This is a genomic window from Enterobacter cloacae complex sp. SHL020 (genome assembly GCF_049236945.1).
Taxonomy (GTDB): Bacteria; Pseudomonadota; Gammaproteobacteria; order Enterobacterales; family Enterobacteriaceae; genus Enterobacter; species Enterobacter dykesii.
In genome coordinates, this window is the sequence record NZ_JBMKJF010000011.1 from 57,042 (window position 1) to 138,620 (window position 81,579).

Genomic DNA, 81,579 nt, shown 5'->3' on the forward strand with positions numbered 1-81,579 from the left:
TCTGGACGCCTTCTACAAAGGGGCGATTGCCGACCAGATTGCCGAAGAGATGCAAAAGAATGGAGGGCTCATCACCAAAGCGGATCTGGCGGAATACAAGGCGGTGGAGCGCGAGCCGATTAGCGGCACCTATCGCGGATACGAGGTATTTTCCATGCCGCCTCCGTCCTCCGGTGGGATCCACATCGTGCAGATCCTCAACATTCTTGAAAACTTCGATATGCACAAGTTCGGCTTCGGCAGCGCGGACGCCATGCAGGTGATGGCGGAAGCGGAAAAACGCGCCTACGCCGACCGTTCGGAATATCTCGGCGATCCGGACTTCGTGAAGGTGCCGTGGCAGGCGCTGACCAACAAGGCGTATGCCAAATCCATTGCCGATCAGATCGACATCAACAAGGCTAAACCGTCGAGCGAGATCCGCCCCGGCAAGCTGGCGCCGTATGAAAGCAACCAGACCACCCACTTCTCGGTGGTGGATAAAGACGGTAACGCGGTGGCGGTGACGTACACGCTCAATACCACCTTCGGCACCGGGATTGTGGCGGGCAATAGCGGCATTCTTCTGAACAACGAGATGGATGACTTCTCTGCCAAGCCGGGCGTGCCGAACGTCTACGGGCTGGTCGGCGGCGATGCGAATGCGGTGGGGCCGAAGAAACGTCCGCTGTCGTCCATGTCGCCCACCATTGTCGTGAAAGACGGGAAAACCTGGCTGGTGACCGGAAGCCCTGGCGGCAGCCGTATTATCACTACCGTGCTGCAGATGGTGGTGAACAGCATCGACTTTGGCATGAACGTCGCCGAAGCGACAAACGCTCCGCGTTTCCATCACCAGTGGCTGCCGGACGAGCTGCGCGTGGAGAAGGGCTTTAGCCCGGACACCATCAAGCTGCTGGAACAGCGCGGGCAGAAGGTGGCGGTGAAGGAGGCGATGGGCAGCACCCAGAGCATTATGGTGGGGCCAGACGGGGCGCTGTTTGGCGCGTCGGATCCGCGGTCGGTGGATGATTTGACGGCGGGGTATTAACGTGTTGTTGCCGGGTGGCGGCTTCGCCTTACCCGGCCTACGTTTATCATTCCCTCTCCCAGTGGGAGAGGGTTAGGGTGAGGGCAACAAACTACTTCATTCGCGCCATATAGTACGCATCCACATACTCGCCGTTGCGCAGGGCAAATTTCCTGCCGGTCCCTTCGATTTCAAAGCCAAAATGTTTATAGAGCGCAACAGCCGCTGGGTTATCGGCAAAGACCGTCAGTTCGATACGTTCGATGCGCAGCCAGTTGTCGCACAGATTAACCATTTCGCTCATGAGCCTGCGGCCTACGCCGCGACCCTGCATATCCGCTGCCACGCTGATACCGAATGTGGCAACGTGGCTGCGACGCGGGTTTTCCATCACGTCCAGCGCCATGTGCCCAATGACGCGCTTTTCCAGACAGGCAACAAGATGGCGTCGACCTGGTTTTGTCGCAACGCGTTCGTGCCACATTTCCATTGAGGGATGAGGGAGCTGTAGCGTGTCGTGATACACATCAGGATGCGACATGATGTCGCGCAAAGCTTCTGCATCGCTGGGTTCGATGTGGCGTATCACTATCTCACTCATTCCTTATTCCTCAGTCAGTTAAACGTCCCTTCCAACATCAATGACTTTAAAATTTGAGTCAACCGCTATTTTTTGCAAAAAGTATTGGACAAGTGCGAATGAGAATGATTATTATTGCTCTGCATTCAGGAAGACCGCTACGGGAACCTGAAAGCACGACATTGCTCACATTGCTTCCAGTATTACTTTAGCCAGCTTTTAGCTGGCTTTTTTTTTGTTATGGTTAGACTCAGTAACCTTCCAAAAGGACTGAGCCATGACACTACATTGCGCATTTATTGGATTTGGTAAAAGTACGACCCGTTACCACCTGCCGTATGTTCTCAACCGTAAAGACAGCTGGCACGTCGCGCACGTCTTCCGCCGCCGCGCGAAGCCGGAAGAGCAATCCCCGCAGTATTCTCATATCCATTTCACCAGCGATCTTGATGAAGTGCTTAACGACCCGCAGGTCAAACTGGTTGTCGTCTGCACCCACGCCGACAGCCATTTTGACTATGCCAAACGCGCGCTGGAAGCGGGTAAAAACGTGCTGGTGGAAAAACCGTTCACCCCGACCATCGCCGAAGCAAAAGAGCTGTTCGCGCTGGCGAAAAGTAAAGGCCTCACCGTTACGCCGTATCAGAACCGTCGCTTTGACAGCTGCTTCCTGACGGCGAAAAAGGCGATTGAAAGCGGCAGGCTTGGCGACATTGTGGAAATCGAAAGCCACTTCGATTACTACCGTCCGGTAGCGGAAACCCAGCCCGGACTGCCGCAGGACGGCTCGTTCTTTGGTCTGGGCGTGCATACGATGGACCAGATCATCTCCCTGTTTGGCCGACCGGATCATGTCGCATACGACATCCGCAGCCTGCGTAACAAAGCTAACCCGGACGACACCTTTGAAGCTCAGCTGTTCTACGGCGACCTGAAAGCCATCGTCAAAACCAGCCATCTGGTGAAAATTGACTACCCGAAATTTATCGTTCACGGCACCAAAGGCTCGTTCATTAAGTACGGCATCGACCAGCAGGAGACCAGCCTGAAGGCCAACATCATGCCGGGCGAACCGGGTTTTGCGGCGGATGACTCCGTGGGTGTGCTGGAATACGTAAACGATGAGGGCGTCACGGTGAGAGAAGAGCTGAAACCGGAAATTGGCGACTATGGCCGCGTCTACGATGCGCTGTATGAAACCCTCACATCCGGCACGGCGAATTACGTCAAGGAATCTGACGTTCTGACCAACCTGGAAATCCTCGAGCGGGCCTTCGAGCAGGCTTCTCCTGCCACGATAACCCTCGCGAAATAAGCAAAAACGGCTCCTCTGCGCTTATTCATAATTTTTGAACAGAGGAGTCAATTTTCACCCTCTATGATCCCAGGCCGTTTGCGTCCACACTTACTCCATCGAAACGAACTGAGGGTGAAACAATGATCTACTTACGCAAAGCAAACGAACGTGGTCACGCGAATCATGGCTGGCTGGACTCATGGCATTCATTCTCGTTTGCCGACTACTACGACCCGAACTTCATGGGCTTCTCCGCACTGCGCGTGATTAACGACGACGTGATTGATGCAGGCCAGGGCTTCGGCACGCACCCGCACAAAGACATGGAAATCCTGACCTATGTGCTGGAAGGGGCGGTGGAACACCAGGACAGCATGGGCAACAAAGAGCAGGTTCCGGCGGGCGAGTTCCAGATTATGAGCGCGGGTACCGGGGTGCGTCACTCCGAGTACAACCCGAGCAAAACGGAAAAACTGCACCTGTATCAAATCTGGATCATTCCAGAAGAGACCGGCATCACGCCGCGCTACGAGCAGCGCCGCTTCGACGCGAAACAGGGCAAACAGCTGGTGCTGTCCCCGGACGCGCGTGAAGGTTCCCTGAAGGTGCATCAGGATATGGAACTGTACCGCTGGGCGCTGGCGAAAGACGAACAGTCTGTGCACCAGATTGCCGCCAACCGCCGCGTCTGGATCCAGGTGGTGAAAGGTGAAGTGTCCATCAACGGCACCAAAGCGACAACCGCCGATGGCCTGGCCGTCTGGGATGAGCAGGCGCTCTCCGTGCATGCCGACAGCGAAAGTGAAATTCTGCTGTTTGACCTGCCGCCGGTGTAATAAATCATAAATAAATGCCCATCCTTCCCTTTGACAGGGGAAGGATGGGCTTTGTCCGTGATAAACTGAGCAAATCTCTCACTTCAAGATTTCTCAGGACGATGAAAAAGAAACGCCCCGTACTTCAGGATGTCGCCGATCGCGTCGGTGTGACCAAAATGACGGTCAGCCGTTTTTTACGTAACCCGGAACAGGTTTCCGTGGCGTTACGTGGCAAGATTGCCGCTGCCCTTGATGAACTGGGTTATATTCCCAACCGCGCGCCAGATATTCTCTCCAATGCGACCAGCCGCGCGGTGGGCGTCCTGCTTCCTTCCCTGACCAACCAGGTTTTCGCCGAAGTTTTGCGCGGCATTGAAAGCGTCACCGATGCTTTTGGTTATCAGACCATGCTCGCCCACTACGGGTACAAGCCGGAACTGGAAGAGGAACGTCTTGAATCGATGCTTTCCTGGAACATCGACGGCCTGATTTTAACCGAACGTACCCACACTGCCCGCACGCTCAAAATGATTGAAGTGGCCGGTATCCCGGTGGTGGAACTGATGGACAGCCAGTCGCCGTGCCTCGACATCGCCGTGGGGTTCGATAACTTCGAAGCGGCGCGGCAGATGACGGCGGCCATCATTGCCCGCGGTCATCGCCATATTGCCTATCTGGGTGCGCGTCTTGATGAACGTACTATCATCAAACAGAAGGGATACGAGCAGGCGATGCTCGACGCGAACTTAACCCCGTACAGCGTGATGGTGGAGCAGTCCTCCTCCTATACGTCGGGTATTGAGCTGATGCGTCAGGCACGACGCGAGTATCCGCAACTGGACGGTATTTTCTGTACCAACGATGACCTGGCGGTTGGCGCGGCGTTTGAGTGCCAGCGTCTGGGGCTCAAGATCCCTGATGATATGGCGATCGCCGGTTTCCACGGCCACGACATCGGCCAGGTGATGGAGCCGCGTCTGGCGAGCGTCCTGACCCCGCGTGAACGTATGGGCCGCATTGGCGCAGAACGCCTGCTGGCGCGCATTCGTGGCGAGACGGTGACCCCAAAAATGTTAGATTTAGGTTTCACCTTGTCACCGGGTGGATCTATTTGAACTGACAAATTTGAAGTAGCTCACACTTATTCACTTCGCGCACGTTTGGATATTGCTTCTCTTTTGCCCCGGCAGGACAATGTTACCGATAACTGTTACCCGTAACAATTGACTGAGGGACACCCTTTGAGCACGACTAATCACGATCACCACGTCTACGTCCTGATGGGCGTTTCCGGTAGCGGGAAATCAGCCGTAGCCAGCGAAGTGGCGCATCAACTCCAGGCTGCGTTTCTTGATGGCGACTTCCTCCATCCGCGCAGCAATATCATGAAAATGGCCTCCGGCGAGCCGCTGAACGATGACGACCGCAAGCCGTGGTTGCAGGCGCTGAATGACGCCGCGTTCGCTATGCAGCGCACCAACAAAGTCTCCCTGATCGTCTGTTCCGCGCTGAAAAAAACCTACCGCGACCTGCTGCGCGACGGCAACCCGAACCTCTCTTTCATCTACCTGAAAGGGGATTTCGAGGTGATTGAAAGCCGCCTGAAGGCGCGTAAAGGTCACTTCTTCAAAACCCAGATGCTGGTGACGCAGTTCGAAGCGCTGCAGGAGCCGGGTGAAGACGAGAAAGACGTCTTAGTGGTTGATATCGATCAGTCACTGGAGGGTGTTGTTGCCAGCACCATCGAGGTCATCAATAAAAGGCAGTAAGTTTTGAGTACATTAACGCTAGTTTTGACAGCAGTGGGTTCGGTATTGCTGCTGCTGTTTTTAGTGATGAAGGCGCGTATGCACGCCTTTGTTGCTTTGATGGTGGTTTCTATAGGTGCAGGTCTCTTTTCCGGTATGCCGCTCGATAAGATCGCCGCGACGATGGAAAAAGGGATGGGCGGCACGCTGGGCTTCCTGGCGATTGTGGTCGCGCTGGGCGCGATGTTTGGCAAGATTTTGCACGAGACGGGGGCGGTCGACCAGATTGCCGTCAAGATGCTGAAATCCTTCGGCCACAGCCGCGCGCACTACGCGATTGGTCTTGCGGGACTGATTTGCGCGCTGCCGCTGTTCTTCGAAGTGGCCGTTGTGCTGCTGATAAGCGTCGCGTTCTCCATGGCGCGCCATACCGGTACTAACCTCGTGAAGCTAGTCATTCCGCTGTTTGCGGGCGTGGCGGCGGCTGCAGCGTTTCTGCTGCCGGGGCCTGCGCCGATGCTGCTGGCATCCCAGATGCACGCCGACTTTGGCTGGATGATCCTGATTGGCCTGTGCGCGGCAATTCCGGGGATGATTATTGCCGGCCCGCTGTGGGGCAACTTCATCAGCCGTTACGTTGAGCTGCATATTCCGGATGACATCACCGAGCCGCACCTGGGCGAGGGCAAAATGCCATCCTTCGGCTTCAGCCTGTCGCTTATCCTGCTGCCGCTGGTTCTCGTGGGTCTGAAAACCATCGCCGCGCGCTTTGTGCCGGTGGGTTCCAGCGCCTACGAATGGTTCGAGTTTGTCGGTCACCCGTTCACGGCGATCCTGGTGGCCTGTCTGGTGACGATTTACGGCCTGGCAATGCGTCAGGGGATGCCAAAAGACCGGGTGATGGAGATCTGCGGCGCAGCGCTGCAGCCGGCGGGTATTATCCTGCTGGTGATCGGCGCCGGCGGCGTGTTCAAGCAGGTGCTGGTGGATTCCGGCGTGGGTCCGGCTCTGGGCGAAGCGCTGACCGGGATGGGCCTGCCGATTGCGGTAACCTGCTTCGTGCTGGCTGCGGCGGTGCGTATCATCCAGGGTTCCGCAACCGTGGCGTGCTTAACCGCCGTGGGTCTGGTGATGCCGGTGATTGAACAGCTGAACTACTCCGGTGCGCAGATGGCCGCGCTGTCTATCTGTATCGCGGGCGGTTCGATTGTGGTCTCTCACGTTAACGACGCGGGCTTCTGGCTGTTCGGTAAATTTACCGGCGCTACCGAAGCGCAAACCCTGAAAACCTGGACGCTGATGGAAACCATCCTCGGCACGACGGGTGCGATTGTCGGGATGATTGCTTTCACACTGCTGAGCTGAATGCGGTGATTTAACAAGGCTCAAAAATAAGGCCCGGTAGCGTTAACGCTTACCGGGCCTTTATATTTTGCAGAACGCCAGGCCGGGTCAGGTGAAATCACCACCCGGCTTTTTCACATCACTCGCCCTGCGTCGCGCTCTCGATCGTCAAGCGAACGTCCGAGGTGATCAGTTCGGCCAGCATCTGGTACACCTTCAGCGTCTCTTCCGGCTCGGCATCGCCCGTATCGCTGATGTAGCCTTCGTCACGCAGCGTCAGGACCAAAGAGCTGAAGACCGCTTTGTCGAAGAACTCCGGGGCGTTAATGCCGTGCAGAACGGACAGGCGCTGTGCCAGCGTCCGGCTCTCTTTCTCCAGCGTGCCGCGGTTGATAGACGGGTTCGCACTCAGCAGCCAGAACGTAATGGCGTAGCGCTGCAGCGTTTCACGCGCACCAGCCGCCAGCAGTTGCAGTGTACGGGAACGCGACGGATTGATGTGCAGCTCGTCGTTTGAAACGGTGATCAGCCCCTGACGACGCAGCTCTTCCGTCAGTTTGTCCAGTTCGCCCGCCAGCTCGTCTTTGCTCCAGCGCAGGAACAGCTCCGCTTTCAGCATCGGATAGAGCGTCTCAACGTGACGCAATAGCTCCTGACGCGAAATACGGCGATGCTGGGTGATGATAGCCGCCATGAGCGACGGCAGCATCAGCATATGGGTGATGTTGTTGCGGTAGTAGGTCATCAGCACTGCCTGCTCGCGCGGCAGAATGATGATGTCGCCGATCGTGTCCTTTTCGACTTCAAACTTGTTCATCTGCAGCGCGTGATCGATAAGCTCACTGGCGGTAGCAGAAGGCACGGTTGAATCAACGGAATACGGCACGTTGCGCATCATGTCCAGATAGCAATCCAGCTGCTCCGTGAGCTGTTCGCGGGTCAGAGAACGCTGACGCGAAGCCAGAAGCGCCGTACAGCACAGGTTCATGGCGTTAGCCGCACCGGCGTTGTTAATGCGCACCATCAGCTCGGACGCGATGCCGTTGACCGTTGGCGTCAGCCAGGCCGGACGAATCGCTTCGATAGGATCGATGGATTCGCGCCACTCGGGAACGTGATGGTTCAGGTACGTCATCAGCGGCATCGGTTCGCCGAAGTTCACGTAGCCCTGACCGAGATTGCGTAGCTTGCTCAAGCCGCGCAGCATCTGCGGCAGGCTCTCTTTCTCTTTGGTCGCACCGCGCAGCTCTTTGGCGTACGTGCCCACTTCCATCACGTGCTCATAGCCAATGTAGATTGGCACCAGCGTGATTGGACGGGTTCCTCCGCGCAGCATCGCCTGAATGGTCATCGACAGCGTGCCGGTCTTCGGATCGAGCAGACGTCCGGTACGGGAACGACCGCCCTCCACGAAGTACTCAACGGAATAGCCGCGGCTGAACAGCTCGCCCAGATATTCGCGGAACACGGTGGAGTAGAGCTTGTTGCCTTTGAAGGTGCGACGGATAAAGAACGCGCCCAGGCGGCGGAAAATCGGACCTGCTGGCCAGAAATTCAGGTTGATACCGGCAGCAATATGTGGCGGTACCAGCCCCTGGTGATAGAGCACGTAGGAAAGAAGCAGGTAGTCCATGTGGCTGCGGTGGCAGGGAACATAGACAATCTCATGGCCATCGTGCGCCAGCTGGCGTACGCGCTCGGCGTTATGAACGTTGATGCCCTGATACAGGCGGTTCCAGGTAAAGCCGAGAATACGATCCGACAGGCGAATCATCTCGTAAGAGAAGTTCGCTGCAATCTCTTCCATCAGCGCAATGGCGTTCTGCTGGGCTTTCTCATGCGATATTTTCTTGCTGCGCGCTTCGTCTTCAACGGCGCGTGCAATCGCTTTGGAGGCCAACAGCTTGTTGAACAGATCCTGACGCGCCGGGAGACGCGGCCCTACGGCAGCCAGGCGCTGGCGGGCGAAGTGCATACGCGCCACGCGCGCCAGTTTTTGCGCGATGATCTTGTCGGTGCCGTGCTCGTCCGCCATTCGACGCAGCGAAACGGAAGGGGAGAAACGCACAAAGCTGTCGCGTCCCAGCCAGGAGACCGCGAAGAACTTCTGGATGCCGTTAAGCATACGCAGCGGCGGGTTTTCCTCACCTTTTTCACGGCCCGGACGACGACCAAACATCACCGATACCGGCACCATCTGTACATCCAGATCGGGGTTGCTGCGGTGCAGGTCAAGATAGTCGTGGAACAGCTTGATGGACTCTTCTTTTGGCGTGTAGTAGGTAAACACGCGCGGTCCACCGTGAATGAACACGTAGCGCGGCAGTAAAGAGCCGTCAACTTCAAGCGGTTCAAGCGGGTCAGGTAAGTCATGCGCCAGACACTGGGCGCGAAGCGTCAGTAAGTCTGCCTTCGAGTTATAAGGCAAAACGTACATAATAGGACGCGACGTATCGAGCCCCAATTCCAGCGCGGGTTCTGCTGGGATAGACTTGCTTTTTACCAGGATGCTTAATGGTAAATTAAGTAATTTGTAGTAAATTCGTGGCCAGCCGGACATAAACGATGTAAAGCCTCTGGTTAATAATGCAATTGCGGCGCAAGGATAACAGAAAGCGCGCAAAATTTCTGTTGTTACCCGTCATACTTCAGGCTGTAGCGAAACGCGCTACAGTTCCTGTTACTGACGCTTTTTTTCATAAAAGGTTCTTTTAATGGCCAATAATACCACTGGGTTAACGCGTATCATCAAAGCCGCCGGCTATTCATGGAAAGGTTTCCGTGCCGCGTGGATCAACGAAGCTGCCTTTCGCCAGGAGGGCGTCGCCGCTATCATCGCGGTGATCGTCGCCTGTTTCCTTGATATTGATGCTATTACCCGCGTACTTCTAATCGGTTCCGTGCTTCTGGTGATGATAGTGGAAATTCTTAATAGCGCTATTGAGGCCGTTGTTGATCGCATAGGTTCAGATTTCCATGAGCTTTCTGGCCGCGCAAAAGACATGGGCTCTGCTGCCGTGCTGCTGGCGATTATCACTGCTGTTATCACCTGGGTCACGCTGCTTTGGTCACATTTCCGATGAGCCTCGAGGAATAATTAAGTCCCTGGTTTTTTGTGCAGTTTTTGGTTCCAAAATCGCCTTTGACTGTATATACTCACAGCATAACTGTATATACACCCAGGGGGCGGAATGAAAGCGTTAACGACCAGGCAGCAAGAGGTGTTTGATCTCATCCGGGATCATATCGGCCAGACGGGTATGCCACCCACGCGTGCGGAAATCGCGCAGCGTCTGGGCTTCCGTTCTCCGAATGCTGCTGAAGAACACCTGAAAGCGCTGGCGCGTAAAGGCGTGATTGAGATTGTTTCAGGCGCGTCACGCGGTATCCGCCTGCTGGTGGAAGAAGAGACGGGCATTCCGCTGATAGGCCGTGTTGCTGCCGGTGAGCCTTTACTGGCACAGCAGCATATTGAAGGCCACTACCAGGTCGATCCTGGCATGTTCAAACCGAGCGCTGATTTCCTGCTGCGCGTCAGCGGTATGTCGATGAAAGACATCGGTATTCTTGACGGCGATCTGCTTGCAGTGCACAAAACGCAGGATGTGCGTAACGGCCAGGTGGTTGTCGCGCGCATAGATGATGAAGTCACCGTCAAGCGTTTGAAAAAACAGGGGAACACCGTTCAGCTACTGCCTGAAAACAACGAGTTCTCCCCGATTGTGGTCGATCTCCGCGAACACAACTTCTCTATCGAAGGACTGGCGGTTGGGGTCATTCGCAACGGCGAATGGCTGTAACCTCTTCCTGACAGGCTATGGCGCCGCTGTAGCCTGCTTCATTCTCGACTCCCGGTATTTTTCATGTCACTGCTGACGGCATCCGATAAGGCATTGTGGCGTCTTGCTCTGCCGATGATTTTCTCCAATATTACTGTTCCCTTGCTGGGTCTGGTCGATACTGCCGTTATTGGCCATCTTGATTCGCCGGTTTATCTTGGCGGCGTGGCGATTGGCGCGACGGCAACCAGTTTCCTGTTTATGCTGCTGCTCTTTTTGCGCATGAGCACCACCGGGCTCACGGCACAGGCTTATGGTGCAAAAGATCCGCTGCGCCTGGCACGCGCGCTGGTCCAGCCGCTGATTCTTGCGCTTGGTGCGGGAGCATTAATCATTGTATTGCGTGCGCCCCTGATCGACCTTGCGCTCCATGTTGTCGGCGGCAGCGAGGCGGTACTGGCTCAGGCGCGCCGTTTCCTTGAAATCCGCTGGCTCAGCGCGCCCGCCTCGCTGGCAAACCTGGTTCTGCTGGGTTGGCTACTGGGCGTGCAGTACGCCCGTGCGCCAGTGATTTTGCTGGTGGTAGGCAACCTTCTCAACATTGTGCTGGATGTCTGGCTGGTAATGGGCCTGCATATGAACGTGCGGGGCGCGGCGCTGGCGACGGCAATTGCCGAATACGGGACCTTTATCATTGGCTTGTGGATGGTCTGGCGCGTGCTGGCGATGCGCGGGATCTCCCTGACGCTGCTCAAAACCGCATGGCGCGGCAATATCCGTAAGCTGCTGGCCCTTAACCGTGACATCATGCTGCGCTCGCTGCTGCTTCAACTCTGCTTCGGCGCGCTGACGGTTTTCGGGGCCCGACTGGGGCCAGAAATTGTCGCGGTCAATGCGGTATTGATGACGCTGCTTACCTTTACCGCCTACGCGCTGGATGGCTTTGCCTATGCGGTAGAAGCGCATTCGGGCCAGGCGTACGGTGCGCGTGAAAGCGGGCAGCTGCGGGACGTCTGGCGGGCAGCCTGCCGCCAGTCTGGACTGGTGGCGCTGGCGTTCGGCCTGGTTTACGCCTGCTTTGGTGAGCAGATTGTTGGATTGCTGACGTCTATCCCTGCGCTGCGCGAACTGGCGAGTCACTATCTCATCTGGCAAGTCATCTTACCGGTGGTTGGTGTCTGGTGTTATCTGCTGGACGGCATGTTTATTGGGGCGACGCGCGGAGCTGAAATGCGTAACAGCATGGCTGTTGCGGCCGTAGGGTTCGGCCTGACGCTGCTGACGCTTCCCTGGCTGGGTAATCACGGTTTGTGGCTGGCCCTGGCCGTTTTCCTCTCGCTGCGTGGGTTATCGCTGGCTTTTATCTGGCGGCGCCACTGGCAGAACAATACCTGGCTCCCCTCGCGGCACGATATATCGTAACGGTTAAAGATTCCGAATATGAAATCAACTGCCGAGTCCTTAACTACAATAATTATCACGTCCAGCAGAAAAGAACGTAACGGACGTTACGACCCGACGCTTAACTAAGAGGACTCGATGATGAATAAAGACGAAATCGGCGGCAACTGGAAGCAGTTCAAAGGTAAAGCGAAAGAACAGTGGGGTAAGCTGACTGATGACGATATGACCGTCATTGAAGGTAAACGCGATCAGCTTGTCGGTAAAATCCAGGAGCGTTACGGCTACGCGAAAGACCAGGCGGAAAAAGAAGTGGGCGACTGGGAAAAACGCAACGACTACCGCTGGTAACCGGGCTATACCCGCAAGTACAAGGAAGTACACCCTGAGGGCGGCCATGAGCCGCCTTTTCTTTTGCCGTTAACGCGGTTTTTTCTTCACAAGAATAGAGTGGTCGTGCTGACACGCGTCCTGATGACGACAGGCTTCCACTTCCACGCAGGCAGAACACAGCCCGTGCGCTTCAATTACGTTATGACGCAGGGCAAACCCCATTTTCGCTGCCAGCGTATGCATAATATCTTCCACGCCTTCCGCAGCCTCTTCTTTCACCACGCCGCATCGGTCACAGATAAACATCGCCGATGTGTGGGTGGGCTGATCGAACAGATGGCACAACACATAGCTGTTTGTGGACTCAACTTTATGCACGAATCCTTGTTCCAGCAGGAAATCCAGGGCGCGATACACGGTCGGTGGTTTCGCCTGCGGCTCGCTTTCGCGGAGCAGGTCGAGCAGATCGTAGGCGCTGATGGCACCCTGCTGCAGGCTCATCAGACGTAAGACTTCAAGGCGCTGCGGAGTCAGGCGCACATTGCGTTGGGCGCACAGCTTTTCGGCCTGCGCTAACAGCTCTTTTGTGGACTTATCCATTTAGCACCCCGGATGTTATAGGACGGAAACCCCCACTTTATCATGTTCTGGTAAAAACGCCGAGATCCGCCAGTCTGTGCTATACCTGACCCATTACAAACCGGGAAATAAACAATGAAAAAACCTGACTGTATTCGGCACTGGCGCGACGTAGAAGGCGCGGATGATTCGACCTATCCCGACAGCGACGAGCTGTTTTCTATCGGTGCCCCGCTAGCGCGCAAGCTTGGGCTCGGGCGCATTGGTATCCATCATGAGCGTTTACCGCCCGGGCGCAGGACGTCCTATCCGCATGCGGAAAGTGATGAAGAAGAGTTCGTTTATGTGCTCGAAGGTCATCCAGATGCGTGGATCAATGGCTATTTATGGAAACTTGAACCGGGCGACAGCGTGGGGTTCCCTGCCGGAACCGGTATTTGCCACACCTTTATCAACAACACGGACGAAGAGGTGCGGTTGCTGGTCGTTGGCGAGGCCAACAAGAAGCACAACCGCATCTACTATCCGCTCAACCCGGTGTATGCCGCCACGCGTGAGGATCGCTGGGTAGATCACCCGCCCCAGTTTTTTGGACCGCATGATGGAAAACCTGGGAAAAAATAATTTCCTCTTCTATAAATATTGAGGGCCGTCACAAAATATAACAGGCCGTAAGGGAGTTTTACTTAGGGATAGAAATAGCGGGTCTTTTACTACTTATTCACAGCAATAGTTCGTTCCTGTTTGGGTGATAACAGACAGGGGTTATTTCATAACAGACTATAACGGGCATACTGTGAAAAAATATTTTAAATTTTCGGTGGTGAGTATCGCTGTTTCCTTGTTTATGGCAAATCAGGCGGGAGCAGCCAATACCTGGACAGAATCACGGAGTGACGCAATGGGTGGCACTGGCGTTGCCTCCGGGAGCTATGGTAGCGGGGCGTTAATCAACCCCGCGTTGCTGGCAAAGGCAAAACCGGACGATGATGTGACGGTCATTTTGCCGGCCGTTGGCGTCCAGGTGACGGATGAGGACAATCTTCAGGATGAGATTGATACCATCAACGACAAAATCAATCACTATAAGGATGTGGTTGATAACCTTACGCCAATTCAGGTCATCACCAATCCGTTAGGTTCCATTAATCAATTCCAGGGCGCGGCCAAAGATCTGGCCGATGAGCTGGACTATCTCAAGGGCAAAACCGCACGCGCGACGGCAGGCGCTGGGCTTGCCGTGAGTATTCCTAACGATGTGCTTTCCGTGGCCTTTATGGCGAAAGGGTACGCCCATGGCCGGGTGAGTTCGTCTATCGATCAGCAAGATATTGATTACCTGCGCGGTATTCAACGAAGCAACGTGGTGGCTGCCGGTGTTGCCCTGGACGCTGCGCTGAACGGCACGGATCAGATCACTAAAAACCTCAACTCAACGGCGTCTGGCCGTGCGGCGATTGTGTCCGACTACGGCGTTGCCATTGCCCGTCAGTTTGACCTCGGCGGCGTCCCGGTTTCCGTAGGGGTAACGCCAAAGCTGCAAAAAACCTGGGTCTATAACTACACCACGTCAATCTACGATTACGACAGTAACAAGTGGAACGACAGCCGCTACCGCACGGACGACACGGGCTTTAACGTCGATGCCGGTATTGCGGCTGATTTCGGCGAGAACTGGACGGTCGGCGTGAGCGGCCAAAACCTGATGTCGCGCGACATCGACACCAAAGATATTCGTATCCGCAACGGCCGTACGGGGGAAGTGGTGAGCTATAAAGACACCTATCAGATCCGTCCGCTGGTAACCGCCGGTGCCGCCTGGCACAACGACCTGGTGACGCTGACCGCCGATGGCGATCTGACGGAAACCAAAGGCTTCAAGAGCGAAGATACGTCGCAGTACGTTGGTGTCGGTGCCGAGGTTACGCCGCTCAGCTGGCTGGCGGTGCGTGCGGGTTATCGCGCGGACGTGAAGGGTAACGACAGCAACGTCTTTACCGGTGGTGTCGGTTTCGCACCGTTCAGCACCGTTCATGTTGACCTGATGGGCCTGTACGGCGAGGACGAAACCTGGGGCGCCGGGGCTCAGCTGAGCATGACGTTCTAAAGTCCACCGGAGGCGCTGCGCCTCCGGCTTTTCTTTGTGCTATAGTAGCGCCCCCTTTTCCACCAGATGCTTAAAACTTCGCCATGTCGTCAGAATTACAGACCGCTTTCCCTGCACACCGTTTCTCCATTGCGCCGATGCTCGACTGGACGGACAGACACTGCCGCTACTTCCTGCGCCAGCTCTCCCGCCATACGCTGCTGTACACCGAAATGGTGACCACGGGCGCAATCATTCACGGGAAGGGCGACTATCTGGCCTATAGCGAAGAAGAGCATCCGGTTGCCCTGCAGCTGGGCGGCAGCGATCCGGCCGCGCTGGCGCAGTGCGCGAAGCTGGCGGAAGAACGCGGCTACGACGAGATCAACCTTAACGTTGGCTGCCCGTCCGACCGCGTGCAAAACGGCATGTTTGGCGCCTGTCTGATGGGGAATGCACAGCTGGTAGCGGACTGTATCAAGGCGATGCGCGATGTGGTCTCCATTCCGGTCACGGTCAAAACCCGCATCGGCATTGACGACCAGGACAGCTACGAATTCTTGTGCGACTTTATCAGCACGGTATCCGGGAAAGGCGAATGCGAGATGTTTATCATCCACGCGCGAAAAGCCTGGCTCTCCGGCCTCAGCCCGAAAGAGAACCGTGAGATCCCGCCGCTGGACTATCCGCGCGTGTATCAACTAAAGCGTGACTTCCCGCACCTGACGATGTCCATCAACGGTGGCATCAAGTCGCTGGAAGAGGCCAAAGCGCATCTGGAACATATGGATGGCGTGATGGTCGGGCGCGAGGCGTATCAGAACCCGGGCATTCTGGCGACGGTCGATCGCGAAATCTTTGGCATCGAAGGTGCGGACACCGATCCGGTTGCCGTCGTGCGTGCGATGTACCCTTACATTGAGCGCGAGTTGAGCAATGGCACGTATCTCGGCCATATCACCCGCCATATGCTTGGCCTGTTCCAGGGTATTCCGGGCGCGCGCCAGTGGCGCCGCTACCTGAGCGAGAATGCGCATAAAGCCGGAGCCGATATTGAGGTGCTGGAACATGCGCTGCGACTGGTGGCAGACAAGCGATAACTTTCGCTAAAAGTTCGTCAAATTCACCACGCCCTGCGAACGTTCGCGGGGCGTTTTGCTTTAATAACAACAGGTTAATGCTGGCATGATTCTTGTAATGCTTACGGCATTACTCGGGAACTCGTGGGAGAGCACCATGCTGGAACTACTTTTTGTGATTGGCTTTTTTGTCATGCTGTTAGGGACAGGCGTTTCGCTGCTCGGCATTCTGGCGGCTATCGTGGTGGCGACGGTGGTCATGTTTATTGGCGGACTGTTTGCGCTGACGATCAAACTGCTGCCGTGGCTACTGCTGGCCATTGCGGTTGTGTGGGTGATTCGGGCGATTAAAGCGCCAAAAGTGCCCAGTTATCAGCGCAATAACCGCTTCCGTTACTAAGGTATTGAGGGGTTCGTCACATACTTGTAACTTTTCCGGCGGCATGGCTTAGAACAGAATAGGATTTAGTTATCGAATCTGTCACTATGACTGCCGTTAAAGAATTCATCGAGCTGTACCCTACATACAGCCGAACTAAAAAAAGAAAGGGCTTCCCACGGGAAGCCCAATTTCTTTTTGGGACTCAGGGAATCAACAAGCTCGACCCCTGCGTCGCCCGGCTCTCCAGCACCTCATGCGCGCGCTGCGCATCGGTCAGCGCGAATTTCTGCGCATCTGACACATCCACTTTGATGACGCCGCTGGCGATCAGCGAGAACAGCTCGTTGCTGGCTTCCTCAAGTTCTTCCCGGTTGGTGATGTATCCTTGCAGGGAAGGGCGAGTCACATACAGCGAACCTTTCTGATTCAGAATACCGAGGTTAACGCCGGTTACCGCGCCTGACGAATTGCCGAAGCTGACCATCAGACCACGGCGCTGCAGACAGTCCAGCGACGCTTCCCACGTGTCTTTCCCCACCGAGTCATACACTACGCGCACTTTTTTGCCGCTGGTGATCTCCTTCAGCCGCTCAACAATGCTCTCTTCACGATAGTTAATCACCTGCCAGGCGCCCGCCTGCAGCGCGCGCTGCGCTTTTTGTGCATTTCCGACGGTGCCGATCAGCTTCGCGCCCAGTGCCTTTGCCCACTGACAGGCGATGAGCCCGACGCCACCCGCTGCGGCATGGAACAGGAACTGCTCGTCGGGCTTAATTTCATAGGTTTTGCGCAGCAGGTAATAAACCGTCAGACCTTTCAGGAACGAGGCCGCCGCCTGCTCAAAAGAGATAGCGTTAGGCAGCAGGGCGGCTTTATCCGCCGGAACGTTGTGAACGGAGCTGTAAGCGCCCAGCGCAGACTGCGCGTACACCACGCGGTCGCCCTCTTTAATATGCTTAACCGCGCTGCCCACTTTGACGACGACACCGGCCGCCTCGGTGCCCAGGCCGCTCGGCATTGACGGCGGCGGGTAGAGACCGCCGCGAATATAGGTGTCGATGTAGTTTATGCCGATGGCTTTGTTTTCAACCTGCACTTCGTTTTCGCCAGGCGCGGTGGGGGTAAACTCCACCGCTTTGAGTACGTCCGGCCCACCGTGTTTCTGGAATTCAATGCGCGTTGCCATGCTCCCTCCGTAAGAAAAATATGGTAATCTTTCGAACCACTCTTTATCTCGGTAACTCCATTCACTATGGCAGGAAACAAACCCTTCAACAAACAGACTGAACCTCGCGAGCGTGATTTCCAGGTCGCAGGGTTAAAAGTCCCGCCGCACTCGATTGAAGCGGAACAGTCGGTGTTGGGCGGTTTAATGCTGGATAACGAGCGCTGGGACGACGTCGCCGAGCGCGTCGTCGCGGAAGATTTCTACACCCGCCCGCACCGCCACATCTTTACCGAAATGGCGCGTCTGCAGGAGTCGGGCAGCCCGATCGACCTGATAACGCTCGCGGAATCGCTGGAGCGTCTTGGTCAGCTCGACAGCTGCGGCGGGTTTGCCTATCTGGCGGAACTGTCAAAAAACACGCCTAGTGCGGCGAACATCAGCGCGTATGCCGATATCGTGCGCGAACGTGCCGTCGTCCGCGAGATGATTTCGGTGGCGAATGAGATCGCCGAGGCCGGTTTTGATCCGCAGGGGCGCACCAGCGAAGACCTGCTCGATCTGGCTGAATCCCGCGTCTTTAAAATCGCCGAAAGCCGCGCCAATAAAGACGAAGGCCCGAAAAACATAGCCGATGTCCTCGACGCCACCGTGGCCCGTATCGAACAGCTGTTCCAGCAGCCGCACGATGGCGTCACCGGCGTGAACACCGGCTATGACGATTTGAACAAGAAAACCGCCGGTCTGCAGCCGTCGGATTTGATTATCGTCGCCGCACGTCCGTCGATGGGTAAAACTACCTTTGCGATGAACCTCGTCGAAAACGCGGCGATGTTGCAGGATAAGCCGGTGCTGATCTTCAGCCTTGAGATGCCCTCCGAGCAGATTATGATGCGTTCTCTGGCGTCGCTGTCGCGCGTAGATCAGACCCGCATTCGTACCGGCCAGCTCGATGATGAAGACTGGGCGCGCATCTCCGGCACCATGGGCATTCTGCTGGAAAAACGTAACATCTATATCGATGACTCGTCCGGCCTGACGCCGACGGAAGTGCGCTCCCGCGCGCGCCGCATTGCCCGTGAACACGGTGGCATCGGCCTCATCATGATCGACTACCTTCAGCTGATGCGCGTCCCGTCGCTTTCCGACAACCGTACGCTTGAGATTGCGGAGATTTCCCGCTCGCTCAAGGCGTTAGCCAAAGAGCTGCACGTACCGGTAGTCGCGCTGTCGCAGCTGAACCGCTCTCTGGAACAACGTGCCGACAAGCGCCCGGTCAACTCTGACCTGCGTGAGTCCGGCTCCATCGAGCAGGATGCCGACTTAATCATGTTTATCTACCGTGATGAGGTTTATCACGAGAACAGCGACCTGAAAGGGATCGCCGAAATTATTATTGGTAAACAACGTAACGGCCCAATCGGGACGGTGCGTCTGACCTTTAACGGACAGTGGTCGCGTTTCGACAACTATGCCGGTCCTCAATATGATGATGAGTAATTTCTAAGGAATTCAAATGCAAGCGGCAACTGTTGTTATTAACCGCCGCGCTCTGCGACACAACCTGCAACGTCTGCGTGAACTGGCGCCTGCCAGCAAGCTCGTTGCAGTCGTGAAAGCGAACGCTTACGGACACGGTCTTCTTGAGACCGCGCGAACGCTCCCCGATGCCGACGCCTTTGGCGTCGCCCGTCTTGAAGAAGCCCTCCGCCTGCGCGCGGGCGGTATTACTCAACCCATACTGCTCCTCGAAGGCTTTTTCGAAGCCAGCGATCTGCCGACCATTGCTGACCAGCATCTGCATACCGCGGTACATAACGAAGAACAGCTAACCGCACTCGAAACCGCCGAACTGAGCGAGCCGGTGACCGTCTGGATGAAGCTCGACACGGGCATGCACCGTCTGGGCGTGCGTCCGGAAAGCGCGGAAGCGTTTTATCAGCGTTTATGCCGGTGCAAAAACGTGCGCCAGCCGGTGAATATCGTCAGCCACTTCGCCCGTGCCGATGAGCCCGAGTGCGGTGCGACCGAGCGGCAGCTGGATATCTTTAACACCTTCTGCGAAGGCAAGCCGGGGATGCGCTCGATTGCGGCATCCGGCGGGATTCTGCTGTGGCCGCAGTCGCATTTCGACTGGGCGCGACCAGGCATTATTCTCTACGGCGTGTCGCCGCTGGAGAACAAACCCTGGGGGCCGGACTTTGGCTTCCAGCCGGTCATGTCGCTGGTCTCTAACCTGATTGCCGTGCGTGACCATAAAGCGGGCGAGCCTGTGGGCTACGGCGGTACCTGGACCAGCGAGCGTGACACCCGTCTCGGCGTAGTGGCGATGGGCTATGGTGACGGCTATCCGCGCGCCGCACTGTCGGGTACGCCGGTTCTGGTCAACGGTCGCGAGGTGAAGATTGTTGGCCGCGTGGCAATGGACATGATTTGTGTCGATCTGGGGCCTGAAGCCCAGGATAAGCCCGGTGACGATGTGGTGATGTGGGGCGAGGGGCTGCCCGTCGAACGTATTGCTGAAATTACGAAAGTGAGTGCTTACGAACTTATCACGCGCCTGACGTCAAGGGTGGCGATGAAGTACATCGACTGAGACTCGCAGATAGTCGTCCAACGGCATTAGCTGCCGTTGGACGCATAACGTTTATTTCAACACGTTATAGATCGCCTGATTAGTCAAATAATCCGACGCGAGCCCTGACTCCGGACTGAAGCGCGAACCCTGGATGGACGAGAACCGTTTTCCGGTGCTGCCCAGCGAGACATAGCGCTCCCCCCCATCGTTTTCCGAAATGGTGTACACCTTTTTCTGCATCTCGGCGAATAGCGGAGCGTTGCGCTGAATGGCCTGATGCAGTTCCAGCAGCTGCACCCCATCCAGATTGAGCTTTTTATCCAACGTGACGCCCCATCTTTGCAGGCAAACTTCTGCGAAATGACGCACGATCGTGCCGGGCTCATGGACCACTTTTTCCCCGCTATTCCCATTGGCCGAAGCATTCCCTACCAGCGTAGCGTGGCGACCAGACATGGGATAAATATGGACTTTTGTCGCGCTATCGGTCTGCGGAATGACGCACGAGAAACCTTTTGATCGCTCATGTCTGGCATAGAAAGCCACATACTCCTTCACGTTGCTGCCCAGAGTAACTTTGTCCGCCTGGAAATTACCCATGCCCGGAACCGGATCGACCGCAAAAATATTCACCGGAATCGTCGTTAAAAGGGGATCGGCCAGCATTGCATTGGCAAGCATATGACAGCTAATTCCGCCCCGGCTCCACCCAACAAGGTTCACCTGAGTGGGCAGGATCTGCCCCTGACGGAAGGTTTTGATGATTTGCTGCTGCAGCGCCTGCTGGGTCACTTTACGATCGCCATAGTCATATTTGCGCCACCAAAAGGAACCGGTAACCTCAACGTCCTGAATCGGTACGCCCGCCTTTTTAAGCTGCTCATAGTTTTCTTTTGTGAGCTTCTCACGCTGCCAGTCAACGTGTCCTTTGATAATATTGATCGCATGCTGAACATTCTCATTCCAGCCGCTGCCCAGAAGCTGGGCGCGAAGCTGAGAATATTCTCCGCTTTTGACCCAAAGCTCATCGCTTTGTAGATTGCCGCTACCCGGACCATCAAGAATGACCCATTCGGCGAACTCTTTACCCTTATTATTGGCTGCCAGAGAAGAGATGAGCTCGCCGTTCCAGTAATTAGTATGAGACTCATCAAATTTATTAGATCCAGTACCACAGAAATACACTGTTAGTATTGTCATAAATGACCTCATTGAAATATTAATATGTAGGTAGATGGCACGCGTGCAGTTAAATAATACGTGTCAACAATTTTTCGGGGAATATGCTATTAAGCCCAGGCTGTTTTTGATAATGATAAGATCGTTTTTAATTAAATATGGCTATGTCTAATGTGTAGTGCTGCTTAACTTTTTGCTTTGGGTATATGACATTTGCCTTATGCCGAATGCTGTTTTTACAGTTTTGTAATAGCACGCATACTTAATTTCGGAATAAGTTGGTTGAATAACCTAAGAAAATAGATTTCACACGGGGTTATGCTACGATGAATATATTAATGATCGATGAATTACCGATCTTCATTCACGGTATGAAAACAGAGCTGGAACGCGTAATGCCGGAATGCACTGTTTTTGCAGCGAACAATTTTGAAGATGCGCACGCAATTTTAACCTCTATGCCGGTCAGCATTATTTTGCTGGATGGTGAAATGAAGTGCCGTGATTTTATCACTAATTTGATGATAAACTGGCCTGAGCTACCGATCGTGGTGATGTTACGAAAAACGACGGATAAGATATTCAACTTCTACATCCGCCAAAGCATTAAGGGCATTTTTACCAAGGATCTCCCCGCCGAGAAAATCAGCCAGATACTTTGCATGGTCTCCTCGGGGGTGGTCTGTTTTCCGGAGCAAGCCGTGGTCCAGCGAGAACAACCCACTGGCGGTTTGCCAATCTATTCCCTGAGTCGTCGGCAGAAGGAAGTTCTTAAGCTGCTGGCGAATGGAGGAACAAATAAGCAGATCAGCCGGCAATTGAATATCAGCGCAGGTACGGTCAAAGTGCATCTGGAATCCATCTTTCACCGACTACAGGTCAACAATCGGACACAGGCCGCAATGCTCTATTTTAAATATATGTCTAATTAGCCGCTTTTCAGCAAAGTGAAGGGCTGCAGTCAAAATGCGTTAAAAGAAAAGCGCAACAGACAGACCTCTGTTGCGCTTTGTTTTTTTAACGGTACTGAGATTTGAAATAATATATCACCACTACCAGCGTCCCGAAGTCCTGCAATAGCCAGAATGGAAAACTGTCACTCAGTATATCAGCACCGGTAAGAATAAATTTCATGTTTAAGCTGCTCTCACCAAAAAAACCAAAGGCGAGGGCGGCTAAGCCAATTTTACACATTACCGGCAGGGCATGGACTCTTCGGCTATAGGCGGCAAACAAAATCAGCAGCGATGTTATCAGGTCGACGAAGATAATAAAGGGAAGCACCCAGCCATTCATTATGTTAAGCATTTATTCTCCATCGGGTTTGTTGTGGGTTAAATCAGGCGGAGAAAGTGATTCATGTCTGACTTTACTTTTGATGACGCTTGCAACATCAAAAATATCGCGTTGTTCATGCCGGCGAAAAAAGTTTGCCAGCCAGACGATCAGGCCATTACTCATTGCCCCGAGGATATACCCTAAACCAAGCGTGATATCGGCCTGATTAAGGTCTATCTTTAACCAGCGGGCTGCTAATCCACCTAATGCGACGGCCGCACCCATGCTGATTCCACCAAAAATAATGCCTGCCATAAATCGGCTGTGCTGGTGCAATCGCTGCGGTTGCCAGAAAAACGAGATACTGACGCCGCCAAATAAACCTGAAAAAGCCAGCAAGGCTTCACTGATGAGGGTCGGGAGATAGATGTCAGACATACGTTCATCCTCTGCAAGGATAAATCCCCTCGGAAAAGGGGATTTATTATCGTAACGGGCGCTTATTATTGGCAGGGATCCAGCTCAACAATATGCTGATACTTATCGGTTGTAATAAAGCGCTGTTGCCCTGACAGGCTGTAAATCAAACGCTTGGGAGAGCGATACCCCTTCACGACATCCACATCCGCGCTAAGCCATGGCTGACTGGCAGGAAGAGCGCGATGGCTGTATTTATCGCCACCGATCCATTTTTGATGGGTGAGTTTCACTCCCCAAAGCGATTCGCTTTCACTTCCCGACCAGCCGAGGCGTTTAGCCTCCTCCGAGGTGATATAGCGATCGGGCAGGCGCCCAAAATTTTTTATATGACGAAGCGTTGTCGCCAGATCGGTCACGTTATTGACGGGCACCATACCCTGAGAAGATAAAAAGGCGTTGGCTTCCTTTATTTCCTCTTCGCAGGTTGGCATGGCGGCGGTTGCCTGTAACACGGTGAATAACGAAACAGACAGTACGGCCATTTTCACTATGGATAGTGGTTTCATTGTAATTTTCCTGTTGAATTAACTAAGAAATAGCTTCATTTCCGCTTCACGGCGTCGGGTAAGCCCGGTCAAAACCTTACCACCTGCCTTATTCCAGCTTTTGAACTGCAGTGCGGCGCCCTGGATATCGCCTGCGTTGAATTTTTTGAGCAGCGTGGATTTCTTTAAATTGCCCACGCCAAGGTTGAAGGCGAACGAAACCAGCGCGTCGAATTGGTTCTGTGTCGAAGCGCTGCTCAGTAGTTTTTTCACGCCGTCCTCGGTGCGTTTCAGATCTTTGCGCAGCAGATCTTTGGCTTCACCGGTGGTAATTTTGGTGAGCTTTTCCATTTCCTCTTTGAGGATCAAATGGCCGTAGCCGATGGTCCATAAACCTACGGCATCGCGATAACGCTCCAGCCTCAGCCCTTCAAACTGGCAAATAAGCTGAATGCCCTTGTCACCTGTACGTTCTGGTTGTTTTTGCATTAGGGAGTCTCCTCTGCTTTCGGACGGGGAATCACCTTGTTGGTGTATTCGTCAATCAAACGCATGACGCTTTCCGGTGGCTCAAGTGCGGTAAATTGCATCTCTACATCGACGTGGCGGCTGTCACGCCCGCCTTTGTTATCGCTGGAAGGCGAAAGGCTGACGTGAAAGCGGCCAAATTCGTTTTCACCGGACTGGCGGGAAGGCGCCTGCATGCCTTCCGTACGGATCGTCAGGTTGACCTTCATCTTTTCCAGCATCAGCCCGCGCGGTGTCGAAAGCGCGACTAAGGGCAGGTCAAAGTAGTGCTTTTCATCCAGCGCCAGCTGTACCGTGCGTGGAATTAACGAACCGTCTTCTGCGGGTTCGAAAAAGGGATCCAGCGCCTTCATATACTGCTGAGCAATCAGTTCGTTGGCCGCAGTGGCCGCGTACTGCATCCCACGCGTGATATCTTCAAGCGAGATCGGCACGCCGGGAATATCGGCTGGAGGCGCTGGAGGCGTGTTTTCCTGTGCCGGCGGCGTGCCTTGATCCTCTTTGCCCGCCCTGTTTTCCGGCTCCTCATCCTTGCCGCCGCGCAGCCATTTTTTAAAAGACATATTTCGCTCCTGGAAAAAGGGCTACCCGGGTAGCCCCTGCGTTACGGAATCGCACGTATGTCGCGGCGTGGAAGATTATTGCGCGGCGACAGGCTTGGTTTTGGCGTTGGTCAGGTAATCAATCACGCGCTGCAGAGCTTCAGGTGGCTCCTGGCGTTTAATCTGGGTATGAATGGAATATTTCGCGCGTGTATCGGTCGAACGGGTCTGCTCCGATTTATGGGAGACTTTGCCGGTCATTTTCGCTTTGAATACGCCCCAGCCGACGGACGCTTCCACGGAGGCCTCCGCTTCGGTGCTGCTGGAACTGGCTTCGCTCTGGCTCACTTCCAGCTCAAAGTCGATAGTGCCGTCCTCGATGCAGATGATGGGGTGGGTGACCGCCGCCAGGAGCGGAATACTCATCTTGCGGGTCACGCTACCTTTATTGACCCCCTGTTCGTCTACCACGGTTTCGTCGTAATCGAACTCGATCGCGACAGCTTTGCCGTCTTTAATACAGACGGAGAGCAGAAAGTCGGTATAGGCCTTGCTCGCCTGGACCTGTGCTTTGATCATCGCCTGCAGCGGACCGCCGATCATATGTTCCAGCGGCAGGGCGTTAATAACTGAACCAATAAATTGTGAATCCATGATGTGAACTCCTTGAATCAGTGAATGCGCGGTTGCGCAGGAGCCACATTACGGAAAGCGAGAAGGGGAAAATATTGGGTAAATGTCATGGCGAGAGGACGCAAAAAACCTATGCCGATCGCAGGATAATCTTAAGGGGTGGTGTTGAGTGATATTCCAGTTTATTGTTGAAATCCCTGCCTCATCGAATTCCGGAGAACCATCGCGTGTTTCAGAAAGTTGACGCCTATGCCGGCGACCCTATCCTCTCCTTAATGGAGCGTTTCAAAGAAGATCCTCGCAGCGACAAAGTGAATCTCAGCATCGGTCTGTACTACAACGAGGATGGCATCATTCCTCAATTAAAAGCCGTTGCCGAAGCCGAAACGCGTCTGAACGCTGTTCCACACGGTGCTTCTCTTTATCTGCCGATGGAAGGCTTAAACGCCTACCGCAACACCATCGCACCGTTGCTGTTTGGTGCCGATCACGCGGTGCACGCGCAAAAACGTGTGGCGACCATCCAGACGCTGGGCGGCTCGGGTGCGCTGAAAGTGGGTGCAGACTTCCTGAAAAAATATTTCCCGGATTCAGGCGTGTGGGTCAGTGACCCGACGTGGGAAAACCACGTTGCGATCTTCGAGGGCGCAGGTTTCAACGTGGCGACCTATCCGTGGTTCGACAGCGAAACGAACGGCGTGCGCGTCGAAGCGCTGCTGGAAAAACTGAACACCCTGCCGGCGCGCAGCATTGTGCTGCTGCACCCATGCTGCCATAACCCGACCGGTGCGGATCTCACCAACGCCCAGTGGGATGCGGTGATTGAGGTACTGAAAGCCCGCGACCTGATTCCGTTCCTCGACATCGCCTACCAGGGCTTTGGCGCGGGTATGGAAGAAGATGCTTACGCCATCCGCGCCGTGGCCAGCGCCGGGCTGCCAGCGCTGGTCAGCAACTCCTTCTCTAAAATCTTCTCCCTGTACGGTGAACGCGTTGGCGGTCTGTCCGTGGTCTGTGAAGACGCCGAAGCGGCGGGTCGCGTGCTCGGCCAGCTGAAGGCGACGGTACGCCGCATTTACTCCAGCCCGCCAAACTTTGGTGCGCAGGTGGTGGCGACGGTTCTCGGTGACGAACAGCTGAAAGCGTCCTGGCTTGCCGAAGTGGAAGCGATGCGTAAGCGCATCCTGTCCATGCGACAGGAGCTGGTTAACGTGCTGAAAGAGGCGGTGCCGGGGCATAACTTCGGCTATCTGCTCAAGCAGCGCGGGATGTTCAGCTATACCGGTCTGAGCGCGGCGCAGGTCGATCGTCTGCGTGAAGAGTTCGGCGTCTACCTGATCGCCAGCGGCCGTATGTGCGTGGCGGGACTGAATGCCAGCAACGTTCATCGCGTGGCGCAGGCCTTTGCTGCTGTAATGTAAGTACTTACTATTCGCTTCCCCCTCTCCCTGTAGGAGAGGGGCGGGGTGAGGGCATCTGGCCGCACAGAAACCTTGCCCGGTGGCGCTTCGCTTACCGGGCCTGCGGGCTGGGTGTTCTCCCTCTCCCTATGGGAGAGGGCTGGGGTGAGGGCATCTGGTCGCACAAAAACCTTGCCCGGCGCTTTGTGATCGTCTTCTTTTTATTCAGCTTCATAAGCAAAAACTCCTTCCCTTCACCTCCCGCTGGGGTTATGGTCGGATAGTTTTTTGACCATCTACTCAAATTAAAACGATAACAAACTGAATATTCAGGGGAAAATATGCGCAAGATCACACTGGCGCTCAGCGCCGCCTGCTTATTGTTCTCGCTTAATAGCGCCGTCGTCGCGCGAGCTTCTGCCCCGACGCCGCTTTACACCGGCACCACCGCCGCCATTCTCGCCGAGCAGGCACCCATTCACTGGGTTTCCGTGGCCCAAATCGAAAACAGCCTGATCGGCCGCCCGCCAATGGCCGTGGGTTTTGACATTGACGATACAGTGCTGTTCTCAAGCCCCGGCTTCTGGCGCGGGAAGAAAACGTATTCACCCGACAGCGAAGCGTATCTGAAGAACCCGGAATTCTGGGAAAAAATGAATAACGGTTGGGACGAATTCAGCATCCCGAAAGAGGTTGCCCGTGCGCTTATTGCCATGCACGTGAAGCGCGGTGACAGCATCTACTTTGTTACCGGCCGCAGTCAGACCAAAACCGAAACCGTCTCTAAAACGCTGCAGGATGATTTCCAGATCCCGGCAACCAGCATGAATCCGGTCATTTTTGCCGGTGACAAAGAAGGGCAAAACACCAAAACCCAGTGGCTGGAAAAGAAAAATATCAAAGTATTCTACGGCGATTCGGATAACGACATCACCGCCGCGCATGACGTGGGAGCCAGAGGGATCAGGGTGTTGCGCGCCTCTAACTCGACCTATCGACCGCTTCCGATGGCCGGAAAGTTTGGCGAAGAGGTGATCGTCAATTCGGAGTATTAAGTGCATGGCAGCGGGTTTGACTCTTTTTTAATCAAATCTCGCTGCTGCGGGTTTTACCTTTCGTCTTCTTGCTGCACACTTAGAAAGATTCATCTTTCATCACGGAGCAGCACATGTGGTACCAACAGACCCTGACCTTAAGCGCTAAACCACGCGGATTTCACCTGGTGACGGATGAAGTCATCGGGCAACTCCGCGACCTGTCGCGGGTGAAAACGGGTTTGCTGCATCTGCTGCTTCAGCACACGTCCGCCTCTCTCACGCTTAATGAAAATTGCGATCCCACCGTCCGGTCCGACATGGAGCACCATTTTCTGAAGAGCGTCCCGGACAACGCGCCTTACGAGCATGACTATGAGGGGGCGGACGATATGCCTTCGCATATTAAATCCTCCCTGCTGGGCGTATCGTTGATGCTGCCGGTTCACAACGGGCGGTTGCTGTTGGGAACGTGGCAGGGGATCTGGCTGGGAGAGCATCGCATTCACGGTGGTTCGCGTAAAATTATCGCCACGCTACAAGGGGAATAAAGATGACAATTTCGGAGATACTACAGTACTGCATGAGCAAGCCCGGCGCGGAGCAGAGCGTCCACAGCGACTGGAAAGCCACGCAGATTAAGGTGGGTGATGTGCTGTTTGCGATGGTGAAAGAGGTGGAAGGCCGTCCGGCGGCGTCGCTGAAAACCAGCCCTGAACTGGCGGATTTGCTACGTCAACAGCATGATGACGTGAGGCCGAGCAAGCACCTCAATAAGGCGCACTGGAGCACCGTCTATCTGGATGGATCGATTCCTGGCTCGCAGATTTACTACCTGGTGGACGCGTCCTATCAGCAGGCGGTTGAGCTGCTGCCGGAAACCACCCGACAGCAACTCTCCGTGTGACAATTACAGCAACGGTTTAAGGAAGCGCGCGGTGTGCGACGCTTCGCACTCTGCAACGGTCTCTGGCGTACCGGAGACGAGAATTTCACCGCCGCCGCTGCCGCCTTCCGGACCGAGATCGACAATCCAGTCCGCGGTTTTAATCACGTCCAGGTTATGCTCGATGACCACGATAGTGTTGCCCTGGTCTCTGAGCTGATGCAGAACCTCGAGCAGCTGCTGGATATCGGCAAAGTGCAGGCCGGTGGTTGGCTCATCCAGGATGTACAGCGTCTGACCGGTGCCGCGTTTTGACAGTTCACGCGCCAGCTTCACGCGCTGCGCTTCACCGCCGGACAGCGTGGTGGCGGACTGTCCCAGACGAATGTAGGTCAGGCCTACGTCCATCAGCGTCTGCAGCTTACGCGCCAGCGCAGGGACGGCATCAAAGAATTCGCGCGCCTCTTCGATGGTCATGTCCAGCACTTCGTGGATGGTCTTGCCCTTGTACTTAATCTCCAGCGTTTCGCGGTTATAGCGCTTGCCTTTGCACTGGTCGCACGGCACGTAGATATCCGGCAGGAAGTGCATCTCAACCTTGATCACGCCGTCGCCCTGGCACGCTTCGCAGCGACCACCGCGAACGTTAAAGCTGAAACGTCCTGGCGTATAGCCGCGGGAGCGCGCTTCCGGCACACCGGCGAACAGTTCACGTACGGGCGTAAAGACGCCGGTATAGGTTGCCGGGTTAGAGCGCGGGGTACGGCCAATCGGGCTCTGGTCAATGTCGATAACCTTATCGAAATGCTCCAGCCCCTGGATGTCGCGGTACGGTGCAGGCTCGGCCAGCGTCGCGCCGTTCAGCGCCGTCTGCGCAATCGGGAACAGCGTATCGTTGATCAGCGTCGATTTACCGGAACCGGACACGCCGGTGATGCAGGTAAACAGGCCAACCGGCAGCGTCAGGGTGACGTCTTTCAGGTTGTTGCCGCGCGCGCCGGTCAGCTTCAGCACTTTTTCCGGGTTCGCCGCCACGCGCTGTTTTGGTACTTCAATCTTGCGCTTGCCGCTCATGAACTGACCGGTCAGCGATTCGGGTACCGCCATGATGTCCTTCAGCGTCCCTTCAGCAACCACCTGCCCGCCGTGCACGCCAGCGCCTGGGCCAATGTCGATCACGTGGTCAGCGGCGCGAATGGCGTCTTCGTCGTGCTCGACCACAATCACCGTGTTGCCGAGGTTGCGCAGGTGGACCAGCGTGCCGAGCAGGCGCTCGTTGTCGCGCTGGTGCAGGCCGATGGACGGCTCGTCCAGCACGTACATCACGCCCACCAGGCCCGCGCCAATCTGGCTCGCCAGACGGATACGCTGGGCTTCACCGCCGGAGAGCGTTTCTGCCGAGCGGGAAAGCGTCAGGTAGTTCAGGCCGACGTTCACGAGGAACTTCAGGCGATCGCCAATCTCTTTCAGCACTTTTTCGGCGATTTTCGCGCGCTGGCCGGAGAGCTTCAGGTTGTTGAAGAAGTCCATCGCGTGGCCGATGCTCATGTCTGAGATGGTCGGCAGCGCCGTGTTTTCCACAAACACGTGGCGCGCTTCGCGACGCAGACGCGTGCCCTCACAGGTTGCGCAGGAGCGGTTGCTGATGAATTTCGCCAGCTCCTCGCGCACCGCGCTGGATTCGGTCTCTTTGTAGCGGCGCTCCATGTTGTGCAGCACCCCTTCGAACGGGTGGCGACGCACGGAGGTATCGCCGCGATCGTTCATATACTTGAACTCGATGTTCTCTTTGCCGGAACCGAACAGGATCACTTTGTGCACGTTCGGGGTCAGGCTCGCCCACGGGGCTTCGACGTCGAACTTGTAGTGCTCCGCCAGCGATTTCAGCATCTGGAAGTAATAGAAGTTACGCTTGTCCCAGCCGCGAATGGCGCCGCCCGCCAGGGACAGCTCCGGATTCTGGATCACGCGGTCCGGGTCGAAATACTGCTGCACGCCCAGACCGTCACACGTCGGGCACGCGCCCGCCGGGTTGTTGAATGAGAACAGGCGCGGCTCAAGCTCGCGCATGCTGTAGCCGCAAATCGGGCAGGCGAAGTTGGCGGAGAAGAGCAGCTCTTCCGCTTTTGGGTCGTCCATATCGGAGACCACGGCCGTGCCGCCAGAGAGTTCCAACGCCGTTTCAAAGGATTCCGCCAGGCGCGTGGCGAGATCGTCGCGCACCTTGAAGCGGTCAATCACCACCTCGATGGTGTGCTTCTTCTGCAGTTCCAGCTTGGGCGGGTCGGACAGGTCACACACCTCGCCGTCAATACGGGCGCGGATATAGCCCTGGCTTGCCAGGTTTTCCAGCGTTTTGGTGTGTTCGCCCTTACGCTCTTTAATGATTGGCGCCAGCAGCATCAGGCGTTTGCCTTCCGGCTGCGACAGCACGTTATCCACCATCTGGCTCACGGTCTGTGCCGCCAGCGGGACGTCGTGGTCCGGGCAGCGCGGCTCGCCCACGCGGGCATACAGCAGACGCAGGTAGTCATGAATTTCGGTAATGGTACCGACCGTTGAACGCGGGTTATGCGAGGTGGACTTCTGCTCAATAGAGATAGCAGGGGACAACCCTTCAATGTGGTCGACATCCGGTTTTTCCATCAGCGACAGGAACTGACGCGCGTACGCAGAGAGCGATTCAACGTAACGACGCTGTCCTTCGGCATACAGAGTGTCGAAAGCCAGTGAGGATTTGCCAGACCCCGAAAGCCCGGTCACGACAATGAGTTTGTCGCGAGGGATTATGAGGTTGATATTCTTGAGATTGTGGGTGCGGGCGCCCCGAACTTCGATCTTATCCATTCACCTTTCCCGGTTGGAACACGGATTGCCTGGTTTGTTTGAAGGACAAACGGCTGTCAGAAACGGCTAATTATGACACAATTTGACCTGTTTGAATATACAGTATTGGAATGCATTTTCTGATTGGTTGTGTAACAATGTCGAGTTCGCGAGAGATTTCTGAACCGACTACGCAACTATGCAAATTGCGGCGTGGAAATGGTACACTCGCGCGTTTACACTATTAAGAAACGTATTCAGGAGACACGAACATGGCCAGCAGAGGCGTAAACAAGGTGATTCTCGTCGGTAATCTGGGCCAGGACCCGGAAGTACGCTACATGCCGAGTGGTGGCGCAGTTGCCAACATTACGCTGGCTACTTCCGAATCCTGGCGTGATAAAGCGACCGGTGAGATGAAAGAGCAGACCGAATGGCACCGTGTAGTGCTGTTTGGCAAACTGGCAGAAGTGGCCGGTGAGTATCTGCGTAAAGGTTCTCAGGTCTATATCGAAGGCCAGCTGCGTACCCGCAAATGGACCGATCAGTCCGGCGCTGAGAAGTACACCACGGAAGTCGTGGTCAACGTGGGCGGCACCATGCAGATGCTGGGTGGCCGTCAGGGCGGTGGCGCACCGGCAGGTGGCGGTCAGAGCCAGCAGCAGGGCGGTTGGGGTCAGCCTCAGCAGCCGCAGGGCGGCAACCAGTTCAGCGGCGGCGCGCAGTCTCGTCCGCAGCAGCAGTCTGCTCCGGCACCGTCTAACGAACCGCCAATGGATTTCGACGACGACATTCCGTTCTGATTTCCGCGCGCTGAAAACAAAAAACCCAGACTAGCGTCTGGGTTTTTTTATTCCGGAAGGGATCAGGTAATCACCATCGGCCAGTCTGGCGGCGTGTGGCTCATCGCCTCAACCATCACCACTTTAATATTTTCCCAGACGGCGGCGATATCCAGCAGGGTGATGCCAAGCAGGCCCGTTGCAAACCAGCAGGCTGCGCCCAGCCCCAGCAGGGTGCTGATGACAGCAAGACCCGCATAGTCAGATTTACGAAACTGAATGTTCAGCGTGCTGGCTAAAAACATCAGTACCGCACTCAACAAAGGCCAGCGCAGGAGAACCATGCTGGTGGTAATGGTTGCCATAAAACCCATCCTCTATAAAACAGACGAACTGAATGAAACGGTGTTTCTCGTTACAAAATATGTGTGAACTATATCACATTTGTTGATTTATTCGCCAGTATCTGTGCGATCAAAAAAGAGGATTTTATTCCTCAGGAAAGGCGATTGAGCAGGCAGACCCGGCCTCGGCGCATGAGAAGGCAGACCCACTGCGTGCAGGAAGCACCCTTCGGGCAAGTGGGACTAACTCAAATTCAGTTCTTATAAGTGGGGACATTATTCTGTGCCAATCCTGAAAATAGTGTGGCGAAGACTGATTATTTATAAATCAACGAACACAATATCTCAGAGCAAATAGCATAAAACGTCATGGTGAAGTTGTACTTTTTTCATGCTGTCAGACATTTGGCTTAATCAACGATCGTCTGTTGTGTTATCTTCCCGCCTGCCCCGGCGGGCTGGATAATTATTTTCCTTAATTGAAACGGAACGAATACTTACAGTTTAACTTACGGGAAAATATTATCGTCATAACGAAATTTAAGATTTTTAATACTAAAAGTCAGTTGCTAACTTCGCATGATTCATGCAACGTAATCACCTGTTTAACAAAGCATCCGGCCTTCATTACTACAGGCGTACAACATGCAGGGATATAGGGCGGGAAATGAATCGTAGCGCGCGGCGCAAAATGCTCAGGGTGGTAGGGATCATCATGGTAGTTATGCTGCCGGTGATGCTTGCGCTATGGTTTGCCCAGCTACGAGCCGTGTCTGAAACAAGCGCCCAGCTACGCACATTTGCTGAACTGGCTTTAGACAAAACAGAGCTGGTTATTCAACAGGTTGAGCTGGCCAGGGACGAGGCTGTAAAATATCAGGGCGAGCTTTGCACGCCGGGACACCGTCAATATATGCTGAACGTTGTTCGTGGCCGCCTGTTTGTCGCCGATTTAATTTACGCTGAAGGTCAGAATTTTCTTTGTTCGACCGTTTTTACACCGGATCACCCCTACGCCATTCCTGTCGCTAATTACACGCGTAAACCAGACGTCGCTATCTATTATTATCGCGATACCCCATTTTATACTGGCTATAAAATGACATATATGCAGCGCGGAAATTATGTGGTGGTCGTCAACCCGCTTTCATACAGCGAAGTCATGTCCGCGGATCATTCTCTCTCCTGGGGTGTGTACGACACGGTAACCAATGCTTTCTTTTCGGTCAGTCAGAAAGCCAATGTTTCTTTATTAAATTCGATGATTCGGGATAAGGAATCGGTATTTCAAAAAGATAACCGCTTTTATACGATCGTAACATCCCCCAAAAGACCAATTGCGGCCATTGTGTCGACATCAAATAAACGCTTTTATGAAACGCTTTATCACCAGGCGACGTTGACGCTACCGCTGGGCATGATCTGCAGCATTATTATTTTGCTGGTATGGTCCCGTACCCATCGTGAGCTCAATTCGCCGGGGCGCTTACTGCACCGGGCGCTGAACAAACGACAGCTTTGCGTCCACTATCAGCCGATTATCGATATCAAGAACAACCGGTGTGTAGGCGCGGAGGCATTGTTACGCTGGCCTGGCTTTAACGGGCAGGTGATGAGCCCGGCTGAATTTATTCCGCTGGCAGAAAATGAAGGTATGAGCGAGCGGATTACGGACTATGTCGTTGAGGAGGTGTTCAACGATCTGGGCCATTTCCTGGCCGAGCATCCGCATCTCTATATTTCGATTAACCTGTCGGCCACGGATTTCCACTCTTCGCGACTGATTGCCATGATTTCCGACAAGGCCCGCCACTACGCCGTCCGTGCGCAGCAAATCAAAATAGAAGTGACGGAGCGCGGTTTTATCGATGTGCCAAAAACCACGCCGGTGATTCAGGCTTTCCGTCAGGCGGGTTACGAAGTCGCGATCGATGATTTCGGTACCGGCTACTCGAACCTGCACAACCTCTACTCGCTGAACGTGGATATTCTGAAAATCGATAAATCGTTTATCGATACCTTAACGACCAACAGCACCAGCCACCTGATCGCCGAGCACATTATCGAGATGGCGCAGAGCCTGCGGCTGAAAACCATTGCGGAAGGGGTAGAAACGGCAGAGCAGGTGAGCTGGCTGTTGAAGCGCGGCGTCCAGTTTTGTCAGGGATGGCACTTCGCGAAAGCGATGCCGCCCCAGGAATTTATGACCTGGCAGCAGCAGCCTTTGCACTGAGGGTGATTAATTCAACTGGTGGCGATAGTCGCTCGGCGTGCGGTCAAACTCGCGGCGAAACACGCGGGAAAAGGTTTGTTGCGATACATAGCCCAAATCCATCGCGATATCAAAAATGGGCCGCTGCGTTGAGCGTAGCGCCTGCGCCGCCAGCAGCAGTCTGCGCTGGCGAATGTACTCACCCAGCGTCTGATGCATGACCGTGCGGAACATTCTCTGTAAATACCATTTCGAATAGCCCGACTTTTTAGCGACCACATCAATGTTCAACGGTTGGTCGATATGGTCATCAATCCATTCAATAAGCGTCTGAATAATCTGCTGATGCGACATAAGGTTGCCCCTCTGTAGATACAACTATCTCGGTTAATTCGTCGTTTTCTCTGCGGGGGAGTATAATTCCTCAAGTTAACTTGAGGTAAAGAGGTTTTATGGAAAAGAGATTGCCGCGAATTAAAGCGCTTTTAACTCCCGGTGAAGTGGCGAAGCGAAGCGGCGTTGCGGTATCGGCGCTCCACTTCTATGAAAGTAAAGGGTTAATCAAGAGCATCCGTAACGGGGGCAACCAGCGCCGCTATACCCGCGACGTGCTCCGCTACGTGGCGATTATTAAAATTGCGCAACGAATCGGAATTCCCCTGGCCACGATCGGCGAGGCGTTTGGCGTGCTGCCGGAAGGGCATACGCTTAGCCCGAAAGAGTGGAAAGAGCTGTCGTCCCAGTGGCGTGAAGAGCTGGACCGGCGTATTCATACGCTGGTCGTCCTGCGTGATGAGCTGGACGGTTGTATCGGCTGCGGCTGTCTGTCGCGTAGCGATTGTCCGTTGCGTAACCCTGGCGACAGGCTGGGCGAGCAGGGGACGGGGGCGCGGCTGCTGGAAGAGGATTGAGTTTGTGCGGCCGGCAAAAAGCATTATAAAGAACTAAAGCGCCACATAAGGGCGCTTTAGTTTTTCCCGGTCTTTGTCTTTCACTCTATCCCGCTGGTTCACGGGAGGGTTTCCCCCGACGTCAGCACCCCTCAGTGTCGAGCTGGTTGGGGAGGTTCCGGATTGTGCTGACACTTTAATTCTATGCAAGACCCGTTTTTTCGCCAGCCTCACCGACCGTTTTTTAGACGAATTTTTTTCGCGGTGTTGTTCAATTTTCTATAGTTAAAAAGTATGAATAACAGGAGAAAGCCATGCTCACGGTACACCACCTTAACCAGTCGCGCTCGCACCGCGTGATTTGGGCGCTGGAAGAACTCGGCCTGCCTTATGAGATCGTCCACTACCAGCGTGAAAAGAACATGCTGGCGCCGGAGGCTCTCAAAAAGGTGCATCCGTTGGGTAAATCACCGGTCATCGAAGATAACGGGCTGATCCTTGCGGAGTCTGGCGCCATCCTGGAATATCTGCAGGAAACGTACGATGCCGAGTCACGCCTTAAGCCTTTAGATCCGGCACATAAGGTGCAATACCGTTTCTGGCTGCATTACGCCGAAGGATCGCTGATGCCGCTGCTGTTAATGAAGCTGGTCTTCAACAGCCTCGGCAAGCCGCCGGTGCCGTTTGGTATCAGAACCCTGGGCAAAGCGCTGGGGCAGGGGGTGCAGAAAGCGTATCTCAACCGTCAGCTGGAGACCCATGCGCGCTTTATTGAGTCACATCTTGCCGAAAACAGCTGGTTTGCCGGGCATTCGCTCAGCATGGCCGATATCCAGATGAGCTTTCCGATCTTTGCGCTGCTGGCGCGCGGCGGTATCGCTAATCTGCCGCATATTCAGGCTTGGAAGACAAAAGTTGAGAACACCCCAGGCTGGCAAAGAACCCTGGAACAGGGTGGCCCATTATCTATCCCGGGCGAGGACTGAAATGTAAACAAATTGCGCATAGACGATAACGTTTGCGCATCCTCTGTTTATTTCTTCAGCGTCATAAGTGAATTTTAGCGAAAAACGAGAAAGTTCAGTTGAAAAGGGCGGGGATTACGCTAGATAATCGTTTGCCTTAATTTGACCACCCGTTTGTAAGCGCGGAGCTAAACGTTTGCTTTTTTTGTGACGCCCTTTCGTCACAAACGCAACACAAGGATTTGACGTTCAGCTGGCAGTGGCGTCTCCACCTCGCTTACGGACTTCCTAAAAAACTCTCAGGGGATGTTTTCTATGTCTACGCCATCTGCGCGTACTGGCGGTTCACTTGACGCCATGTTTAAAATTTCGGCCCGCGGCAGCACCGTGCGCCAGGAAATTGTTGCCGGTTTGACAACGTTTCTGGCGATGGTTTATTCCGTCATCGTTGTGCCGGGCATGCTGGGCAAAGCAGGCTTCCCGCCAGCGGCCGTCTTTGTGGCGACCTGCCTCGTGGCCGGCGTGGGCTCCATCGTGATGGGCCTGTGGGCGAACCTGCCGCTGGCGATTGGTTGCGCCATCTCCCTGACCGCGTTTACCGCGTTCAGCCTGGTGCTGGGTCAGCACATCAGCGTACCGGTTGCGCTGGGCGCCGTGTTCCTGATGGGTGTGCTGTTTACCGTGATTTCAGCGACCGGCATCCGTAGCTGGATCTTGCGCAACCTGCCGCAGGGCGTGGCGCACGGTACCGGTATCGGTATCGGCCTGTTCCTGCTGCTGATCGCCGCCAACGGCGTCGGTCTGGTCATCAAGAACCCGCTGGACGGTCTGCCGGTAGCGCTGGGCCACTTCGCCAGCTTCCCGGTGATCATGTCGCTGATCGGCCTGGCGGTGATTATCGGTCTGGAAAAACTGAAGGTCCCGGGCGGCATTCTGCTGACCATTATCGGCGTTTCTATTGTCGGCCTGATTTTCGATCCAACCGTCCACTTCTCCGGTATCTTCGCCATGCCGTCGCTGAGCGATGACAAAGGCAACTCCCTGATTGGCAGCCTGGATATCGTTGGCGCGCTGAACCCTGTGATCCTGCCAAGCGTGCTGGCGCTGGTCATGACCGCCGTGTTTGACGCGACCGGTACCATTCGTGCGGTGGCCGGTCAGGCGAACCTGCTGGATAAAGACGGTCAGATTATTGACGGCGGCAAAGCGCTGACCACTGACTCCCTGAGCAGCGTCTTCTCTGGTCTGGTGGGCGCGGCGCCTGCGGCGGTGTACATCGAGTCCGCAGCGGGTACGGCGGCAGGCGGTAAAACCGGCCTGACGGCGATCACCGTCGGCGTGCTGTTCATGCTGATCCTGTTCCTCTCTCCGCTCTCCTATCTGGTTCCGGCGTATGCGACCGCGCCAGCGCTGATGTACGTTGGCCTGCTGATGCTGAGCAACGTAGCGAAAATCGACTTTGCGGACTTCGTGGACGCGATGTCTGGCCTGATTACCGCGGTCTTTATCGTCCTGACCTGTAACATCGTGACCGGCATTATGATCGGCTTCGCGTCGCTGGTGATTGGTCGCCTGGTTTCCGGTGAATGGCGCAAGCTGAACGTCGGCACCGTGATTATCGCCGTTGCGCTGGTGGCGTTCTACGCGGGCGGCTGGGCAATCTAAGTTGTCCATTGATGCGAAAACGGGTGGCTCAGGCCGCCCGTTTTTATTTTCAGGACTCATCCTGTTGCCTTTTGCGTTACTCTGGGGAAGATAGAATAAAAGGCACGACGCCTTCCGGAGTACATAAGCAACACAGCAAACAGGGAACGCATGGAAATCTTCTTCACAATACTCATCATGACCCTTGTGGTCTCGTTATCCGGGGTGGTTACACGCGTACTGCCCTTTCAGGTCCCCCTGCCATTAATGCAAATTGCCATCGGCGCGCTGCTGGCGTGGCCGACGTTTGGCCTGCACGTGGAATTTGACCCCGAACTGTTCCTCGTGCTGTTTATCCCGCCGCTGCTGTTTGCCGATGGCTGGAAAACGCCCACGCGCGAGTTCCTTGAGCACGGGCGCGAGATCTTCGGCCTGGCGCTGGCGCTGGTGGTGGTCACCGTCGTCGGGATTGGTTTTCTGATCTACTGGGCGGTACCGGGTATTCCATTAATACCGGCTTTTGCGCTGGCCGCCGTGCTGTCGCCAACCGATGCCGTGGCGCTGTCCGGCATTGTGGGTGAAGGCCGTATTCCGAAGAAAATCATGGGGATTTTACAGGGTGAGGCGCTGATGAACGACGCCTCCGGCCTGGTCGCCCTCAAGTTTGCCGTGGCCGTTGCGATGGGCACGATGGTCTTTACCATCGGCGGCGCAACCCTGGAATTCTTCAAGGTGGCGATTGGCGGTATTCTGGCGGGCTTTGTGGTGAGCTGGCTGTACGGCCGCTCGCTACGCTTTCTCAGCCGCTGGGGCGGCGATGAGCCCGCAACGCAGATCGTACTGCTGTTCCTGCTGCCGTTTGCCTCTTATCTGATAGCCGAACATATCGGCGTGTCGGGCATTCTGGCGGCGGTGGCGGCAGGGATGACCATCACCCGCTCCGGCGTAATGCGTCGCGCGCCGCTGGCGATGCGCCTGCGTGCCAACAGCACCTGGGCCATGCTGGAATTTGTCTTTAACGGCATGGTGTTCCTGCTGTTGGGCCTGCAGCTGCCGGGCATTATGGAATCCTCGCTGGTGGCGGCCGAAGCCGATCCGAACGTTGAGGTCTGGATGCTGTTTACCGACATCGTGCTGATCTACATGGCGCTGATGCTGGTGCGTTTCGGCTGGCTGTGGACGATGAAAAACTTCAGCGTACGTTTCCTGAAGAAAAAGCCGATGGAGTTCGGCTCGTGGACAACGCGTGAGCTGCTGATCGCCTCTTTTGCGGGCGTACGCGGGGCGATCACCCTTGCCGGTGTACTCTCCATTCCGCTGCTGCTGCCCACGGGCGACGTCTTCCCGGCGCGCTACGAGCTGGTCTTCCTGGCGGCGGGCGTGATTCTGTTCTCACTGTTTGTCGGCGTGATTATGCTGCCGATTTTACTCCAGCATATTGATGCCGGTGATTCGACCCAGCAGCATAAAGAGGAGCGTATTGCCCGGGCGGCCACCGCCGAAGTGGCAATTGTCGCGATTCAGAAGATGGAAGAGCGTCTGGCCGCGGATGCGGAAGAGAACATCGACAATCAGCTGCTGACGGAAGTCAGTTCCCGTGTGATTGGTAACCTGCGCCGCCGCGCGGACGGGCGTAACGATGTGGAAAGCTCGCTGCAGGAGGAAAACCTGGAGCGTCGGTTCCGCCTGGCGGCGCTGCGCTCAGAACGTGCCGAGCTGTACCATCTGCGCGCCACGCGGCAGATCAGCAACGAAACGCTGCAAAAGCTGCTGCACGATCTGGACCTGCTGGAAGCGCTGTTGATAGAGAATCAGTAGCGCTGTTTTTGCCCGGTGGCGCTGCGCTTACCGGGCCTACCTTCGAACCGTAGGCCGGGTAAGGCGAAGCCGCCACCCGGCACTATTCAGACTGCACCCAAAACCCCTCACAACACTGCAGCCACGCCTGCGCGCTCTGCGATAAATAGACCCCTTCACGCCAGATCATCCCCAGCTGCCAGTGCAGGTCGCTCTTCAGCGGGATCCAGCGCAGCGTATTTTTATCCAGACGCTCGCAGATAGGCTGCGGCAGAATGGCAATCCCCACGCCGGCCTGTACCATCGCCGCCAGGAAATCCCACTGTCCGCTGCGCACCGCTATGCGCGGCTTGACGTTATGCTGGTTAAACAGCGTCATCAGCTGGCGGCTGAGGGCGAAGTCTTCGTTGTAGATCAGCAGAGGGTGCTCGCCGAGCAGTTCAGGTCTCACCGAGTCTAACTTCAGCCAGTCGCCGGAGCGGGGAACCAGCACGCACAGCGGGTGGCTAAAGAGCGGAAGCGTCGCCAGACCGCTCTCTTCCTCAACGGGAAGGGCGGTCATTGCCACGTCGAGCTCGCCGTTGGTGACGGCCTGCTGGACGGTTAACCCACCAAACTCCGAAATCTTCAGCTCTACGCCGGGATAACGCTGGCGAAAGAGGCTAATCGGTCCGGCCATCATCATCCCCACCATTGGCGGAATGCCGAGGCGAAGGACACCTTTCTTCAGATGATTGATATCGCCCAGCTCCGCTTCCAGCTGGCGAAACTCCGCCAGAATCGCCAGCCCGCGTTCGAACACCACGCGTCCGGTGTCGGTCAGCAGCAGCTTGCGCCCGTCGCGGATCAGCAGGGTACAGTTAAGTTCATCTTCGAGGTTTTTCAGCATCTTGCTGATGGTGGGCTGGGTAACAAACAACTTCTCCGCTGCGCGGGTAAAACTTTGCTGACGAACCACTTCGACAAAATAGCGCAGCGTTCTTATGTCCATGATTATTCCTCGAAACTATACCTTTGATGATTTTAATTCATTTCAGTCCATACCGTGCGCTCTCTATACTGGCGCCTCGTCTCATTTTTGAGGAAAACCCCCATGGCCGTGGCGTTAAGCCGTGTTACGCCTGCCGTTGTGCAACGACTCCAGGTCCCGGTGCAGGTACTGCTCTACGCGGGACTGTTTGTTTTCGCGGAATATCTTGTCGGCTGGCTGCATCTGCCGCTGCCCGCCAATCTTGTCGGGATGCTGCTGATGCTGACGCTTATTCTGTGTCGCGTGATCCCCCTTAACTGGGTGCGCGCCGGGGCGCGCTGGCTGCTGGCAGAGATGCTGCTGTTCTTTGTTCCGGCGGTGGTGGCGGTGGTGAACTATGCGCAACTGCTGATGGTGGACGGCTGGCGAATCTTTGCGGTCATCGCGCTGAGTACGCTGATGGTGCTGGGGGCAACCGCCTGGGTGGTGGATAAAGTGTATCGCTTTGAAATCAACAGGCACAAACATGACTAACTTTCAGGTAAGCGTCCTGTGCCTGATTGCGACGCTGGCGATTTACTTTACCAACAAGCGGCTCTATCGCCGCTTTCACGCTCTGCCGCTGATGCCGCTGGTCTTCACGCCGATCCTACTGGTGCTGATGCTGGTCTTCGGCCACATCTCCTGGCAGAACTACATTGGCGAATCCCACTGGCTGCTGTGGCTGCTCGGCCCGGCGACCATCGCTTTTGCCGTCCCCGTTTACGACAACCTCGCCATTATAAAACGCCACTGGATGTCGCTCAGCGCAGGCGTCATCACCGCCACGGTGGTCGCGGTATGCAGCTCCGTCTGGCTGGCGCGGCTGTTTACGCTTCCCGATGAAATTCAGCGCAGCCTGGCCGTGCGTTCGGTGACCACGCCGTTTGCGCTGGCGGCCGCTAAACCGCTCGGCGGGCAGCCGGACCTGGTGGCGCTGTTTGTGGTGGTGACGGGCGTCTTTGGGATGGCCGTCGGCGATATGTTGTTCCTGCGCTTGTCGATCCGTGAAGGGATGGCGAAAGGCGCGGGGTTTGGCGCGGCGTCGCACGGGGCGGGCACGGCACGTTCGTATGAGCTGGGGCAGCAGGAGGGCGTTGTCGCGAGCCTGGTGATGATGCTCTCAGGCGTAGTTATGGTGCTGATTGCGCCGCTGGTGGCGTGGGTGATGTTTTAAGCTCCCCGGCCAGAATGACCGGGGAGAAAGGTTTAGTGCGCGCGGCCCTGCTCAACGCCCAGGCCGGTTTGTGAACGGATAAACTGGGCGCGGAATTTCTCACGCTCCAGGTTACCCTCCGGCGAATTGTCGGTAGCCGAGAAGAACCAGATGCCGATAAACGCCACGGCGATCGAGAACAGCGCCGGGTATTCATACGGGAAGATAGCGCTTGCGTGACCGAGGATCTGCACCCAGATGGTCGGGCCCAGAATCATCAGGATCACCGCCGTCAGCAGCCCCAGCCAGCCGCCAATCATCGCGCCACGGGTGGTCAGTTTCGACCAGTACATGGAGAGCAGGATGATCGGGAAGTTGCAGCTTGCCGCAATCGAGAAGGCCAACCCCACCATAAAGGCGATGTTTTGCTTCTCAAACAGAATGCCTAACAGAATCGCCACGACGCCCAGCACCAGCACGGTGATTTTCGAGACCTTCAGCTCGTCGCGCTCGCTCGCGCCTTTGCGGATAACGTTGGCGTAGAGGTCATGCGACACCGCAGACGCGCCGGCGAGCGTTAAACCCGCAACCACCGCAAGAATGGTGGCGAAGGCCACGGCGGAGATAAAGCCGAGGAACAGGTTACCGCCCACCGCGTCCGCCAGGTGCACCGCCGCCATATTGTTACCGCCAATCAGCGCGCCCGCCGCGTCTTTAAACGCCGGGTTCGCCCCCACCAGCATGATCGCGCCAAAGCCGATAATAAAGGTGAGGATGTAGAAGTAACCCATGAAACCGGTGGCGTAAAAGACGCTCTTGCGCGCTTCACGCGCATCGCTCACGGTGAAGAAACGCATCAGGATATGCGGCAGGCCCGCGGTACCGAACATCAGGCCGAGACCGAGCGAGAGCGCGGATATCGGGTCTTTCACCAGCCCGCCCGGGCTCATGATCGCTTCCCCTTTCGGGTGGACCGCCATGGCTTCGGTAAACAGATTATTGAAGCTGAACCCGACGTGCTTCATCACCATAAAGGCCATAAAGCTGGCGCCGAACAGCAGCAGAACGGCTTTGATGATCTGCACCCATGTGGTGGCGAGCATGCCGCCGAACAGGACGTACATCACCATCAGCACGCCCACCAGCACCACCGCGACGTGGTAGTTCAGGCCGAACAGCAGTTCGATCAATTTACCCGCGCCCACCATCTGCGCAATCAGGTACAGCGCCACCACCACCAGCGAACCGCAGGCGGAGAGGGTGCGAATCGGCCCCTGCTTCAGGCGATACGAGGCCACGTCTGCGAAGGTATAGCGGCCCAGGTTACGCAGGCGCTCGGCAATCAGGAACAGGATGATCGGCCAGCCGACGAGGAAGCCGAGGGAGTAGATCAGGCCGTCATAACCGGAGGTATACACCAGCGCGGAGATCCCGAGGAAAGAGGCGGCGGACATAAAGTCACCCGCGATTGCCAGCCCGTTCTGGAAGCCGGTAATGTTGCCGCCAGCGGTGTAGTAATCGTTACGGGAGCGCACGCGTTTCGACGCCCAGTAGGTGATGTACAGCGTCAGCAGGACGAAAATCAGGAACATCACAATGGCCTGCCAGTTGGTTGGCTGGCGCTGGACCTCGCCGGTAATGGCATCCGCAGCGTGGGCGGCAAAGGGAAGCGTGGCGGCGAGCGCCGTCAGAACTCTCTTCATGATGCTTTTACCTCTTGCAGTACCGCTTTATTAAGTCGATCGAATTCACCGTTCGCGCGCCAGACGTAGACGCCTGTCAGCAAGAATGAAATCACAATCACGCCAATGCCAATCGGAATACCGCGCGTCACGCTGGTCCCCTCGTGCAGCGGGGTGCCCAGCCAGTGCGGGGCAAAGGCGATCAGCAGAATAAAGCCGACATAGATAACCAGCATGATGATGGAAAGGATGAAGGCAAACCGTTGCCGCTTATCGACGAGCTCCCTGTAGTGCGCACTATTCTCTATCTGCTGACAAATATCGTTATTCATCACAGAGTCTCCAAAGGTAAGGTAGGTTTGTTTTTAGTCCCCTCTCCCCTTTGGGGAGAGGGTTAGGGTGAGGGGAGGAAGGGGCGGTCTGATGCCCTCACCCCGGCCCTCTCCCACGGGGAGAGGGAGAAAACACTAGGAAGGCATCGCGATGGACTGCTTCTCTTCGAGCAGTTTTTCCACCACGCCAGGATCCGCGAGCGTTGAGGTATCACCGAGGTTGCTGGTGTCTCCAGCCGCGATTTTGCGCAAGATACGACGCATAATTTTGCCGGAACGGGTTTTCGGCAGCGAGTCGGTCCAGTGCAGCACGTCCGGCGTCGCCAGCGGGCCAATCTCTTTACGCACCCAGTTGCGCACTTCAGCGTAGAGTTCTGGCGACGGTTCTTCCCCGTGGTTCAGGGTGACATAGGCGTAAATCGCCTGGCCTTTGATGTTATGCGGAATGCCCACAACCGCCGCTTCGGCAATCTTCGGATGCGACACCAGCGCCGATTCAATCTCAGCGGTGCCCAGACGGTGGCCGGAGACGTTCAGCACGTCGTCCACGCGCCCGGTTATCCAGTAATAGCCATCTTCGTCACGACGCGCGCCGTCGCCGCTGAAGTACATGTTTTTAAAGGTCGAGAAGTAGGTCTGCTCGAAGCGATCGTGATCGCCAAACAGGGTACGCGCCTGACCCGGCCAGGAGTCCGTGATCACCAGGTTGCCTTCGGTGGCGCCTTCCAGCGGGTTACCTTCGTTATCCACCAGCGCAGGCTGCACGCCGAAGAACGGACGGGTTGCGGAACCGGCCTTCAGCTGCGTGGCGCCCGGCATCGGGGTGATCATGAAGCCGCCGGTTTCGGTCTGCCACCAGGTGTCCATTACCGGGCATTTCTCGTTGCCGATTTTCTTCCAGTACCACTCCCAGGCTTCCGGGTTGATTGGCTCACCCACGGAACCGAGGATGCGCAATGAAGAGCGGTCGGTGCCTTCGATGGCTTTATCGCCTTCCGCCATCAGTGCGCGGATCGCCGTTGGCGCCGTGTAGAGAATGTTGACCTGGTGTTTGTCGACCACCTGGCACATCCGCGCCGGAGTCGGCCAGTTCGGTACGCCCTCAAACATCAGCGTAGTTGCGCCACAGGCCAGCGGGCCGTACAGCAGATAGCTATGTCCGGTAACCCAGCCCACGTCGGCGGTACACCAGTAGATGTCGCCCGGATGGTAGTCGAAGACGTATTTGAAGGTGGTGGCCGCATAGACCAGATAGCCGCCGGTGGTGTGCAGAACGCCTTTCGGCTTACCTGTCGAGCCGGAGGTGTAAAGAATGAACAGCGGATCTTCTGCGTTCATCTCTTCAGGCTGATGCTGGTCGCTCGCTTTCTCAATCAGATCGCTCCACCACAGGTCGCGCCCCTCGGTCCAGTCGATTTTGCCGCCGGTACGCTTAAGGACGATAACGTTACTGACCGTTTTGACGTTCGGGTTTTTCAGCGCTTCGTCGACGTTTTTCTTCAGTGGGATACCGCGCCCGGCGCGCACGCCTTCATCGGCGGTGATCACCAGTTTTGAACTGGAATCGACAATACGGCCCGCTACCGCCTCTGGAGAGAACCCGCCGAAAATCACCGAGTGGATCGCGCCGATACGCGCGCAGGCCAGCATGGCCACCGCCGCTTCCGGCACCATCGGCATATAGATAGCGACCACGTCGCCTTTTTTAATGCCTTTATCCAGCAGGACGTTGGCGAAGCGGCACACGTCGCGGTGCAGCTCTTTGTAGGTAATGTGTTTGCTCTGCGAGGCGTCATCGCCTTCCCAGATAATCGCCGTCTCATTCCCGCGCTCGGCAAGGTGACGATCGAGGCAGTTCGCCGCCAGGTTCAGGGTGCCATCTTCATACCATTTAATGGAGACATTGCCGGGCGCAAAGGAGGTGTTCTTCACCTTCTGATAAGGTTTGATCCAGTCAAGGATATGGCCCTGCTCACCCCAGAAGGTGTCCGGGGCGGTGATAGATTGCTGATATTTCTCGTGGTACTGCTCCGGGGTGATCAGGCAACGGTCCGCAATGTTTGCGGGAATGTCATGTTTGTGTATTTGGCTCATGGCTTTTTTTCTCCTTGTAAGATGTTAATAATATGTCGCAAAAACGTTAATTGTAGGGGCTTTACAAGCTTTGTTTATTATTTGGGCTGCAGATCACGCATTGTTTGAAGAGTATGAAAATTGAGCGAATGAATCTTTGAAGGAAAATAATTTATGCTGACGATTATTCACATTTATGTTTAAAAAAGCGTTTTTATAACAAAAGGTTATTTATCAGAATTAGAACAAACTCCCGTCATCGTCGCTTTTGTGAGTGAAACGCGTCGTTCTTTAAGGCTTGCGCAACAGGTCGCGCAAATGATACTCATACGCCGCGTTAAAAAATCCCATAAACCAACGCAACACAATTCATACCCTTTCAGTATGTCTCCATATTCATGCAGTTTGAGTGAATAAGGCGCTTCATTGAGGAAGTCAGTTTCTATGAAAAACGTTAAAGTCAGCCTTGCCTGGCAGATCTTAATCGCCCTTGTGCTGGGCATCTTGCTGGGCAGTTACCTCCACTATCATAGCGACAGCCGCGAATGGCTGATTGCGAACCTGCTTTCACCGGCAGGGGATATCTTTATTCATCTGATCAAGATGATCGTGGTACCGATTGTGATCTCGACGCTGGTGGTCGGTATTGCGGGCGTCGGTGATGCGAAGCAGTTAGGCCGTATTGGCGCGAAAACCATTATCTATTTCGAAGTGATCACTACGGTTGCGATTATCCTCGGTATCACGCTGGCGAACGTGTTCCAGCCGGGTTCCGGGATTGATATGTCGCAGCTGGCGACGGTGGATATTTCGAAATACCAAAGCACGACCGCTGACGTGCAAAGCCATGCGCACGGCCTGATGGGCACTATCCTGTCGCTGGTGCCGACCAACATTGTGGCGTCAATGGCGAAGGGCGAGATGTTGCCTATCATCTTCTTCTCGGTGCTGTTCGGTCTGGGGCTCTCTTCCCTGCCGGCGACGCACCGTGAGCCGCTGGTGACCGTGTTCCGCTCTATCTCTGAAACCATGTTTAAAGTGACGCACATGGTGATGCGTTACGCGCCGGTAGGGGTGTTTGCGCTTATCGCCGTCACCGTGGCGAACTTTGGTTTTGCCTCCCTGTGGCCGCTGGCGAAGCTGGTGCTCCTGGTGCACTTCGCCATTCTGTTCTTCGCGCTGGTGGTGCTGGGGATCGTGGCGCGTCTGTGCGGGCTGAGCATCTGGATCCTGATTCGCATCCTGAAAGATGAGCTGATTCTGGCGTACTCCACGGCAAGTTCTGAGAGCGTGCTGCCGCGTATTATTGAGAAGATGGAAGCCTACGGCGCGCCAGCTTCTATTACCAGCTTCGTGGTACCGACCGGCTATTCCTTTAACCTGGACGGTTCGACGCTGTACCAGAGCATCGCCGCTATCTTTATTGCGCAGCTGTACGGCATTGACCTGTCGCTGTGGCAGGAGATCGTGCTGGTGCTGACGCTGATGGTGACGTCCAAAGGTATTGCAGGCGTTCCGGGCGTCTCCTTCGTGGTGCTGCTGGCGACGCTTGGCAGCGTCGGTATTCCGCTGGAAGGTCTGGCGTTTATCGCCGGTGTCGACCGTATCCTCGACATGGCGCGTACGGCGCTGAACGTGGTGGGGAATGCCCTGGCGGTGCTGGTTATCGCCAAGTGGGAACACAAATTCGATCGTAAAAAAGCGCTGGCGTATGAACGCGAGGTGCTGGGTCGTTTTGATAAGACTGCTGACCAGTAATGTAACGTTTTCTTCCCTCTCCCCTTTGGGGAGAGGGTTAAGGTGAGGGGATTTTATTCCCCGCTCAACGCATCAAACTCTTCGCACCCCGTATCAAACCCTTCCGTACAGCTCAGGTTCAACCAGTACAGCGCTTTCTGTTTATTGGGCGTGATAAAGCCTTTCTCACCCTGCCTGAACAGCATCCCCGCCCAGTACTCGGCGTAGCCCGTGCGTGAAAGTGCCGAGCTCCGCTTGAACCACGAGGCAGCCTGCACGTCGTCCTGGGCCACTTCAACGCCGTTGGCATAAATCAGCCCCAGCAGCATTTGCGCATCTACCGCTGAGTCGTTGTCGATATCTTCAGTCGCCGTTTGCAGCAGTTTGATGGCCTGGGGATAGTCGGTTGTTCCAGCCTGAGTGTTGACCAGCACGCGCGCCAGCATGATCGCGCCGCGTTTGCTGCCCGCGATGGTTGCCTGCTGTGCCAGTGCCTTAGCTTGCGCATAATTTCCCTGGGTAAAGAGGATTTGCGAGAGCAGCCCCATGGCATCGACATCGCCGCCTTTAGCGGCTTTCTCGGCCCACAGAGCGGCCTGCTTGACGTCACCTGAGCTGAAGTACGTATCGGCAAGATAATACTGGGCGCGGGCATCGCCGGCTTCTGCCTGTTTCAGATACTGGCTGCCTATCTCATCCGCGCGGGCGAAGGACGTTAAAAACACTAACAACAGAAAAATGGCTTTCATGGACTCTTATCATCTGGGTACACGCCGCGCAGTATAATCGCGGTGGCGAAAGAAAAAAATGGGTGCATTAAGACCTCAGCATCCTGCAAGCCGGGCGGAACCGTGGTTCCGCCCGTAGAGGTTAGCCTGCGTTACAGGCTAATTTTGCCGCCACCTCCTGATGTTCACCCTTTATTGAAAACTCGCATAACTTCCCTCGAGTAATAAAGGTAAAGATCACTATCGTCAGGCAAATAATAAAGACGATGCCTAACGCAGTTTTTAATGGCGTCATGCCTTTTACTCCTTGTCAAAAAAAGAATAAGAGGCTACTCTCAACTTGTTCGGAGTTGAGGGAGTAGCCTCGGGTAAATGAAAGTTTCCCGGGGCTTTCTACTTTCTGTCCCTCAACAATGCTCAAGACAGAAAGTCTTAAGCACCCGCCGCACATCTTATCCCTCTGAATTAAAATACAAAGATGTAATTATTTTTCGCGAAAATTACATTATTTCTGCGAGCCGCTTTCCAGAATAATAATTGATATATTTGATGAGTTAATCGGAAATAAAAAGGGAGTGAATATTTCACTCCCTTTATTCATCGATGAATTAACGGCTTCACCCCATTGCGCTTTCGCGCAGCCGTGCTTTCAGCTTGTTATATTCGTCGATGACATACTGTTCCGCAGCGTGCTGATCCGCAATCGGCTCCACGCGTACGGCGCAGTATTTATACTCCGGCGTTTTGGTTATCGGGCTTAAGTTCTCCGTGACCAGCTCGTTACAGGCGCCAATCCACCACTGGTAGGTCATATAGACCGCACCTTTGTTCGGACGATCGCTGACCTGCGCACGGGTAATGATCCGCCCTTTGCGCGAGTTCACCCACACCAGCGCTTCATCCTCAATGCCGAGGCGCTCTGCGTCGGCGGTGTTGATTTGCGCGTAGCCCGGTTCGTCCGCCAGCGCCGCCAGCGCGGCGCAGTTGCCCGTCATCGAACGGCAGGAGTAGTGGCCCACCTCACGCACGGTGGAGAGCACCATCGGATACTCGTCGGTGAGCTTATCGATCGGCGCGACCCAGTCGCAGGTGAAGAACTGCGCCAGCCCGTTCGGGGTGTCGAACTTCTCTTTAAAGAGGTATGACGTCCCCTGATCGGCTTCGGACTCATCGCGACACGGCCACTGGATATACCCAAGCTCACCCATTTTTTCATAGGTGGCGCCGTAGAAGTCAGGACACAGACTGCGCAACTCGTCCCAGATCTCCTGGGTGTTGTTGTAGTGCATCGGGTAGCCCATGCGGGTGGCGATTTCACTGATGATCTGCCAGTCCGTTTTCAGGTCCCACTTCGGCTCGACCGCCTTAAAGAAGCGCTGGAAGCCGCGGTCCGCCGCCGTGTAGACGCCTTCATGCTCGCCCCACGAGGTCGACGGTAAAATCACATCCGCCGCCGCCGCGGTTTTGGTCATGAAAATATCCTGGACAATCACCAGCTCCAGATCCTCAAACCCTTTGCGCACCGCAGAGAGCTCGGCGTCGGTCTGGAGTGGATCTTCACCCATGATGTAGGCCGCACGCACTTCGCCGTGCGCCGCGCGGTGCGGCAGCTCGCTGATGCGATATCCGGTATGTTCTGGCAGGCTTTCCACGCCCCAGGCCTTCGCGAATTTCTCGCGGTTTTCCGGGAACTTCACGTACTGGTAGCCCGGGTAGGTGTCCGGCAGCGCGCCCATATCGCATGCGCCCTGAACGTTATTCTGACCACGTACCGGGTTGACGCCGACGTGCGCTTTACCCAGATTGCCGGTCAGCATCGCGAGGCTCGTCAGAGAACGCACGGTTTCCACGCCCTGATAGAACTGGGTCACGCCCATTCCCCACAGGATGGCGGCGGTTTTCGCCCCGGCATACATCCGTGCCGCCTGGCGGATCTCCTGCGCGCTGACGCCGGTGATTGTTTCCACCGACTCTGGCGTATAGCCTTCGATAATTTTCCGATACTCTTCAAAACCTTCCGTACGGGTCGCGACAAACGCCTGGTCGTACAGGTTCTCCTCAATAATGACGTGCCCCATTGCGTTCAACAGCGCGATGTTCGAGCCGTTTTTCAACGCGATGTGCATATCCGCAATGCGCGCGGTTTCAATTTTGCGCGGATCGCAGACGATGATTTTCGCCCCGTTCTGCTTAGCGCGAATAACGTGGTTCGCGACGATAGGGTGAGAATCCGCCGGGTTATAACCAAAGATGAAGACGAGATCGGTGTTATCTATCTCGTTGATGGCATTACTCATTGCGCCGTTACCGACCGACTGGTGCAGACCTGCAACCGATGGGCCGTGTCAGACGCGAGCGCAGCAGTCGACGTTATTGGTACCAATAACGGCGCGCGCGAATTTTTGCATCACATAGTTGGTTTCATTTCCCGTCCCGCGGGAAGAGCCGGTGGTCTGAATCGCATCCGGGCCATACTTGGCCTTGATGGCGCTTAGGCGCGTGGCGACGTAATCCAGCGCCTCGCTCCAGGAGACGGCTTCCAGCTTGCCGCCGCGCTCGCGGCGGATCATAGGGGTTTTCAGGCGCGGAGTAAGGATTTGAGTATCGTTAATAAAATCCCAGCCGTAGTAACCTTTCAGGCACAGCGTGCCCTGGTTGGTTTTCCCCTGTGCGGCCTCCGCCCGGACGATTTTGCCGTTATCGACCACCAGGTGGATCTTGCAACCTGAGGCACAATAAGGGCAAACCGTGACGACTTTTTTCATCAGTCTGCTCCAGTTAATCGAATCATTCGCACCCACTATGCAGCTTCTATGCCATGTTTTTTGTATGGGTATGCCCTGACTTTACGGTCCCTTCGCGGTGAAAACCCTGACAAAAAGCAGCCAATCGTCAAAATTGACGTGTCGACCGGGCAGCGGATGTGACATGGGTTGAATTTCCGTCACTGAAAAAACCATTTGACTGGAGCCGACGGCAGAATGGTTCAGACTTAACATAATCCCATGACGGAAGCATATGATGAAACCGGCAATCCTGGTGGTTGATGACGATACGGCAGTCTGCGAACTGCTTCAGGACGTGCTGAGCGAGCACGTCTTTAGCGTGCTTGTCTGCCATAACGGCCAGGATGCACTGCGGCAGGTACAGCAGGAGCCGAATATTGCGCTAGTGCTGCTGGATATGATGCTGCCGGATATCAACGGCTTACAGGTTTTGCTGCAGCTGCAAAAGCAGCGCCCGGCGCTACCGGTGATCATGTTAACCGGGCTGGGCAGTGAGTCAGACGTGGTGGTGGGGCTGGAGATGGGGGCCGATGATTATATTGGCAAACCGTTCAACCCGCGCGTGGTGGTCGCCCGCGTTAAAGCGGTATTGCGCCGTACAGGCGTGCTGGCTGCGGAAGTCCCTGCAGCGCCCGTAGCGGGCATTGCTTTTAACGGATGGACGCTCGATACCACCCGCTGTGAGCTGAGCGATCCGCAGCGTAACCCTGTCCCCTTAACCCAGGGCGAGTACGGCCTGCTGCTGGCGCTTACGCAAAATGCCCGTCGGGTGCTGAGTCGTGACCGGCTGCTTGAGCTGACCCACAGCGAAAGCGCCGACGTGTTCGACCGCACGATTGACGTGTTGATCATGCGCCTGCGCCGGAAGATTGAGGCCAACCCGCATCAGCCTGCGCTCATCAAAACTATCCGCGGGCTGGGTTACGTGTTTGCTACCGATGTTTCCCATAGCGAGAAAGCGGCCTAAGTATTCTCTTTGATAAACAGCTGCAGCTCGGCCAGCATTTTCGCGCCGTCAATCGCGTTGGCGGCCAGCAGGCTGGCCCGCGCGCAGGCGTGTGCCAGATAAATGCTCTCCGTGAGCGGGAGCGATTCGTGGCAGCCGTATAAAAACCCCGCGCAAAACGCATCGCCCGCACCGACGCTGCCGACAATCTCTTTCTGCTCCAGTAGCCATGAGGGGATCCAGCGACCTTGCTCACCTGGCGCTTCGCCCCATGCGCCTTCCGGACAGTGGATCACCACCCGCTGACGCACGCCTGCCGCCAGCAGCTGCGTCGCGGCATCGGCGATATGGGCCATGTTCAGCGCGTCACTGCCGTCGCGCATCTCCAGCCCGCTAAACTCCCCGGCTTCCAGCTCGTTAATCACCAGATAATCAAGGTGGCGCAGGGCAGGGAGCACCAGCGGCTGATAGCGCGGGTCGCCCTTGCGGGAAACCAGATCGAGCGACGTTTCATACCCCTGGTCGCACATCTGCGCCAGCAGCCGCGCGCTGCGGGTGCCGAACTCGTCATCGGGCATATCCAGGCTGTCGAGCAGCAGGAGATAGCCGAGATGGAAGATCTTCATCGATCCGTCTAAGCGATCGAAGGCGGGAAGATCCAGCAGGCGGTTGGCGCCCGGCGAGTGGAAAAAGGTGCGCTGTCCGCTGGGATCGGTCATTACCTGCGACATGGAGGTCGGTGCAAAGGTGGTGCGCTGGACGCGCTGACGGTTGACGTGGTACTGGTCGAGCATCGCCAGAATGTAGTCCCCGTCGGCATCTTCGCCAATCAGCCCCACCGCCTGCAGCGGCAGGCCAACGTGCATTTTCGCCAGCGTCAGCAGTACGTTGAGCGGCGCGCCGCCGGTTGAGCGTTCGCTGTGGGTGATTTCCGCCAGCCAGCCGCGCTCCGGCCACTGCACGATCTGGTGGACGTGATCCACCAGCATGTTGCCTGCGGCAATGATCCCTTTACGTTCCATCAGGCTTTCCCCGCGCTGCCGAAGATGCGCATCTGTTCGGCGACCGTATCGGCAATCGCCTCTTCTATCCCCAACAGCAGTTCGGCAAATTCATCATACAGCGGCTGGCGGTTCGCCATGCGCTGCTCAACGGCGGCGAGTGCGGCCTGCGACATGCCGGTGTAGAAGTTGATTTTATTTATGCCGAGCTCGATGGCGCGGCGGAAGTCAGCATCGCTAATCCCGGAGCCGCCGTGTAAAACCAGCGGCAGCCCCGTCTGCTGGCGAATGGCGTCCAGGCGTGGGAAATCGAGCTTTGGCTCGCCCTTGTATTTGCCGTGCGCGTTGCCGATGGCAACCGCCAGCGCGTCAATGCCGGTTGAATCGACAAACTCACGCGCCAGCTGCGGGTCGGTAAAGAACGCTTCATCCGCATGACCGTACAGCGCGCCGCCTTCATCTCCACCGACCGCGCCCAGCTCCGCTTCCACCGACACGCCGACCGCGTGGCACATCTTCACCACCTCCCGCGTCTGGCGAATGTTCTCCTCATAGCTCAGCGTAGAGCCGTCGAACATCACCGAGCTGAACCCTAAGCGCAGGGCGCGCACCACCGCCTCGAAATGCAGGCCGTGGTCGAGATTGAGCACCACGGGGATATCGTGACGGGCGGCCTCGAACTTCACCGCTTCGACAAGCGAATCCAGAGACACGTACTTAAAGTGTACTTCGGCGATGTTGATAATAAACGGCGAGCGTTCCTGCTTTGCGGCGGCGAACAGCGCGCGCAGGAAGTGGGAGTCGAGCACGTTAAACGCACCCAGCGCGTAGCGATGCGCCCTGGCGTGCTCCAGACCGTCGGCAAGAGAGATCAATGGCATCATTTACTCCTTATATCCGAAACAGGTTGTACTCGTTGCACAGCACCAGCAGCGCCGGTTCGTCTTCTTCGATGTTGTTATAGCGGGCAACGGGCTGCAAAAAGTGGTTATCGTGCTCGTCGTCGTTTACCGATGACACCTCCCCAACCAGCACGTCGCCGAAGCCGCGTTCGCCCCAGAAGCTGTGGTACAGAGTGGGTGTCAGACAGATGCTTTCCCCTGGCATGAGGCGCAGCTGGCTGCCGGGCGCGTGGGTCTGACGGCAGCCGTCGACGGTGACCGTCACGTCGGTGTTCTCCGTCTCTTCATGCGCCCCGGCATTCCATAACTCAATAATCAGATTCCCGCCGCCCCGGTTGATGATGTCTTCCCGCTTGCGCCAGTGAAAATGCATCGGCGTCACCTGGCCGTCGCGCACGTGCATAATTTTTTCGGCATAGCACTTTTCATAAGGCACGCCGTTGGGCGAGCCGTTGCGCAGGGTAAACAGCGTCAGGCCCTCAGCGGCAAAGCTGTTGCCGCCGAACGCCGTCACGTCCCAGCCGAGCTTGAGGTCGAACACTTCCTGCCATGCTGCCTGGTCAAGCTGCTGCCATTTTGTGGGCGGGAAGCTGGCAAACGGCGGGAGATGCACGTCGTGCATGGAAAAGAACTGTCGCGTGTGGCCGAGAATTTCATTGATGTCGGAGCGTTTCATGGGGACTCCTTGAAAACAGTTCCCTCTCCCTGCGGGAGAGGGAAAAGGATCATTTAACCGTCCAGCCCTTATACGTGCCGACGTTCTTTTTATCGATCATCGTCACCGGGATCAGCACGGGCGCTTTCGGCGCAGGTTTGCCCTGTAGAATGTCATAGCCGATCTCCACCGCTTTTGCCGCCATGACCTGCGGATCCTGCGCCGGGGTCGCGACAAACAGCGAGTTTTCCCGCTTCAGCGCTTCCTCGCCGTCCGGGCTGCCATCCACGCCGACGATAAAGAACTCGTTGCGCTGAGCCTGCTTCGCGGCCAGATCGGCGCCGATCGCCGTCGGATCGTTAATCGCAAACACGCCGTCGATCTTCGGATTGGCCGCCAGCAGGGAGGTCATGACTTCCAGACCGCCTTCACGACTGCCCTTGGCGTTCTGGTTATCCGAGAGCACCTTGATATCCGGATGTTTTTTGAATTCCGTCTGACAACCTTCCACGCGGTTTTGCACCGCAGAGACCGGCGGTCCGTTGATGATCACCACGTTGCCTTTGCCTTTCAGGCGATCGGTAATGTACTTACAGGCCATTTCGCCCGCCTGGGTGTTATCGGAGGTGATGGTCGCATCCGCCCCTTCCGCCGCCACGTCAACCGCAACGACCACGATCCCGGCGTCCTTCGCGCGCTTCACCGCCGGGCCGATCCCTTTGGAATCCGCAGCGTTGAGGATGATCATGTCCACCTTCGCGGCGATGAAGTTATCGATCTGCGCCACCTGCTGGCCCAGATCGTAACCGCTGGAGACCAGCGTCACCTTGACGTTATCGCCAGCCAGCTTGCGCGCTTCCAGCTCGGCACCTTTGGTGATCTGCACGAAGAACGGGTTGGCCAGGTCGCCCACCGTCACGCCGATGGACTTCAGATCTTTTGCCTGCGCAAACGGCGTTGCGGCAAGCAGTGCGCCAGCACAGAGCGCGGTCACTAAGGGTTTCAAACGCATAGGGTTTTCCTCGAAGCTGTAGGGTGTTGTTGTTATGCACTTTGATGGTGTCGGGTACGGTATTTGTCGATCAGCACCGCTATGATGATCACCGCCCCTTTGATCACCAGCTGCCAGAAGTAGGAGACGCCCATCAGCGTCATGCCGTTGTTGAGGGTGGCGATGATCAGCGCGCCAACCAGCGTGCCGGTGATCGTGCCGATCCCGCCGACGAAGCTGGTGCCGCCGAGGATCACCGCCGCAATCGCATCCAGCTCGTAACCCGTGCCGAGGTTGCCGTTGGCGCTGTAGAGGCGCGAGGCGCTCATCACGCCGCCAAGCCCGGAGAGCAGGCCGCTCATGCCGTAGACAAACAGCAGCACCAGCCAGACCTTGATGCCGGTCAGTCGCGCCGCCTGCATGTTGCCGCCGACCGCGTAAATGTGGACGCCGAGCGTGGTGCGGCGCAGGATGAACCAGCACACCGCAATTACCGCAAGGGCAATGACAACCAGCCACGGGATCGGGCCGAGGTAGTTATTGCCGATCCACTCGAAGTTAATATTGGAGTTAATGACCGTCGTGCCGTCCGCCAGCAGATAGGCCGCGCCGCGCAGCGCCGTATAGGTGCCGAGCGTCACGATGAAGGGCGGCAGTCCGGCAAAGGCCACCAGCGCGCCGTTGAACAGCCCCAGCACCATGCCGAGCATTAGCGCAGCCGGAATGGAGAGCATCGCAAATTCAGGGATAAGCGAGACCACCATCGCCGCTACCGCCGTGGTGCCCAGAATCGAGCCCACGGAGAGGTCAATCCCGCCGGTCAGGATGATGAAGGTCATCCCCGCCGCCAGCACGATGTTGATCGACGCCTGACGGGTAATGTTGAGCAGGTTGCTCTCGGTGAAGAAGTTCGGGGCGATAAAGCCAAATACCGCCACAATCAGGATAAGAATCGGCAGGATGCCGACCGTTTGCATCAGATCGCTCATCAGCATTTTTTTGGCGGAGGCGGATTTCGCCACCTGCTGCGGATGGGTTGGAGTTGTCATGATTGCACCGCCTGATGATGAGTGTCGTTCACGCCGGTTGCCAGCGTCATAATGTTTTCCTGAGAGATGTCGCGCCCGTGGAGTTCACCCGCAATGCTGCCTTCCCGCATCACGTACACCCGGTCGCTCATGCCTACCACTTCCGGCAGCTCGCTGGAGATCATTAAAATCGCCACCCCTTTGCGCGCCATCTGGTTCATGATGCGGTAGATCTCGCTTTTCGCGCCGACGTCCACGCCGCGCGTGGGTTCGTCCAGGATCAGAATGCGCGGGCCGATGGCCACCCAGCGGGAGATCAGCAGCTTTTGCTGATTGCCGCCGGACAGCCCGCCCGCGCGCACCTGCGAATGGGGCACGCGGATGTTGAGCAATGCAATGGCGTCATCAGAAATCGACTGGGCTTTTTTGCGGTTTAGCATGCCGAAGGTGGCGTCGCGCTCCAGCGTCGCCATGGTGATGTTCTCCTGCGCCGCCAGCTCCAGAAACAGCCCCTGCTCCTTGCGGTTTTCGGTGAGAAAACCGATGCCGTTTTCGATGGCCGCACGCGGGGAGTGGATCACCACCGGCTCGCCGTCGACCTCAATCATGCCACCGGTGGCTTTACGCACGCCGAAAATCAACTGCGCCAGCTCGGATCGTCCGGCCCCGACCAGGCCCGCCAGCCCGACGATTTCACCGGAACGCACCTGCAGGCTGCACGGCTGTACTTTTTTACCGTCGGTGAGGTGGTGGACGTTGAGGCGCGGGCTGCCGAGGGGAATATCACGCTCCTTGTTGAACAGATCGCTTAACGGGCGGCCCACCATCATGCGCACCAGCTCGGAGGCGTTTAGCTTGTCGCGCGTCAGGCTGCCGACGTACTGCCCGTCGCGCAGAACGCTGACGCGGTCAGAAAGTTCATACACTTCCGCCATGCGGTGGCTGATATAGATGATCGCCATCCCTTCATCGCGCAGGCGCAAAATCAGTTCAAACAGGCGGTGGGTTTCCCGCGAGGAGAGGGCGGCGGTGGGTTCATCCATCACCAGAATGCGGCTGTTGCGGTGCAGCGCGCGGGCGATTTCCACCTGCTGCTGCTCGGCGATGGTCAGCTTCATCACCAGGTCGGTAGCATTGAACTGTGCCCCGAGGCGCTCAATCACCGCCTGCGCCTGGGCGGCCATCTCTTTGCGCTGCACCATCCCGCCGCGCGACAGCTCGCTGCCAAGAAAGATATTTTCGGCAACGGTCAGGTTGGGCGCGAGCTGCATCTCCTGATAAATCAGGGTAATGCCTGCGGCCAGCGCATCTTTCGGCCCTTTAATGTGAAACGGCTGGCCGTCGATCAGGATCTCGCCGCTGGTGGCGGTATAGGCTCCCGCGAGGATTTTCATCAGCGTGCTTTTCCCCGCGCCGTTTTCGCCCATCAGCGCGTGGATCTCTCCGGGAAAGACCGTCAAATCTACACCCTTGAGCGCGTGGAAACTGCCAAACGTTTTGGCAATGCTGCGCATCTCTAATACCGGGGTTCTGCTCATGGCGGATCTCCTGCGAATGCCGATATCTGCACTTCATCACAGGTGCGTAAATGCAAAATGTCAGAAGCTGTTCATATTTGTCATAGTTATGAATAGCTAATGTAGATCACAGTTATTGAACTACCCTCACCCCGGCCCTCTCCCTGAAAGGGAGAGGGAGCAAATCATTCCCTCGCCCCTTTGGGGAGAGGGTTAGGGTGAGGGGACACCAAACCGCGCAGGAGCCCGAACCCATGCCATCACGCCGTCCGCCCTTTTTCGCCAGCGCCCGAGGCCGCCTGCTGATTTTTAATCTGCTGGTGGTCGCCGTGACGCTGATGGTGAGCGGCGTGGCGGTGCTCGGCTTTCGTCACGCCAGTCAAATCCAGGAGCAGGTTCAGCAGCAAACGCTGGATGACATGACCGGCAGCATGAACCTGGCCCGCGATACCGCCAACGTGGCGACGGCGGCGGTGCGGCTTTCACAGGTCGTCGGGGCGCTGGAGTACAAAGGCGAAGCCGAGCGCCTGAATCAGACGCAAATGGCGCTTCGCCGCTCGCTGGAACAGCTTGCGGAAGCGCCGCTGGCGCAGCAGGAGCCGGCGCTGGTGGCGCGCATTATTCAACGAAGCAATGAGCTACAGCAGAGCGTGACGGAGATGCTTGAGCGCGGCCAGCGGCGCCATCTGGAGCGTAACGCGCTGCTGAGTTCGCTGTATCAAAGCCAGAGCTATCTGCGTCATCTTCAGGACATCAACCGCCGTTACGACAGCAACGTGCCGGATGCGCAGCAGCTGATGGAGATGGACCGGCTGATTGCCGCCGCCATCGACACCCCTTCGCCGCGCGCGACCGTTCAGCAGCTGGACGCCGTGGCCGCAGCGCTGCCCCGGAGTGCCGTACAGCCGGTCGTGAAGGGGGTTCTGCCAGATTTTAATGCCGAGTTAGGCAAGCTCGCCCCGCTGTCGAAGCAGCTGGAAGAGAGCGATCTGGCGATAAGCTGGTATATGTTCCACATCAAGGCGCTGGTGGCGATCCTCAACAGCGACATTAATCAGTACGTCGGGCAGGTGGCGCAGGCCTCCCGGCTTCGCACGGCCCAGAGCCATCACGAGCTGCAGTCCATCAGCGTGTTTATCAGCATCTTCGCCGTGCTGGCGCTGATCATTACCGGGTGCGCCTGCTGGTATATCTACCGCAATCTGGCCTCTAACCTGACGGCGATTTCCCGGGCGATGTCGCGTCTTGCTCACGGCGAACAGGATGTCTCCGTTCCCGCCCTCCAGCGGCGAGATGAGCTGGGCGAGCTGGCGCGCGCGTTTAACGTTTTTGCCCGTAATACCGCCTCGCTTGAGCACACCACGCGCCTGCTGAAAGAGAAAACCACGCAGATGGAGATCGACCGCGTTGAGCGTCAGGGGCTGGAAGAGGCGCTGCTGCACAGCCAGAAGATGAAGGCGGTCGGACAGCTGACCGGCGGGCTGGCGCATGATTTTAACAACCTGCTGGCGGTGATCATCGGCAGCCTTGAGCTCACCGACCCCGAATCAAAAGACGCGCCGCGCATTACCCGGGCGCTGAAGGCGGCCGAGCGCGGCGCCTTACTGACGCAGCGCCTGCTGGCGTTTTCCCGCAAGCAATCCCTGACGCCGCATGCGGTAGAGATGCTGCCGCTGCTGGAGAACCTCCGGGAACTGCTGCGCCACTCCCTGCCTGCCACCCTGACCCTGGAGATTGAAGCGCAAACCCCGGCGTGGCCCGCGTGGATTGACGTTAGCCAGCTGGAAAACGCCATCATCAACCTGGTGATGAACGCGCGCGATGCGATGGAAGGGCAAAGCGGGGTGATTAAAATCCGGACCTGGAATCAGCGCGTCACCCGCAGCGACGGGCGCAGGCAGGATATGGTGGCGCTGGAGGTGATTGACCGCGGCAGCGGCATGTCGCAGGAGGTAAAATCCCGGGTCTTTGAACCGTTCTTCACTACCAAGCAGACCGGAAGCGGGAGCGGGTTAGGCCTGTCGATGGTCTACGGCTTTGTGCGTCAGTCCGGCGGGCGCGTGGAAATTGAAAGCGCGCCGGGGCAGGGAACGACCGTCCGGCTTCACCTCCCGCGCTCGGTGCTGCCTGCTGCGGCAGACGATGAAGCGCTGTCAGCCACCGCCTCCGTCGATAGCGAGCGGCTGGTCCTGGTGCTGGAAGATGAAGCCGATGTGCGTCAGACCCTGTGCGAGCAGCTGCATCAGCTCGGCTACCTGACGCTGGAAGCGGACAACGGCGAGCAGGCGCTGAACATGCTGGCGGCGTCGCCGGACATTGGCATGTTTATCAGCGACCTGATGCTGCCCGGCAGCCTCAGCGGCGCCGAGGTGATTAACCACGTGCGCAGCCATTACCCGCAGCTTCCTGTGCTGCTGATCAGCGGTCAGGATCTACGTCCCGCGCATAACCCGCAGCTGCCGGACGTTCAGCTACTGCGTAAGCCGTTTACGCGGGTGCAGCTGGCGCAGGCGCTGCGCAAGGTCATGGTAATTTGAGATTCCTCCGCTACCCCGGCTTCCCGCCGTTCATTATCGTAAAGCCAGTTCACCTGCGAGTCTGGCCTTATGAAACGTTACTCAACTGCTCTGTTATTTGGTCTGCTGTCACTCACCAGCCAACTGGCTCATGCCGATATTGTTGATGATGCTATTGGCAACATTCAGCAGGCGATCAACGATGCCTATAATCCCGGCAGCAGCCGCAGCAATGACGACGACGATCGTTATGACCGCAGCCGTCAAATCGACAGCCGACAGTACGACGATCGTCGTCGGCAGCTCGAAGACCGACGCCGCCGTCTGGACGAGCGCCAGCGACAGCTGGATGACGACAGACGTCGTCTGGAAGAGGATGAGCGGCGGTTAGAAGACGATTACGATCGAGGCTAAGTGCGGCCTGCTGCCCTCTCCCACGGGAGAGGGAGAAAACCTAATCCAGCACCAGCACCATCCCGTCATAGCCCGCTTCTATGCCCCGCGGCAGCGGGTTATCCATCATCCACACGTCAAACTGATGGCTGATGTGCGTCAGGATCACCTGCGGGCAGCCAATCGCTTCGTTTAACGCAATCACGGTATTTAAGTCGCAATGGTTTCGCGGCGTTTCCTCGCGCGGTTCATGGCTGCAGTCGATAATCATCGCCTGCGGCTGGTTGTTGAGCAGGAACTTCACCGTTTTTTCCGGCAGTCCGGCGGTGTCGGAAAGCCAGGCCACGCGGCTGTGGGCCGACTCCAGCAAATACCCGAAGGTCAGTTTCGAATGGTTGAGCGGCAGCGGCGTGACCCGCAAACCCTGAAGCTCAAACATCACAAACGGTTCGACCGTGTGGCTGAAATCCAGAATGCCGGGGTGCTTAAACAGATCGTCGCATCCGGCGTCGTCCGGCGGACCGTAAACCGGAATCGTCGCGCCCACGCCCCAGCGCAGGGGGAACAGCCCCTGAACGTGATCCATATGGTAATGGGTGAGCAAAAACTGCTGGAAGCTGCCCGCCGGCCAGTCGTCCATCAGGTGCGGAATACCGGCATCCAGCAGGGTGACGGCATCGTTGAATTTAACCACCGCGCTGCAAGGGCGACGGCGATAGTTATCCTGCAGGCGCGCCCGGCGACACGCCGCGCAGTCGCAGCCAAAGACCGGCACCAGCTGGGCGCCACCCGTTCCCGTCAACGTGATGGTCAGACTCATAACGCACCTCTACAGCGGTTTGGTGAATCGGAAATGGCTCTGCGTGTATCCTTCACGAACGTAAAAACGATGGGCGTCCACGCGCTTCACGCTGGTGGAAAGTTCGGTCAGCTCCGCGCCGGCCTCTCGTGCCACCCCTTCCGCCCAGGCCAGCAGCTGGCTGCCCACCTTTAACCCGCGCGCCTGCGGCATCACCACCAGCTCCTGGATCTCGCCGATCCAGCGCGCGTGATGGAGGTGAAACTGCAGGTGCAGGCCGATCATGCCGATGACCTGCCCGCCCAGTTCGGCAAGCTGATAGCGCATGTTGCGATCCTGCAGGTTGGCAAGATAGCCCGCGTGAAACGCCTGATGGTCGAACTCTGCCTGCTTCAGTTCGCAGATCAGGGCATAGACAATCTGCGCATCGTCGGCGGTGGCGGGGCGAAGCTGGCAGTCAGGCATGCTGTTTCTCCTTCTGACGGATAAGCGATAAAAAGGTATCGACTGACTGTAGCAAACTTCCGTCATTATTGAGGATGTGGCAGTCCGACGGGGCATAGCGGGCCGCACGCTCAAGCCGCTGATCGATCTCACGGGCTGACTCACGCCCCCGGCTTTGCAACCGGCTGCGCAGAACGTCCGGCGAAACCTGCAGGCAGACCGGCAGCAGAGCCGCCCCATAGCGGGCGCGCGCCTGTGGCAGATGCGCACGCGAGCCGTTAACCAGCACGTCGAACCCCGCGTGCAGCCAGAGGTCGATTTCGATGCCCACGCCATAGTAAAAGCCGTTGGCGTGCCAGCTCAGCGCCAGCAGGTTTTGCCCGGCACGGGTGAAAAACTCCTGCTCGCTCAGGGCGATATGATTTTCGCTCCCGGCATGGGCCGCGCGGGTAATATAGCGGTGCGCGACCAGCAGCTGCGGATGTTCCCGCTGCCGTAAGGCGGACAGCAGGCTGTCCTTACCGGAGCCAGAGGGCCCCATTAACCAGATGAGCCTTCCCATCAGAACACCCTTTTTCCCTGACGCCAGACGTGGTCGATATGAACATGCTCGCCCTTGCGGTGGGCGAGTACCAGATCCGCGCGTTTACCCTCGGCGATTTCACCGCGATCCTGAAGATTAAGCGCCGAGGCCGGGTTTTTCGTCACCAGGCGAATCGCCTGCGGCAGCGTAAAGCTATTGCCCTCGTCGTCGGCCACCCGGAACGCCGCATCCAGCAGGCTGGCGGGATAGTAGTCGGATGAGAGGATATCCAGCAGACCAAGGGAGGCAAGCCTGCTTGCCGCGACGTTGCCGGAGTGCGATCCGCCGCGCACGATGTTCGGCGCGCCCATCAGCACGTTCATGCCGTGCCTGCGGGAGGCTTCAGCCGCTTCAAACGTGGTGGGAAATTCGGCGATCACGCTGCCTAGCTGGTGGGATTCGCGCACGTGATCGTGCGTGGCGTCGTCATGGCTGGCCAGGGCGATGTTGCGGTCCCGGCACATCGCGGCAATCCTGAGACGGTTTGGCTGCGACCACTGCGCCGCAAGCGCCAGCTGTTCTTCTTCATAACGGGCCATCTCCGCATCGCTGAGAGAATATTTGCCCTGATAGTATTCGCGATACTTTTCAATGTTGGCGAACTGGCGCTGCCCCGGCGAGTGGTCCATCAGGGAGACCAGCGAGACCGGCTCGCGCCCGACCAGCTTTTCAAACAGCGGCAGGGTAGTGTGGTGCGGCAGCTCGCAGCGCAGGTGCAGACGGTGCTCGGCGCGGTTGAGGCCGCGTTTTTGCGTCTCCTCCACGGCGTTGATCATCTTCTCCAGATTCTCCAGGCGATCGCCGCCGTCGCGCACGTCGCCAATCGCCACCGCGTCCAGCACGGTGGTGATGCCGCTGGCGACCATCAGCGCGTCATGGCTGCTCATCGCCGAATGGGCGGGCCAGTCGACCTTCGGGCGCGGGGTGAAGAATTTGTCCAGATTATCGGTATGCAGCTCAATCAGCCCCGGCAGCAGCCAGCCGCCTTCACCGTCCATCGCTTCAGGAGTACAGCTCTGGGTTTCGGCAAAGGCGCGAATAACGCCTTCATGAACTTCAACCGAGCCATTAACGACTTCATTTTCCAGCACCAGCCTGACGTTATTGATAATCATGCGTTTGTCCCCATCGGGTGCAATCTGTCCGCCACGCGGCTGCGTACGGTTTCGTCGTGGAAGATCCCGACGATCGCCGCGCCGCGAGCTTTGGCCTGTTCGATCAGCTCCACCACGGCGGCGCTGTTTTTACCGTCGAGCGAGGCGGTGGGTTCATCCAGAAGTAAAATCGGGTAGTCGACGATAAATCCGCGGGCGATATTGACGCGCTGCTGCTCGCCGCCGGAAAAGGTCGACGGGGCGAGATGCCACAGGCGCTCCGGCACGTTGAGGCGCGTCAGCAGGCTGGCGGCTTTGGTGGCGCAGGCTTCTCGCGGCACGCCGAGATCCAGCAGGGGCTGCATCACCACGTCCAGGGCGGAGATCCGCGGGATCACCCGCAAAAACTGGCTCACCCAGCCGATCGTCGTGCGGCGCACTTCCAGCACTTTACGCGCGGGGGCCTGCACCAGATCGACCCACTCATCGTTGTGGCGAATGCGGATGTGGCCTTCATCCGGCAGATAGTTGGCATACAGGGAGCGCAGCAGGGTGGATTTTCCGCTGCCGGAATGGCCGTGCAGCACCACGCATTCACCGCGGCTGACCTCTAACGAGGCATTTTGCAGCACCGGCAGGCGCACGCCGTTTTGCTGGTGGAGCACAAAGGTCTTACTTACGTTTTCTACGCGGATCATGTTGGCCTCTTAATTCTGCAATACGGACGACACCAGCAGCTGGGTGTACGGATGGTGCGGATCGTCGAGCACCCGGTCGGTTAACCCACTTTCCACCACCTGGCCCTGCTTCATCACCAGCAGACGGTCCGCCAGCAGGCGCGCAACGCCTAAATCGTGGGTGACAATCACCACCGCGAGGTTCAGCTCCACCACCAGGCCGCGCAGCAGGTCGAGCAGGCGCGCCTGCACGGAGACGTCCAGCCCGCCGGTGGGTTCATCCATAAATACCAGCTTCGGATGGGTGACCAGGTTGCGCGCAATCTGCAGGCGCTGCTGCATCCCGCCGGAGAAGGTTGTCGGCAGGTCGTCGATGCGCGATGCGGGGATTTCAACTTCCTCCAGCCAGTGCTGGGCGGTAGCGCGGATGTTGCCGTAGTGGCGCGCGCCGGTGGCCATCAGGCGTTCGCCGATATTGCCCCCGGCGGAGACCTGACGGCGCAGGCCGTCCATCGGGTGCTGATGCACCACGCCCCACTCGGTGCGCAGCAGGCGGCGGCGTTCGGCCTCGCTCATGCCGTACAGCGAGGCGCCCTCATACAGAATGTCGCCGTTCTGCGGCGTCAGGCGCGCGGAGATGGACTTCAGCAGGGTGGTTTTGCCGGAGCCGGACTCGCCGACGATCCCCAGCACTTCGCCCGGCCACAGCTCGAACGACACGTCGCTAAAGCCTTTGCCCGGCGCATACAGGTGAGTCAGGTGATTAACCGAAAGCAGCGGTTTCATTGGCTTTTCGCCTCGCTCTGTTGGCGGCAGTAATCGGTGTCGGAGCAGACAAACATCCGTTTGCCCGTGTCGTCCAGCACCACTTCGTCCAGATAGCTGTGTCTTGAGCCGCAGATGGCGCACGGCTCGTCCCACTCCTGCACCGTAAACGGGTGATCGTCGAAATCCAGGCTTTCCACGCGGGTGTAAGGCGGGACGGCGTAGATGCGTTTTTCGCGCCCGGCGCCGAAAAGCTGCAGGGCGGGCATCATGTCCATCTTCGGGTTATCGAATTTTGGGATTGGCGACGGGTCCATCACGTAGCGCCCGTTCACCTTCACCGGGTAGGCGTAGGTGGTGGCGATATGGCCGAAGCGGGCGATATCCTCATACAGCTTCACCTGCATGACGCCGTACTCTTCCAGCGCGTGCATGGTGCGGGTTTCCGTTTCGCGCGGCTCGATAAAGCGCAGCGGCTCAGGGATCGGCACCTGGAAAATCAAAATCTGATCTTCAGTGAGCGGGGTTTCCGGGATGCGGTGTCGGGTCTGGATCAGCGTGGCGTCTTCGGTTTTTTCGGTGGTATTGACGCCGGTGACGCGCTGGAAGAAGCTGCGGATCGACACGGCGTTGGTGGTGTCGTCGGCGCCCTGATCGATGACCTTCAGCACGTCAGCCTCGCCGATTACGCTGGCGGTGATCTGTATACCGCCCGTGCCCCAGCCGTAGGGCATCGGCATTTCGCGGCCGCCGAACGGCACCTGATAGCCCGGTATGGCCACCGCTTTAAGTATCGCGCGGCGGATCATGCGTTTGGTTTGCTCATCCAGATAGGCAAAGTTGTAGCCGCTTAAGTTAGCCATTTTTGCGCTCCCGTTGCAGGCGTTTCAGCAGTTCCAGTTCGGCCTGGAAATCGACGTAGTGCGGCAGCTTGAGGTGCGAGACGAAGCCGGCGGCCTCAACGTTATCCGCGTGGGCCAGCACGAACTCTTCGTCCTGCGCCGGGCCTGCAATGTGCTCGCCGTAGTCCGGCGCCTGCAGGGCGCGGTCGACCAGCGCCATGGCCATGGCCTTGCGCTCGCCCATGCCGAATACCAGCCCGTAGCCGCGGGTAAAGTGCGGGTCTTCGTCTTCCGGGGCGACGAAACCGTTGACCATTTCACATTCGGTCATCAGCAGTTCGCCGACGTTCACCGCAAAACCCAGCTCTTCCGGTACGATCTCGACGTCGATGTAGCCGCTGCGAATTTCGGCTGCAAACGGGTGGTTGCGCCCGTAGCCGCGCTGGGTGGAGTAGGCCAGCGCCAGCAGATAGCCTTCGTCGCCGCGCATCAGCTGCTGCAGGCGGGACGAGCGCGAGCACGGGTAAACCGGCGGCGTGCGGGTGATGTCATCCGGCTGCGCACCTGAATCTTCTTCCGTCTTCGCCAGGCCCTGTTTTGCCAGAAGGCTGAAGACGTGCGGAGATGGTTCTTGTTCAGCGTCGGAGGTGCTGAGCGTCGGCGCTTCGCCGTTCGCCAGCAGGGTAAAATCCAGCAGGCGGTGGGTGTAGTCACAGGTGGGGCCAAGCAGCTGGCCGCCGGGAACGTCTTTATAAACGGCAGAAATGCGGCGTTCCAGGCGCATCTGTGCCGTATTCACCGGCTCGCTGACTGCCAGTTTCGCGAGCGTGGTGCGGTAGGCGCGCAGCAGGAAGATGGCTTCCACGCTATCGCCGCTGGCCTGCTTCAGGGCCAGCGCCGCCAGCTCGCGGTCGGCGATGCCGCCCTCGGTCATCACGCGGTCAACGGCGAGGTTTAACTGCTGTTCAATCTGGGCGACGCTCAGCTCGGGAAGCCGTTCATCGCCCCGTCGTCTGTGCGCCTGTAGCGCATGGGCGGCGGCGATGGCCTTCTCGCCCCCTTTGACGGCAACGTACATCAGCACACCTCCACGTGGGTGGTCCGCGGGATTGCCAGCAGGCGCTCGCCGCAGGTCAGGATCAGGTCAATGCCCAGCGGGAACGGGTGCGGGCGCTCGGTCAGCTCGTGAATGATGCACTCCGGCAGCTGCGGCGCGACCATGCGCTCGTCGGCGATGCCTGCCCCCGTGAGGCGCAGCATGCGGCCGCCGCTCAGGCTGGAGACCTGCAGGATCAGCGTGGCGCTGGTCTCCGGGGCGACGGCGCTGCCTTCGCTCAGGGCGTTCAATTGCTCATGGCTGATTTGCTCATCGGCCACGGCAAAAACCGCCTGCTGGGGCTGATCGACCAGCGGAGCGCTGGTGTGAAAACGCAGGTTCTGGCTGGCGATATCGTTCGACAGCGCGCCCGAGAGCCACACCGGAGTGTCGTTATCGGCAAGCGTCAGCAGCACGCTGGTGGTCGCCAGGTTCAGCGGCAGCCAGCCCTGGGAGAGCTGGTGCAGCGAGACGATCGCGCCCGGCTCGCTCATTGCCTTCAGCAGGCGACGAAAACTGTGTTGGGCATCCTGGACGGCCAGGGTAAAAGCAGGTTGAAGCGTCATGCGTTGTCTCCGCGAACGAGCGTAAAGAAGTCGACCCGGCTGGTGTTCACTTCGGCCTGACGCGCGGCAATGCGCGCGGCGCGGTCGGCTTCCAGCGGGGCAATAAGGGTTTCCATTAACGACTGGAAATAGGGTTGTTCCTGTAAAAGCGCGTCGATCACCGCGCAGCGCTCGGCGTGCGCCTTATCGCGCCCCAGCACGTAGCTGTATCCCAGCGTGCCGCTGTTCAGACGGATCGCGGCGCGGGTGAGGGTGGCGTCTCCGGCGAAGAAGCGCTCGCCGGTGCCGCCCATGCGCGCCTGGATCTGAACAAGGCCGATCTCCGGGGCGCGAAGGGTGTCGTAGTCTGGCGTCAGGCTGAGCGCGTTCATGCGGGCAGCCAGCTCAGCAGGCTGGCTGTGGGCCAGCACGCGCATCCAGCGCTGTCGGGTGGCGGTGTCGAAGTGCATTCAGTGCTCCATGGTGAATTCGATCATGTCGGCGCGGGTCAGACTGACGGAGTATTCCGTCGCGTCGATCTCGCCGTCACGGTGGTTGAGGGTGCGCACGCAGAGCAGCGGGGCCATATTGGGGATTTCGAGCACCTTGCTTTCTTTCGCCTGCGCGCGACGGGCGCTGATGCGCGTCTGGGTGCGCTTGAGCGCAATGCCGGTCGCATCCTGAAGAAAGTCATGCAGCGAGCCGCTGGAGAAATGCTGGAGTACGGGCCAGAGGGCGAGGTCCGCAAAGTAGTGGTCTATCTGGCATACCGCCACGCCGTTAACGCGACGCAGGGTGCGCAGGTGAATGACGTCGTCGCCTTCCTGAATACCCAGTGCGTCCGCCACGTGGCTGGAGGCCGGACGCAATACCGAGAGCAGCTTTTCGCTGGTCGGGTGGCTGCCCTGATCCAGCAGGTTCTGGCTAAAGCGCGCCTGGGCGTTCAGCGGATAGTCGAACGGGCGCATCAGCACCAGCACGCCCACGCCCTGGCGGCGCTGGACCCAGCCGCGCTCGACCAGCTGGTCAATGGCGCGACGCAGGGTGTGGCGGTTCACTTCATAGTGGTCGGCAAGCTGCTGCTCGGCGGGCAGGTAGTCCCCGCAGCGGTAGTGCGTGCGCAGCTCCACTTCGAGCTTTGCCGCAATCTCTTGCCATCGGGTGGGGTAACTGGTCGGAGGTCTGGATAAGTGCATACAAAACAAAGCCTCGCTTCTCAGATGAAGTGCTTACGCAAACGTTGAGAGAGGAAATCCAGCAGGCTGACGGTGACGATGATGAGCACCATCAGGGCGCAGGTTTGCTGGAACTGGAAACCGCGAATCGCTTCCCACAGGGTGACGCCAATCCCGCCTGCGCCCACCATGCCGACCACCGTCGCGGAGCGGACGTTGGACTCGAATCGGTACAGGGAGTAGGAGATCAGCAGCGGCATCACCTGAGGCAACACGCCGTAAAGGATCTCTTCGATTTTGTTGGCGCCCGTGGCGCGGATGCCTTCCACCGGGCCGGGTTCAATGGCTTCAACCGCTTCGGAGAGCAGCTTGGAAAGCACGCCGGTAGTGTGGATGAACAGTGCCATCACGCCGGCGAACGGACCCAGGCCGACGGCGACCACGAACAGCATCGCAAAGACCATTTCATTGATGGCGCGACAGGCGTCCATCAGGCGGCGCATCGGCTGGTATATCCACCACGGCACGATGTTTTCGGCGCTCATCAGGCCAAACGGAATGGAGAGAACGACGGCAAGGGCGGTGCCCCAGACGGCGATTTGCAGGGTGACCGCCATTTCGCTGAGATAGTCCTGCCACTGGCTGAAGTCCGGCGGGAAGAAGTCGGCGGCGAAGGTCGCCATGTTGCCCGCGTCTTTGAAGAGCAGCAGCGGATCCATTTCCGCGCCCTTCCAGGAGATAACCAGCACCGCCAGCAGGATGGCCCAGCTTATCAGCGAGAACCAGCTGCGCTTAGGCGGCGGTAGGGTGATGGTTTGCATGTTGGCTCCTTTGGGTTTAGTCCCCTCTCCCTTGAGGGAGAGGGTTAGGGTGAGGGGGAAATGTGCGCGCTGATGCCCTCACCCCGACCCTCTCCCACGGGGAGAGGGAGAAAGGCACTACTGCACCGCTTTATTCACGCTCGTCATCGCGCCGAGCGCGGCGGTCAGGCGGTCGAGGTCTTCCAGCTGGGCCTCAATTGCGGCCACTTTGCTGGTCTTCTCGTCGTCCTTCAGCCCTTTGTTGTCCTTCACGCCCTGCATCTCTTTAAACAGCGCCAGCTGGCGAATCGGGACCAGCTGCAGGTCGCTTGACGGGCGGAACGGTGCCCAGCCCAGACGCGCCAGGACCGCTTTCTCTTCCGGCGTTTTGCCATAGGTCATGAAGAAGTCGTAAACCTTGTCCTTGGTGCTCTCGGAGAGGTTTTTACGCCAGACGATCGGGTCGCCCGGAATCAGCGGCGATTTCCAGATAACCTTGATCTCTTTCAGCTTGTCCGGCGCTGAGGTTTTCAGCTTGTCGAGGTTCTCGGTGTTGTTGGTAGCAACGTCCACCTGCTTGTTGGCCACGGCCAGAGCGTTGGTTTCGTGGCTGGCGTTCACCGTGCGTTTGAAGTCGCTGGCGGAGGCGTTGTTTTTGGCGAAGACGTAGTAGCCAGGGACAAGGTAACCGGAGGTCGAGTTCGGATCGCCGTTGCCGAAGGTCAGCTCTTTGCGTTTGGCGAGCATGTCGTTGAGGTTGTTGATCGGGCTGTCTTTGTTGACGATCAGCACGCTCCAGTAGCCCGGGGAGCCATCTGCCGCGACGGTCTGGGCAAAGACCTGGCCGTTCGCGCGGTCCACCGCTTCCATGGCGGAGAGGTTGCCGTACCAGGCGATGTCCACTTTATTAAAGCGCATCCCCTGGATGATGCCCGCGTAGTCCGGGGCGAAGAAGGCGTTCACTTTGATCCCCAGTTTGGTTTCCATATCTTTCAGGAACGGTTCCCACTGAGGCTTCAGGTTCTGCTGTGATTCCGTCGAAATAATGCCGAAGTTCAGCGCTTTTTCCTGTTCTTGTGCATACGCCGGGCTTAACAGGGTGCTGAGGCTGAACATGCTGGTAAAGGCCAGCGCGGCAACGGCTTTGTAGCTCATGTACTTTCCTCGGATCGGGTTTAATTAAGCAGCCTGCGCGTTCTCTTCGACGCGGTTAATGCTGCGGTAGAGATGGTCAAAACGTTCGTTATCAAACTGATGGCTCGCGCCATCAAAGAACACATGTCCCTGACGCAGGGCGACAATGCGTTCGCAGTAGCGCAGCGCGTAATCCACCTGATGCAGCGTGACCACTACGGTGATACCGTCGTTCTGGTTAATGTCGCGCAGGGTTTCCATCACGATGCGGGCGGACTCCGGGTCCAGCGAGGCAATGGGTTCGTCAGCGAGAATGATTTGCGCTTTTTGCATCAGGGCGCGGGCAATGGCGACGCGCTGCTGTTGTCCACCGGACAGGGTGGAGACGCGCTGGTGGGCAAAATGCGCCATGCCGACGCGGGTCAGCGCCTGTAAGGCTTCCTGCTTCTGGGAAGGGGAGAACCAGCGCAGACAGGTGCGCCAGAACGGGGTGCTGCCGAGCGCGCCAATCAGCACGTTCTCCAGCACCGTCAGGCGGTTCACCAGGTTGAACTGCTGGAAGATGTAGCCCGTCTGGGCGCGGCTCTTGCGGATATCCCTGGCGAGACGCCCCGCGCGCTGCACGGTATTGCCCAGCAGCTCGACGTGGCTTGCCGGCGTTTTATCGCAGGTGATAAGGCCGCTTAAATGACGCAGAAGGGTGGATTTACCTGAACCGGATGGCCCCAGCAGCGCCACCATTTCGCCCTGCTGGACGGTCAGATCAACGGCATGCAGAGCCTTATTGTGATTGAAGGTTTTGCTCAGTTTCTCGACGCGGATGACGGTTTGCATGTGCTGGGCCTCACGATAAATGTGGCCTCATGCTGGCGCATCAATGTGACATTTGGGTTAAGTCTGGGTTGCGGGAGTTTGAAGAGTTGAGCGGAATTTGATGACAGGCGGAGGCAGACCGCCCACCGCCCGAAAATTAGTGCTGTTGCTTAACGACGTTAATCATCCACGGCACGCCGTATTTATCGGTGACTTTACCGAAACCGTGTGCCCAGAAGGTTTCTTGCCAGGCCATGTCGATATTCCCGCCCGCGGCGAGGTTGTCGAACCAGCGCTTGCCTTCATTAACGTCCTGAGTATCGAGTACCAGCGTGAAGCCCGCGTACTGCGCGTTGCTGCCCGGCGGCATCCCGTCGCTCATCATGATATCGCTGCCCGCAATGCGGACGTTGGAGTGAGCGATAGCCGAATCCGGAAATTGCATACCGGACGGACAGCCTTCTTCGCTGTTATCGCTTTTTGGCATTTCGCCGAAGGTGATTTTATAGAGAAGCTCTGCGCCGACGGCTTGCTGGTAGAAAGAAGTGGCTTCTGCACAGTTGCCGGCAAAAGAGATGTAGGGACTTAACGGCATAATCTTTACCTCACGTAAGAAAAGCCCGTTAAGTGTAGTTCCCGAAAGCCCGGTAAGCGAAGCGCCACCGGGCGGGTAAATCAGTTCTTTTTCACGAACTCTGATTTCAGCTTCATCGGACCGAAGCCGTCAATTTTGCAGTCGATATTATGATCGCCTTCAACCAGACGGATATTCTTCACTTTGGTGCCGATCTTCAGCATGGAAGAACTGCCTTTCACTTTCAGATCTTTAATCACGGTTACGCTGTCGCCGTCCGCCAGCAAATTGCCGTTCGCATCTTTTACGACAAGTGCATCAGCATCGTGTGATGGTTCGGCATCGTTCCATTCGTGAGCGCATTCCGGGCAGATGAACATGCCATTATCTTCATAGGTGTATTCAGAATTGCATTTTGGGCAGTGTGGGAGTGACATATCGGTATCCTCAAAAAGTGTAAACGCGCTGGAAAGTGCCAGCTAAATGACGGCAGCGTGCCGAAAAAGGCGGCAAGTATAGCGCAAATCCACACGTTTGTCGGTGACATTGTGAATTAAAAAAATGCAAAAAGCGTATCGGGAGTGACACTTCCTGTCAGTCAGTTAAGCGATGCTTACCTCATTAACACGGTGGGAAGAAATGACGCTAAATATATCGAATATTTTATTGCAGCAAATTGCTACGCTCCTTCATTTCGGATAAGGTGAAGCGACACATTGTTATTTATCTCCTGACTTCGCTGCCATCCATATCTTTTGGCAGGGGCGTATTACCTCTCTTTTTAGGTGGGTAAATAATGATGATATATCCTGAAGTTTCTTAAAATTGGGCTACGCTTTTTTCCTTTGGCCGTCAGGCCAGGAGGGGAGCTATACACGCCATGCAAGGATAGCGAATTATTTCTGATTATCATCAATCAGTTATATTTCGGCGGACATGTTTTCCACACGTGATCATATAAGCCTGAACAACATAATTAATACCAGTGGCTTAATAAAAGTAATAAATTTGCGTTAAGGAAAGGCTTTTATCATGCACACACAGACCATTTTTGAATTAAGCCAGGAAGCTGAGCGTTTGCTACAGCTCGCCCTGCAAAACCTCGATACCTTGAAATCAATGCCGACTGCGATGCTGGAGAGCACCGCAGCTGCTATTACGGGTGAAAAGAACAACGTTTTACCTTTGCATTTTAGCGCGCGTGGTGTCGAAGCGCAGCAGGCGATGCTGAATAATGAATTACGAAAAATAACCCGGCTGGAAATGGTCCTGGCTATTGTGGGCACCATGAAAGCAGGGAAATCGACCACCATTAATGCGATTGTGGGGACTGAAGTGTTGCCGAACCGCAATCGTCCGATGACGGCGCTTCCTACCCTGATTCGCCACACGCCGGGCCAGAAGGAGCCGGTGCTGCATTTCTCACATGCCTCGCCCATTGATGAATTGATCCAACTGCTCCAGAAAAAGCTATGCGATTACGATCGCGGGAAGCTGGCCCAGCATCTGGAAATTGATAAAGACATGAATACGCTGCTGGAGCGCATTGAAAAAGGAGAAGCTTTTGAGAAGCATCACCTGGGCGCGCAGCCGATATTTCATTGTCTGAAAAGCCTCAACGATCTGGTGCGGCTTTCCCAGGCGTTAGGCGTGGCGTTTCCGTTCTCTGAGTATGCGGCTATCGAACACATTCCGGTCATTGAAGTGGAGTTCGTGCATCTTGCGGGTCTGGATGCTCACCTCGGGCAGCTGACGCTGCTCGATACGCCCGGGCCGAATGAGGCGGGACAGCCGCATCTGCAAAAAATGCTCAGCGAGCAGTTGTCCCGCGCGTCGGCGGTGCTGGCCGTGATGGATTATACCCAGCTTAAATCCATTTCTGATGAAGAAGTCCGGCAGGCCATTTCCGCGGCGGGAAAATCCGTGCCGCTGTATGCGCTGGTCAATAAATTCGATCAGAAAGATCGCAATAGCGACGATGAAGAGCAGATCCGGGCGATGATCTCCGGCACCTTAATGAAAGGCAATATTTCGCCTGGCCAGATCTACCCCGTTTCGTCCATGTGGGCCTATCTGGCAAACCGCGCTCGCTACGAGATGAGTACCCACGGACAACTGCCGGATCATCAGGATCAACCCTGGGTGCAGGATTTTGCCGAAGCGGCGCTTGGGCGGCGCTGGCGTACGGCGGACCTGGACGATATAGACCATATTCGTCATGCTGCCGATTTGCTCTGGGAAGATTCGCTTTTCGAACAACCGATACGCAAGCTGATCTACGCCGCCTATGCCAATTCCTCGCTTTACGCGCTGCGTTCGGCCTCGCACAAGCTGCTCAACTACGCACAAAATGCCCGGGACTACCTCGACTTCCGCTATCAGGGGCTGACGGTTGCCTTTGAGGCGCTGGAACTGAATATCGCACGTCTGGAAGAGGACATGGCGCTTCTGCAGACGCGTCAGAGCGTGGTGAGCGATGAGGTGAAACATGAAGTTGAGGAGGCGCTGAACGCTACTGCGGACTTTATGGGAGCGCAAAAAACCGCGCTTAACCAGGCAATTGGCGAGGTGTTCAGCACCCAGCATATTCTTGATTTGGCTGGCATCGATCGGCAGACCCCTCACGGTGACGAGCTGAAGCAGCTGGTTCTGGACGATGAAGGGCAGGCGCAGATCGCGCTGAGTAAAATCCGCTCCTCATGCGAATTGGTGATGCTGGATGCACAGACGAAAATCTGCCGGGAGCTGGCATTACGCTTCGACCAGCTGGAGTCAACGCTGGCGCGTTCCCTGAACGAAGCCATGCGCCCCATCGAAACGCGTATTAAAGAGCATCTCAGCCATGCGGGTTTTCGGGCGCGAATCAGTTTCCCGGCGTTTCAGGCTCACCAGCTCAACTTCAATACGCGGGCGCTGTTTAACGATGCGATAGCGCAGGATGACAGCCAGGCAGGCCCGTCATCAGGCGGGAGCAGTATGCGAGAAACGGTCGCTCGCTGGCTCAATAGCCCGGGCTGGGGCTGGGATGAGTATGTGGAAACGCGCACGCGATATGTTATCGATATTGCGCAGCTACATGACAAATTTAAGCAACATATTGAGCTGTTTTGTGAACAAATACGTAAAGCTTTGTCCGCGCAGGTCGATGTCTCTGTTACGGCAGGAATGGCGACGTTCTTTGCAGAATTTTCGTTGTGCCTGACCGGGTTACAGGAAAGCTTGCGTGATAGCCTCGCAGTGCGTCAACAGAATGAGCATTCAACCCGAGCGCTCTGCCAGCTGTTGAAGCAAAGCATTACGACTGCGACGTGGATACAGGAAGATACCCGACTGTTACGCGATGATATTCAAACTCTATTCGCGGCAGAGCAACCATGACAACACCACTACTGGACGGCCCCGGGCGAACGCTGGAGTGTATAAATCCAAAATTTATGGTCGATCTGGTGCAGGGCGTGGACGCGGCGCGTCATCCTCACCTGGGACCACAACAGCTTCAGTTTCGTGAGCGTTTGACTCAGGAAATCATGACGCATACCCGGCTACGCCCCTGGGCGATGGCGGGTATGCTCAATGAAAATGCAGCGCTGCGCCTGGGGCTGGCGGAAAAACTGGCCGGCATGCTTGACCCGGGTCATCTCGCCCTGACTCTGATGGCAGAGAAGCTGATTGCTTTGCGCCAGCAGACGCACCCGCGCGCCCAGCAGTCCCCCGGCCTGATGCAGCAGTACGCTGAACTCGCTTCTCATTTTACCCAACGCGCCGCCTATAAAGAGAAGGCGCTAACCCAGCGCGGGCTGACGGTGCAGGCGGGTGAGCATAGCGAGCAGATTTTTACCCGCTGGCGGGCCGGGCTTTATGATGGCTGGTCGCTGGCCGGGCGCTGTTTTATCGTCCTGGAAGAGCTGCGCTGGGGGGCATTTGGTGACGCATGCCGCCTCGCGAATGAAGATGTGGCGGCAATGCTTAAGGATAACCTGCGCAGCATGGCGGCTAACTATCTGGCACAGGGCATCAGTGCGTCCCCCACGACCCGCCATTTCTATCACCAGTGGCTGACAACGCCGGCCTCTCCGGGTTTAATCGATCATAAAGACATGCTGGGCTGGCTGGGGGACTGGTGTCAGGCGGATCAACATCCGGTGAGCTGGTCAGTGACGCAAAACTGGCAGACCGTCGCGCTGGGCATGCCGAGGCTTTGTTCGGCAAAACGGCTGGTGGACGCGATGGTGGAAGAGATTTTTGGGTAAATCCCTCACCCTCTCCCCGTTGGGAGAGGGAATGGTGCGGTGTGTTAATGATTCATTTCTATCGGCTTCGGTTCTGGCAGGGTCTCTTGCATATTTCCGTAGCGTTTCGCATACAGCGCCGTGATGATGGGGACCAGAATCGCGGTGACGATCACGCTCGCGGCAACCAGCGCCGTCGCTGAAGCGGCGACCGGTTCGAAGGCCGGGTTAATTTGGGCAATAATCACCGGGTTTGCAACCGCAGCCCCCGCGGCTGAAGAGGCGGCGACGCCGGCCGTGCCGTTTCCTCCTCCGATGACGCGATCGGCAATAATCAGCGGAATACCGGTGATGACGATCACGGCGATACCCAGCACAATACCCAGCAGGCCGGTATCGAGAATGACCTTCAGGTTGATGGTGTTCCCCAGTGCGAAACCGAAGAACGGGATCAGCACCGGCGTGGCTTTGCTGAAGAAATCACGCAGATCGCGATCGAGATTGCCAAGGGCGAAGCCGACCAGGAAGGGCAGGATCGCGCCGACAAAGTGGTGCGGTTCAAACGAGGCCAGGCCAGCAGACCCCAGGATCAGCATCGTCATAAGCGGGCCGGACTCCAGAGACATCAACACAAATGCGCCGGACTCTTCTTTCGTTCCGTACTGATTCATCAGGCTGGCGTACAATCCGCCGTTGGTCATATCCATCGCCGAGACAATTGCCAGGACCGATAAACCCGCGAAGAACCCGGTCTGAATTCCATTCTCCGGAATGAACGTCGCGCATATCATTGCCACCGCCCAGGCTACAGCTATTTTGGTTATCACCAGCGTGCCGGATTTCCGTAATACTGTCCCCGTTGCCCGCAAATTAATGGATGCGCCGATACAAAAAAACCAGACGGCAAGAATGGGAACCGTGCCTGTTATCATGCCTTTTGTGAAACCGCCAAAATAAGCTCCGGTATTGGGAGCAAAGGTATTCAGGATCGCGCCCAGTACCAGCGGAACTAGCATCATACCGCCGGGTATACGTTCTATCGTGGCTTTAATCTTCATAGACAAACCTCACATCGGATCCCGCAGTACGGGGGATAGGTGTTAAAAATTAGTCAATAAATTCAATTGATTGCTTGTATTGCTTGTGGTGTTTTTTCGAAAGCCCTGCAACAAAATTAAATGCGTGCTCTCAATTAACCTTTTCCTGAAACACGTAAAACGCTGAATTCGGATTTATGATGCGATCATTGGAATATTGATTCAATGAAAATAAAACATCGTTTTAGTTATCTTTATCACATATTCAATGTAAAACCTGAGGCCGGTTCCCGTTGATGAGAATTTATGTAAATCTGATGTGAATTAACGTGGTTTATTTTTCTGTTACGAAAGAAATAATGACGTGCGGGAGGATGTTCTTCAGGTGGGGTAAGGAAGTACTTATTGGCACTCCCTGACAAAAATTTGCCTGAGTTGACCGGATACGAAAATATGTGTGAAGTTGATCACAAATATAAACGCTGGTAGGGTAAAAAGGTCATTAACTGCCCAGGCAGGCGTCAACAGGTTCGGTTGTATCGACGTAAAACGTCAATGTAAGTAAACCTGCTACGCTTGAATAAGGCGATTCGCATGGAGCGGATCCCATGATTCACAGAACGCTAACTGAACTGTGAAACAGACAGGGCCGAGTCAACGAGGATAGCTATGCTGAGAAGGAAAAAGATTAAACCCATCACGCTTCGCGACGTCACCATTATTGATGACGCAAAGCTGCGTAAAGCCATTACCGCAGCCTCGCTCGGTAATGCGATGGAATGGTTCGATTTTGGTGTCTACGGCTTTGTGGCCTATGCGTTAGGTAAAGTGTTTTTCCCCGGGGCCGATCCCAGCCTGCAGATGATTGCCGCATTGGGTACGTTCTCCGTTCCCTTCCTGATTCGCCCGCTGGGCGGTCTGTTCTTCGGTATGCTCGGCGATAAATATGGTCGTCAGAAGATCCTGGCCATCACCATCGTCATTATGTCGATCAGTACATTCTGTATCGGCCTTATACCGTCTTACGCCACCATCGGCATTTGGGCACCCATTCTGCTGCTGATTTGTAAGATGGCGCAGGGCTTCTCCGTAGGCGGTGAATATACCGGTGCCTCGATCTTCGTTGCTGAGTATTCCCCGGACCGTAAGCGCGGATTTATGGGGAGCTGGCTGGACTTCGGCTCGATTGCCGGGTTTGTTATGGGCGCGGGCGTAGTCGTACTGATTTCAACCGTGGTAGGTGAAGATAACTTCCTCGACTGGGGCTGGCGTATCCCGTTCTTCCTGGCATTGCCGCTGGGGATAATTGGTCTTTACCTGCGTCATGCGCTGGAAGAAACGCCTGCTTTCCAGCAGCACGTCGATAAACTGGAACAGGGTGACCGCGAAGGGCTGCAGGATGGTCCGAAGGTGTCGTTTAAAGAGATTGCCACTAAGCACTGGCGCAGCCTGCTGACCTGTATTGGTCTGGTGATTTCGACCAATGTGACCTACTACATGCTGTTGACCTACATGCCGAGCTACCTGTCGCATAACCTGCACTACTCGGAAGATCACGGTGTGCTGATTATTATCGCCATCATGGTGGGTATGCTGTTTGTGCAGCCGATTATGGGCCTGTTGAGTGACCGTTTTGGTCGTCGACCGTTCATTATTCTGGGAAGCGTTGCGCTGTTTGCTCTGGCAATTCCGGCATTCATTCTGATTAACAGTGATGTGCTGGGGCTGATTTTTGCCGGTCTGCTGATGCTGGCGGTGATCCTTAACTGCTTTATCGGGGTGATGGCCTCAACGTTGCCCGCGATGTTCCCGACGCATATTCGCTACAGCGCGCTGGCCGCGGCCTTTAACATCTCGGTGCTGATTGCCGGTCTGACCCCGACGCTTGCCGCCTCGCTGGTCGAGAGCACGCAGAACCTGATGATGCCGGCTTATTACCTGATGGTGATTGCGGTGATTGGTTTGATTACCGGTCTTACCATGAAGGAGACGGCGAACCGTCCTCTGAAAGGTGCAACGCCTGCGGCGTCTGACATCCAGGAAGCGAAAGAGATCCTGCGCGAGCACTACGACAACGTAGAACAGAAGATTGAGGATATTGACGCAGAGATTGAAGAGCTGCAGAAAAAACGCTCCCGACTGGTGGACCAACATCCACGCATCAACGAGTAATAAAGAAACCCGCCAACGGCGGGTTTTCTTTTATTAGCATCCAGCAGCGATGTAATCGCCATTGGCGCTGATGGGTATCACCGTCAGGAACAGCACCGTCGCAAACAGGATCAGGACTATCCCGCCGGCTATTTTGACTGCCGGTACGAGCCATCTTAATGAGGTGCTTTCGCCGAACCAGGTCACCGTGCGCTCGCGGGCATAACGTACTGCCAGTGAAAGCCCCACAATAGAGAGTGCGGTTCCCAAAGACATGGTCATGACCGCGGCCATTCCCCAGGTGACAATACCCAGCGCATTCGAAAACATCAGAATCATGATCGCCCCGCTGCACGGGCGTGCGCCGATCGCCAGAATGACACCCAGGCGCGTTTTCCAGTCGCCCTGCGTCAGGTCTGTACCTACGCCGTGATGGCCGCAGCCACAGTGTTCATCGTGCTGATGAAGCGGCTTAATGGCGGAGATGGTCATCCTGCGCGGGCGCAGGCTCTTCAGCGCCTGGTAAATAACAAACGCACCAAAAGCGCCAATAAGCACTGCGCTTATCTTCTCCACGTACCAGCGGCTGGTACTGATATCCCCTGAGGCGAGGTTAAACCCCACCGCCAGAATAAAGACAAACAGAATGGCGCTGACGCCCTGCATCAGGCTACCCAGGAAGGGGACGACCCGGGCGGCCAGCTCGCTTTCCTTATTGGTGGTCAGATAGGTCGTCACGATGAATTTTCCGTGCCCGGGTCCGATGGCGTGAAGGACACCATAAAGGAAAGCCCCCGTTAACAGCCATAATCCGCCGCTGTACTGGTGGTTATTAAGCTGCAGCAGATACATCACAAGATAGCGGTGCAGCGTAATTTGCGTGGCGAGACACCACTGGATAAAGGCGTTCCAGTGCGCATGCAGGGTAAAACCCGCAAAGAGGAGTGCCAGCAGCATCACCCCTGCTGTAGGGAGACGCCAGTCGCGGGCGAGGGGTTGTGTGGTCATGAGGGTGGGCCTGCACTGAGGAGAATATTTGCCGCTAGTATAGTTGATCTTCTCGCTCAATTCGTGGGATCGCATCGCGATCCGCTCATGATTGTGGATAACTTTGTGCATAAAAGGGTATAAGGCGGGGTTTTGCTGTGGAATGCAGCAGTCAGTGATTTTTCTGTCATTTAGCGGTTGCGGCCTGCTGAGAACTCCCTATAATGCGCCTCCATCGACACGGCGGATGTGAATCACTTCACACAACAAGCGGTTCGACTGAAGAGAAAAAATCCTGA

The 81,579-nt window shown here is 56.6% G+C and carries 81 protein-coding genes (1 of these 81 cut by a window edge); 36 read left to right on the plus strand and 45 right to left on the minus strand.

Features of this window, described 5'->3' with window-relative positions:
• On the plus strand, positions 1-1,030 hold the 3' portion of the coding sequence (gene ggt, locus ACOTZB_RS20200) for a gamma-glutamyltransferase (protein WP_421628350.1). Its footprint begins 716 nt before the window's first position; the window shows 1,030 of its 1,746 coding nt (coding positions 717-1,746); its start codon lies off the left edge, out of view; the stop codon is at positions 1,028-1,030.
• Between the two features lie 91 nt (positions 1,031-1,121).
• On the opposite strand, the gene yhhY is transcribed toward ggt, so the two are convergent.
• On the minus strand, positions 1,122-1,610 hold the full coding sequence (gene yhhY, locus ACOTZB_RS20205) for an N-acetyltransferase (protein WP_199028102.1): 489 nt from the start codon (positions 1,608-1,610) through the stop codon (positions 1,122-1,124).
• Positions 1,611-1,866: 256 nt separating this feature from the next.
• Here yhhY and ACOTZB_RS20210 point away from each other — a divergent pair, with 256 nt between their 5' ends.
• From ACOTZB_RS20210 to gntU, 5 genes are all read left to right on the plus strand, one after another.
• Positions 1,867-2,904: an oxidoreductase gene (locus tag ACOTZB_RS20210; RefSeq protein ID WP_421628353.1), complete on the plus strand. Its 1,038-nt coding sequence runs from the start codon at positions 1,867-1,869 to the stop codon at positions 2,902-2,904.
• 122 nt (positions 2,905-3,026) lie between these two features.
• Entirely contained in the window at positions 3,027-3,722 is a 696-nt protein-coding gene (locus ACOTZB_RS20215) for a pirin family protein (RefSeq protein WP_003861565.1), read from the plus strand.
• 101 nt (positions 3,723-3,823) lie between these two features.
• Positions 3,824-4,819: a gluconate operon transcriptional repressor GntR gene (gene gntR / locus ACOTZB_RS20220; RefSeq protein WP_021242747.1), complete on the plus strand. Its 996-nt coding sequence runs from the start codon at positions 3,824-3,826 to the stop codon at positions 4,817-4,819.
• Between the two features lie 126 nt (positions 4,820-4,945).
• Positions 4,946-5,473 carry a gluconokinase gene (gntK, locus tag ACOTZB_RS20225; RefSeq protein ID WP_008503362.1) on the plus strand — a complete coding sequence of 176 codons (528 nt, stop codon included), beginning with the start codon at positions 4,946-4,948 and terminating at the stop codon, positions 5,471-5,473.
• A 3-nt stretch (positions 5,474-5,476) separates the two neighbouring features.
• On the plus strand, positions 5,477-6,817 hold the full coding sequence (gntU, locus tag ACOTZB_RS20230; RefSeq protein WP_421628355.1) for a gluconate transporter: 1,341 nt from the start codon (positions 5,477-5,479) through the stop codon (positions 6,815-6,817).
• 118 nt (positions 6,818-6,935) lie between these two features.
• Here gntU and plsB read toward each other — a convergent pair whose 3' ends face one another.
• Positions 6,936-9,356 carry a glycerol-3-phosphate 1-O-acyltransferase PlsB gene (plsB, locus tag ACOTZB_RS20235; protein ID WP_421628357.1) on the minus strand — a complete coding sequence of 807 codons (2,421 nt, stop codon included), beginning with the start codon at positions 9,354-9,356 and terminating at the stop codon, positions 6,936-6,938.
• 154 nt (positions 9,357-9,510) lie between these two features.
• On the opposite strand from plsB, the gene ACOTZB_RS20240 reads away from it, so the two are divergent.
• From ACOTZB_RS20240 to ACOTZB_RS20255, 4 genes are all read left to right on the plus strand, one after another.
• A complete protein-coding gene (locus ACOTZB_RS20240) occupies positions 9,511-9,879 on the plus strand; it encodes a diacylglycerol kinase (protein WP_023310038.1) in 369 nt (122 codons plus the stop codon).
• A 108-nt stretch (positions 9,880-9,987) separates the two neighbouring features.
• Positions 9,988-10,596, plus strand: coding sequence for a transcriptional repressor LexA (gene lexA / locus ACOTZB_RS20245; protein ID WP_023310039.1), 609 nt, complete (start codon positions 9,988-9,990; stop codon positions 10,594-10,596).
• Between the two features lie 63 nt (positions 10,597-10,659).
• A complete protein-coding gene (gene dinF, locus ACOTZB_RS20250) occupies positions 10,660-11,997 on the plus strand; it encodes an MATE family efflux transporter DinF (RefSeq protein WP_421628360.1) in 1,338 nt (445 codons plus the stop codon).
• A gap of 120 nt (positions 11,998-12,117) precedes the next feature.
• Positions 12,118-12,327, plus strand: a complete 210-nt coding sequence (locus ACOTZB_RS20255; RefSeq protein ID WP_014830284.1) for a CsbD family protein — start codon at positions 12,118-12,120, stop codon at positions 12,325-12,327.
• 69 nt (positions 12,328-12,396) lie between these two features.
• Here the strand turns inward: ACOTZB_RS20255 and zur are convergent, their stop codons facing one another.
• Entirely contained in the window at positions 12,397-12,909 is a 513-nt protein-coding gene (gene zur / locus ACOTZB_RS20260) for a zinc uptake transcriptional repressor Zur (RefSeq protein WP_008503369.1), read from the minus strand.
• Positions 12,910-13,023: 114 nt separating this feature from the next.
• Here zur and ACOTZB_RS20265 point away from each other — a divergent pair, with 114 nt between their 5' ends.
• From ACOTZB_RS20265 to pspG, 4 genes are all read left to right on the plus strand, one after another.
• Entirely contained in the window at positions 13,024-13,512 is a 489-nt protein-coding gene (locus ACOTZB_RS20265) for a cupin domain-containing protein (protein ID WP_214577514.1), read from the plus strand.
• Between the two features lie 223 nt (positions 13,513-13,735).
• Positions 13,736-14,995, plus strand: a complete 1,260-nt coding sequence (locus tag ACOTZB_RS20270; RefSeq protein ID WP_421628414.1) for a conjugal transfer protein TraF — start codon at positions 13,736-13,738, stop codon at positions 14,993-14,995.
• A gap of 83 nt (positions 14,996-15,078) precedes the next feature.
• Positions 15,079-16,074: a tRNA dihydrouridine(20/20a) synthase DusA gene (dusA, locus tag ACOTZB_RS20275; RefSeq protein ID WP_214577512.1), complete on the plus strand. Its 996-nt coding sequence runs from the start codon at positions 15,079-15,081 to the stop codon at positions 16,072-16,074.
• A gap of 136 nt (positions 16,075-16,210) precedes the next feature.
• Positions 16,211-16,453 (plus strand): envelope stress response protein PspG, encoded by a 243-nt coding sequence (gene pspG / locus ACOTZB_RS20280; RefSeq protein WP_421628415.1) that lies wholly within the window; start codon positions 16,211-16,213, stop codon positions 16,451-16,453.
• 184 nt (positions 16,454-16,637) lie between these two features.
• On the opposite strand, the gene ACOTZB_RS20285 is transcribed toward pspG, so the two are convergent.
• Complete coding sequence (locus ACOTZB_RS20285; protein WP_421628363.1) at positions 16,638-17,621, minus strand: quinone oxidoreductase; 984 nt, start codon at positions 17,619-17,621, stop codon at positions 16,638-16,640.
• A 66-nt stretch (positions 17,622-17,687) separates the two neighbouring features.
• Between ACOTZB_RS20285 and dnaB the strand changes: the two genes are divergently transcribed.
• Both dnaB and alr read left to right on the plus strand, forming a co-directional pair.
• On the plus strand, positions 17,688-19,100 hold the full coding sequence (gene dnaB / locus ACOTZB_RS20290) for a replicative DNA helicase (protein ID WP_023310046.1): 1,413 nt from the start codon (positions 17,688-17,690) through the stop codon (positions 19,098-19,100).
• A gap of 16 nt (positions 19,101-19,116) precedes the next feature.
• The gene (gene alr, locus ACOTZB_RS20295) at positions 19,117-20,196 is read left to right on the plus strand and encodes an alanine racemase (protein ID WP_421628365.1); all 1,080 of its coding nucleotides are present in this window, start codon (positions 19,117-19,119) and stop codon (positions 20,194-20,196) included.
• Between the two features lie 51 nt (positions 20,197-20,247).
• Here alr and ACOTZB_RS20300 read toward each other — a convergent pair whose 3' ends face one another.
• Positions 20,248-21,378 (minus strand): hypothetical protein, encoded by a 1,131-nt coding sequence (locus tag ACOTZB_RS20300; RefSeq protein WP_421628367.1) that lies wholly within the window; start codon positions 21,376-21,378, stop codon positions 20,248-20,250.
• 317 nt (positions 21,379-21,695) lie between these two features.
• Here ACOTZB_RS20300 and ACOTZB_RS20305 point away from each other — a divergent pair, with 317 nt between their 5' ends.
• The gene (locus tag ACOTZB_RS20305; protein ID WP_421628369.1) at positions 21,696-22,289 is read left to right on the plus strand and encodes a LuxR C-terminal-related transcriptional regulator; all 594 of its coding nucleotides are present in this window, start codon (positions 21,696-21,698) and stop codon (positions 22,287-22,289) included.
• Positions 22,290-22,374: 85 nt separating this feature from the next.
• On the opposite strand, the gene ACOTZB_RS20310 is transcribed toward ACOTZB_RS20305, so the two are convergent.
• From ACOTZB_RS20310 to ACOTZB_RS20335, 6 genes are all read right to left on the minus strand, one after another.
• The gene (locus ACOTZB_RS20310) at positions 22,375-22,665 is read right to left on the minus strand and encodes a hypothetical protein (RefSeq protein ID WP_032662594.1); all 291 of its coding nucleotides are present in this window, start codon (positions 22,663-22,665) and stop codon (positions 22,375-22,377) included.
• Positions 22,666-23,073, minus strand: coding sequence for a hypothetical protein (locus ACOTZB_RS20315; protein WP_033144411.1), 408 nt, complete (start codon positions 23,071-23,073; stop codon positions 22,666-22,668).
• 65 nt (positions 23,074-23,138) lie between these two features.
• Positions 23,139-23,621 (minus strand): ribonuclease, encoded by a 483-nt coding sequence (locus tag ACOTZB_RS20320; RefSeq protein ID WP_421628371.1) that lies wholly within the window; start codon positions 23,619-23,621, stop codon positions 23,139-23,141.
• A gap of 18 nt (positions 23,622-23,639) precedes the next feature.
• Positions 23,640-24,089 carry a lysozyme gene (locus ACOTZB_RS20325; protein ID WP_421628373.1) on the minus strand — a complete coding sequence of 150 codons (450 nt, stop codon included), beginning with the start codon at positions 24,087-24,089 and terminating at the stop codon, positions 23,640-23,642.
• Positions 24,089-24,691 (minus strand): DUF2589 domain-containing protein, encoded by a 603-nt coding sequence (locus tag ACOTZB_RS20330; protein ID WP_421628375.1) that lies wholly within the window; start codon positions 24,689-24,691, stop codon positions 24,089-24,091. The genes ACOTZB_RS20325 and ACOTZB_RS20330 overlap by 1 nt, the downstream gene beginning before the upstream one ends.
• Before the next feature lie 75 nt (positions 24,692-24,766).
• Positions 24,767-25,324, minus strand: a complete 558-nt coding sequence (locus ACOTZB_RS20335; RefSeq protein ID WP_023334176.1) for a DUF2589 domain-containing protein — start codon at positions 25,322-25,324, stop codon at positions 24,767-24,769.
• Between the two features lie 206 nt (positions 25,325-25,530).
• On the opposite strand from ACOTZB_RS20335, the gene tyrB reads away from it, so the two are divergent.
• The 4 genes from tyrB to ACOTZB_RS20355 all read left to right on the plus strand — a co-directional run bounded on the left by tyrB (position 25,531) and on the right by ACOTZB_RS20355 (position 28,644).
• Positions 25,531-26,724: an aromatic amino acid transaminase gene (gene tyrB / locus ACOTZB_RS20340; RefSeq protein WP_421628377.1), complete on the plus strand. Its 1,194-nt coding sequence runs from the start codon at positions 25,531-25,533 to the stop codon at positions 26,722-26,724.
• Positions 26,725-27,044: 320 nt separating this feature from the next.
• Complete coding sequence (gene aphA / locus ACOTZB_RS20345) at positions 27,045-27,758, plus strand: acid phosphatase AphA (protein ID WP_045355260.1); 714 nt, start codon at positions 27,045-27,047, stop codon at positions 27,756-27,758.
• Positions 27,759-27,871: 113 nt separating this feature from the next.
• Complete coding sequence (locus ACOTZB_RS20350) at positions 27,872-28,288, plus strand: secondary thiamine-phosphate synthase enzyme YjbQ (protein WP_023310052.1); 417 nt, start codon at positions 27,872-27,874, stop codon at positions 28,286-28,288.
• Between the two features lie 2 nt (positions 28,289-28,290).
• Positions 28,291-28,644 (plus strand): MmcQ/YjbR family DNA-binding protein, encoded by a 354-nt coding sequence (locus ACOTZB_RS20355; RefSeq protein WP_023310053.1) that lies wholly within the window; start codon positions 28,291-28,293, stop codon positions 28,642-28,644.
• Between the two features lie 3 nt (positions 28,645-28,647).
• Here the strand turns inward: ACOTZB_RS20355 and uvrA are convergent, their stop codons facing one another.
• Entirely contained in the window at positions 28,648-31,470 is a 2,823-nt protein-coding gene (uvrA, locus tag ACOTZB_RS20360; protein WP_126331174.1) for an excinuclease ABC subunit UvrA, read from the minus strand.
• 251 nt (positions 31,471-31,721) lie between these two features.
• Here uvrA and ssb1 point away from each other — a divergent pair, with 251 nt between their 5' ends.
• The gene (ssb1, locus tag ACOTZB_RS20365; protein WP_023310055.1) at positions 31,722-32,252 is read left to right on the plus strand and encodes a single-stranded DNA-binding protein SSB1; all 531 of its coding nucleotides are present in this window, start codon (positions 31,722-31,724) and stop codon (positions 32,250-32,252) included.
• Between the two features lie 62 nt (positions 32,253-32,314).
• Here ssb1 and ACOTZB_RS20370 read toward each other — a convergent pair whose 3' ends face one another.
• The gene (locus ACOTZB_RS20370) at positions 32,315-32,596 is read right to left on the minus strand and encodes a YjcB family protein (protein ID WP_008503385.1); all 282 of its coding nucleotides are present in this window, start codon (positions 32,594-32,596) and stop codon (positions 32,315-32,317) included.
• 646 nt (positions 32,597-33,242) lie between these two features.
• Here ACOTZB_RS20370 and ACOTZB_RS20375 point away from each other — a divergent pair.
• A complete protein-coding gene (locus tag ACOTZB_RS20375) occupies positions 33,243-34,808 on the plus strand; it encodes an EAL domain-containing protein (protein ID WP_047653098.1) in 1,566 nt (521 codons plus the stop codon).
• 6 nt (positions 34,809-34,814) lie between these two features.
• Here the strand turns inward: ACOTZB_RS20375 and soxS are convergent, their stop codons facing one another.
• Positions 34,815-35,141, minus strand: coding sequence for a superoxide response transcriptional regulator SoxS (gene soxS / locus ACOTZB_RS20380; RefSeq protein WP_008503387.1), 327 nt, complete (start codon positions 35,139-35,141; stop codon positions 34,815-34,817).
• 98 nt (positions 35,142-35,239) lie between these two features.
• On the opposite strand from soxS, the gene soxR reads away from it, so the two are divergent.
• The 4 genes from soxR to ACOTZB_RS20400 all read left to right on the plus strand — a co-directional run bounded on the left by soxR (position 35,240) and on the right by ACOTZB_RS20400 (position 40,104).
• A complete protein-coding gene (soxR, locus tag ACOTZB_RS20385; RefSeq protein ID WP_023310057.1) occupies positions 35,240-35,698 on the plus strand; it encodes a redox-sensitive transcriptional activator SoxR in 459 nt (152 codons plus the stop codon).
• Between the two features lie 293 nt (positions 35,699-35,991).
• Positions 35,992-36,663 carry a glutathione S-transferase family protein gene (locus ACOTZB_RS20390; protein WP_421628383.1) on the plus strand — a complete coding sequence of 224 codons (672 nt, stop codon included), beginning with the start codon at positions 35,992-35,994 and terminating at the stop codon, positions 36,661-36,663.
• 294 nt (positions 36,664-36,957) lie between these two features.
• Positions 36,958-38,307, plus strand: coding sequence for a guanine/hypoxanthine transporter GhxP (ghxP, locus tag ACOTZB_RS20395; protein ID WP_023310059.1), 1,350 nt, complete (start codon positions 36,958-36,960; stop codon positions 38,305-38,307).
• Positions 38,308-38,457: 150 nt separating this feature from the next.
• A complete protein-coding gene (locus ACOTZB_RS20400; RefSeq protein ID WP_033144417.1) occupies positions 38,458-40,104 on the plus strand; it encodes a Na+/H+ antiporter in 1,647 nt (548 codons plus the stop codon).
• A gap of 82 nt (positions 40,105-40,186) precedes the next feature.
• On the opposite strand, the gene ACOTZB_RS20405 is transcribed toward ACOTZB_RS20400, so the two are convergent.
• Positions 40,187-41,074, minus strand: a complete 888-nt coding sequence (locus ACOTZB_RS20405; protein WP_421628386.1) for a LysR family transcriptional regulator — start codon at positions 41,072-41,074, stop codon at positions 40,187-40,189.
• A 102-nt stretch (positions 41,075-41,176) separates the two neighbouring features.
• Between ACOTZB_RS20405 and ACOTZB_RS20410 the strand changes: the two genes are divergently transcribed.
• Complete coding sequence (locus ACOTZB_RS20410) at positions 41,177-41,587, plus strand: CidA/LrgA family protein (protein WP_421628388.1); 411 nt, start codon at positions 41,177-41,179, stop codon at positions 41,585-41,587.
• Positions 41,580-42,269, plus strand: a complete 690-nt coding sequence (locus ACOTZB_RS20415; RefSeq protein WP_421628389.1) for an LrgB family protein — start codon at positions 41,580-41,582, stop codon at positions 42,267-42,269. Before ACOTZB_RS20410 ends, ACOTZB_RS20415 begins: the two co-directional genes overlap by 8 nt.
• Before the next feature lie 32 nt (positions 42,270-42,301).
• Here ACOTZB_RS20415 and actP read toward each other — a convergent pair whose 3' ends face one another.
• The 3 genes from actP to acs form a co-directional block, all read right to left on the minus strand.
• The gene (gene actP / locus ACOTZB_RS20420; protein ID WP_033144419.1) at positions 42,302-43,951 is read right to left on the minus strand and encodes a cation/acetate symporter ActP; all 1,650 of its coding nucleotides are present in this window, start codon (positions 43,949-43,951) and stop codon (positions 42,302-42,304) included.
• Positions 43,948-44,262, minus strand: a complete 315-nt coding sequence (locus ACOTZB_RS20425; RefSeq protein WP_023310065.1) for a DUF485 domain-containing protein — start codon at positions 44,260-44,262, stop codon at positions 43,948-43,950. The genes actP and ACOTZB_RS20425 overlap by 4 nt, the downstream gene beginning before the upstream one ends.
• Before the next feature lie 135 nt (positions 44,263-44,397).
• The gene (gene acs, locus ACOTZB_RS20430) at positions 44,398-46,356 is read right to left on the minus strand and encodes an acetate--CoA ligase (protein ID WP_421628392.1); all 1,959 of its coding nucleotides are present in this window, start codon (positions 46,354-46,356) and stop codon (positions 44,398-44,400) included.
• Positions 46,357-46,779: 423 nt separating this feature from the next.
• On the opposite strand from acs, the gene gltP reads away from it, so the two are divergent.
• A complete protein-coding gene (gene gltP / locus ACOTZB_RS20435) occupies positions 46,780-48,093 on the plus strand; it encodes a glutamate/aspartate:proton symporter GltP (protein ID WP_023310067.1) in 1,314 nt (437 codons plus the stop codon).
• A 53-nt stretch (positions 48,094-48,146) separates the two neighbouring features.
• Here the strand turns inward: gltP and ACOTZB_RS20440 are convergent, their stop codons facing one another.
• The 3 genes from ACOTZB_RS20440 to fdhF form a co-directional block, all read right to left on the minus strand.
• The gene (locus ACOTZB_RS20440) at positions 48,147-48,821 is read right to left on the minus strand and encodes a tetratricopeptide repeat protein (RefSeq protein ID WP_126331188.1); all 675 of its coding nucleotides are present in this window, start codon (positions 48,819-48,821) and stop codon (positions 48,147-48,149) included.
• A 121-nt stretch (positions 48,822-48,942) separates the two neighbouring features.
• On the minus strand, positions 48,943-49,095 hold the full coding sequence (locus ACOTZB_RS20445; protein ID WP_032644722.1) for a Hok/Gef family protein: 153 nt from the start codon (positions 49,093-49,095) through the stop codon (positions 48,943-48,945).
• Positions 49,096-49,417: 322 nt separating this feature from the next.
• Positions 49,418-51,565, minus strand: a complete 2,148-nt coding sequence (gene fdhF / locus ACOTZB_RS20450; RefSeq protein WP_421628395.1) for a formate dehydrogenase subunit alpha — start codon at positions 51,563-51,565, stop codon at positions 49,418-49,420.
• A gap of 256 nt (positions 51,566-51,821) precedes the next feature.
• Between fdhF and ACOTZB_RS20455 the strand changes: the two genes are divergently transcribed.
• Entirely contained in the window at positions 51,822-52,553 is a 732-nt protein-coding gene (locus tag ACOTZB_RS20455) for a response regulator (protein WP_029740750.1), read from the plus strand.
• Here ACOTZB_RS20455 and ACOTZB_RS20460 read toward each other — a convergent pair.
• The 6 genes from ACOTZB_RS20460 to ACOTZB_RS20485 are packed head-to-tail and all read right to left on the minus strand — an operon-like array spanning position 52,550 to position 58,647.
• On the minus strand, positions 52,550-53,554 hold the full coding sequence (locus tag ACOTZB_RS20460; RefSeq protein ID WP_421628396.1) for a carbohydrate kinase family protein: 1,005 nt from the start codon (positions 53,552-53,554) through the stop codon (positions 52,550-52,552). The two genes, ACOTZB_RS20455 and ACOTZB_RS20460, sit on opposite strands and share 4 nt — an antisense overlap.
• Positions 53,554-54,414, minus strand: a complete 861-nt coding sequence (locus tag ACOTZB_RS20465; protein ID WP_257832858.1) for a ketose 1,6-bisphosphate aldolase — start codon at positions 54,412-54,414, stop codon at positions 53,554-53,556. Before ACOTZB_RS20465 ends, ACOTZB_RS20460 begins: the two co-directional genes overlap by 1 nt.
• A 10-nt stretch (positions 54,415-54,424) precedes the next feature.
• Positions 54,425-55,111 carry a D-lyxose/D-mannose family sugar isomerase gene (locus ACOTZB_RS20470; protein WP_047653084.1) on the minus strand — a complete coding sequence of 229 codons (687 nt, stop codon included), beginning with the start codon at positions 55,109-55,111 and terminating at the stop codon, positions 54,425-54,427.
• Positions 55,112-55,160: 49 nt separating this feature from the next.
• Positions 55,161-56,102 (minus strand): ABC transporter substrate-binding protein, encoded by a 942-nt coding sequence (locus ACOTZB_RS20475; protein WP_021242935.1) that lies wholly within the window; start codon positions 56,100-56,102, stop codon positions 55,161-55,163.
• Positions 56,103-56,134: 32 nt separating this feature from the next.
• On the minus strand, positions 56,135-57,130 hold the full coding sequence (locus tag ACOTZB_RS20480) for an ABC transporter permease subunit (RefSeq protein ID WP_126331194.1): 996 nt from the start codon (positions 57,128-57,130) through the stop codon (positions 56,135-56,137).
• Complete coding sequence (locus tag ACOTZB_RS20485; protein ID WP_023310078.1) at positions 57,127-58,647, minus strand: sugar ABC transporter ATP-binding protein; 1,521 nt, start codon at positions 58,645-58,647, stop codon at positions 57,127-57,129. The genes ACOTZB_RS20480 and ACOTZB_RS20485 overlap by 4 nt, the downstream gene beginning before the upstream one ends.
• A 233-nt stretch (positions 58,648-58,880) precedes the next feature.
• Here ACOTZB_RS20485 and ACOTZB_RS20490 point away from each other — a divergent pair, with 233 nt between their 5' ends.
• Together ACOTZB_RS20490 and yjdP are read left to right on the plus strand one after the other, a co-directional pair.
• Positions 58,881-61,163: an ATP-binding protein gene (locus tag ACOTZB_RS20490; RefSeq protein WP_421628399.1), complete on the plus strand. Its 2,283-nt coding sequence runs from the start codon at positions 58,881-58,883 to the stop codon at positions 61,161-61,163.
• A gap of 69 nt (positions 61,164-61,232) precedes the next feature.
• Positions 61,233-61,556 carry a DDRRRQL repeat protein YjdP gene (gene yjdP, locus ACOTZB_RS20495; protein ID WP_039262386.1) on the plus strand — a complete coding sequence of 108 codons (324 nt, stop codon included), beginning with the start codon at positions 61,233-61,235 and terminating at the stop codon, positions 61,554-61,556.
• A gap of 40 nt (positions 61,557-61,596) precedes the next feature.
• On the opposite strand, the gene phnP is transcribed toward yjdP, so the two are convergent.
• The 16 genes from phnP to ACOTZB_RS20575 form a co-directional block, all read right to left on the minus strand.
• Positions 61,597-62,355, minus strand: coding sequence for a phosphonate metabolism protein PhnP (gene phnP, locus ACOTZB_RS20500; RefSeq protein ID WP_421628402.1), 759 nt, complete (start codon positions 62,353-62,355; stop codon positions 61,597-61,599).
• A gap of 9 nt (positions 62,356-62,364) precedes the next feature.
• Positions 62,365-62,799: an aminoalkylphosphonate N-acetyltransferase gene (phnO, locus tag ACOTZB_RS20505; RefSeq protein WP_421628404.1), complete on the minus strand. Its 435-nt coding sequence runs from the start codon at positions 62,797-62,799 to the stop codon at positions 62,365-62,367.
• The gene (phnN, locus tag ACOTZB_RS20510; protein ID WP_421628416.1) at positions 62,792-63,343 is read right to left on the minus strand and encodes a ribose 1,5-bisphosphokinase; all 552 of its coding nucleotides are present in this window, start codon (positions 63,341-63,343) and stop codon (positions 62,792-62,794) included. The genes phnO and phnN overlap by 8 nt, the downstream gene beginning before the upstream one ends.
• A complete protein-coding gene (phnM, locus tag ACOTZB_RS20515; protein ID WP_421628406.1) occupies positions 63,340-64,476 on the minus strand; it encodes an alpha-D-ribose 1-methylphosphonate 5-triphosphate diphosphatase in 1,137 nt (378 codons plus the stop codon). Before phnM ends, phnN begins: the two co-directional genes overlap by 4 nt.
• Positions 64,473-65,153, minus strand: a complete 681-nt coding sequence (phnL, locus tag ACOTZB_RS20520; RefSeq protein WP_045402434.1) for a phosphonate C-P lyase system protein PhnL — start codon at positions 65,151-65,153, stop codon at positions 64,473-64,475. The genes phnM and phnL overlap by 4 nt, the downstream gene beginning before the upstream one ends.
• 9 nt (positions 65,154-65,162) lie before the next feature.
• Positions 65,163-65,918 carry a phosphonate C-P lyase system protein PhnK gene (phnK, locus tag ACOTZB_RS20525; protein ID WP_008500057.1) on the minus strand — a complete coding sequence of 252 codons (756 nt, stop codon included), beginning with the start codon at positions 65,916-65,918 and terminating at the stop codon, positions 65,163-65,165.
• Positions 65,915-66,760 (minus strand): alpha-D-ribose 1-methylphosphonate 5-phosphate C-P-lyase PhnJ, encoded by an 846-nt coding sequence (phnJ, locus tag ACOTZB_RS20530; protein ID WP_193805537.1) that lies wholly within the window; start codon positions 66,758-66,760, stop codon positions 65,915-65,917. Before phnJ ends, phnK begins: the two co-directional genes overlap by 4 nt.
• Positions 66,753-67,817, minus strand: a complete 1,065-nt coding sequence (locus ACOTZB_RS20535; RefSeq protein WP_421628409.1) for a carbon-phosphorus lyase complex subunit PhnI — start codon at positions 67,815-67,817, stop codon at positions 66,753-66,755. Before ACOTZB_RS20535 ends, phnJ begins: the two co-directional genes overlap by 8 nt.
• Positions 67,817-68,401, minus strand: coding sequence for a phosphonate C-P lyase system protein PhnH (gene phnH / locus ACOTZB_RS20540; RefSeq protein WP_047653070.1), 585 nt, complete (start codon positions 68,399-68,401; stop codon positions 67,817-67,819). The genes ACOTZB_RS20535 and phnH overlap by 1 nt, the downstream gene beginning before the upstream one ends.
• A complete protein-coding gene (gene phnG / locus ACOTZB_RS20545) occupies positions 68,398-68,850 on the minus strand; it encodes a phosphonate C-P lyase system protein PhnG (protein WP_421628410.1) in 453 nt (150 codons plus the stop codon). Before phnG ends, phnH begins: the two co-directional genes overlap by 4 nt.
• The gene (gene phnF, locus ACOTZB_RS20550; RefSeq protein ID WP_348940015.1) at positions 68,851-69,576 is read right to left on the minus strand and encodes a phosphonate metabolism transcriptional regulator PhnF; all 726 of its coding nucleotides are present in this window, start codon (positions 69,574-69,576) and stop codon (positions 68,851-68,853) included.
• Positions 69,577-69,596: 20 nt separating this feature from the next.
• Positions 69,597-70,376: a phosphonate ABC transporter, permease protein PhnE gene (gene phnE / locus ACOTZB_RS20555; RefSeq protein WP_023310092.1), complete on the minus strand. Its 780-nt coding sequence runs from the start codon at positions 70,374-70,376 to the stop codon at positions 69,597-69,599.
• Between the two features lie 117 nt (positions 70,377-70,493).
• The gene (phnD, locus tag ACOTZB_RS20560; RefSeq protein WP_421628411.1) at positions 70,494-71,510 is read right to left on the minus strand and encodes a phosphonate ABC transporter substrate-binding protein; all 1,017 of its coding nucleotides are present in this window, start codon (positions 71,508-71,510) and stop codon (positions 70,494-70,496) included.
• A 24-nt stretch (positions 71,511-71,534) separates the two neighbouring features.
• Entirely contained in the window at positions 71,535-72,323 is a 789-nt protein-coding gene (gene phnC / locus ACOTZB_RS20565) for a phosphonate ABC transporter ATP-binding protein (protein WP_421628412.1), read from the minus strand.
• 136 nt (positions 72,324-72,459) lie between these two features.
• Positions 72,460-72,897: a VOC family metalloprotein YjdN gene (gene yjdN / locus ACOTZB_RS20570; RefSeq protein WP_033144440.1), complete on the minus strand. Its 438-nt coding sequence runs from the start codon at positions 72,895-72,897 to the stop codon at positions 72,460-72,462.
• Positions 72,898-72,977: 80 nt separating this feature from the next.
• Complete coding sequence (locus ACOTZB_RS20575) at positions 72,978-73,313, minus strand: zinc ribbon domain-containing protein YjdM (RefSeq protein WP_023310096.1); 336 nt, start codon at positions 73,311-73,313, stop codon at positions 72,978-72,980.
• Between the two features lie 595 nt (positions 73,314-73,908).
• Here ACOTZB_RS20575 and crfC point away from each other — a divergent pair.
• Complete coding sequence (gene crfC, locus ACOTZB_RS20580; protein ID WP_421628413.1) at positions 73,909-76,254, plus strand: clamp-binding protein CrfC; 2,346 nt, start codon at positions 73,909-73,911, stop codon at positions 76,252-76,254.
• Positions 76,251-77,126 carry a diguanylate cyclase regulator RdcB family protein gene (locus ACOTZB_RS20585; protein WP_193805542.1) on the plus strand — a complete coding sequence of 292 codons (876 nt, stop codon included), beginning with the start codon at positions 76,251-76,253 and terminating at the stop codon, positions 77,124-77,126. The genes crfC and ACOTZB_RS20585 overlap by 4 nt, the downstream gene beginning before the upstream one ends.
• Positions 77,127-77,170: 44 nt before the next feature.
• Here the strand turns inward: ACOTZB_RS20585 and kdgT are convergent, their stop codons facing one another.
• Entirely contained in the window at positions 77,171-78,163 is a 993-nt protein-coding gene (gene kdgT, locus ACOTZB_RS20590) for a 2-keto-3-deoxygluconate transporter (RefSeq protein ID WP_193805543.1), read from the minus strand.
• 648 nt (positions 78,164-78,811) lie between these two features.
• On the opposite strand from kdgT, the gene proP reads away from it, so the two are divergent.
• Complete coding sequence (proP, locus tag ACOTZB_RS20595; protein WP_047653062.1) at positions 78,812-80,314, plus strand: glycine betaine/L-proline transporter ProP; 1,503 nt, start codon at positions 78,812-78,814, stop codon at positions 80,312-80,314.
• A 33-nt stretch (positions 80,315-80,347) separates the two neighbouring features.
• Here the strand turns inward: proP and ACOTZB_RS20600 are convergent, their stop codons facing one another.
• Positions 80,348-81,301 carry a nickel/cobalt transporter gene (locus tag ACOTZB_RS20600; protein ID WP_193805544.1) on the minus strand — a complete coding sequence of 318 codons (954 nt, stop codon included), beginning with the start codon at positions 81,299-81,301 and terminating at the stop codon, positions 80,348-80,350.
• Positions 81,302-81,579: the final 278 nt, after the last annotated feature.

Bases quoted from the DNA above. Each gene is read 5' to 3' on its own strand.
- yhhY (WP_199028102.1), bottom strand. From the start codon at position 1,610: ATGAGTGAGATAGTGATACGCCACATCGAACCCAGCGATGCAGAAGCT.
- ACOTZB_RS20210 (WP_421628353.1), top strand. From the start codon at position 1,867: ATGACACTACATTGCGCATTTATTGGATTTGGTAAAAGTACGACCCGT.
- ACOTZB_RS20215 (WP_003861565.1), top strand. From the start codon at position 3,027: ATGATCTACTTACGCAAAGCAAACGAACGTGGTCACGCGAATCATGGC.
- gntR (WP_021242747.1), top strand. From the start codon at position 3,824: ATGAAAAAGAAACGCCCCGTACTTCAGGATGTCGCCGATCGCGTCGGT.
- plsB (WP_421628357.1), bottom strand. From the start codon at position 9,356: ATGTCCGGCTGGCCACGAATTTACTACAAATTACTTAATTTACCATTA.
- ACOTZB_RS20240 (WP_023310038.1), top strand. From the start codon at position 9,511: ATGGCCAATAATACCACTGGGTTAACGCGTATCATCAAAGCCGCCGGC.
- lexA (WP_023310039.1), top strand. From the start codon at position 9,988: ATGAAAGCGTTAACGACCAGGCAGCAAGAGGTGTTTGATCTCATCCGG.
- dinF (WP_421628360.1), top strand. From the start codon at position 10,660: ATGTCACTGCTGACGGCATCCGATAAGGCATTGTGGCGTCTTGCTCTG.
- ACOTZB_RS20255 (WP_014830284.1), top strand. From the start codon at position 12,118: ATGAATAAAGACGAAATCGGCGGCAACTGGAAGCAGTTCAAAGGTAAA.
- zur (WP_008503369.1), bottom strand. From the start codon at position 12,909: ATGGATAAGTCCACAAAAGAGCTGTTAGCGCAGGCCGAAAAGCTGTGC.
- ACOTZB_RS20265 (WP_214577514.1), top strand. From the start codon at position 13,024: ATGAAAAAACCTGACTGTATTCGGCACTGGCGCGACGTAGAAGGCGCG.
- ACOTZB_RS20270 (WP_421628414.1), top strand. From the start codon at position 13,736: ATGGCAAATCAGGCGGGAGCAGCCAATACCTGGACAGAATCACGGAGT.
- dusA (WP_214577512.1), top strand. From the start codon at position 15,079: ATGTCGTCAGAATTACAGACCGCTTTCCCTGCACACCGTTTCTCCATT.
- pspG (WP_421628415.1), top strand. From the start codon at position 16,211: ATGCTGGAACTACTTTTTGTGATTGGCTTTTTTGTCATGCTGTTAGGG.
- ACOTZB_RS20285 (WP_421628363.1), bottom strand. From the start codon at position 17,621: ATGGCAACGCGCATTGAATTCCAGAAACACGGTGGGCCGGACGTACTC.
- dnaB (WP_023310046.1), top strand. From the start codon at position 17,688: ATGGCAGGAAACAAACCCTTCAACAAACAGACTGAACCTCGCGAGCGT.
- alr (WP_421628365.1), top strand. From the start codon at position 19,117: ATGCAAGCGGCAACTGTTGTTATTAACCGCCGCGCTCTGCGACACAAC.
- ACOTZB_RS20300 (WP_421628367.1), bottom strand. From the start codon at position 21,378: ATGACAATACTAACAGTGTATTTCTGTGGTACTGGATCTAATAAATTT.
- ACOTZB_RS20305 (WP_421628369.1), top strand. From the start codon at position 21,696: ATGATCGATGAATTACCGATCTTCATTCACGGTATGAAAACAGAGCTG.
- ACOTZB_RS20310 (WP_032662594.1), bottom strand. From the start codon at position 22,665: ATGCTTAACATAATGAATGGCTGGGTGCTTCCCTTTATTATCTTCGTC.
- ACOTZB_RS20315 (WP_033144411.1), bottom strand. From the start codon at position 23,073: ATGTCTGACATCTATCTCCCGACCCTCATCAGTGAAGCCTTGCTGGCT.
- ACOTZB_RS20320 (WP_421628371.1), bottom strand. From the start codon at position 23,621: ATGAAACCACTATCCATAGTGAAAATGGCCGTACTGTCTGTTTCGTTA.
- ACOTZB_RS20325 (WP_421628373.1), bottom strand. From the start codon at position 24,089: ATGCAAAAACAACCAGAACGTACAGGTGACAAGGGCATTCAGCTTATT.
- ACOTZB_RS20330 (WP_421628375.1), bottom strand. From the start codon at position 24,691: ATGTCTTTTAAAAAATGGCTGCGCGGCGGCAAGGATGAGGAGCCGGAA.
- ACOTZB_RS20335 (WP_023334176.1), bottom strand. From the start codon at position 25,324: ATGGATTCACAATTTATTGGTTCAGTTATTAACGCCCTGCCGCTGGAA.
- aphA (WP_045355260.1), top strand. From the start codon at position 27,045: ATGCGCAAGATCACACTGGCGCTCAGCGCCGCCTGCTTATTGTTCTCG.
- ACOTZB_RS20350 (WP_023310052.1), top strand. From the start codon at position 27,872: ATGTGGTACCAACAGACCCTGACCTTAAGCGCTAAACCACGCGGATTT.
- ACOTZB_RS20355 (WP_023310053.1), top strand. From the start codon at position 28,291: ATGACAATTTCGGAGATACTACAGTACTGCATGAGCAAGCCCGGCGCG.
- uvrA (WP_126331174.1), bottom strand. From the start codon at position 31,470: ATGGATAAGATCGAAGTTCGGGGCGCCCGCACCCACAATCTCAAGAAT.
- ssb1 (WP_023310055.1), top strand. From the start codon at position 31,722: ATGGCCAGCAGAGGCGTAAACAAGGTGATTCTCGTCGGTAATCTGGGC.
- ACOTZB_RS20370 (WP_008503385.1), bottom strand. From the start codon at position 32,596: ATGGCAACCATTACCACCAGCATGGTTCTCCTGCGCTGGCCTTTGTTG.
- ACOTZB_RS20375 (WP_047653098.1), top strand. From the start codon at position 33,243: ATGAATCGTAGCGCGCGGCGCAAAATGCTCAGGGTGGTAGGGATCATC.
- soxS (WP_008503387.1), bottom strand. From the start codon at position 35,141: ATGTCGCATCAGCAGATTATTCAGACGCTTATTGAATGGATTGATGAC.
- soxR (WP_023310057.1), top strand. From the start codon at position 35,240: ATGGAAAAGAGATTGCCGCGAATTAAAGCGCTTTTAACTCCCGGTGAA.
- ACOTZB_RS20390 (WP_421628383.1), top strand. From the start codon at position 35,992: ATGCTCACGGTACACCACCTTAACCAGTCGCGCTCGCACCGCGTGATT.
- ghxP (WP_023310059.1), top strand. From the start codon at position 36,958: ATGTCTACGCCATCTGCGCGTACTGGCGGTTCACTTGACGCCATGTTT.
- ACOTZB_RS20400 (WP_033144417.1), top strand. From the start codon at position 38,458: ATGGAAATCTTCTTCACAATACTCATCATGACCCTTGTGGTCTCGTTA.
- ACOTZB_RS20405 (WP_421628386.1), bottom strand. From the start codon at position 41,074: ATGGACATAAGAACGCTGCGCTATTTTGTCGAAGTGGTTCGTCAGCAA.
- ACOTZB_RS20410 (WP_421628388.1), top strand. From the start codon at position 41,177: ATGGCCGTGGCGTTAAGCCGTGTTACGCCTGCCGTTGTGCAACGACTC.
- ACOTZB_RS20415 (WP_421628389.1), top strand. From the start codon at position 41,580: ATGACTAACTTTCAGGTAAGCGTCCTGTGCCTGATTGCGACGCTGGCG.
- actP (WP_033144419.1), bottom strand. From the start codon at position 43,951: ATGAAGAGAGTTCTGACGGCGCTCGCCGCCACGCTTCCCTTTGCCGCC.
- ACOTZB_RS20425 (WP_023310065.1), bottom strand. From the start codon at position 44,262: ATGAATAACGATATTTGTCAGCAGATAGAGAATAGTGCGCACTACAGG.
- acs (WP_421628392.1), bottom strand. From the start codon at position 46,356: ATGAGCCAAATACACAAACATGACATTCCCGCAAACATTGCGGACCGT.
- gltP (WP_023310067.1), top strand. From the start codon at position 46,780: ATGAAAAACGTTAAAGTCAGCCTTGCCTGGCAGATCTTAATCGCCCTT.
- ACOTZB_RS20440 (WP_126331188.1), bottom strand. From the start codon at position 48,821: ATGAAAGCCATTTTTCTGTTGTTAGTGTTTTTAACGTCCTTCGCCCGC.
- ACOTZB_RS20445 (WP_032644722.1), bottom strand. From the start codon at position 49,095: ATGACGCCATTAAAAACTGCGTTAGGCATCGTCTTTATTATTTGCCTG.
- ACOTZB_RS20455 (WP_029740750.1), top strand. From the start codon at position 51,822: ATGAAACCGGCAATCCTGGTGGTTGATGACGATACGGCAGTCTGCGAA.
- ACOTZB_RS20460 (WP_421628396.1), bottom strand. From the start codon at position 53,554: ATGGAACGTAAAGGGATCATTGCCGCAGGCAACATGCTGGTGGATCAC.
- ACOTZB_RS20465 (WP_257832858.1), bottom strand. From the start codon at position 54,414: ATGCCATTGATCTCTCTTGCCGACGGTCTGGAGCACGCCAGGGCGCAT.
- ACOTZB_RS20470 (WP_047653084.1), bottom strand. From the start codon at position 55,111: ATGAAACGCTCCGACATCAATGAAATTCTCGGCCACACGCGACAGTTC.
- ACOTZB_RS20475 (WP_021242935.1), bottom strand. From the start codon at position 56,102: ATGCGTTTGAAACCCTTAGTGACCGCGCTCTGTGCTGGCGCACTGCTT.
- ACOTZB_RS20480 (WP_126331194.1), bottom strand. From the start codon at position 57,130: ATGACAACTCCAACCCATCCGCAGCAGGTGGCGAAATCCGCCTCCGCC.
- ACOTZB_RS20485 (WP_023310078.1), bottom strand. From the start codon at position 58,647: ATGAGCAGAACCCCGGTATTAGAGATGCGCAGCATTGCCAAAACGTTT.
- ACOTZB_RS20490 (WP_421628399.1), top strand. From the start codon at position 58,881: ATGCCATCACGCCGTCCGCCCTTTTTCGCCAGCGCCCGAGGCCGCCTG.
- yjdP (WP_039262386.1), top strand. From the start codon at position 61,233: ATGAAACGTTACTCAACTGCTCTGTTATTTGGTCTGCTGTCACTCACC.
- phnP (WP_421628402.1), bottom strand. From the start codon at position 62,355: ATGAGTCTGACCATCACGTTGACGGGAACGGGTGGCGCCCAGCTGGTG.
- phnO (WP_421628404.1), bottom strand. From the start codon at position 62,799: ATGCCTGACTGCCAGCTTCGCCCCGCCACCGCCGACGATGCGCAGATT.
- phnM (WP_421628406.1), bottom strand. From the start codon at position 64,476: ATGATTATCAATAACGTCAGGCTGGTGCTGGAAAATGAAGTCGTTAAT.
- phnL (WP_045402434.1), bottom strand. From the start codon at position 65,153: ATGATCCGCGTAGAAAACGTAAGTAAGACCTTTGTGCTCCACCAGCAA.
- phnK (WP_008500057.1), bottom strand. From the start codon at position 65,918: ATGAAACCGCTGCTTTCGGTTAATCACCTGACTCACCTGTATGCGCCG.
- phnJ (WP_193805537.1), bottom strand. From the start codon at position 66,760: ATGGCTAACTTAAGCGGCTACAACTTTGCCTATCTGGATGAGCAAACC.
- ACOTZB_RS20535 (WP_421628409.1), bottom strand. From the start codon at position 67,817: ATGTACGTTGCCGTCAAAGGGGGCGAGAAGGCCATCGCCGCCGCCCAT.
- phnH (WP_047653070.1), bottom strand. From the start codon at position 68,401: ATGACGCTTCAACCTGCTTTTACCCTGGCCGTCCAGGATGCCCAACAC.
- phnG (WP_421628410.1), bottom strand. From the start codon at position 68,850: ATGCACTTCGACACCGCCACCCGACAGCGCTGGATGCGCGTGCTGGCC.
- phnF (WP_348940015.1), bottom strand. From the start codon at position 69,576: ATGCACTTATCCAGACCTCCGACCAGTTACCCCACCCGATGGCAAGAG.
- phnE (WP_023310092.1), bottom strand. From the start codon at position 70,376: ATGCAAACCATCACCCTACCGCCGCCTAAGCGCAGCTGGTTCTCGCTG.
- phnD (WP_421628411.1), bottom strand. From the start codon at position 71,510: ATGAGCTACAAAGCCGTTGCCGCGCTGGCCTTTACCAGCATGTTCAGC.
- phnC (WP_421628412.1), bottom strand. From the start codon at position 72,323: ATGCAAACCGTCATCCGCGTCGAGAAACTGAGCAAAACCTTCAATCAC.
- yjdN (WP_033144440.1), bottom strand. From the start codon at position 72,897: ATGCCGTTAAGTCCCTACATCTCTTTTGCCGGCAACTGTGCAGAAGCC.
- ACOTZB_RS20575 (WP_023310096.1), bottom strand. From the start codon at position 73,313: ATGTCACTCCCACACTGCCCAAAATGCAATTCTGAATACACCTATGAA.
- crfC (WP_421628413.1), top strand. From the start codon at position 73,909: ATGCACACACAGACCATTTTTGAATTAAGCCAGGAAGCTGAGCGTTTG.
- ACOTZB_RS20585 (WP_193805542.1), top strand. From the start codon at position 76,251: ATGACAACACCACTACTGGACGGCCCCGGGCGAACGCTGGAGTGTATA.
- kdgT (WP_193805543.1), bottom strand. From the start codon at position 78,163: ATGAAGATTAAAGCCACGATAGAACGTATACCCGGCGGTATGATGCTA.
- proP (WP_047653062.1), top strand. From the start codon at position 78,812: ATGCTGAGAAGGAAAAAGATTAAACCCATCACGCTTCGCGACGTCACC.
- ACOTZB_RS20600 (WP_193805544.1), bottom strand. From the start codon at position 81,301: ATGACCACACAACCCCTCGCCCGCGACTGGCGTCTCCCTACAGCAGGG.